Origin of the sequence: Citrobacter sp. CK194, assembly GCF_030333395.1 — a bacterium.
In the GTDB taxonomy this organism is placed as follows: Bacteria; Pseudomonadota; Gammaproteobacteria; order Enterobacterales; family Enterobacteriaceae; genus Citrobacter_B; species Citrobacter_B koseri.
Genome location: NZ_JAOWGA010000019.1, coordinates 616,775 through 732,117 on the forward strand (window position 1 = coordinate 616,775; position 115,343 = coordinate 732,117).

A 115,343-nucleotide genomic window follows, 5' to 3' on the forward strand; every position below is an offset into this window, starting at 1 on the left:
GCGCGTTTAATCATACTGCGTATTCTGTCTGAATCATTGATGCCCTTTTTGACATACCGGGCAATATATTGCAGAACGTATTTATCCTCATCACCGTGGGTGCGTAATGACAGGTTCTCTACGGTCTGCAATATCTGACTCGCCAGCGACTGACGCTGGCGGGAGTGGGCTCTTATATCCTTAAACGACGGCTGAATCATAAAACATTCCGTAGCGCTGACGTTGTTGAATCCACCGGAGGGCGAAAGAAAAGCATAATGACTGTTAAGGTCGGCCGCGAATTGGGATTAATTTAGCGGCCGTCATAATCTCCCTATTTAATTGGTGGTTGCAGCATGTTGCTTCGCTTTCTCAATGGCGTGCGCGTCAAATATGTAATGCTCATAACCGGCGGTAACATTCTTCACTCTGTATATTTTACACTTGCCGCCCTCTCTTTTTAGGTAGACTCCAATTTGATACGTCTGATTGTTTTGTCGACCCAACCAAACATCGACGTATTCACCACCAAAACAGTTTTTAGCTTTTCCAACTTTCAATAAGGGGATCCAATCTGCTGAATAATCTTGCGCATATGTATAGTAATCGGTGTCGATAATCTCCTGCTCATAAATATGAGAGATAGTATTTAGTTGGGCTAGTGTATCCTTCGAAATATATTCATCCATCTTTTCAGGCGCAGGCTTTATTTTCCCTTCACTATTTGCAAACACGTTTAGATAGTAAGTGTAGAAATCTGAAACACGCCGTTCTGCGTTATCGCGTCCTGAGCTGCACGCGGTAATTGCAAATATCATGAGAACAACATAAAGGGCTTTCATCAATCCTTCCTGTACATTTGATGCGCTGGCTTTGACGAACGGTATCCAGGACCGCCCCAAAAATCCCGCTGTTTAAAGTCTGAATACCAATCCTGGCCGTCGTAAATAGCCATGTGACCGGCGGCGTGTCCTCCCGCGTAAGGCTGAATCACTACCACGTCGCCAGCTCTGGGGGATTGCGTTGAAGATATTTTTATAAACCCCGCAGACTCCAGCATTGGGCCGTAATCTTTGGCGTTTTGCGTGTTTGTTACGGTCACGCCCCCTGCCTTTATGGCCTTGCGCACATACGATGCACAGTTATTCGTTGGCCCCGGTTCGGCGTGATGTTTTGCCCCGTTTCCGGCGCTTCTTGTGTCCCATCCCATGATTATCATCCATTTCAGTTAGAGAAATTGCTAATAGATACCCAATTAGTTAGGAGGGTTAATCATTTAGTGCCACAGAAAGCGTAACGTGATAAGCGAGGCAAGTGCGCTTGACGCTGAGAGCAGGCGGAATCAATAGCGAAGGGATTGCCTAAACGAATTCCGAAAATAAAAGAATGCGGGTATCGGAATATGAGCGGGAAACAGGTCAGTAGCATTCTGGACGAGATGGTGTCTCCGACCCCTTAAGCGAGAAGGCAAAACGTAACGCTCGGGAACGTATTACTACAGTTGCCTGATAAAAGGGCCGAATAACCATTTTCGGCCCTGGCGTGCATCATTTTTTATAATTCTTTGGTGCTGATAACAGCATTTTTCGCATACGTTCCATGACGGTATTTAAGTCCACCGCGCGTTTAATCATACTGCGTATTCTGTCTGAATCATTGATGCCCTTTTTGACATACCGGGCAATATATTGCAGAACGTACTTGTCCTCATCACTGTGGGTGCGTAATGACAGGTTCTCTACGGTCTGCAATATCTGACTCGCCAGCGACTGACGCTGCCTGGTTAACGTGTTGACGTAGCTGGCCTGTAAGCCATCGCGCCGGGCGTTAAAGATATTGTATTTTTCAATAGCATGATGTTTTTTGACGATATTCGTCCGGTTGGCTAACAGATACTGAGCCAGTATTTTGCTATAGCCTGTGAGCATTGCGGCATGAAATATTGTCAGCGGCATATCGCATATTCTGATTTCAATTGTGCCCAGAGCAGGCTGTGGCCTGACGTACCAGTAAATATCTTTGATACTTTTAATGATCCCGACATCGACCATCTCGTTATAAAATACGACGAACTCGTCCCAGTTATAGATGTTTTCAATCAGTTCACTGTTCAGAAAGGCGTTCTGCCCGGTAAAGCGGGAACTTGAAAAAGAGGTATCCACGCCATCCAGCCACGGCGAAGAGGCGCTGAGTGCAACTAAATGGGGCAGGTAGGGAATAAGCGCATGACACAGATAAATGGCGTCATCGCCATCCTGAACGCCAATATGAATATGCTGCCCAAATACGCAGGCCATTTTGGTGATGTAGCCATAGCGTACGGCCAGATTTTGATGACGTTGTAAATCGCTAATCACCTGTTCTCGCCAGTCGCCATCTAAATGGCGGCCGCCGCCGGTAACATCGCAGCCGTGTTTTCTGGCGACTTCCCTGACGTTACAGGCTAATAAAGATAATTCTTCATGCAGTTTAAACACCGAAGAGTGTACTGAGCTGTTCAGTTCAATCATTGACTTGGTTAGCTCATGCTTTATTTGCTGAGTGTGCGCCATATCGGCCAGCACGATATCCGCTTTATCCACCAGCCTGGTATCGTTTCTGTCGATTAACTGGAGTTCCAGCTCGGTGCCCGTCGTAAACCGCAGTGAGCGGGTAAAAGGTAGAGATACCATAATGTCCTCTGCACTGAGTTGTTGTGGTTGGCCTGAAATTCTATTGTTAAAAGTGTAGGTCAGACGGTCATGCCTGCCAGAGGTGAATCGCGGAACCCTGATTACGGTCATAAAACCATTTTATTAGTATGGTTAATTTTTTGCGATATGACGAGAGAGAGTATGCTGTAGCGCGAGGACTGCTCAGGTATTGCCGCAGCAGTGTGGCCTGTTTTTGTGGAACACTTTAACAGGAGTCATCTTATGAGCTTAGCTATTACTAAAGTCGATTATCCGGTCAGTCAGGTTCGCCGGTATTTAGAACCGGGCCCGGTTGTGTTGGTGTCATCCAAATGGAACGGGAAGACCAATATCATGACGCTGGGCTGGCATACCGTTCTGGAATTTTCTCCCTCGCTGGTCGGGCTGATGATTTCGGGCGGCAACCACAGTTTTGAGATGATCCGTCATAGCCGAGAATGCGTGATCAACGTTCCGTTGACGGATTTGGCCGAGACGGTCGTGCGAATCGGCAACTCGTCCGGCGCTGACATCGATAAGTTTGCCGAATTTAATCTTACGGCACAGGAAGCCGATGAGGTTGATGCCCCGCTGATCCAGCAATGTTATGCGAATTTTGAGTGCTGTTTGTATGATGATGTGCTGGTGGAACGCTACAATTTTTTCATTTTCGAGGTCGTGAAGGCGCATGTGGCCACATCACCGGAACACCCTGAGACGATTCACTATACAGGGAAGGGGGAGTTCATGGTGTCGGGCAAGACAATGAATCTGAGCGCGCTGTTCAGGCCGGAAATGCTTATCTGAGCGTTTGCGGTGGCGCTCGTCACGGATAAATGGCAGAAAGCCCGCTTTTTAGCGGGCTTTCTGCCAGGGATCGCCTTCGTCAGTATTTTATCGGGAAGTCCGTGAAATCAGGAACAGAAATACCGGAACCCCGAGTATCGCCGTCAGGATGCCGACGGGTAATTCACGGGGCGCAAACAGCGTTCGGGCAAGCGTATCAGCCAGAACGGTAAAAGTCGCGCCGCACAGCATGGATGCCGGCAGCAGCGATCGATGGCGATGACCAATGAATATGCGGGCGATATGAGGCACGGTCAGCCCAATAAAACCTATTGCTCCGCAACATGCCACAATGACCGCAGTCAATAAGGTCAATAAACAATACAGGGCGAGCCTGATTGCGCCAACGTCCACACCAAGCGATGCCGCCGTCACATTGCCGAACGTGAGCACATCCAGCTCTATTGCCCGCCACCAGCAGAACATAAATATCGGCAGCAGCACCAGTGCGCAAAGCAGTACCTGAAGCCAGGACGCCTGTGCAAAGCTTCCCAGCAGCCAGAACATCACCCCTCGCGTGGTGTCTGCATCCGTTTTCCAGAGTGTGGTTAATGATGTGGCGGCGGAGAGAAGCTGTGTCACGGCGACGCCGGTCAGGATAAAACGGCTGGACTGGCCGGATAGCGATTTCCGCGCCATGAAAAGCACCAGTGCGAAAGCCAGCATCGCGCCGCAGAACGCTCCGGCAGGTACAGCGGCCCAGCCCGCACTGAGACCAAGCGCAATGACCAGTACCGCGCCAAACCCTGCGCCGGATGAGATCCCCAACACCCAGGGGTCGGCAAGAGGATTACGTGTCAACGACTGGAGCACCGTTCCGGCCAGCGCTAATGCGGCACCCGCCAGCGCAGCAAGCAGGGTGCGCGGCATACGCAGAGACCATACGATCCGCTGATGAAGCGTTCCCGCTGTATCGCTATGCCAGTAGCCTGCCAGTATGGCATTTGCCACGTCCTTCATGGAAAAGGTCACCGGGCCATACATAATGGCAATGCAAAACGCCAGCATCAGGGCCGGAAACAGCATGGAAAGGCGAAAAACAGGAGAACGCAGCATGATTATTTCCAGCCAGCGATCACATAATCATCCAGGAATTGCCAGAGAGTACCCGTTTCGCTAAAACCCGCCTGGCGCAGAGCGGTGAGCTGGAATTCGACCGTGGTGGGCAGTGGTGTCGGGCGGTCTTTAAAGATAGCGGTGCGCGCGTCCATCAAATCAGCCAGCTCATGATGACGGGTGGCCGATGCAAACCAGCTATCCCAGTCCTGCACTCCCGCTGTCCAGGCTTTTTTCTGCGTATCTTCGTCATGAAGCTGGGCAATCCGTTTCTGGCATGGATTGCAACTATCAAATCGCTGATGATCGGCGTTCATGAATAAGCCATGTTCATCCAGCAGGTTAAAGATGTTGCGATAAAGCGCGACCTGCTGTTCCGGCAGCAGCCAGTGGATGGCCGTGCTGGAAACAACGGCCTGCGGTTTGTCGGTAATAGCGGCAAAGCAATCCGCTGTTGCAATATCGCCGCTGAAGAACTGAATACGGTCACTGTATTCAGATAAGGCTTCTTTGGCCAGCGTAAGCAGAAGCGGGTCGAGGTCAATAGCCGTTACTCTTATCGCCGGAAAGCGATTCAGAAGACGCATGCTGAATGAGCCTGGACCACAGGCCAGATCCACCACATGGAATTCTTCGCCATATAGCATTGCCAGAACATCCAGCGCGGCGTTATAGCGTTCTTCACGGTGAGCGATGTAGGCGCTTTGTTGTTCGTCCCAGTTTTTCAGTAATTCGCGGGCTGGAAAGGTCATGTTGTTCCTTAGCGTGTATTTGTGTGACTAGTCGGTGAAGGGCCAGAACTGAACGCGCAGATGCGTCCATGTCATAGCCAGGTAAAATGATGTAACGTTTTGCTTTAACCGCCTTCATGCCTGCGGTGAGGGGATTACGTTCAAGAAAATCGATTTTGCTCCGGGCGCTGTCGCCATCTCCCCCTCTTTGCAGATCGCCCAGGATCAGGTAGTCAGGGTCCCGTTCGGCAATGACCTCCCAGCTCATGGCGGGCCACAGTTCAGCACTGTTATCAAAGATGTTTTTACTGCCGATGGTTTTGGTTAACAGCTCAGAAGCGCCATAACCACCCGCCACATAAGGTGTTGCCGTGCCGGAATACCACCACATGAGCGTTCTGCGTGGCAGTTTTATGCGGCTGTCAGCAGCGACCTGTTGCTTCAGTTCATTGATAAGCGCCTCTGCGCGCGGCTCCACGCCATATATGCGCGCAATATTACGCAACTCGTCGTAGATGCTGTCGAAGGTTACAGGCGCAGGAGGGCCACTTTGCAGGCCATTGCACATCCCTTCAATGAGCCAGCTTCCAATTCCCCATTCAGCCATCCTTTCACGACCGGCGGTCTCCGGGCTGTTAAACCAGTAGTAGCTGCCAGAATAGATAAAATCTGGCCGGGAACTCAGCAAAGCCTCTCCCGACCAGGGCGAACTGTCGAGACGTGCTTTTAGCGGTTTGTACCAGGGGGAGGGCGCGGTATCTTCATCTGGCCGATAACCGACAGCACTGATCACGGAATCTCCCAGACGTAATGCGAGCATGTTTTCCATTGCGGTCGGCATATAGACGATTGCCCGCTGTGGTACATGCTCAAACGTCCAGGATCTTCCGCAATTCTGCAACGTAACGGGATGCGCAAAGCTGGCGAAGGTTGCCAGCAATGCGAGGGAGGCCAGGCGTTTCATCAGAAGCGCATGTTGACATAGGCTTCGTAAGTTCGACCTGGCGCAATCATTTCCTGCCCTGTATAAGTACGCTGCCAGGTGTAAAAGCGATCCGTCAGGTTACGCACGCGGGTGCCTACGGTAACGTCCTTAATCACTTCATAATCGGCGTTCAGGTCGACAGTCGTGTAATCGCCCATTTTGTTTTTGTTGGCATCATCGTTATAGCTACTGCCAACATAGTGGAGCTGCGCGCCCAGCCCCAGTTTGCTAATCGGCATATAACGGCCAGAAAGGTTAGCCGTCCACTCCGGGATATAGCGCGGCTGATTACCGGAAAGGTCCTGCGTACCTTGTTTGAAATTGTCAAAGCGCGCATGGGTATAAGCCACATTTCCCGCCAGCGCGACGCTATCCAGCGGTTTAATCAATCCGCTGAACTCGATGCCGCGCGAAGTCTGCTTGCCAACCGCATTCCATACACCGGCCTGGACAGCCGATTGCTGATAAAGATTTTTTTTCTGGAGATCGTAAACGGCCAGCTTCATTTCGCCGTGGTCGAATGTCCCTTTTACACCGGCTTCATATTGCTGAACTTCTGTAAGTGGCAGGGACGTTTGTTCAGGGCTGATAAAGAAGATATCGCTGCCGGGCTCTTTACCTGTGGAATAGTTGGCATACACCGTCCAGTTTTCGTTAATGGCCCAGCTCGGCCCAATACCAACACTCATAAAGCTATAGCTACGATTGATGGTTTTATTGTCCTGCTGGTAATTCCAGTGCATATCCAGGTTGGTATAGCGCAACTGGCTTAACAGGGCGACAGCATCAGTGATATTCAGATTGTCTTCCAGCAGCAAGGCATACTGGTTCTGAGTGATGTGACGAACAGGTGAGCGCATCTTGCCACCCGCACCGGTGCGAAAGTCATTGGAGGCGGGGTTGGTCAGCAGAACCTCTTCGCCCCCCGGGAAGCCGTTAGAATAGTACTGGAATTCGCGTTTTGAAAAATCGACACCCGCAGTCACGCGGTTGGCGAATGATGCAATCGGGTGATCCCAGGTGACCATAGTACGGTTGCCCGTCAGCTTGTCATCATGAGCAAGATCGCCATAAGAATCACGGGTAACATAGCCCGCTTTGTTTGACGGGTAATAGCGTTCAACGTTCTGCCATTCGCGGAAACCTTTGTAATAGTAGAACTGGTTATCAAAGGTTAAATCAGGCGTCGCATACCAGGACTGGGTCGACTGGAATGAGGTTGCCTGGCTGCGGATATGCGCATCCTGAATGTTGTTGTAGTTTACATGGCGCAAGTCGCGATCAACGTTGCCGTTGATGACAGGCGTCCCGAAATAGGGATTGCGCATATCCGTTAAGCTACGATCGATGTCAAAAGTGACCTGTGTGTTATCGGTCGGCGTCAGCAGGAGCTGTGCGCTGACGCGCTTCGGGCGACTGCGATCTTTATCAACCTGAGTGCCGGTATTTGATGCGCTTACATCCACGCGGCCAGCAGCTATACCCTCAACAAGCGTACCGCCCGCGCCGATGTGGGCGCGATGGCTGTTATAGCTTGACCAGCTATAGTCAGCTTCTACTGGCTGTCGACCAAAGGTTGCTTTACGTGATATCAGGTTGACGCTGCCACCGGCAGAACTCAGACCATTTAAAACGGAGCCTGTGCCATACAGGATGTCCACGTTTTCATAATGAACCGGGTCGGCGATTTGAATGGTGCTACCGGGTACAGCCACGCCGTTTAGCAGCCAGGAAACGCCGGAGAAGCCGCGCAGTGAAACGCTGTTTGAGAGCGTAGGTGAGCTGGTGCCGGACATGCCCGGGGCGGTCTCAACAACCTCGGTGAGCGTGCGTTTTCCCTTAGCCGTAATGGTTCTGGCGCTGATGGTTTCAGTATGGCGTGGCGTTTGCTTATCGGTCAGACCGAGACGTGAGGCTGAGCCGGATGAAAGACGTGCCGAGTCGGATTCGGCGGAATAGTCGGATACGTCACTGCCGGTGACGACGATGGTTTCATCTGCTGCATAGGCCAGAGGCGAAGTATTTACTGCTACTGCGAGAGCTATCAAAGAAGGCTTAAGTTTCATAGGTTGGCATTACATTATAATGGATATGTTATAACATAACATATCTCATAAAGAAAAAAAGTAGGCAAATGAGAACAAGTGGGAAGGGGGCAGGAGAGGTCTGTGGGGGTGTCCAAAAACGACAGGCATCAAAAAAACCGGCAATCCTTATCAGGACAACCGGTTCAATTTAACTGCTGCTTTTAAAACGCCTCAAGACTCACTGAGATATCTCGAGACTAAAATCTGGCTCCTCTGACTGGGATCGCCTTTGCCAATAACTGGCTAATATGTAAGCTAAACCTGAAAACTCTCCCTGTCAAGACCACCAGAATGACCACCAATCAAAACTGATTTGAGCAGTCTCATGCATTTGGAGAACGCTACTATTGTTACATCTACAATTCAATCGCCACGGGTTTAACAGACACCTCAGAGTCCATTAAGATGGCTTAAAGAGAGGTGCCCATGAGCGGTATGAGTCGCAATGTCTTCATGGGGAGGTGGATGCTTTTCCTGGACTGATCACTCTGTGCGCCTCTTATAAATATTTTTTCAGAATACTGGCTGTTGACAGTGGTAAATTGAGTGGGTTTCAGTTAGAAAATGTTATTAATAAAGTAACGGAGGGACAGGATGATAATCGCGCATGAGGCCAGCGCATCGACCGCTAGCTATCTGTATCAGGGTCGCTACGCGTTGCTAAAAAGACTGAAAGTTACTGTTAGCAGTATAACATGTTTTTTACATAATATGTTCTGCTATGCGAAACGTATCAGTCAATGGGTCGTGCAATGCAATGTTATGTAACATTTACAAACTCCCTCTCTTTAAGGATGCTGTCGGGTGTTGTTCGATATAGAGAAAATCAAAGAGCTACTTCGTGAGTTTCCTGGACTGACAGGTAAGCAAATAGCCAAAAAGCTTGGGTATCCTGATAAATCTGCCTTGAATTCATTTTTATACAGCAATCTAGAGGGCCTCAAACAGGTCGAATGGAAATGGTATGTAGAAGATGAATATGTGTTGGTTTTGGATGCTGACGTTTGGATCGATGAAGACATTTTTGAAGCTAACTTATCGGCTGCAGGCTGCCTATTGGGCGCTTCAGCAAACAGGTGCAGAATATGCTTCCCGGAGAATTGCCGGATTTTATTGGCAGCTGGTGCGAGAGTGATTGCTCTGTCAAATCAGGCTGCTTTTTTGGGGAAGGCGATCGAACTGGATTTCAGTAAATGTCCATCGACGAAAGACTTTTTGGATCGATTGGGCTTTTTTGACCATTTACATCCGGATGTAAGGGTCCAGCCAGAGAGGCCAACGGAATCTAGGGCAAAACGCTACCGGGGAAATAATGACAATCTGGTTGAGATAGCATCCATTAACTTGGATGATTTCGATGATTCAATTCCGGTGAAACTGACTAAACAATTCGCGCTCCATGCCGGCCAGGAATATTACATGGCTGTGTTTACAATTTTTTCTGAGCTCATTGGTAATGTACGAGATCATAGCGAGACTCCTATTCCTGGGTTCGCGGCGTTGCAGTTGTACAAGGGGAAGCGACGTCATATCCAGACTGTAATTTCAGATAGTGGTTTAGGCATAGCAACAACTTTGAAACGAAACCTTAAAACATATTACCCTGAAATTTTTAAGGAACTTGAATCTTTATCCGAAGATCCTGACATATTTTTGGTTAAGCATGCACTAAAAAAAGGTGGGTTGAGTCAGTTTGGCTCCGCGCCTGATGAGGCAGCTCGCGGACTGGGATTGAAACGGTCTCAAGAGTTGGCCGCCAGATATGATGCAGTTGTGCTGGTTCGACAGCCAAACTTCGAGTTGAGAATCATATATAAAGACGGTGAACTCACCGACATTATAGGGAAAAAAGGGTTGGCGTTGATCAAAGGTACCCAAGTTTGCTTTGATTTTTTTCTTAGGCTATGATTAATGTCATCTCCTTAAATTAACCATAAGAAGCAGGCTTGTATGAAAGTCAAACTGCTGGAACTCACTGAAAACAATGACCACCCATTTGGAAATGTTTTGGGACGGGAAGTGTTTAAGCGACTTCAAAGAGTTGTTGACTCACATCCTAGTTGCAAGGCATTTGAAATTTCTCTTGAAGGTATCATCGCTACCGATTCTTCCTTTCCGCGGGAAAGTATAATTGCACTTGCAAAACAGCTTTGTGGCGAAAAGTACTTCTTTATCACAGATGTCAGTTCTGTAGATCTCATTGATAACTGGGACTATGCGGCAATAGCAAAGCAGCAGTCTTTGATTGTGATGCTTGATAAGGAAGTGCGTATCATTGGTCCTGAAGCAAAAAGTTCGACAAAGGCATTGCTCGATGTCGTGTTAAGCCGGGATGGAGCCAGTACCGCCAATGTTGCTAAAGCCCTCAATATCACTGTACAGAATGCAAGTACAAGGCTCAAAAAGCTTGTAAGTGAAGGACTTATTATGCGTTCAGAGGTATCATCACCAACAGGTGGTATTGAGTTTATCTACACTGGCCCCGGAATTTCTGATTAAACAGGTTGATTTAACCAGGATGGGTGGTATATAGTCAATTTCATGGGCAATGATTTTTATTGCCCTCTGGTTAAACAGCTTTATTTAATGAGATTTGGCGGCAATGCCACTGTATAAAATACCGGAGGTACTTATGAACGACCTGCAATCACAACATCCCCACCATCGTATCATTGAGGTGGCGGACGAGAGCCTCGCTTACCGTCAGGTAATCGTGGATGATAACACGCCTACCGGCGCACAGATTTCAGCTGCATCAGGGTTTAAACCTGATCAGCTACCTGTAGTGCTGATGTTGCTTTCTGATGGCTCTCTGGAGGACATCCGTCCCGATGAAGTTGTGGATCTTGGCTCTGAGGTTCGCCGCTTTATCATTGTCGAGTCAGACCGCACCTATTTGTTTACTATTGATGGCACTCGTATGGAGTGGCCATGTCGTTTAATTACCGGCTATGTTGTCCGTAAACTTGGCAATGTTGATGATAATAAAAAACTGTTACTGGAGCGTGAAGACGAAGCTGATCTCGAAATCCAGAATGACCAGTTTATCGATCTGGATGGGGATGGTATTGAGCGCTTCATTAGCAGGAAGGCATCATGGAAACTGAATGTTCAGGGTAAGGAATTTATTTTTGATACCCCGACAATTGTAATCCGTGACGCCGTTATCCGTGCAGGGCTGAATCCCGGTCAGGCATGGCATATTTTCCTCAAAGTCGAAGGACAGCCTAAAGTTGAGAAGAATATTGATGACGTCATTGATTTGCGTACGCCTGGCATTGAGAAGCTGCGCCTTACGCCGAAAGATGTGAATAATGGCGAAGCATCCGGGGTAACCCGTCGTGAGTTCAGTTTGTTACCTGCAGATGAGCAATATCTTGATGGAATGGGATATTCCTGGGAAACCTACCTGAACGGCAATGCTCGCTGGCTGATTATCCACGATTATGAACTACCGGAAGGGTATAACCATCATAAGATTAAACTGGCTCTGTTGATTACCTCCGGTTATCCCGTAAACATGCTGGATATGTTTTACGTATATCCGCCACTGTCGCGGGTCAATGGCGTCAACATTCCAGCGACGGAAGCTACGGCGGTTATTGATAGTGTCGCGTATCAGCGATGGTCCCGCCATCGCTCATGGGATCCTGAAACAGATTCCGTCATCTCTCAACTGGCGATGGCGGATGGTTGCCTTCAAAAGGAGGCCGGACAATGAGCACCGGGAGTCGCCTGATATTGACGCAGGAGCTTCATGCCTCACTCCGGAAACATCTGTTCCCGGGAGACGGAAAAGAGGCTGCTGCAATTCTGGTCTGTAATCGTTACGACGGTACTCGTCTGAAGCTCCTGGCTAAGAAGCTCATTCTTGTTCCATATCAAGAGTGTAAATCCAGGGCGATCGATTTTATTTCTTGGCCGGGTAGCTATCTGGAGAAGGCCATTGATACTGCAGAAGAAGAATCGATGTCAATTATCCTCGTCCATTCGCATCCTGGTGGTTTCTTGGCTTTCTCTGATATGGATGATGCAAGTGATGTGCAGACTATGGCGTCACTTTTTCAGGGCGTTAATACCATTCATGGTTCGGCAATTATGATTCCTGACGGGAATATGCGTGCACGTTTCTACCGGGAGGGGAAGTACTCTGAGAATGTGGAACTGGTAACCGTCGCGGGTGATAATATTCACTACTGGTGGGACGGGCTCGCTGAGCCACGACCGCCTGCAATGGCTTTTACATCGGGGATGACGGACACTTTTAACAAGCTCACCGCAGCTGTCATTGGGGTATCCGGTACAGGGTCGATTGTGGCCGAGCAGGTAGCAAGGCTGGGCTTTGGCGAAATTCTTTTGATTGATCATGATCATATAGAAAAGAAAAATCTGAACCGGATCCTGAACTCGACCCTTGAAGATGCGATGCTCTGTCGACCAAAGGTAGACATGTTCGCGGAAGTTATTAAGCGTATTCGTGGGGGCGATATTGCCCGGCCCATTCACAATACTATTTTCTCGCGGGAGGCCGTTCTTGCTGCAGCAAACGCAGATATAATCTTTTGCTGCGTTGACACCTACCATGCCCGAATGATTGCAGATCGTATTGCTTCTGCTTTTTTAATCCCATTGCTTGATGTGGGGGTGAAAATTCCGACTCATGTTGATCCTGACGATGGGCGAAAAATTACGGACGTGACGGGCCGGATTGATTATGTAAAACCCGGTGGTTCTACTTTATCTGATCGTCATGTGTATACACCTGAGCTTATATACCGGGAAAACCTGAGCGCGAAGGATTATGAAGATCAGGTCGGGAGAGGCTACATCACGGGGGTTCAGGAAGAGGCACCATCAGTAATCACCCTGAATATGCGAGCGGCATCGGCTTGTGTGTCAGAATTTATCGCAAGGTGTTTCCCTTTTCGCGAATATCCTAATAAGAGATTTGCCCGTATTATGTTCAGTCTTTCAGGTGCCGAAGAAGACTATATCGATGAAAGTGATATAGAGAAGGCGCTGAATCCACGGCTTGCAGTCGGATGTGAAGAGCCTCTTTTGGGGATCCCGGAACTGGGAGGGAAATAATGTCTATTTTCGACAGGCTGTTCTACTATGTCTTATGTAAACTGGAACCGTGGCTTCCGCCACGGCGTCTGAAAATTATCAATGGAGACTCATTACCCACAAAGATGCCTTTACGTTCAATTATTCTTGCCAGAGATGGGGATGAAGACTGGTGCATCGGATTCAGGTGCCCTTGTGGATGTTGTCGTACTATTGAACTACTTGTTATAGATGAAGCCAGCCCTCGATGGGATTACTCTTTAGATAATAATAATTTACTCACGCTGCATCCGTCTGTATGGCTTAAAGACGGCTGTAAATCTCATTTTTGGCTAAAAAAAGGACGAGTATTTTGGGTGTAAATATAATGGTGAAGTATTAATTTATTTTGGCCTGAAATATAGATTGTGGCTGTTTATGACGCGGATAAAAAGATAGATATTTTGGATAATATTTTAATATGATGCGTAATTTATAATCACATTAAAGTGGAACTATGCCATGCCTATTTTTCTGCATTATTGTAGGTAGGGAATGATTTACCTCATCATCAGATACTTGGTTGGATCTTTTACTGTAGTGATATATTGTAATCAACCGATAGATGAAAGATTTTTGGTAAGCAGCGTTTGTATATTAAGTATTTTAATCCTCAGGGCGGCAACTTATGTTTGACAATATATTTAGCGTTGAATCCATTATTTCCTTAGCAGTAACTATTACGGTTAGCTTTGCTGTTACCTTTAAAGTCATAAAGTTAAATCTAACTATAAAAAACAAATCGCATACTATTAAAGGCGACGGGAATAGCATCGAGCATAACGAATTCAATATCGTTATGAAAGATGCTCAAGGTGAATTTAGGAATCTAAGTTTATGTCTTGGTGGGATTATTATTTTACTACTTCCATATTGCGGCTCTTTTGTCAATTATTTTTTGTATAATTTTTCACGTATTGCTCCTTACTTTTGTGTTGTTGGTATTGTTTTTACCCTATGGGCTAGAGGCTTTACTAATCGGTTTTTTGATTGTTTCTATATTGTACCGACGCTATTTAATGTTTATTTCGCATCACGCGCAGCTGAAAATTCATATTATTTTATGAGCCATTTTGATGGCTTATACGATAGAATTTTAAGCTCTTTTGGTTCTATTCTTTTTTCTGCGGGAAAGTTTGAATACTTTAGTAACTCAATTTTATATTTTTTAGAACAGATCGCTATTTTTTCATCCATTATAGGGTTTGTAACGGTGTCTGTAATGTTGTTGTATGCAACTTTTGGTTATATAAAACAACGCAGTTTCTCCAGTGCACTTACATTCGCTTTAAAAAATTGCATATGGGGTTTTACAGGTTATCTGGCTGCTTCTGGGATTGTATGGGGTTTGTTTTATGGACAAAATCAGTATATTGCAAGTATTTTCGAGCCTGCAATTCAGTTGATAACCGGTTTGTTTAACATCAGAACTCCACTTTATTAATTTTAAGTATATCTCATGGGAGGGGAAATGGGCGAACTCATCACGCTTGCTATTTGGTTTCTTGAGCAGAGAGTCGTATTTTAAATATAGGTTTTAATCTTCCGCTAGGTTGATAGTAATACTTTGAGTTAATAAATAAACTTCAATGCAATAGAATTATCGATGAAATTCATAACTTTACAACGGAAATGCTATTCGAGTTGGGGTTATTTATTATACACCTGGATAACACAGCATATATCAGTAACAAGAAAGTTTTTGATTCGATAATTAAGCCTTCTTTTCTGCTGTGCCAGCATAGTCACACTTTTAGCTTTTCAAATGTTATCTGTGTTTCGAGACGAACTACTGCTTTCGGCCTAAATCTTTCATAACTTGGTATCTGGCGAGGTGGCACGCAGCGCTCGCCATTGGTCGTATTGCGACATTTAGAGTTATATCAATTGTGTTCTCGCGGTCAAACCTATGCACTCATGGTCGGGGAATATGATACCCCGGTTACGGCACTGTGACCTGTTTCAAGAAGTTTCTCACCTCGGTCTGGGTGGTGGTAGATAAACTGTTCGCGGTGTTCAACAAGCAGACAGCTTTGGCTCGGTTGTGATTGATGCCGGAACGAGGCAATTTAAGAACAAACCGCCCCCGGTTAGCAGGATCGCCTCGCCCGGCAGGAAAACATGCTAGCATCAACAAGAACCTCCTGTTAATGCCAATTCCCGACTCATTACCACCAATCTATTTTCACCGCTGCGGAGTAAGGGCCGCTATGCCCGGCTATGCAGGGGCAGGTTTTTTCTCCCGTGCGCTTTCCGTTCTTCATATCTGCTTCCGGTTAATCGTTTCCCAACACAACCCGTCCTGCAAGGGTAAATGGCACGCATGCTGCGCCCTTGCAGGGCAGAACGATGCCGGGAAAGCGAACCGTCAGGCGATACGAAGACGAAAATCACACACTGACGGAGAAAAAACGATGACGATTTCCCTGCATACCACCCGGACAAGCGCCTCTAACACCGCAGCGGCGACCAGCGTATCCCCGCTGGAGCAGTCAGGCTCCTCAAAAACGAAATTTTCTAAAACCAGAACGGACATTTATCAGACCGTTACCGACAACATCATTGCAGCACTTAAAAGCGGTGTAAAACCGTGGTCCTGTCCGTGGCAACGTGCATCGGGCATGTCTGGTCTGCCATCTAATTACGCAACCGGAGCAGCCTACAGCGGTATTAATATCATGCTGTTATGGTGCAGCGCATCTAGACAGGGTTTCAGCAATTCTCGCTGGATGACCTACAAACAGGCACAGGCAGCAGGTGGACAGGTTCGCAGCGGTGAGCATGGAACAACAGCCATTTTCTACACCACGCTGGAGAAGGAAAACGAAGCCGGAGAAATTGAACATATCCCGATGCTGAAAACTTTCACCGTATTTAACGTTCAGCAAATCGACGGCCTGGCCCTGACAACTGAAACAGTCAGCCCGGAAGCAACCTTTGACCCGTTGCCGCAGGCTGAAAACCTGTTCAGGAAGAGCGGCGCAAACATCATCGAGAAAGGACAAAATGCTTTTTTCAGCCCATCAACAGATGAAGTCTGGCTACCGGAGCGCCATCTGTTTTCGGATGCGGCTAATTTCTACGCTACCGGCCTGCATGAGCTGGTTCACTGGAGTGGGGGTAAAAAACGCCTGAACCGTGAAATGAAAGGGAAGTTTGGCAGTGCGGATTATGCAGAGGAAGAACTTGTTGCGGAGCTGGGAAGTGCCTTTCTGATGGCGGATCTGGGGATTGATGGCGAAGTACAACATGAAAGCTACATTGCTTCCTGGCTGAAAGCGCTGAAAAACGACAGGCGCTATATTTTCAAAGCGGCCAGCGCCGCCTCTAAAGCGCATTGTTATCTGATGAATAAACTCTGAGTCCGGAGCCGGACAACCGCAAGGGAATGTGGTTACATGGTTTTTACCGGCAACGCTGCGAGGTGCAGACTGAGGCGGAACGCAGCACAGCGAGTACCGAACAGCCTACGCCTCGCAGTGGAATAAAAAAATATTCCGGCCTGGCGGTATCGCCGCCAGCCCGGTGAGGCCATCACGATGGCCTGAGTCAAAGCTTACGTATAACTGTCTAATGACAGGCGCTTCAGTTCATCAAGGGTATAAATGCGAAACACCCGGCGGTGACGTTCTTCCAGCGGGACGTGCTGATGGTTGATGATGACATGTTTGATGCTGTCAAACAGCAGTTCAAGTGCCCGTTTTTTCTGTGGGTCAGGCACAACATAAAAAACGTAAATCCACTGCTTGCGGGTACGGGCCAGCAGGTGGCTGGCAATAATCGACTGGTAGCGGGCTCGGGTTTTCAGGCGGCGCTCGGTTTCAATGGCAATAACGTTACCGTCGGGCAGCGTCAGTAATCCGTCCGGGCGATGTTTTACCTGATACTGGCTGAGAAAGGTGGCCCGGTCGCCGTTAATCCATCCCGAAGCGCCTTTCTTCTCCAGAATAAGCCTGGCGGCCTGATTATCAAGATGGTGCTCCAGCGTCCAGCCGGTGATTTTTGATGGTTCAAACCGCGCAGGAAAGATTTTATCATTCGGGGTTAACACCACCGCCAGCCCGTCGCTGGTGATCCCCCATAATGAAATCCTGATTGTCCGTGATTCAAGCATATGCTTCTGGATTAACCCCATTCGCTCCGTTTTTGCCAACAGCGAATAAAGCGACTTATGATCCCGGAAACCAAATAACAGCATCAGCGTTTTAAAATCACTGTAAGTTTCTTCTTTCAGGAAGTTCAGCAGTTGTTTTATTTTTTCGTTGTTACGCGTCTGGCGCTCGTGAAAGGACGAAATCAGCATAACCGCTCCTTAAAAATCCAGCGGGGACAGGTGTTCTTCATCATCAGGTTTCGGCTTTACCGGTTTTACTTCGCTTTCGTCGAAGAAAAGAGCCGGTTGTGTTGTCATCACATCCGTCATGGCGGGTTTATCATCCTCGCCAAAATCCAGCATGATCTTCACCGGGGCTGCCCCTGCGGCAATATCAGGGGAAACCGAAAAGATTTTTAGCTGACGCTTTTTGACCTTTATCGGCGAGATCAATGAAGCAGAAGGTAGCGTTTTTGTCGTAAAGATAAAGTTGACAAAATCGGGCAGGTTCAGGATCATATTGCTGTCAATAAAGAAACGTTCGGCCTGGCGGATTGTGCGCTCACTGTCGATGGTTTCCGTCAGCATATTATCCGTCTTAGCCTTACGGAGTTCGTCATCCACCAGGATCGTGCCTGACATTCTCGCTACCCATTCCGCTGTATCCGGGTCCATAACCCGGTAAACCAGTTTGAATTTGGCATTTTCAACGACCGCGCCGACTACGGCGTCGCCTTTCAAATCTGCCGGGCAGTCTTTTAAATCGGCAATCGACTGATGGTCCATAATAATATGCACGCCTTTATCGCGTGCAGCACCTAAACCTTCCAGCGCGGGTCTGGATAAATGGTATTTCAGTTCGGAAAGATAAACAGCAATGGGGAGGGGTACGTCTGTTACACGGTCGCGCCTTTCTGCTAACTGGTACAGGCGAACCAGTAACATGCGCTGGGCTGTAATAATTTTGCTGTTTCGCATGGAGCCAATAACATAGCAACAGCCGCCCTCATCAAATATGTGCTTAAGCGAAAAGCCTTCTGGTGAGTTAATGGCATTGAGTAATGCCAGCTCTTCAATCTTACCGAAAAATGCTTTGATTTTTTCGGCAATGCTCTGAACGTAGTCACCGTTATAAACATCACGGAGAGTTGCCGATGGGTTATCACTGACAAATTGTGCGGCCATACGTGCGGCTTTTCGGTCATCAATACGATAGAAGTCCGATTCCTGTCCTTTTTCCGCCAGGCTGAAACCGGCAACAAACAATTCTTCCAGTTCATCTGGCGTGATATCTTCAATCAGGTTTAACTGGTATTGCTGTTTCCGCAGGTCAATCAAAGCAAAAGGCTTGCCTGCATCCTCGCAGGCTTTGCGGTAAAGATGCGGTGCCCATTCATCATCCTTGGGGTCCATAACAAACACACCTTCACCGGCCAGAATGCTTTGATATAGCAATATGCCAGCGGCAACCCCTTTACCGGCTCCGGTTGTACCGATAATATCCGCGTGTTGTCTCTGCCAGTCTTTTAACGGGAGATACATTGGTTCGTTCTCCCTGTCCATGCCAGTAAAAATGCCTTTTTTCAGGTCGATATAATCCAGCGGGTTATAATGCAGAGTTTCCGGCAGAAGGGATTTTACGGTGCGGACATCAGTGCGCAATTCCCGTTCAAGGGTGGTCTTTTTAACAAGACGTTTCTTTATTTTGTCCAGTTCCGGTGTGAATACCCTGCGCAGCAGAATATGAAAAATAAAACCCGCTACAGTGAAAGCAATCCGTACTGACCACGCCAGTACCGTATTATCACTGGTGAGTCTGGTCTTATATAGCCACTGAAAGGATCCGATAATTATCGGAGCCAGTGTGCCAGAGAGAAAACACAGCAGGGAAAAAGCGATAATCAGCCTTTTCCAGAACGGGGCATTCTGCCGTTCATCGCTTTTCATCGACGCAAAAAACGGCATCGTCAGCCCCGCTAATAACGCCAGTATCAGTTGTTGCTGTTGCATAAAAGCGAGCAGCGCCAGCATCCCGTTCACTATCGGCGACAGTGAAGCGGCAAGCTTATTTAAAATCATGATGCCTCCTTCGTCAGCAGTTCGCCCCATGACATCGCCCCGTCAGTTCGCCCCACGGTGCCGGGCGAAAAGGCGGGGCGAGCGTATGGGGTAAAGAAGGTGGCCGCTGTGCGGCCATGTGCCGGAAAGCATGCTTCCCGGTACGAAACGGCGTGCGCCGGTACATGCGGGCTGGACGCCCTTATTGCCTGCCGCATGGGGGTAATGTCGTGGCTGAACGCCGCGCCAAAACCCCCAGGGTCAAAGGCGGCACACCGTCGCCCGCTACGCGCGACCACCCCCTTTAAGACGGTCGCTTTCGCCTTTTTCTTCCCTTTGCTCGTTCCTCGCAGCGGGAATAAAAGGGAATCTGACCTTTAAAGAGGGTGGTCGCGCCACGCTACCGGCTTTGGGCCGGAGACTTAGCGGCGACGGTGTGCGGGGCTGTGCCCCCCGGGTAAACCGCTGTCGTGGGCGACAGCTTTTCGCTCGCCGGGGCGGCGAAATTTATCCGGCTCCCCCCGGCCTGCAAAATCCGCGTGGGCGCGGCTGTTTGCAGGTGAGGCGCGGTGCCTGAATTATTTTCGCTCCTTAACCCGCGAAAATAATTCTGTCCGCTGCCTCATTTTTACGGCCCCTGTTTCTTCGCTCCTTAATCCGCGAAAAACAGAAGCCGTAAAAACCTGAAAACCGTCATGCTCTGTGCCCGTCTCGCCAGTATTAACCACGAACGCGGCCATATTTATTGATGATCTGAACGATAGTAGCCGGGTCTGCCGAATCACATTCACTCAAAAATGATTTTCTGGCATCGGCCGTATGGTCAGGAAGAAAGCCGTGTTTATTCTTTTTCACGATATTAAAGAATGCCCGTTCAGCGGAGTGACATTCACTGCCGCCGCTGTTTCCCGTTGTTTTACCGTACATGCATAAAACCACTTCGCATGCATCAGCGGCCATTGCGGATGTTGAACATGACGCCATAACGCCGAGAAATAATAAGGAGAGTATGACTTTCTTCATTTCAGTCACCAGTATGATTAATGAAAGGTTGCGTATTTAGGGTAATGTTATTTACCAGAGTTATTTTCTGAATGCCTCTTTCATGCCATTTAAATGAACTGGCTTAAAGTAAATATCATGCATCCGGCGAATATCGCCGTGTATATCAATACTGACGATGACATCAATGCTTTTTAGTACCTTGCGTAACAGCACATCAAAAGGAATATTCCGGCAGTCGGGGTTTTCATAGCAGCGGTCAATGATCCCTTCAATACATTCTTTCGGGCTGCCCGCATGCATGGAGGTGATTAATCCCTCATGCCCGGAACCAATAATTTTCAGCGCGTCCCATGCCTCTCGCCCGCGAATTTCCGCCAGCAATATCCGGTCAGGGTTCATGCGATAATTAGCACGGATCAGTCTGCCGGGCGTGACAATGGCGTTGTCCCCGGCATCCGCCGGGTAAAAAAGATGAACATAGTTGGCGTGGTGATAAAAACGGATTTCAGGATTATCCTCAATCGTTATCAACCGGAGATGCAGCGGAATATAATGCAGCAGCGTTTTCATATAGGTGGTTTTGCCGGAGCCGGTTTCACCCACAATAAAAATCGTTTTGCCGTATTCCACCGCCTTTTCCATAAAACGGGGAATACCCCCGGTGTGATATAACCGGACCAGTGCATTATCCTGGCTTTCCGTTTTCTCCTGACCGGCCACGCGCTGATAAAATCCCGCATCAATCCATGACTGATGTGTTTTCTGCTCAAACGAGGGCTTGCGCAGCGTAATGGATACCGTATTACGCTCACAGGCCGGAGGAATGATCGCCTGAATACGTTCGCCGGATTCGAGCGTGGCCGACAGTATCGGTGACGTATCGTCAATATTATCGTCCTGCCAGGAAGCCAGTGCTCTGGCAAAGGCGTAACATTGACGCAGCGTGACCGGGGATTGACGCTGCTGCCATGCCCCCTTTATTTTGGTGTGCAGTTCCCCTGGTCGGTTAATCGCGATTTCGGTCAGCCCTTCGACTGGCAGATAATCACCGAACAGCTGATTTTTCATAAAATCCAGTGACAGGTTTTCAGCGCTCATACCATTTTTTCAGCCGTAGTTGATAAACAGAGGAAAAATCAATATCCGTGCCGGTCATAATGCCGATCACATCACCCTGGTTCAGGTACATCGTGGGCGGGATACTGATGCTGTTTTCCAGCGTCGTTTTTGCCATTTCCGCCGTGGCGGCGCGGGTGTTTTCGGTATAGTCGGTATTACGGTCTTTACCCGGTGCAGCATCTGATGCCGCTGCCGCCACGTCCTGCACGGTACTCAGCATCAGGGCGTTGCCGAAACGTTCCCAGAAATGGCTGTCAATCCAGCCCGCGATCCCTGCCTCGCCGAGCGGGCCGGTGGCCTGCGTATCGGTGAGCGGGATTTGCAGGCTGCCGGGCTCCGGTGTGCGCAGTTCCGTCCACAGGACAAACATCCGGCTGCGCCCGTGTTGCAGTGCCCCGGTGCGGTAGACACCACGGGCGACTGTTCCTGCCGGGATCAGCTTCACATGGTTACTGGCGCTCCAGACGTTCTCACCGATCAGGCAGGAGATATGACCGCCAACATCGGATACGAAGCGCCGCATCATCGAACACGGAATATAGCGGTCCACCGGGATATAGAGATCGGGATCAAGGCCCAGCCGCCTGACACTGGTGACGCGGGCAACGCCCGGATTGTCGTTGTTATTGCTGCCTGCCGGTGCTGTCGTATCCGGGCAACGCAGGCGTCCATCTTCGCCACTGACCAGTACTGACTGACAGGATGTGTACGCCGTGGAGGCAGACGGGCTGCCCGACGTTCCCACGTTGCTGCGCGATCCGCTTCGGGACGTGCGTGTATCGTCGCCTGATCCTGTTCTGCCGCTGTTCAGCCCGTCTGCCAGCGCTGCCGCCTTGTTCAGGGTGGGCGGCCCAGGCGGCAGAACTGGAGTGGCCGGGGCGCTCTGATTGGCAGGGCCTGCGGTTTCCTGCCTCCCTGGCCCGAACAGGCCAAACGGGTTACTGTCCATGCCCAGATCCTTACGATCATGCTGCACCGCCCCGGAGGGGGGCGGCGGCGCGGTGTCGGATTCTTTCTCATCCCCCCTTTTCAGGGTGCTGAGAAGACGATCGCCACCGGATGCCAGCGCGATGACCAGGACCAGACTCAGCAGGCTGACGATCAGCGTGCGGCGACCAGAAGCTTTACGGAAACGGGTCACTTCCGGCTGACCGGGCGGCGTTTTCTGCTCCGACTCCTGATATGTCATTGCCGCGCGGGCGCGTTCACGGGCTTCCGCTTCCCGTTCTGCGGTGGTTTTTTCCGGTTCGTCCGGGAAAGATTTGTCGGTCATTTTGCCTCCAGCTTAACGGAGGGTGAAACGGTGTCACTGTTGGTCAGTGGGATACGCCCGAATCCGTCGTTTTCGATCCCCACCACCGAGGTGCCGTAACGCAGAACCAGTTGCGGCGATGCCGGAACCGCCATCACGGTGTAGTTGCCCTGTTTAATGGTTCGGGGCGTGACCGCCAGCTCCTGACCATTAACCAGCCGGAAGACAGAAGGCAGGGTTTTCGTGGGGGAAAAACCGATATACGTAAAACGGCCGTCATCCCAGGCAAAGTCCGGGGCGATAGTGGTTGATCCGGTGGCCACCCGTTTTGTATAGCGCCAGTTGCGCGGCGTGGTGGCCTGCCCGAATGCCGCCGCAATCCGCTGCCGGTCCAGTGCTTCCTGCTGATGTTGCTGACGGGCGGCGCTGGCGGCGGCAGACTTTTTCCGCAGTTCGTCGGGATAGCGGTAGCGGATAACGAAGGCCAGAGCGGGCGAGTCTTTATCCAGCACGTTCAGCTCCAGGCTGTAATCGCGCTTCGATGTCACCACGAACAGATTGGTTTTCCAGTCTTTTGCCGTCGGCAGAAACACCTGGCTGACGTTGTTGCCGCTGGCATCCGTGACCGGCTGGGTAATCGGGTTCGGGCTGACGCCCACCCGGTTATCGCTTTTCGTCACGGTCCAGCCTCTGGGAAAACCCGCCTGCGCATCGATAACGGTTTCATCATCGTCAAACACCAGAATGGTGACGTAGCCGGGGCGGGTACTGACGACCGTGGCGTTCTGGCTGTTGTACGTGACGTTCTGCATCCGGCTGTCATACGCGCTGCCGCGCGGTGTCGCCGCGCTCCATGCCACGCATGACGCCAGTAAACCCGTGAGGAGCAGAATGTGTTTCAGCATCATTCCCCCCTCAGCTCTTTGTCGCGCTGGTAGCTCGTGACGATAAAGCCCAGCGGGTTCACTTCGCGCTGGCTGTCGGTCAGTTGCCGGTGCGGGACGTAGCGGTAGGTGAGGCGGATATTCCAGACATCCGTTTTCACGGAATTATCAGCAATACGGCGGATAGTGCGCTTGATACGCAGTGTTGCCAGATTATCCGGCTCGGTGGCAGGCGCATGCACATTGGAAATAATGGCGATGTAAACGACATATTCAGCCTTGTTAAAAATCACGTCCGGTGCCTGGTCGCCGTTAAACCCGTCCAGATAGTCCCGGTTCACGCTGTCGCTGTTAAATAACTGTACGTCGTCATAATCACGCTGGAGGGAGAAATAATTATATCCCTCGCGGAGTCTGACATAGTGTGCTGCCAGTGAATGCGCCAGTGCCTTTTCAGACGAAATATCCCGCTCCTTCACGCGGGTCATATATTCATAGCGCCCGGTCTGTTTATCCACCGACCATAATTCAGTGTCGGTGGTTTTCAGCGGCAGCAGAATACTAATGGCCGCAATCGCCATTGCGGCCAGAATCAGTCCGGCAGCGGCCACCCGCCAGGCGGTTTTTCGGGAACGCTCTTCCTTTTCCAGCAGGATGGATTCAAAAGAACGGGAAACATTAACAATGTTCTGAATATCAGACATGGTGAGTCAGCTCCTGAATGATGGCGGGGGAGTTTACCGGCTCGGGTTCGCCGGATACCGGCGGAAGGTCGCCCTGATGCCGTGCGCAGCCGGTGAGCGCGCACAGCATCAGAAGGAAAATGCTGAATTTCATGGAAGTTCCTTATTACAGGGATGCAGGAATGCCGCACCGGCGGCGCAGGCCACGGCGTGACGGGGAAAGGAAATTAAAGGCAGGGAGGATTAACGGTGACGCTGCCGGTTCAGGCGTTTCATACTTTCGATGGCGGCGGCGCGTTTTTGCCAGGCGCTCACGGTTTTACCCGCGCCTGCGCCAGTGAGTCTGCCGGTCGCCGCTGCGACGGCCATGCCGCCTTTCGCAGCCAGGCGGGCACCACCCTTTACACCCGGACCGGTGAGGTCGGCGGATTTCTTTGCCAGTCCGCTCAGGCCACTCATGGCTGCACCCTGCAGCACCGCCTGTACGGCGGCCCCGCTGAGTGCGCTGGCGAGCTTCGCGGAGAACCAGACCACCACACCTGCCGCTATCCCGGCCAGCAGGCACTGCGCCGCCAGTGTTACCATATTGGTTTCAGCGGATGTTTTTGCTGCGGCATCCAGTATTTTATTCAGGTAATTAATGGCGATACGGATGGATAAGGCGGAAAACATGATCGTTAATATTGCCGCGAAAATCGTTTTCAGCCAGTTATCAAACATCGGCTTAAGAAAACCGTACAGCAGGCAGAAAATAAAGAGCGGCGCGGTGGTCGTCATTAACAGGATGGTGATTTCGGCGAGCAGGTTGACAAAGGTGGCTGCCATCAGCAGGACAATCGCGCCGCCCCATACCAGAACTTCGGCAAGGCCGCCATTCAGTTTGACGTAAGTTGAGGTGTCCATATTAAATAACTTTTGCCCCAGCGCCTGTGCCTTTTCCCAGACAGTATCGAGCAGCGCCCAGACGTTATCATCGCCGCTGATACCGTCTTTAAGTCCCTGGATAGCCGCTACCGCCATATCCAGCCAGCCATCAAGGTTTAACACAAAGGTGGTGATAAGCAGCATTCGCCCCACATCCCAGGCGATATCTTCAACCGGGGTCCGGAGTTTGCCAGCCAGCGTCTGATAACCGCGAAACAGTATAAATAAGGTAAAAGAGCTGACAATGATGACGCTGATCATCGTGCCGTAAGTGGAAGACTGGCCTTCCAGTACGGCATTCAGTCCATTCATGATGTTTTTGTCCATACCAACAAAAATACCACCGGACATGGTGCCTCACCTGATATATAAAGAAAGGAAATAAAAAACAGGGAGAATTCCCTGTTTTGCTGGAGGAAAAATTACTGTGTCACAGCATTTCGTTTTTCAGCTTCCTGCTGAAATATCGCCTCAAATTTCTCCTTAACCCCGGTCTGGCCTTCCTGTGCAAACATAAGTGCTGCCCGGTGGGCAAATTCGCAGTTATCGCTTGCCTCGCCATCCTTCAGGCATTGCGTATAAACCGCATAAGTTTCGTCAGGATGCTGCTTATACCAGGCTTCGGATTTGGTTTCCTTGCAGCCGGACAGTAATATCACGCCTGAGAGTGTGCATAAGGTGAATAAGGATCTGAGCACGGATAACCTCCTTATAAATTATTAAGGTCAGCAACAGGTGCCGTCAGCTGCTGCTGTTCAAAGGCTTTCTGTCTTTGCTGTTCCAGCAATGTCGTTCGCTGTTCAGCCTGTCTGACAGACATCTCCCACTGATTCGTCAGCGCATTTAACTGTACGCTTTTCGCCGCGATGGCGTTAGCCAGATCCTGAGACTCTTTCGAGTCCTGCGCATTCGATATACGGTCAGATAAGTCTGATATATCGCTGAGTGTGCTGTTGATCCTGTTTTCAACGTCAGTGGTATTCTCAATCGCCATTGCCTGATTGAGGATTATCTGTTTGCAACTGTCGGCCAGATCCTGAGATTTAATTCCTTCCTGTTCCGGGCTGCATACGCTGAACGATTTGTATTTATTGTAAAGGTTTTGCAGTTCAGCAGAATATGAACTGTTCTGCGTGGTCAGCAGATCATCCAGTGAAATACCGCTCTTACGGAGATTATCAATATCGGTTTTCAGGCTTCGGGCATCGCTGAGAAAGCCCTGAATATCCCGCACGCCGGTTGCGGTAGCCAGTTGCTTCTTATATGCATCAAGTTCACTTTTATAATGGGTAACTGTATCCTCCCATTGCTGTAGTTTTTGTATCCACTGATTAATGGATTCGGTATTCCGCACAGCGTCGAAAACCGGTATTCCGGCGCTGAATACCTGCGTCGGGAAAAATAACGATAATGCCAGAAGATGATCCCGGGTACGCATTGATATTACCTCCGGTTGGCTTTCAGATTGCCCGCTCAAGGAAAGCGTTTTTCCATTCATCAGGTCGCATACCGTCCTGATAAATGGCATCGAATATTTTCAGGTTGTCCTCACTGCCGCTGAGAAGCCGGGTGAGTTTACCCAGTCCGGACAGATCCATTTTCGCCATTGCCACAAACGGGCGGGTTTCCCCGGCCCGAAGCGGTGTTTTCAGGATGACCATATAATGCTCGCCTGGATCCAGATTCCTGACCGTCTCATAAACGCTGTCCGGCACTTTCATTTTCTCCACGTAATCCGTATGGCTGGCCTTCGGGTTGGCGAGGAAAATCTGGGTGCCGCACTGCTCAATAATCGCCGGGGCGATGGGGTGTCTGACGATTTCATCCGGTGACTGTGTTGCCGGGACGAAGATACCGTTCAGCTTGCGGATGACTTTCAGCATATTGAGGGAGAAGCGGGAAAATTCGACATCGGCCAGCCAGCGCCAGAACTCATCCATAAACATCACCAGGCGGCGACCGTCCAGAAGACTGGTCACACGGTACAGCAGGTAAAAGGTGATGGGGCCGCGAATATCGTCATCATCCAGAAATTCGGTGCCGTCGATACCAAAGTTATCGACATCGCTGATGGTGAAAGTATCGGCCTCGTTATCAAACACCCAGCCGAACTCGCCCCCCTGCGCCCACTGTTTCAGGCGAATGCGCAGCCCGTTTGTGCGGGCATCTGCAGTCGGCGGCTCTGGCAGCACTTCCAGCAGCCGGGTGATCCCGAACCGGCGGTACTCCGGCGGGTAGTCCAGCATGATGGTGTCCACGGCGGCGCTGATCCGCTCCTCATCGCGCGGATCGAGCGGCTTCCCGTTGCGGCGGCACAGCATGCGCACCAGCCGTTTGATGAAACTGATGTTCCGGCGGGTTGGCTCCAGCGCAAACGGGTTGAAGCCGGTGGGCTCGCCGGTACGGATGCGGAAATAACGCCCGCCCGCCTGGCGGATCGCCATCTCCGCCGCCCGGTCCTTATCGAAATACACCGTGGTCAGCCGTTTGAGGGTGGCAGAAGGCGCAAACGACGCCGGGTTACGGTATTTCTGCATCAGTTGTTGCATGACGGTCATCAGCAGGGTTTTGCCTGAGCCGGTTTTCCCGATAATCGCCGTATTCCCCGGCGTTTTCTCTCCGGTGTCATCCCGTCCGGCCTGGCTGTCGTGCAGGTTCAGGTAATACCCGCCCCCGCCGGGAGATGTGAAGATGGCGATGGCTTCCCCCCACGGATTGCCGCTGCGTTTGTGGGGATGGAAGTTATGCAGGCAGGCCATATCGGCGAAATTCTGGCTGCTGACGGCCACCAGTCGGGGACGCAGCATATAGACGCCCGGCAGTTGCGCCAGATATGCAGCTGGCAGTGACAGGGTGGAAAGCGTCGTCATAATACCCAAATCGGCGAAGGGCTGGGCCAGAACGTTAGTGTCCTTCACCACCTGTCCGGCACTGTCTGAGGAGATCAGCAGGGAAAAGTGGAATTTACCGCATGACACATGTCCGGACTGGAGCAGGTCGCGCAGGACAATCAGCTCTTCGCGTTGCGACAGCGCGTCGTCGTCCGTGGAGTTAAGTCGTTTTTCCGCCAGCCGGATATGATTCTGCGCCTCATCCCGTGCCATACAGGTAAAGGACTGCGTCAGAACATACTCGCTTTCGGCGTACAACAGCGCATCCAGCATACCGGTATGGGTTTCCGGGGAATAATCCTTAATCTCCAGACTGCGGAAGAAGCGGGAACCGCTGACCGTCTGGCATTCACCGGTGTCGGTGGTGAAAAACACGTCCGGCGTGCTTAACGTTTCATAAAACGGCGAGCGCGTTACAGCCACCTTCTGCCACTGGCCGGTAATCAGGCGGTGGAAGAAGGCCAGTTGCGAGGAATACACGCGACCGTTTTCTTCATATATCCCCAGCGGCGTTGCCGTATAGCGCGATAACGCTGACGCCAGCGCTTCGCGGTATTCCAGCATGACTTTGAGCGCCTCATCCAGCGCCGCCCGGCGTTTACCGGGCGACTGCGCTTTCAGGGTTTTCTTCTCAACCCGAGAGAACGGCGCATAGCAGACCGTGAAAAACAGCCGGTGCCGCCAGAGCGGTTTATCTTTTACCGGCTGGTAATACCGCCGGCTCACCTCATCGGAAAAGGGAATGCCGGAATTTGCCTCAAAGGCATCATGGTATTTTTCACGCATCCGGTGAATATAGAATGTCACCGGCAGACCTTCATACGAACGAATAATATTATTCAGGTGCGTCGCCATTAAGGTCAGGTGATGTTCGTCTTCACATTCAAAGACCGTACCGCCCAGCTCCCAGGTGGCAACCAGATCGCTGTGCCGGTTTCTGATGACGTGAGGGTGAATATGGGAGGAATACGGAATATATTTATCCAGCGTAATACGCTCGTTTAATTTCATCTTCTGAATAAACTCCGACACATCAACGTTATCGTACTGGTTCGCCAGAAGGGCATTCGCGCCAAAATGGGTGTTGGTGAAAAGTCGTCCACGGGTTTTAAACGCCAGCCAGAGCAGACTGAAATAATGAATGTCCTTTCGGGCTTTATTTTTCATTTCCGCCCAGGCCGGGATCAACAGCAGTGCCAGGTAATAGCTGACATAGACCGCCAGCAGGACGATGGCCCCGCTGACGAGAACGAACGGCACCAGAGGAATCCCTATAATAGCGGCAGGCCGCGTAAGTGCTTTATTCAGCGTAGCCATCGTTGCCTCTCTTATGACGCCCAGTAGGCACCGAAGCCGGATGCGCCGACAATCAGGATCGCGCCGATGATGACGTTACGCATGTCGTGAAGGCTCTTGCCGTCGAACAGCACCTTGTAGCCCACCCACATGGTCGCCAGTGTGATAGTGACAGCGGCCAGTCCCAGCAGGCCGGTCGAGGTGTTGCTCAGTGTCTCATTGGCCTTGTTAAATCCGCTGTCCGCCGCCAGCAGAGGGGCAGGCAGCAGCACGGAAGCAACAACAGAATAACGGCGTATACGCATGATCATTTCTCCTCATCAGGGATAACAGGGATAACGCCGCGAATGACGGCACCGGGATAATGCAGAGAAGTCAGGACCGGCGCAGTGGCACCGGCAGGCTCGGCGCGCAGCACAACGGCGGGATAACGGACAGAGGGCTGTACGTTCCGGTCAGGGGCACGCTGCCGATCTTCCCGCGTGGACGGGACGACATAGCCAATGCGCTGCACGTAGCTGGTCTGGTTAAAGGCGGATTCCGGTCGCTGGCCGGTTTTAAAGTTGCCGGAGTAGTAGCAACTGAGCGCACGTTTCAGGGTGCCGCCGCGCCGGTAACAGTCGGCGAGAATGTGCTCAAATACCGACAGATTGATGCAAGGGTTAAGCAGGTCGCTGGCCGTGACGCCGTAATGGCGGAAATTGGTGCTGGTGATTTGCATCAGGCCGACCGAATAGCGTCGCTCCTGTGTCGCAAGCTGTCTGGTGAGGCGGATCGCCTCCGGCAGGCTCGTGGGGAAATGTGAGATCACGCCCCGGCTGTCTGGCATAATTTCAGCAATGGCGTAAGGGTGGAAGCTTGATTCGACCCGTGCGACATCAAGTGACGTGGACGGGTGAATACTGGCGGCGCACTGCACCGCCAGTGCCAGAAAGGCAGTGGTGGAAAGCATACTAGCCTCGTAACAGAGAGACCGGCGGCTGATAGAAAAGTACGCAGCCGGGGGAGAAGAAGAGAAAATGGATTAAGCGGCAGCGGCATCCTGTGAAATGTCGCTTTCTTCTCTCGGTTCGAGCAGCACCAGCCTGCCGGAAACCGCAATACCGGGTATCAAAACGATATTCAGGCCGGGCTTGCCGTTATGCGCGAAGGCCACGCCAACTTTTGTCCAGTACGTGTTTTTTTCGCCCTGAGCATCGGGCTGGCTTTCCTGGGTAACAAAGACGTGATAAACGGGTTTTCTCATGGAATTTCCTTTAATAAAACAGCAATGGATGAAATAAACGAATCACATTCCGGTTCTGCATTCCGGTTTTAACGGGTCAGCGAGAACATTCAGCGGCACCCTGAATTGTGGTTACGTGACAGCCCGATCCATGTTGTTAAAGAGCAATACCCGGCCTGGACGAATTAACGTCCATCATGGCTACCATGCTGCAATGGCATTTTCAGACTCTGATATTTCGCGCCGAATTTAAACGATAAAGTCAAAACAAAAATAAGAGAGATAAATTGATGAGGATTATCAGATGAGAAATTAAGGGGAAGGATACGGAGGAGATAATAAAGAGGGGACTCTATTTCAAGGGAAACAGAAAGACGTGCAGTGAAATAATTTCTCCGCACGTCTTTACTGATATTATCAGGGCCTGCGACACTCAAGTTGTTCCTGACATTTGGTACATGTAGCTATGCCCGGCAGTGTTTGCCGTCGCTTTTCGGGAATGGGTTTACCGCATATCCGGCAGTGAAATAATGATGGAACGGGTCCTGGCTTAAAACGATTCTGTTCAATCATCTCCTCCAGTCGCTGTTCATTAAATTCCTGATCGCGGTCGATCTCATCCGGCATGTGGCCCCCTCCTGTCAGTGGCAGCGTCCTGTTCGCATTGTGCGATACGCTTCCAGACCGTGGTAAGTGACAGCCCTTTGGACTCTGGATGTAGGGCCTCTGTCAGCTGCATCATGGCAATCAGCGCGTCAGGCGACTCAAGGTTGTCTATCCGGCACTGTTGCCATTGCAGCCAGATAGCCGAATCCGTCTCTTCGTCCGGTTCAGGCGTCCGGCCATAAGGCACGCTGACCCCCAGCAATCGGCGGCGAAGGCAGACATCATTAGACGTCAGGCCAAAATAGTGGTTGAGTAGTGCAATCGAACCGCCCAGCCGGATAGCGCGGTTAATCTGCTGTTGTCGCTGGTATTCCTGTCGGGCCTGCGCCAGTAAATGATACAGAACGTCATGGCGGACACTGACTGAAACAAATGGAGCTGACGCCCGGCTGACCGTAAACAGTTCATCGAGTGATAACTGATTAAGAGCATTCATTTCGTCGAAAGTGAATCCGAGGGATTCACAGTGACGAATATCCCCAACTTTCAGTGCGTGCAATGCATCAGTTAAGATGGTGTAATTAATTAATGGAATCATTCTGTTATCTCCTCAATCTATATAGAAAAGTTGAGTAAGTAAACGGGCATTTTTGACTGTTCTAACGTCCGGCTAATTTTAGGTTGATCCATTCATCAATTTCCGACTCGAGCCAGGCCACACTGGCTGGACCAATTTTTATTGAACGTGGAAAGGTTCCATTTTTCATATACAGGTAAATCTGAGAGCGTTTCAGACCGGTTTTATTTTCAACCTGCTTCAGACGTAATAATTGATACTTTGTCATTACCTTCTCCTGTAGTGAAAATAAGTAAGACGTTCTCGGAGAGGACAAAAAAACACAACAAAAGAGAAAGGGGAAGTTGAGGGCACCGCATTAAGGGCTGATAGACCCTTAATACGGACTATTTGATAGGATGTATAAAAATGAGATCAGCGGGTAAAGGATGCAGAAGAAGGGGCGCCTCTTTCTAGTGCATTTTTTAGCGTATCGCCGCTGAAGTGTTCTGTAATACCTTCAACTGATGCCCATTGTTCAAAAATGGACAAAAGCTTATAGGGCTTACTAATTAGGGGGCTGATAATTGCATTGTTTTTGCATGCAAGCCAAAACATTCTTGACAGAGGAGTGGATATTCTTGATGAGGTTGATACACCTCCCTGTTGCGGGGATAGTATCTTAATCAACTTGTTCAATTCATGGTGCTTAATAACAAAACATGCATCACTTGGCAAAGTGTAAACAGGAGTGAAATATGCTAATAAATTTTCTTCACTACAGTGTGGATATATTAAACTATTAAGGCTATTATATAAACATGTTGATGTTGTTTTAAGTTTCGAAATTTTTGCATCCAATGATGGAAATTTTTTAAAAACCTGAAAATCAACTCCTCCAATATTAACCAATATGCCAATGTTAAAAGCGTATGTATCACGCGTTGGTGGAGAGATACGCAAAGAATGAGCCAATAAATTTTGAACTAATGAGGACTCACAACCTAGGAGTCTGGTATCTAGGATTGGACAAGGAGTAGCTAGAAATTTTCCTTTTGTACAGGCTGCAAAATAGTCATTCCTAATAGGATTACATGAGGTTGATAATTTTATTTTTCCTCGACAAAACATTACTTCCTTCAAAAAAACTGGAGATTGAAAGTAAATTGAAAGAAAAATATCATGAGATAAAGCATGACGATAGATATCGCTATCTTTGACTTTCATACCAGATTTTTTTCTGGCTAACTTCACTGCTTCATTGATGATAAGCCAATCAGATGGGATATAAGTTTGTTGTGCGAGATTGTTATTCTCTTGCATTTTTATCTCCATTTACACAAAATGCAAAGCTTAAAAATCAAACTATGCTAATGTCTTATAAAATGAGATTTGGTGAGTTTTAATTTGTTTTAAATTAAAAACTTCATTATAAAAATTAAAGTAAAATGAGAAGTGTCAATATATTTAACTGGGAGTGTACATCATGAATAAACCTGATTTACATGTCCGGAATTTAATATTGATCATAATAATTGTTTATATTCAAAACTTGTTTAACAGAACAGAGTTATATTTTATGTACTCCGCATATAGAAAATATGGGGGTAGGTGTTTCTAAAACCGATTTTTGGCCTAGGTTTTAAAACACACCCCCGATATAATTAATCATAAAACGATAAATTTATAATCTATGTTTTATTAAGTTGGCGTTCTTATTTCGATTGCATTTGATTGAATCCAATTAGGATAGGGAATGTATGTAGTGCTAACGTTATCTAGTTCCTCAATATCGTTTATTGATAGCGATAAATTAATTGCGGAAAGATTATCCATTAATTGGTCAGCGTTTCTCACACCAGTAATTATGCTACTAACAGTAGGTTTGCTGAGCAACCAGGATAAGGATACTTGAGCCACACTCACTTTATACTTTTTTGCAATTGAGCTTAGTACATCAATAATATTAAATGCCTTTTTCTTGTCAATAGGAGGAAAATCAAACTTGTCCCTTCTGGACTTATTTATAGTATCAGAGTCAGTATATTTTCCGGATAAAAACCCTGCGGCAAGGGGGCCCCAAACTAAAAGGCCAAGTTTTTGATCATTAATCAATGGCAGTAATTCATGCTCGACATCTCTACCTAGTAAAGAATAATATGCCTGAACGGAGGTAAATTTATTTAGATTCTTATGCTCAGATATTCCAAGAGCCTTCATAATCTGCCAGGCAGCAAGGTTGGAACATCCAATATAACGAACCTTCCCTTGTTTTACAACATCATCAAGAGCCCTCAAAACCTCATCAAAAGGTGTTAGTGGATCAAAATTATGAATTTGATAAAGATCAATGCGATCAGTATTCAAACGGTTTAAACTATCCTCAAGTGAGCGAATCATGTGATATCTTGATTGCCCACATCTATTTGGAGCACGATCCATTGGGGCATGAAACTTAGTTGCCAGAATAATATCGTTACGATAAGGTGAAATTGCTTTCCCAAGTAAAATTTCAGATTCCCCGTTGGAATATACATCCGCGGTATCAATAAAGTTAATTCCTTCGCGAACAGCAATATTAACAATTTCCTTTGTTTGCTTTAAATCCAACCCTCCAACTTCACCGTATATTGGCGTACCTCTGCCACCAAAAGTCATTCCACCTAAACCCATGCGAGAAATAAACAATCCAGTATTTCCTAATAGTGAATATTCCAAGGCGCTCTCCTGTATGGCATTAACATAGTCAAGACTCAATCAAACTGCATATATCCAGTTAAAATCCATTTTGACTATTTTTTTATAATAATCTATGCTGCAAAATCCAACATTTTATCGAGACAGTCCAATACAATGAAATATATGGAAAAAATCATTTCATTTCTCGAAGTTGAAGCTTCCGATACAGCAAAGTTTACTGCTGGTGGAAAATGGTCCGTAGGATTCCCAGCTGAAAATAACATTAAATTTGGTACTGCGTTACGTGGAGAGTATTGGTTGAAAATAGGTAACGAAAATCCACAGTTAATATCTATGGGTGATGCCTATCTACTTGTTAACTCACAGAGTTATGTGGTATCAAGTGAGCCAAATCTAAATCCTGTTGATGGAAAGGCTCTTTACAAAGAATCAGAAAATAATTGCGTATACTATGGTGGGGAGGATGTGATAATTATTGGTGTGGGTTATTCGATTAACAAACAAAGCGCTTCTCTATTGCTTGATATGCTGCCAAAAGTTATTTTAATGAAAGGTAATACATTCCCTTCATTAATATTCAAAGAAACCTTAAATATATTGGATAAAGAATTACAAACGAAAAATGTCGGTTCCTCAATGATCGCAAATCGTCTTGGTGAAGTATTGCTAATGCAAGTATTACGTGAATATATACAAAATGATCAGCCAGTAGAGTGGTTGAAAGGTTTGAATCATTCTGGAGTACGAATGGCACTAGAGTTGATGCATGGAAATATTTCGAAATCATGGACGGTAGATATGTTGGCAAAAAAAGCTGGAATGTCGAGGTCTAGTTTTGCAAAAAATTTTAAAGAGAAAGTTGGAGATACTCCGTTAGAATATCTTCTCCGCTGGAGAATGTTTCTTGCACGTGAAGCTCTAAAAGAAGGAAAACTAATTACTAATGTTGCTCAAAATTATGGATATTCTTCTGTAAGTGCATTTGGTCACGCTTTCAAAAGAATATTTGGTTATTCACCCGGAAAAGTTATAAAAAAACAATAAAGTAGTCAGTTAATTAAATCATTGCATTGTAGTAATATGTTGTGAAATTTTTTCTTACAATTTTGGGTGGTGGTTTTTCTTGACGTGTACACTAGTGTCAATGTTGTAACATTCGAACACGATTCGGGAGAAATAGTATGAGGCCTAGCGAGCTAGCGAGGATTACAGGAGTCAGTACGCGTGTACTGCGGCACTATGAGAAGAAGGGGCTGATCTCTTCAGAACGCTCACACAATGGTTATCGTGACTATAGCGCTAAGGAGATTGAGAGAGTGAAATGGATTGTATCTTTAATAAGATGCGGTTTCAGTACCAGACAGATTTCAGAGCTGGACAAATTTTCACAAGTTAGCGACTCAAACGATGACCGATTTATACAATGTCTCGCACAACATAAGGAAAAATTACGAGCTTTAGATACATTTATTGCTTTGCTCAATGAGCGAAGGAACGCACTGGCAGAGCGAATTCAATCCTTTGAATAATTATTGTCTCAATACTACTATATATTAAGAGGAAGATAATATGAACAAATTAGAAAACAAAATTGCTTTGATCACAGGCGGAAGCAGTGGGATCGGTCTCGCTACAGCAAAAAAATTTATTAGCGAGGGAGCAAGGGTTATAATAACTGGTAGAAATAAAGAAACTTTAGAACAGGCCATAGAGAAATTAGACAGACAATATGTCACAGCGATACAATCTGATATAAGCAATATCCATGAACAAGATAAGGTCTTCTCTATAATAAAAGCTAAATACGGGCGACTTGATATTTTATTCGCAAATGCGGGTATCATTATGCTTTCAGATATTCAAAACTCAACAGAAAAAGAGTTCGACAACCAATTTGATATTAATGTTAAAGGAACTTTTTTTACAGTTCAAAGATCGCTGCCGTTAATGCCTAGGGGGGGGGCTATTATTCTAACTTCTTCCATAGCTCATCATAAAGGCTTGGAAGGGCATAATATTTATGCAGCGACGAAAGCTGCTTTACGTTCTTTTGCGAGAAGTTGGACCACAGACCTCAAAGAACGAGGTATTAGAGTAAATTGTTTAAGTCCCGGTCCTGTTGAAACACCAATTATTGGGAAAATGGGAGTTGCCGAAGGCGAACGAAATTCTTTTGATATGAAAGTGTCAAGTAAAATTCCTATTGGACGTTTAGGAAAACCAGAGGAGGTTGCTGCAGCTGCTCTCTTCTTGGCATCTGATGACAGCAGTTTTATTTCTGGTATAGATCTGTCTGTTGATGGTGGGATGGGACAGATCTAAAATCTGTCTATCCGACCGTTGAATTGCAGCAATATTTATTAAAGAATATCAATTTTGATTGAGAAACATCTTCTCTGACCTGATAGCCTAAAGTTCATGACAAGTTCGTCATGCAATGTCTTTATAGGTAACTATATGAAAAAACGTATTATAGTAGCTGGAGCCGGCTTTGCTGGCATGTGGGCGGCAATTTCTGCCGCAAGACTAGTAAAACAAGAAAATGCTGAAGATAAAATTGATGTGTTCCTTGTTTCACCTGAGCCAAATTTGGTCATTAGACCAAGGCTTTATGAACCAGTTCTTGAAGATGTTGCACCATCAATTGTCAATGTCTTAAGCGCGGCAAATGTTAAGTATATAGCGGGGACTGTTAATCATATCGATGAAAAAAACAAACAAATTACTGTCGAAAAGAAAGACGGTGAAACTATTGCTAACTTTGACAGTTTTGTTTTAGCTACGGGAAGTCAAGTCTTTCATCCCGAATTAAAAGGCTTAAAAGAATATAGTTTTAACGTTAATTCATTAGAAAGTGCGAGAAAATTGGAAAAGCATTTATATGATTTGGCATTGAAACCAAATTCACATGAGCGTAATACTGTTGTTGTTGCAGGAGGTGGACTCACAGGGCTAGAAACTGTAACAGAAATGCCCTCGCGTCTAAGAGCAATTTTAGGTGATTCAGTCGAAACTAATGTTATTATCGTAGATAGCGCGCCTAAAATTGGACATGCAATGGGGGAGGAAGCATGTGAGGTAATTAACCAAGCATTACAAAGTAATGGTATTAAAGTTAGAACAAATGTTAGAGTGACTTCAATTGAAGAACATGGCGTCACGTTATCAAGTGGAGAGTTTATACCATCTGATACGATCGTCTGGACAGCAGGGATGAGGGCAAGCCCATTAACTAGTTTCATTAGTGGTGAACATGATCAGCTAGGGCGTGTAATAAGTAATTCATATTTACAATCACCGAATGTTAATGAGATATTTGTTACAGGTGATACAGTAAAAGTTCATACCGATAATGATGGAAACTATAATGTAATGTCATGTCAACATGCAATGAGCCTAGGACGTGTAGCTGGGCATAATGCAGCAGCAATAGTTCTTGATATTCCGCTGCATTCATATAGTCAGCCAAAATATGTTACTTGTTTAGATCTTGGAGAAGGTAACGCCGTATATACCGAGGGATGGGAACATACACTTATGTATAAAGGCACCGATGCTAAAAAGATTAAGCAGGAGATAAATACTCAATGGATCTATCCGCCTGAGCCGGAACAAGAAAAAATGTTTGCAATCGCTAACCCTGACTTTATTATTGTACCATGATATATTAATTAGTGATGTGGAGAAATTAAACTCTACATCACTAATAGATTACTCTCTGTTATATTCCTGTAGCCTCCATTGACTGGGTGTTAACCCAGTCATTTTTCTAAACGCATTTGTAAATGCCGTATGTGAGCTGTATCCGCTCTCTAATGCAATTTCGATGACTTTCTTACGAGGCTTTTTTAATTGTGTAAATGCTCTCTCCATAACTCTTTGTTTAAGCCAGCAATAAGGTGTCATTCCTGTGCTACCTTTAAATGCACGACAAAAATGTGCAGATGTCAAACCAAGTTCAGAAGCTAGTTTTTTAATGGTAACATCTCCTACGGGACAACTATCCAGTTTTTCTAAAGCGAGTTTAAGAGAACGAGGTGATAGAACACAATTTTCATACCTTGATATATGTGTGTGTGTGGAATGATTATTAATTAATTGAATAAAAAATGACAAAATCAGCTGTTCATAAAGAATAATGTTTACTTTGCTTTTGTTTTTAATCACTTCTGAAATTGAAAAAATAATATTTGATAATATGGTATCATAATGAGCTGTACGAATAACAAGCTCCAATGAAGGGCTTTCAACTTGTAATAATAAATCTTTGAACATTTCAGGAGAGATATAAAAATGGATTACATCAACATCACCATATAAATCCCAACGAGAACTACTTCCTTGAGGAATAGTAGTTATTGTTCTTTCCCGAGCCATAGCTTTTATTAATTTATTATCAGTAACCCTTTCAATTCTTTGCATTTTACCAAGATGAGCTATAATAACATGTTTATCCATGGGGGATATTACGTCATGTAAGGGGCCGTGCGGCCATCTAATGCAGTGTGCCACTGACGATTTTATATCACCGAGTGCTAACTCAGGTTCAATATCTAATACTCTAGTCATTTCTTTATATGTATCATAAGGATTTTCTTTAATGTTTTTCATTAGACATTTTTACCTTGATTCAAGTTTTTAACGGATATTACAGTGAAGTTTACGATATATTTGATCAGTAAGGTACATGGAATAGGTTCTTGAGTTAGACAAATATGGAAGTGTTTTAGTTATCAGTAACATCATTATGTGCATATGTAAGAATAATATTCTAGTACCTGGTGTATTTAGGGGGTAGATCCGTAAGGCTATGACACGTTATACCTTAGTATAGCTCTATAACTTCGAGCTTAACCACAAAAAATTGGACTTTCATTATACGGTAATATATTAAAATTCAGTCGGTTATGTACTATGGAAGAACATAGTATACTTACCCATAAACCTAGGATAAGCTTATCAGTACTTTATTGATACTCAAGTTTAGATCTTTATATTTTAAGGTGGAGACTACTTACAATGCCAGAATTAAAATCCGCAGGTGACGATAATATCGTGGCAATTGAAGCCGCAAAAATAGTAGAACGAGTGGTTGGAATTGCTTGGGCTACTGATAAATCTGGAAACTTTATTTACTTGAGTGAACCGCTACTCTCTACCAAAAACCTCTCTATAAATCAGCTAAATAAACCAGTAAAAAAATATTATAGTGGATGGGAATTTATTGTTCATCCTGACGATTGTGAGGCAATGGTGTCGATCTGGAGAGATGCTTTATTGAGGGGGGAATATTATTGTTCCGAACATCGGATTATTAGCTCTAGTGGTGCATATCGTTGGTGTCGTAATTCAGGTCACCCTCTATACGATCACAATAATAAAATATGTTCATGGTATGGGGCAATAATATACTCCGATATACGTTCTGTTTCAAATAAACAATTTGCAGCTATCGCAAATTGTTCTTTCGATAAAGAACAATCCTCCAGAAGCCAAGATCACATTGGTACCGTTCACCCTAATGATCTTACCACTGTACAGCACGCAGAGTCTCGTGCCTTTTGGACTGGCGTTCCTCAAGTCATTCGACACCGAAACTATTTGCAAAACGGAAGCATCCATTGGATGGAAACGCGTATAGAGCCAACGTTCAATACTAGCATAGATATTGATGAACTTGTGACTGAACATTATTGTTCATCGGATACGATAATTAATCCATCATGTACAAACGAAGTGGAGCCTAGACGTTCAGTAAGAATTGTTGAAAGTATATTTGGTAACGGGTGGACCTTAGACGCGAAAGGACGCTGGACTTACATTCATCCATTTGCACTTAGTTCCCTGGGAGTTACGTTGGAATATCTAAATGTCGCTATCGATGAGGGGCATACCGCATGGAAAAAATTATTACATCCAGATGATTATAAATCAATTGATGAAAAATGGCGAAGATGTTTGATATCCGGTGAAGATTTTAATGTTGAATTCCGTTTTCGTAGGGCAAATGGAGTTTATGTCTGGGCTAGAACATCTGCTCGTGCGGTGAGAAATCATGTAGGTAATATCGTAGGATGGTATGGTATTGCTTTAGACAATGACGTCTATAATAAAACGGTCTTAGCATTACGAGAACAGGGGAAAAACCTACAACAATTAATAGATACAATCCCTGCACTTGTTTGGACAACGTCATCAAAGGGAACGCCAACGTATGTTAATAAGAGGTTCACCGAAGTTACAGGAGCTAGCCTCGAAGATATTATATCACCTGATAAAACTCCCAATTTAAGTGTTATTCATCCTGAAGATGTTGAAAAAGCTCGGGAAGCTATATTTCACTCATTTTTAACTCTGACTCCATATGTTCAGCGATATCGTCAACTACGCGCAAATGGTGAGTATAGATGGACAGAAACAAGAGCCGAACCTCTAATTGATGACTCTGGTAACGTTATTCAATGGTATGGCGTATGTGTCGATATTGATGAGTTAGTTACTACCCAGAAATCGTTATCAGATCGAGAGCGTGAACTCTCTATGCTAGTCGATACAGTACCAAGTTTCCTTTGGAGACTTAATCCTAACGGTGAACCTAATTTTTTCAATAAGCGACTAATTGATTTTTTAGGCATCGATGAGATGTTACAGAGAAGAGAAAGTCCCACCGGACTATCTGAAATATTACAAAAAGCAGTTCACCCTAACGATGTTAATAGGGTCTCACGAGAGCTGAATAATAGCATAGTTTCTGGAAGAAGATTTTCTATGCGATATCGATGGCGCCGCTCTGATGGCATTTATCGCTGGGTTTCCTCTCAAGCGGATCCATTAAGAGATGAGACCGGAAATATAATCCAGTGGTTCGGTGTCTCAACAGACATTGATGATCAAGTTAAAGCCGAGGATGCTTTAAAACATAGCGAGCGTCGTTATAGAGATTTATTTCAATATATGCCTATCGGTCTAACTCAAGTAGATGCCAGTAAATTAGTTAATTTATTCAACAAGCTGAGAGACCAAGGTGTTCAAGATATTCGGGGTTATATTGACGAACATCCTGATTTTTTAAACCAAGCTCTAGAAGCATTAGAGGTTGAAGAAGCAAACCAGTACATTCTTGATATGTTTGGGGCTAAAAATTTAGATGAAATGAGAGGTTCTATAAAAAAATATTGGCAACCGGGTATGGAAACCATTCGTCGCTCTATCGAAGCGCGGTATCGAGGAGAAGAAGTATTTCAAGAAGAAACAAAAGTCTTACGTTTGGATGGGCGAGTCATTGATGTACTTTTTACCACTGCAAGGCCAGATGCCGTTGCTGACAAAAGTTTAGTTGGTTTCATTGATATAACTCAACGGAAAAAGGCGGAAGAGGCACTTAGAGAAAGAGAACGTAGACTTTGGAAACTTGTTGAAGCCCTGCCAGTGATGATAGATTGTGCCGATTCAAAAGGAGAACCAATTTACCGTAGTGAACGTCTCAGTCATTTTTTGGGCTATGATTTAAGCAAACTCGGAGAAAATGGTAGACTCGATGCCACATTAGATGCTGGGGTTCATCCCGACGACTTGCCTGGTGTTAAGGAGCAGTATGCCTACTCGCTTTCCACGGGAAAGCCCTATGCGCGAAGGCATCGTTTGCGCCGAGCAGACGGAGAATTTCGTTGGGTTGAGACTAGGGCGGAAGCTATGAGTGATGAACACGGCAATATCATTCAATGGAACGTCATTTGCCTTGATATTGATCGCGAGGTTCGTGCTCAAGAAGAGCTTCGTTTTACTCATGAGAGACTTGCAAGAGCTAGCCAAGCTTCTAGTATGGCTGAACTTTCAGCATCAATTGCACATGAAGTAAATCAACCTTTGGCCGCGATTGTTGCTAATTCTCATGCCTGCAGGCGCTGGCTTGTTGCTGACCCCCCGAATACCAGCCGTGCACTTAAAACGGTAGAACGTATTACTCGCGATGCGACGTCAGCTGCTGATGTAGTAAGCCGAATAAGAGCTCTTTTTAGACACTCTTCTGAAGAGAAAATATTAATTGACCTAAATAGTGTAATATCAGAGGTTCTGGGGCTAATGACAGAAGAACTCGTCAGATGGAATGTATTAACAGAACTAATGCTAGAACCTAAACTGCCTTATACAATGGCAGACCGCATTCAAATTCAACAAGTTCTTCTAAATCTAATACGGAATGCGGTTGAAGCAATGGAAAACGTCACACATCAGCGTATTTTAAGTATCAAGACAACACACAAAAACAATGTTATTGAAACAAATATCAGTGATCTTGGTGGTGGAATGGCATCTCTGGAACAAATGTTTGAACCATTTATTACAACTAAGAAACAAGGAATGGGGATGGGGTTAGCTATATCTCGTTCAATTATCGAGTCACACGGAGGACGGCTTTGGGCTGAGGATCATTTGCCATATGGGACTTCACTAATTTTTACTATCCCAGTGGAGGTGGCGGTCAACAATGAATAAAACACAAATAGTCTATATTGTCGATGATGATAAGAGAGTTAGGGACGCTATCGATGAATTACTTACATCATATGGAATATATAGTATATCATTTGCCTCCGCTGTAGAATATATTGAAGCGGAGAAACTTGATATTCCATCTTGTCTCGTTCTGGATATAGAGTTGCCGGACATAAATGGATTGGAACTACAAGAACAAATCTACAATAGCCAACACCCTTCTATTGTTTTTATCACTGGGCATGGTGACATTTCTCGTTCTGTAAAAGCCATGAAATATGGAGCTATTGATTTTCTCACCAAACCGTTTAACGAAGATAAATTTATGTCAGCTATTGACACTGCACTTGCCAAAGATCGCCATCGTCGCCTGAAACAAGCAGAACTTAATGAATTACAACGACGCTATTGCAGCCTAACATTACGAGAGCAGCAAGTGTTACCATTAGTGGTCAGTGGTTTATTAAACAAACAGGCTGCAGCGGAGTTGGGTATACGTGAAGTTACTTTGCAGCTCCATAGACGAAACATTATGAGGAAAATGTCAGCAACAACATTCGCAGATTTGGTTCGTATCTCCGAAAAATTAAATATACCAATCAAACACATTCGATCGATATCTGGGAAGCGATCATGATTAAAAACCATTTTATAATTGCGATTGTAGATGACGATATTCGACTTTTGGAGTCCATGGAGGATTTGTTGGAATCGACTGGGTATAATGTTTGTTGTTATCACTCAGCTGTTTCTTTATTAAGAAAGGGCATGTCAGATATTGATCTTATAATTACAGATATTAGTATGCCTGAAATGGATGGTTTCGAATTGATGAAAATAGTGAGAAGAATTTCACCAAAAACTCCTGTTTTTCTGATTACTGGACGTCATGAAATTGCGGATCAACGACGAGCCCAAGAAGTATCCTATCTTTTCCGCAAGCCTTTCGATGAAAAAGAATTGCTTACTGCTATTGGAAAAGCTTTACATGAACATTTGGAGGAGGATTGATATGAACACAAATGAATCGTTAAGGAATTTGATGTCTGATTCCCATGCTAAGGGCGAAGTGTATATTGATCAGCCTATAGTAGCAATCGTTGATGATGACGTATCTATTCGTGAAGCGCTTTATGAACTGATTCTATCGTCAGGCATGAGGCCAATGGTCTTTTCTTCTACACATGAATTACTAAACTCAGACATACTAGATACACCAGGTTGTCTTATTCTTGATGTTCGTATGCCTGGTGTTAACGGGTTAGAGTTACAGCGCCAGCTTGCTCAACGTGGAAATGTTAAGCCGATTATATTTCTAACAGGATATGGCGATATTCCGATGACTGTCGAGGCAATGAAAGCAGGGGCTGTTGATTTTTTAACCAAACCAGTCCGTGAGCAAACTCTGCTCGATGCGATATCGGAAGCAATCAAGTTAGATGAACAAAGACGTCACAGAGAAAAAATCGTTAATCATAATATTGAATGCTATTCTGCGTTAACTCCTCGAGAAAGAGATGTTTTCCGTGAAGTTGCCCGAGGGAGATTAAACAAGCAGATTGCATATGACTTGGGTATCAGCGAGGTTACGGTTAAACTACATAGAGGGAATGTTATGCGGAAAATGGAAGCATCTACTATTGGCGAACTAATTAGAAGTTGGGAGACTTTACGTTCTAGTCTTAACATATTAAAATCAATGGATTAAGCTATGCTGCACGTAATGGAACGGTTTAATATTGAATTTTTGTTAAACTAGATATATGCAAAATAAAAACTGGGCCTTATTATTAAATAATAGCGACCCAGTTCTTCATCTAATTAAATAAAATGTTAATAATCCCAGAATATAGGAACCCAACGGAATGCATCCTCTTCTACTGCAATTTTACCTATTGATGGAAACGGTAAATGAGTTGCTACAAGATACTCTTTCGTTTTGGATAGTTCAGTTAATAAATTAACCCTTACACGTGCGGCTTCTTCTGGGTCATGTTCGAAACCGTTAAACCAGTTTGGGTGTTCAAAACCAACAGCAAAAATAGCATCCCCAGCGAATGTCAATCGCTCGCCTTTTGATACTAACCGAACAATGCTATGTCCTGGAGTATGCCCCCCCGTACGACATGCTGTGATTCCTGGGGCGATTTCATGGATATCGTCAAAGAGTTGAAGTTGGTTACGATACAATGAAGTAAATTTACACGCGGTTTGACGTAAGGCATCTGGAAATCCCTGTGGCATATGAGCATGTGTGAAATCAGGTGATTCCCAAAATTTAACTTCATACGTTGAAACATGAATACGTAAATCTGGGCGTAATCTTTCTTTTACACCATCAATAAGGAGTCCGCCGATATGATCCATGTGCATATGAGTAATTACAATATCGGTTATCGATAGAGGTGTTATGCCTACTGCTTCTAAGCGTTTAAAAAGTTGTCCGGCACGAGGTAAATTTAAATTAGGGTCTAATCCAAGTCCCGCGTCTACAAGAATAACTTTCTCTCCACTTTTTATAACGATAACATTTAAAGACCAGTCAAACGCATCTGGTGGAAGAAACATTCGTTCAAACCATGCAGCACGTTCCTCTGGTTTTACATTATGTCCTAACATCTCAGTTGGTAGTGGTAATACTCCATCACTAATAACTATAACGTCTATATCGCCCACTGATAGAGCATAACGTGATGGGACGAGTTCATCTACTGTGGAATCATAGGAAAACCTGATATCTGTTTTCTTATTCATAAGTTACCTCCGGCTATAAGTTTTCTAATGGTATATACCTTATGCAGAAAAAAGCATAAGTTACGAGAGCAAGAGCAAGAGCAAGAGCAAGAGCAAGAGCGGAATATGGTATTGGGAGAATAGTTGTGCCCTTAAATGCTAATATACAGTGATAGATATGATTCGCCTACTGTGTCTTAGTCGTTTGCATACACAATATATATATTGTGTATCTTATGCTATTGAATAGGCTAAGCCTACTCCTTCGTATCAAATCACTTCGTCTATGGACTATTTTTTTTATGATTTGGCTCTTTATGAAACGTGCATATAATTTAATTTTAGCAAAAGCTATATTTTTGTTTTTTTAACCTATATTTTTGATTAGCTCCATATAACCATTGGGATAGTATTGTTTATGGTATTTTTGAGCATAATAGTATTTGTAAGTTGTTTGTATTTTGTTTCTTAACCAATGGTTATTAATTTGTATTAGGAGCCAAAAAATGGAAAAATTTTCACCCAATGACATTAATAATGCGATTAACTCTGATATTTTTGGACTGACATCTCCAGGGGCATCTTTAGATGTCAATCATGCTAAAGAGCTTGCCAAAGCCCGGGGGGGTTTAGCTTCGAGTAACTACTTAACAACCAAAGATGGTGTTCAAATCTTCTACAAGGATTGGGGCCCTAAAGAAGCTCAGCCGATAGTCTTCCATCATGGATGGCCCCTTAGTAGTGATGAGTGGGACTCTCAGATGCTTTTTTTCTTAAAAGAGGGATTTCGAGTGATCGCACACGACCGTAGAGGTCATGGTCGTTCATCTCAAGTCTGTTCTGGTCATGACATGGATCATTACGCAGCTGATATTGCTGAAGTGATTACACACCTTGGGTTAGAAAATGCAATTCATATTGGTCACTCAACTGGTGGTGGAGAAGCTGTCCGTTATACGGCTCTATATGGACAAGAGGTAGTTTCTAAGCTCGTATTGATTGGTGCAGTTCCCCCACTTATGTTAAGAACATCATCTAACCCTGATGGCCTGCCGATTGATATTTTTGATGGGTTCAGGAGTGCGTTAGCTTCTAATCGCGCACAATTTTATCGAGACGTAGCTAGTGGCCCGTTTTATGGTTTTAATCGACAAGGTGTCGATTTTTCTGAGGTACTTGTTCAGAACTGGTGGCGACAAGGTATGAGTGGAGCCGCAAATGCACACTATTTAGGGATAAAGGCATTTTCGGAAACCGACTTCACCGAGGACTTAAAAATCATTACCGTACCCACACTTGTGCTACATGGTGATGATGATCAAGTTGTTCCTTATAAAAACTCGGCGCTTCTTTCCGCTAAACTACTTAAAAATGCTGAGTTGAAAATATATCATGACCTTTCTCATGGCATGGCAACTACTCATGCAAATATAATCAATAAAGATATTTTGGATTTTATTAAAAAATAACGGATGAGGTTTGTGTCCCTATCCAGCACCATGGTTAGGGATACTTTTCATAGGGTGCTGGTATGTTTATTTTTATAATCAAATTTCTTGGTGGCATAAAAACATATAATTAGGGAGGAGTTCCTATGTCAACAATGATAGAGAATAGATGCTCAATTTGGGACAGAAAAATATGAACAGAAAGAAAATTATTATAACTTTTTTTTTATTGGTGTTGTTGGTTTTTCTCTACTTCGTTTTGTCAGTTTTTATTTCTAATAAAACAGTGTCTACGGATAATGCCTACACGGCTGCTGAATTGGCAGAAATAACCCCTCTTATCGAAGGACCAATTAAAAAAGTTAAGGTGATAAATACCCAATTTGTGCATGTTGGTGATGTTTTGGTTGTGATCGATGATACTGATGCCAGAATTGCATTCATGCAAGCGGAATCTAATTTGGAAACTGCACGTAGAAAAGTGATGCAGATTATGGCTAATGATATCGCTTTGAATGGTAACCTGAGGTCACGCGAAGCAAACATTCTTGAATCAGTACATCAAGTGAATCGTGCACAGGCCCATTTTGATAAAGTTGCTCTAGACGTGAAGCGTCGTAAAAATCTTATAAAAACAGGTGCCATCTCTGAACAGGATTTTACAAACGCTAAAACTGAGCTACGTGAAGCTAGCGCAATGCTGGAGTCTGCTAAGTCTGCTCTAAAAGCTGCCCAGGCTGATGCTATAGAAGCTGAAGGTACTAGGAAAGCAAATGAGACATTATTTCTAGACACAACGATTGATAATAATCCTATTGTTTTAGCTGCAAAAACTCGCCTTGAGCAAGCTAGAACTAATCTTGATCGAACAATCATCCGAGCTCCGGTCTCTGGAATTATCACTCAACGTACTGCAGAGATTGGAAGATTTGCTAAAGCAGGAGAACGGTTAATGAGAATTGTTCCCCTTGAAGGTATTTACGTCAATGCGAATTTTAAAGAAAACCAACTTAAAAATGTTAGGGTTGGACAAAAAGTTGAACTAATTTCGGACCTTTATGGAAACAGTATTATCTATCATGGGAAAATTGTAGGTTTTGATGGCGGTACTGGCTCAGCGCTGTCCTTGATTCCAGCTCAAAATGCGACAGGGAATTGGATAAAAGTTATACAGAGATTACCGGTTCGTATTCACTTAACGAAGAAAGAGTTACTTAATAATCCACTGCGTGTGGGATTATCGATGGTTGCGACTGTAGACCTCACTTCAGATGATGTCAACGAAGGAGAATAATCAATGTCTAGAATTACTTTTCCTCACTTGACAGGTGTAAAACTTATTGTTGCTGCAATTGCGCTTTCCCTTGGGAATTTTATGGTCGTACTTGATACAACTATTACTAATGTTGCAATGCCGACAATTTCTGGATATCTCGGCGTTTCAACAACAGAAGGTATATGGATCATCACTGCCTATGCTGTTGCAGAAGCAATAACAGTACCTCTTACAGGTTGGATAGCATCTCAGTTTGGCCAAGTACGTACTTTTCTCTTGGCCATTATTGCATTTGTTTTATTTTCCGTTTGTTGTGGGTTATCGTGGTCGTTAACCAGTCTTACTATTTTTAGGGTGTTACAAGGATTAGCTGGAGGACCGTTAATTCCTCTTTCTGCTACGTTGCTTATTGCAGTTTTTCCGAAAAGTAAATCAAATATAGCTGTCGCTCTATGGGGAATGATGACTGTCATCGCACCAATATTCGGACCTATTCTTGGTGGGGTTATTTCTGATAATTGGAGTTGGCAATGGGTGTTTTATATCAACATTGCTTTTGGTTTTATCGTTGGATGTGGGGCATGGTGGGTCTTGAAAGATAGAGAAACACTCATTAAACGTTCCCGTTTAGATAGAGTTGGTTTGAGCCTTCTAATTCTATTTGTTTCCACATTTCAAATTACTTTAGATAAAGGCCGAGAGTTAGACTGGTTTTCCTCAAGTTTTATTATTATATGTTCTTTAATTTCTTTAATTTCTTTAATTCTATTAATTATTTGGGTGCTCAACTCTGATGCCCCCATCATTGATCTCCGTGTGTTTAAGTCTCGAAATTGGCTAGTGTCGACGATAGCACTATGTATGATGTTTGGTATCTTTTTTGGGAACATAGTATTAACACCTTTATGGTTGCAACAATGGATGGGCTATACCGCAACTTGGGCTGGTTATGCAACTAGCCCTATGGGGATCCTTGCCGTTCTTAGCTCACCTATTATTGGTCGTATGCTACCAAAGTTCGATCCTCGTCTATTAGTAAGTTATGGCATGGGAATGTTGGCTGTTTCCTTTGTTATGCGTTCGTTTCTGACTACACAGGCTGATTTTATGTCAGTTGCATTACCGATGGTCATATTAGGTGCTGGAGTCCCTGCTTGCCTTATTACGTTAACATCGCTAGGAGTATCTCAACTGCCGACCGATCAAGTTGCAGCTGGAGCTGGGCTCCAGAATTTCCTTCGTGTAATGAGTATGGCGATAGGCTCATCTTTGACTCAGACATACTGGGAACATATGTCTAAATTTAACCGTTCAACATTGGTATCCTCTATGCAACCAGATGTGATGACAAACTTAAATGCTCTTGCAGCTCAAAATAGAATCCCTCTGAACTCATCTACTTTATTACTATCTAAAATGGTTGATGAACAAGCTGTAATGTTGGCTACAAATAATTTCTACCAGTTAGCAACACTTCTTATGCTATGTTCGATTAGCATTATTTGGTTCATAAAAAAAACTGAGCATCCACTTCATAAAAATATAGGGCATTAAGTTTTTACTCATGTTATTTTTGATTTATATTCGCTATTTTGGAGGCGGAAAAATAATGGCAGAAAACTCAAAAAAAATTTATAAGGTAGTTGTAAGAGATGTAATTGAATGGATAAATGAAAACTTAGAGGAGCAGTTGCATATTGAAAGGATTTCAGCAAAGTCCGGATATTCTAAATGGCATTTTCAACGCATTTTTAAAGAGGAAACTGGCATTAGCTTAGGTAAATATATTCGAGAAAGAAAACTGTCACATGCTTATCAACTTTTGGTAAATACGGATATGTCAGTTATTGATATTTCAACTTCCCTCGGGTTCACGAGCCAGCAGGTTTTTTCTAGAACGGTAAAGAAAGAACTTCGACAATCACCGAGAGATATACGAAAAAACGGAGCTATTCAACCTAGTTGAATTGGTGCGATGTTATGTATCTCACTAATCTGGAATTAATACGTTTTGATATTGTTCATTTCCTAATTATGCTTCAATTCTCAGTACTGATCTTTTGAAATATAGTTGTCGTATGCTTTAAGTTTTATTATAAAGTAATAAAGATAAAATGATAATGTTTTGTTGTACGATGAGACTTTTAGAGGAAAATACATTATGATAAGCAAAACTGTGTTGCGTTTCTATCCTCGTAAATATTTTTGTGACTATTTCATAGAGAGCTATATAAGTTAGTCATATCCTTTTATGCTAAATCATATATTACGTTTGTTAAACTCTACCGAGACGTGTACGGTGAATTTGTTACTATACTCAGCCTGGATAGCACGACACTTTCGGCGGTATCACTACAAATACACCTTCCTAAAAAAGTGTATGTTCGTAAGAAATTTTACGGGAGTATCTTCTATGGATGTGCTATGCAGGCATTTTACTACTATAAAAAAACAGGCTTTGCTATTATAAGGCCTGTTTTTAAATGTTGTTATTTTTCGGAAGCTATTTTAAATTTGCGTAAATATAAGGCGCTACATACTTCTCATAATTTTTATCCAAATAATTTGACCACCACTGCATCATAGCCTTGCGGGCTTCTAGATGTTCCGCCTTATGAAGGTAAGCCAGACGCACAGAATTGCGCTCCTGATGACTCATCTGGCGCTCCACCGCATCCTGCGACCATAAACCGGACTCCATTAGAGCGCAGCACGCCATTGCCCGGAAGCCATGACCACAGATATCCCGTTTCGTGTCGTATCCCATCAGACGCAGTGCCTTGTTGATTGTATTTTCACACATCGGTTTGTACGGGTTATGGTCGCCGGGGAACACCAGTACATACTCACCAGATATGTCCTGAATCCTTTTCAGAATGGCGATAGCCTGTACTGAAAGGGGGACAATATGCGGGTTGCGCATTTTTGCACCTCGCCCAGAATAACGTACGCCTGCAATGGATTCACGTGAGGCAGGTATCGTCCAGATTTTATTTCTTAAATCAATCTCTGGCCAGCGGGCAAAGCGCAGCTCACTGGAGCGAATGAACAGATGCAGCGTCAGCAGGACGGCAAGCTGGGTCAGTTCGCGCCCCCGATGATAACCGTCAATGCGTTCAAGCAATTCTGGTAGGCGCTCCAGCGGCAGGGCGGGATAATGCCGTCTAACGGGAGGTGCCGTCACGCCTTCAAGATTTGCCGCCGGGTTGGTGCTGATTAATCCCTGATGAACCGCATGGCGCATGATGCTGCAAAGGTGTTGCCGAGTACGGGATGCGACTTCCAGCAAACCTTTTCCCTCAATCCTTTTTAACAAGTCAATGAAATGACGAGGATTTAGTTCTGAGATTGACAGATGTCCGATAACCGGAAATACATGGTTGCTCAAGCTGGCAAGCATACGATCAGCGGTATTCTTCGACCATTTTCTGTTACTTTTATGCCACGCCAGTGCCACGTTTTTAAAAATTTTCTCCGGTATTTGTGAACTACGTTCAGCAGTACGTTGTTGTGCCGGATTGATGTTCAGTGCCAGCAGTTTACGGATACCTTCACGCTGTTGTCGGGCATCAGACAGGGAGACAGCAGGATAGGCTCCCAGTGCAATACGGGATTCTTTACCGTTAATTCGGTACTTGAGATACCAGTGACGGGAACCGTGTGGTTTTACCAACAAATACAGACCGTGAGAATCGGAGACTTTAAAGGGTTTATCAGAAGGCTTGAGAGTGCGGATTTTCGCGTCGGTAAGGGACATATGGGGGTCACTCCATTATCGAACTAACCTGACCCCAGATTTGACCACCAATTTTTCCCGATGCGGAGGGTAAAATCAAAATGCACCGGGAAGAGTTTTCACGCTAACCTCTTGAATCAACATCAGATAAGGATTCGCAAAGATGCATGAAAACAGGAAATTGGCTCCTCTGACTGGACTCGAACCAGTGACATACGGATTAACAGTCCGCCGTTCTACCGACTGAACTACAGAGGAATCGTTGTGGAGGCTTATCTTAGCGGCGAAAAATCTTTTGTCAAACCTCATTTCCCTGGTGACGGTTCAATTGCTGCTTCTCTCAACAGTTTGTTGCAATTGCAGACATTTTACAGGGAAAAAACTTTGCAGCTTTTTGGATTCTCCCTCATTATTTGAAATGAGGTTTCAACTTTCTTCATTAAGGTCCACTTTGAACGTCTCCGCAGCCTTACGCCAGGCCGTCTCTCGTACGCCCTGGTATGCCAAACGTAAGAGTTATAAGGTTCTTTTCTGGCGTGAAATCACCCCGCTTGCCGTGCCTATCTTTCTGGAAAATACCTGCGTACTGCTAATGGGGGTGCTGAGCACCTTTCTGGTCAGTTGGTTGGGTAAAGAGGCGATGGCCGGGGTAGGGCTTGCCGATAGCTTCAACATGGTCATTATGGCGTTTTTTGCTGCTATCGATCTGGGGACGACCGTGGTTGTGGCGTTTAGCCTGGGAAAACGCGATCGTCGTCGCGCCAGGGCCGCCGCGAGACAGTCACTGGTGATCATGACGCTTTTTGCCATCGTGCTGGCGGCGGTTATTCACTATTTTGGCGAACAGATTATTGATGTCGTGGCCGGGGAGGCGTCTTCCGAGGTGAAGGCTCTGGCGCTGACATACCTGGAACTGACGGTGATCAGCTATCCCGCTGCGGCCATCGCCCTGATTGGCAGTGGTGCATTGCGTGGAGCCGGAAATACCAAAATTCCGCTGTTGATCAATGGCGGTATGAATATTCTTAACATCATGATCAGCAGCGTCCTGATTTATGGCGTTTTTTCCTGGCAGGGGCTGGGTTTTGTCGGGGCGGGACTCGGGCTGACCATCTCTCGCTATATCGGAGCCGTCGCCATTATCTGGGTGTTGATGATTGGTTTTAACCCGGCATTGCGCATTACGTTGAAGAGCTATTTTAAGCCGCTGAACTTCACCATTATCTGGGAAGTGATGGGAATTGGTATCCCTGCGAGTATCGAATCTGTTTTGTTCAACGGTGGGAAATTGTTAACGCAGATGTTTGTGGCGGGGATGGGGACCAGCGTTATTGCCGGTAACTTCATCGCTTTTTCAATTGCCGCGCTGATCAACCTGCCCGGAAACGCGTTGGGTTCTGCATCGACAATCATCACTGGCCGACGGCTGGGGAATGGTCAGATTTCCCAGGCAGAGGTTCAGCTTCGTCATGTGTTTTGGCTATCTACCATTGGACTGACCGCGATTGCATGGTTAAGCGCGCCGTTTGCGGGACTGATGGCCTCGTTTTATACCCACGATCAGGATGTAAAAGATGTTGTCGTGGTTCTGATTTGGCTGAACGCGGCGTTTATGCCGATTTGGTCTGCGTCCTGGGTGTTGCCCTCAGGGTTTAAAGGGGCGCGGGACGCACGTTTTGCAATGTGGGTTTCGATGCTGGGGATGTGGGGCTGCCGCGTGGTTGCGGGTTACACGTTGGGGATCGTGCTTGGCTGGGGCGTTGTCGGGGTCTGGCTGGGGATGTTCTTTGACTGGGCGGTGCGCGCTGCACTGTTTTACTGGCGTATGGTCAGCGGTCGTTGGCTATGGAAATACCCACGTCCTGAGCGTGAAGAGCGCATAAAATCGCCCGTTCAGCCTGAATCTCCAACGAAATGAAGAATATTTCGGCAAACGAACGTGTTTGTGCATTCAGGCTTTGACAATGATCGTGAGCGTCGTTAATATGCGCCCCGTTCACACGATTCCTCTGTAGTTCAGTCGGTAGAACGGCGGACTGTTAATCCGTATGTCACTGGTTCGAGTCCAGTCAGAGGAGCCAAATTCAGAAAAGCCCGCTTTTTAGCGGGCTTTTTGCTTTCCGTCATCGGCATTCAGTTCTTTCAGTGCCCGGCACGCCGGACGCTGATCGACAAACGTTGATTACCACATCAAATCATCAGGCACTTTAAAATCAGCATACGGATCTTCTTCGTCCTGCTCTTCCTGACTAAGCGCACTATTTAGGACGATACTGTTAGCATCTCGCTGTGCAATTTTATCGGCTACGCTTGCGGGGATAATCGCGTATTCACATTCCCCACCGTTATCAACAACTAAACGCGCAATGGCGAGGCGACCATTAATCAACTGGGCTTGCGTCGCCTTATCCACATCTATTTTTTTAATTAAGTTATTATCTGTGAAGTTAAAACCAATATCGCCTTTTGAAATGCTGATTCTATTCATTTCAATAAGTTGCTTCACCTGCGCTTTATATTCTTTAGATAAAGCCGCTTGTTTTTGTTGCTCGCTTAGCTGTTTATCACGCTCAAGTTGCGCTTTTTTATTTTCTTCCACAGCCTCTCTTGCTTCACGCGCCTGAACTCGTGATTTTTTAGCCGTTCTCTGGACTTTGGCCATTTTTTTACTGGTTACTAATCCCGCTTTTAGCATCTGCTCTTGTAAGGTGAGTTTTGTCATCTTCGCTTCTGAAACCGTTGAATAATGTATGTGATTATACCCGTAATTTTTGCGTCTGTACCTGGCGCACGCGAGCCGGAATTCTGTTTATGAATGGCGCAGGATTCCGGCACGGGATTCAGATGAATTACTTGAGCAGTTTCACCGTGGCCTCTATGTCTATCTCATCTTCCGAGAAGATTAATGTCGTTCCCTGGAAGGTGGTGATTGCCAGTTTTCTCAGCGAGCGCATTTCACCGGGCTTTGCGGCTGATTTGGGTCTGATACTACTCATCAGCACGCCCACAGACAGCACCGCGTTTTCTTTATCAATTCGGGTATCGGCTGGCACTTCTTCGCTGTAAACCAGATAAGACTTGATTGACGTGAGCTTCAGGCGCTCGCCCGCGATATAGATGTATTTGCTTTCCGGGATGACTTTCACAGCATAAGCGGATAAGCCTTTGTTATTGGTGGTGGGTTCAAAAGTCACCGCCGCGTCTTTCTTAATCAGCTCAGGGTTGGCAACCTTAATCACATGAAAATAGCGATTATCACCATTTTCATCTTTGATAAATCCAAAACCTTTATCTTTAAACCACGTTGTGATTGTTCCGTTCATCGCCTTACCGCCTGGTTAATCGTTTATCTACTCAGTTTTTACAGCGCGCAGTGTAAAGCACAATGCCCACGCAGACCATGTCTTTGGCTTAAGTTTGGGTGATAAATGTCCATCAGACCAGGGGGGCGTTGGGGGAGGGGAAGTCGCGATTGCATTTGGCCGATGGTCAGGGATGGAGAGAACGTCTACTTCACAACCCAGTTCACTGTTCAATACATTCCATTAATGCAATTGAGTGCCATTCTCATCTATCATGATCTGCGACTCACACGATCTATGGCTACTGCAACAAGGGAGGTCGTCAGTGCTACTGGCTATCAGGTACGTCTTTGCGTCATGCCCACTTCGTATTACCGCACTTATCGTCGTTGTATTGCTTCAGGGGCTGATACCGGCCCTTAACATCTTTATGACCGGCCAAATAATCAACACGCTGCATGCAGTGCAAACCACCGACGGCGATCTGATGCTGAGCGTTGCGGTCTGGTGTGTTTCACTCCTTGGCATGCAGCTTATGCAGCCCCTGGTCAATCTTGTTCAGGGGGATGCCACGGAGATTTCGACCAATCACTTCAGCGCTAAGATTATGTGCCGTATGAACGACTCCTTTTCCCTGAGCCTGTTTGATAATAAGGAGCGTTACGAGCAGCTGGAATATTTGAAAAAAGAAGCGGCGTATCGACCGCTTAATTTCATCATCTGTATCATTTACGTTATCCGGGCAATCGTCATGGCCGGCAGTCTGCTGCTGGTTCTGATCAACTATTCAGGAGCAGGGGCGGCCATTTGCGCGCTTTCCGCCATACCGATGATTGCCATCAATATGCGTATCCAGCAGAGATACGTGCGGGATTTATTCTTCACGTCTAAAGATGCGATTGCGATGCGCTACGTATATGGCGTCAGTATGGACAAGAGTTTTTTGCAGGAGATCCGGCTTTACGGTCTTGGTAAATATCTGCTGACTAAATTCAATGCGTCCGCTCGCAATACCTATAATCGCATGCACAAACAGCGCATCCGCGCGCTAATCACGCCTGTGCCGGCCATGATGCTGAGCCTGACTATGCTGTTCGTCGGGGTAACTCTTTTTTTAAACAACTTACGCACCAGTGATATTGCCGTGAGCGCGCTGGTGATGGTGTTTCAGTCCATTGTGATGATGAAATCGCACCTCGACGAGATAGCCAATTATGGTTCGAATCTCGTCAGCATGAGCAGTTTTTTCACCCGCTACCATGCGTTTATGACGGATAAGATTGAACCGGTGAAAAACGGGCACCTTACCTTACCCGCCGAAACACCTTTTGCCCTCAGCATTCACAAACTCCGGTTTCAGTATGAGGGGCGTAATCGTCCAGCCCTGAATGGGGTTAACCTTGAAATTGCCCCCGGTGAAAAGGTCGCTATTCTCGGTGAGAACGGCAGCGGAAAAACAACTCTGATTAAAATGATCCTGCGCATGTACGCCTTCAGTGAGGGGGCTGTGTCTGTGTCAGGCGTGCCGCTCGACAGGTTGGATATTGAAAGTTACCGGAACCAGATAGCCACCGTGTTTCAGGATTACGGAAAATACGAGTTCACGGTGGGCGAAAACATTGCCCTGAATAATTATGATGCAGAAACCCCGTCGTCAGCGGTTGATGAATTACTGAAAAAAGTAGGATTTCCGTATGACCAGCACACCCGGCTGGGCAAGCAGTTCGGCGGCGATGAACTCTCCATAGGGCAGTGGCAGCGGCTCGCGATTGCACGGGCGCTATACCGAAAGGCCAATCTGTTTATTTTTGATGAGTTCTCTTCATCACTCGATCCTGAAACTGAGCACCGGCTGTTTAATGATATTCTGGCCCTGAACACAACCGTGATCGCAGTGACGCACAGGCTAGGATTATCGTGATGTCTGCTGGAGAGGTCATCGAAAATGGGGACTTCACTGCGTTGATAAGCCGTCGGGGAAAATTTTACGACATGTGGCATGCGCAGTTTAAATCGGTGATGACTCAGGCAGTTTAATACTATGGGAATGGTACGCAGGTATTTGCACGTCATTCCAGATGTAACCCATCCAAATATATCGTCATTGCCCCGGTGTACGCCGGACAAGAGGCTCTGCATAACCATGTCCGATTTGAGCGAAAACCGGATATCAGTGATTTTCGCTCACGACAAAAAGGCTCCAGTGACAACTAATCTTCGCGTTTTTCCGCCCATTTCAGCATTGCATCAAGGGCCGGGCACAGTTCTTGCCCCCACTCGGTCAGGCGATATTCCACTTTCGGCGGCACCTGAGGGTACACCGTGCGTGATACTATGCCGTCGGCTTCCAGTTGTCGCAGTTGCTGAGCCAGCATCTTCTGTGAAATACCCGGGATCAGTTTTTCAAAATCAGAATAGCGCTGTACCTTTCCATCGAACAGATGAAAAAGAATAATTAATTTCCAGCGACCTTCCAGCAGTCGCAGCACATGCTCCACGCCGCTTGCGGCAGATTCTGGAGTGTATAACTTACTCATAATTCAGTTGCTCACTTTTTCGTGCGTACTTGTCAATTTCACAGTCTATGTTGAAAATTCCTGTACTGTAAACAACGGGAGTAAAGCGCCATGTCATTAGCCCTACCGCACGCTATTTCTGACTATTTTGCGATCAGCAACGGAGCAGATATTGCCAACGTTAAGCACTGTTTTACCGCCGATGCTGTCGTGACAGACGAAGGTAAAACGCATAAGGGACACGCAGCGATCGAGGCATGGCAACGTGCCGCACAGGCCGCGTTTGACTACAGCGTTGAGCCGGTTCAGTTCCTCACCGAAGGCCACCGGGTGACGGTCACCTCAAACGTCGTCGGTAATTTTCCCGGCAGCCCGGTCGTGCTTAAACATGCTTTCGGCCTGGTCGGCGACAAGATCAACACACTGGAGATTATCTGATGTCGTTAGATCTTGATTTTCAGGACAAACGCATACTGGTTACTGCCGGCACCAAAGGCGTCGGCAAAGCGGTCGTTGGATTATTAAAGCAACTGGGAGCCAGGGTGTTAACCACCGCGCGTCATACGCCCACAGAATGTATCGCCGACGCCTTCGTGGCGGCGGACCTGACCACGGTCAACGGGTGTGCTTCAGTAGCTGAAGCCGTTCAGATGCATCTGGGAGGTGTCGACGTCATCATCCATGTTGCGGGCGGTTCTACCTCACCTGGTGGTGGCTTTGCAGCACTGGGCGAAACGGAGTGGCAGCAGGAACTCAACCTTAATCTGCTGCCAGCGGTACGCTTAGATCGCGCGCTGTTGCCAGGGATGCTGGCACAGGGCAGCGGGGTTATCATTCACGTCACCTCTATCCAGCGTGAACTGCCGTTACCGGAATCGACCACCGGTTATGCGGCGGCAAAAGCTGCGCTGTCGGCGTACAGCAAGAGCCTGTCGAAAGAGGTATCCCCGAAGGGGGTCCGTGTGGTTCGTGTTGCGCCCGGCTGGATCGAAACCGAAGCTTCGGTAGCTATGGCAGAGCGACTGGCGAAGCAGGCGGGAACGGATTACGAAGGCGGTAAGCAAATCATCATGAATGCACTCGGGGGTATTCCTCTTGGTCGTCCGTCAAAGCCCATTGAGGTGGCGAAGCTCATTGCTTTCCTCGCGTCGTCTCATGCTGCCGCCATCACCGGCACCGAATATGTGATAGATGGCGGCACCATCCCGACGGTGTAATTATGTATCTTAATCGGCCCGAATTATGAGCCGATTAAGATCGCCAGAGGCAGAAAATGGTTAATCGTGGCGTCCGTTTTGACGCAAAACAGTCTGACGTAAGTGAACAGTCTGCTATAAGCGAGGTGCAGACGTTGATTAAAACACAGGACAGCTACATTCACATGGAGAATAATCAGGTGAGCTTACGGCGATCGCCAGTGAGTGGTCGCCGCTGTTCCCGCGCTATCTTGCAGGGCGATTGACTGTGCATCAAAAAGTGTTAAACGCTGGCGACAACAGATATAACCATTACTCCTGCTTATTAAAACGCATCTCGTCATACCTTATCCATCGACTGCGAGTGGTTATCTTATAGCCCGTCCATAACACCAGAAATATCGGAATACCGATATAGGTGGACGCCACTCCGTACCAGTCGATTTTGTCATGCAAAAACGCTTGATAGTTCTGGCCTGGTGTTACTACCAGGTAGAGTAAGAAGGCAAAGATAGTCCCCGTAGGGAAAAACGCTGAACGATAAGGCAGGATGTCAACGTTATGGCCCTGCTGTACATATCCACGTCGAAAACGGTAGTGTGGCTGACGGCAATCCCTAACCAGGCAATAAAGCCAGTCATTCCCGTCATGTTCAGTAACCACATATAGACAGATGCGTTATCAAACATCGACGATAAAAAACACAGTGCCGACACCATGGCAGTTGCCAGCAAAGCAAGCAGCGGCACGCCGTTACGTGTCAGATGGGTAAAAATGCAGGAGCCTTTCCTTCACGCGCCAGGTTAAAGAGCATGCGGGTTGAAGCGTATAGCCCAGAGTTACCGGCTGAGACCACGGAGGTGAGGATAACCGCATTCATGATCGCCGCGGCGGATAATAACCCTGCATTCTGGAATACCAGTGTAAACGGACTCATGCTGACGTTATCTACATCGGATTGCAGCAGGTGCGGATCGGTATAAGGCACAATCAGGCTGATCACCAGAATCGCAAAAACGTAGAACAGCAAAATTCGCCAGAAAACCTGGCGCATGGCGCGCGGAATGGCTTTCTCTGGCTCTTGAGCCTCACCTGCGGCAATACCTATCAGTTCAGTCCCCTGGAAAGAAACACCAACAACCATCGCCACGCCGATCATACTGAAGATATTGCCTGCAAATGGCCCTGAACCTGTTTGCCAGTTATGCAACCCGGCGTCAGGTGCCCCACGCAGGATACCGGTAATCATCAGTAATCCCAGCACAATGAAAATTACTGCCGTAGCGACCTTATAGAACCACCAATAGCGATCATCGAAAGGTGGCGTGTACGCAGGGTACGCTTAAGCGTCTGCGGAGTAGTTTGAGTATTTTGCATAAAAAAAATCAGGTGAGGAGGCGCTGACAACCACAGCAAACTGTCAGCGCAAACCGGAGATTAACAGAAAAAGAGTCGTGTCTGGATCGTTAAATCAGAGTGTCATCATCATTTCATGCCAGGCCATACCACCGTGGTCTGACTCTGACGGTTTTATATACTGGTAACCGAAATGAGCATACAGATCGACGTGGCGATCTTTACACAACAGGTGAATAGTTTTTTTGTTCATTGCTTTCATTTGCGCCACGAATTCACGCATCAGCAACGACGAGTATCCTTTGCCCTGATAATCCGGGTGAACCACGACAGACATAATCACGGCATTGGGTGCATCCGGATCGTGTCCAACAAGTTCTTTAAACTCTTCATCAGACATCACGACTTCCCATGCGCAGCCTGCATTGATGAAACCAATAACGTCGCCGTTCAGCTCCATACACAGGAAACCTTCCGGATAGCGGTTAATACGGGTGGCAATTTTCTCGCGCGTTGCGGCTTCATCCCCTTCGTAGGATGTGATTTCAATATCATAGCAACGATCGACATCGGCGGCAGTGGCCTGACGGAATACAGGGGTAGACATAGTTTTGCCTCTTCAGAATCATTTTGTTGGAAATATACTATCTTTTTTTAATCATGCTTTCGCTGCATTTTATGCAACAATAAAATGTATAATATTCATTAATCGCTGTTTTCAAATTTGCCCCGGAAAAAAGAACCATGATGTCGACGTTGCGCAAGACCGATCTGAATTTATTGCTTATCTTCGATTCTCTTTATCGGCATGGGAGCGTAACGGAAGCAGCTAACGAAATGGCGCTAAGTCCATCGGCGCTGAGCCATGCGCTCAATCGTTTACGTGCCTCACTGGATGATCCCTTATTTGTGCGCACCGGCGGACGCATGGTGCCAACGTCAAAAGCAGAGAGCATTGCCGCCAACGTTTCCGCCGCTCTGAGCAGTCTCTCGACTTGCCTGCATGAGCCTGAACACTTTGAGCCGGAAAAAAGCCGGGAGACGTTTACTTTTGCCGCCACGGACTACACTGCCGCTGTGATTCTGCCTGGCCTGATCGCGAGAGTTAACAGCCTCGCGCCGGGCATTACCATTAAGCTTATCTACTCACGCGATTTTAACGCCGATGAAGATCTGCTTTCGGGTAAAGTCGATTTTGCCCTTGGTTTTGAAGAAGAGCAGAAAAACCCCCGACGAGGTATTGAGTCCATTACCTGCTTTACTGATGATTACGTGGTTGCTGTACGACGTGGTCATCCTGAAATTCATGATTCCCTTACCCATGAGCGCTATCTTAGCGCCGGACACGTGGTAGTACGCCCATGGCTGGAATCCCGTGGTGCTATCGACCGTTATCTGGAAAGTCAGCAGGTACGCCGCCGAATTGTTGTTGAATTGCCAAGTCTGATGATTGCCCCGCTCATTGTTTCAAATACTGATCTGGTCATCACGCTTCCCAAGCGGGGCATCTCATCTGTTTTTGATATGAAAAATCTTGTGGTGTTTGCTCCTCCATTCCCGACACCCCAGTATATTCTGAAGGTTTATTACAGCCCACAGCTCAGTAACTCACCTGGACATTTATGGATGAAAGAGCAAATTTTGCAGGTTTGCGAGCCGCAAAACCCGATTACGTCAATGAATGCAGCCGATTAAGCCCCTGACGCAGATCGATGATCAGGTCATCCGGATCTTCCAGGCCAATCTGGAGCCGGAGGGTTTCTCCCTTCTTGTTCCAGGTTGTCGCAGTTCGATATTCCCGGCAGTCGAAAGGAATAATCAGGCTTTCAAAACCGCCCCAGGAATACCCCATTCCGAACAGCTGCATGTCATTCAGCATGCGTGTTACCGCCTGTTTGCTGAATACGGGATCAAGCACCACAGAGAACAGCCCTGACGATCCCGTAAAGTCTCGCTTCCATATTTCATGTCCCGGACAATCCGGCATTGCGGGGTGGAGTACAGTTTTGACTTCAGGTTGTTCTGCAAGCCAGTGAGCAATTGCCAGTGCCCGTGCTTCCGCTTCTTTCAGGCGAATATGCAACGTTCTCAAACCACGTAAGGCAAGGAAACAGTCTTCTGCACCCGGTAACATGGCCATACTGTCATAGGTGGCACGTAGCGCAGGCCAGGTCTCGGCATTAGCGCTCACCATCCCCATCAGCAAGTCAGAATGTCCACTAAGGTATTTGGTCCCGGCTTCCACAGAGATATCGCAGCCGTGTTGATGTGCCTGGAAGAACAGCGGCGTTGCCCAGGTGTTATCGATGATAGTCTTAATATTCCGGCTACGTGCAATGCGGGTAAGCAGCGGGACGTCCTGAATCTCAAAGGTTTGCGAACCGGGAGACTCCAGAAATAGCGTGCTGGTTTCAGGGCGGATCAGTGCGCAGATATCTTCTCCCACCATCGGGTCGTAATAAGTGGTTGTGACGCCAAATTTTTGCAGAGTGAGATCGCAAAAATTACGCGTTGGGCGGTATACGGAGTCCGGCATCAGGAGATGATCTCCTGCCTTGAGTGTCGTCATTAGCGCCAGGGCCACGGCGCCCAGTCCAGAAGGTGACATCACTGTGCCAGCAGCCCCTGCAAGCTCCGTCCATGCATCTTCCAGATTTTTAATAGTTGGCGTGCCCAGCGTACCGTAAGCAAAGGCCGCTCGATTGTTTTCGAGATCTTCCACAGTTTCAAATACAACGGTTGAACCGCGATACACCGGGCTGTTCACAAAACCGTGCTGTTCGCGAGTATCCCGCCCCATTTGTGTTAAGCGGGTTGATAATTTCAGGAATTGATTATTCATATACACATCCATAATTTATGACCAGGTCTGTTGGTCAATTTTATTCAACAAATTTTAAAAAGGGCGAGATGCAAAGAAGAACGCCATAAAATGCAACATAATAATTTTTACCGGCTCGCAGGTTGTCCAGCGCCGAGACTCTTTTCACCAGATAGAATGGTATTAAACAGGCTACCAGTCCAAATACTGGGCCAGAAATTTGCATGAGCAGCATCACTGAAAAATCAAAACTGACCCAAACCCAGAGAAATACGACAATCGCTACGGCAATAATGATTGAAAGCAACCTGCGGTTAATGTTTTCGCTGCCTGAGATGCGGGATATCATATTAACCGTTAGTCCCATAATGGCTTCTTTGAACCCCAGATAAATACTGAAGAATGCCGTTAATATTGCAAAGATATTCAGTGTTACTGAAAGTATGCTCACTAAATTTCCCGGCATGATTTGTGATGCCAGCGCCAGAGCAGAGATATTTTGTTCAAGGGCTGACGCTGCCTCCTCTTTGGTAATAGAAAAACTAAAGGAGAAGGCGAAGAACAGCACGCTGACGACAAGTACGATGTAGGCAATGCGCGTAGCACGGATCGCTCGTAGCGAAGCAATAACCGGGTCGGACTCCAGTTTGCGATACGCGATGTTCATTGGGTTGAGGATCTGAACAAACAAAATTGAAAACAACGTAAATGGCAGCGTTAGCAAAACATCCCGTAGAAAGCTCATGACAGGAGGAAAAGCAGAGATATTGCTGATACTCCAGTACGGGGTCATTACCGCGCCAAGAAAGACAATCACGGCAAGTTTAAAGAAAATCATCGGTCCGGAGATACGAAACAACCATCTTTCACCCTGGTTAGCAATCAACACCATCACACCTAATAAAATCAGGGGATACCATGCTGTTTTGGATAAAAAATCGTCGGTAATGTGGTAGCTATGCAAATACGCAGCGCTGTCGTTTACCAGACTCATGGCATAATTCAAAATACCCATTAGCAACATTAAAAAGTAAGCGACGCCTAATAATCCTCCCCAGTTTTTACCAAGATACTGGGTTATAATTTCTGCATAGCTGTCACAGGCTGGGGTCTGGGTTAAGGTTTTAAGGTACAAGTCCTGAAGCCAGTAGATTGCTGGATAGCTTAATGAAATAGAGGCAACAAATACCCATATTCCCTTTACACCAGCCTGAATCGGCATGTAGATAATACCTGCGCCTATCGCCATGCCGATGCACAATACTACCCATCCGAGATCGTAGGTGGTGAATGGGATTCTATGTTTAATCACTGCATCTTCACTGTTTACCATCATTTTCAACCTCTTAAAAGAGACTTATATTTTCTGGCTTTCTGTCGAACCATAAATATGTGTGTAGGGTTTTAGTCATTACAGAATCTATTTCTGTAAGATCATCTTTTAACGAAGGTGTTGGTAAAACAATATTGTCCCGATGACAGCATCGCTGAATTGTGATTCGCAGTGATATATAACAATAACTGTGAATGTTATTCACAGATAGTGTCGTCAATGATCAACGCGCCATCACATTTTTTCCCGTAATGCAGTCTTCAGAAAGTCCAGGAAATGAATAATAGTTTTGTCCTCCTGTACTGAAGGCGAGACAATGGCCTGCAAACGATGTGTGACGCCAGGATCGTGAGCTGGCAGCACACGTATTAACTTCCCGGAATCCAGATAATGGCTCACCAGATAATCCGGCAGACAGGCAACCCCACCATGGGCTAACGCTCTTTGCAGCAATAGCAGGCTGGAATTACACGAAAAATAGGGCATTACTTTTACCGTTTCACTCTTGACTCCGTGGTGAAATGTCCATCGTCCCTCGCTGGTCATTTGCGGGTAGACCAGACACTGATGAAAACGTAAATCGGCGGGGGTGTAAATCGGCGGATGACACTTCAGGTATTCCGGAGAGGCACAGTAGAACCAGCTGATATCCATCAGGCACGTATCATCGTCTTCATATTGTGCCGCTTCCGAAGAGATCCTTAAGGCGATATCAAACTCATCGCGCGCCAGATTAATCAGACGGTCGTCAAGTGTGACGTTAATGCACACACCAGGGTGTAACTGCTGAAAGGCATTTGAAATATGCGGAATGTGGGTGCAACCAAACGCCACTGAACAGTTGATACGCAGTGTTTCAGTTTCTACGCTGGCAGCCAGTCCTTCAATGTCAGCAATCACCCGTCGTGCCACCTGAAGTATTCGTCTCCCGCTTGCCGTTAACTGAATTGGACGCGACTCGCGAGAAATCAGCGCATTGCCAACAACCCCCTCAAGTTGGGTAAGGCTCTTGCTGACAGCTGAAGGGGTCAATCCCAGTTCTCTGGCTGCCCTTGATTGATTACCTGTTTCTGCCACTTTGATAAGCACCTGAAACTGGTTGAGATAGCCTGAAAGTTTGGGTGTATTCATCTCTTTTCCAGCTTCCAGTCTATAGATTTAAGCAATGGCCATGACGCCAGTTCCAGTATCGAAAATAAACAAAAGGAAAACGCGCCCATGACTAACGCTGAACTCAGGAGATGAAACAAAAATATCGAGCAGAGAAAAGGAGGGTTATCGTGAATAGTTTTCACTACTACAAGTGCAGTAAACAAAAAGACAAAGATATTTAACAAACGCATGGTAAGTCCTGAGATCAGGCCGATGACTGGTATGTGTTCAGTTTACTTGCGCTATCATTTGCCTGCGCTGCATTTAATTCATTATTAAAGTGTACAATTTTCATTTCTTATCTTAGTTTTCAGAGCAACGGAGGCAGGTAGGGAGAACACGTTGATGTAACGATGAAGTTCGCAGAGTTGCTAAGGAACTGAAAACGAGATACTAAAAATACCAACGTCCCCTCCTGGCACAAACCCGCCCCTCTACCCAAAAAGCCCACTTTTAGCGGGCTTTTGGTTTTCAGCATACAGGGTTAATTTGCGCGCACCCGTATGGGAGCGGTAGCGGCGAACAGCCACGGGCGGGCGTTGCTTTCTACGCGAGGGGATAATGTTTCTCTTACCTGCTGATGGTACTCATCAATCCACAGTTTTTCTGCCTCGCTAAGCAGATGCAATTCCACGAGACTTAAGTCGATCGGCACCAGCGTCAGTGTGGAGAATTTGCAGAAACCAGGGCGGCTTTCGACAATTTCGACCTGATTTTCAATGCGGATACCGTATTGTCCGGCGAGGTAATAGCCCGGCTCTATCGTAATGATGTTGCCTGCCACCAGCGGCCAGGGGTTCACTTTTTTGGCGATACGGTGCGGTTGCTCATGAATCAATAGCTGATGACCTACGCCGTGTCCCGCTCCGTGATCGTAATCCAGACCAAGATCCCAAAGCGCCCGGCGGGTAAAGGCGTCAAGCTGGTGTCCCTGAGTTCCGCTGGGGAATTGCAGGGTAATCAGCGACAAAAAGCCCTTCAACACAGCGGTGTAGTGTAACCGACGCTGCGGCTCCTGCGGCCCAAATGCGAGGGTACGGGTCGTGTCTGTCGTACCGTTCTGATATTGACCGCCCGAATCGTTCAGGTACATCTCCTGGGTTGTGACTGGCGCGTTTGTTTTCTCGCTTGAATGATAGTGGCACATGGCGGCATTGCCTGCCGATGCAGAAATGGTGTTAAAGCTCTGCTCAAGAAATCCCGGTTGTTGCTGGCGATAAGCCAGCTGTTTTTCCTGGGCTTCCAGCTCCGTTATTGGATTGCCTGCGGCTTCACGCAGCGGCACTTCGTGCGCCAGCCAGGCGAGGAAATTAACCCAGGCGGCGCCGTCCTGCTCATGGCATTCGCGGTATCCTGCCAGCTCGGTTTCGTTCTTGTGCGCTTTCATCAGCGTAATCGGATCTGCTGACCAGATGACGTCACCGCCATGCTGCTCAATAGCGAAGCGCAGGGCGACCGGGGCGAAATCTTTATCAACCAGGAAACGCTTTCCGGCCGCGCGTTGCTGACAGCGTGCAAGGAACTCACCCGGCGGGGAAATGGTCAGCGTGCTGAGCAAACTTGCAGGTAACGGCTGAGTTTTCTTTTCATCAACGAACCATTCCAGTTCGCCCGTGCGGTGCAATAACGCAAACGAGAAGGGAACAGGCACCATGTTGAGGTCGCTGCCGCGTACGTTCAGCGTCCAGGCGATATTATCCGGCAGGGTGATCGGCAGGTAATCCGCCTGCTGTTTTGCCAGTTCGTCGAGAATGCGCGCGCGTTTCTGCGCGCTGCTTTCACCGCTGATTTCAACGGGCATTTCCCGGATGATGCCGCAGGGGGCAGCGGGGCGGTTTTGCCATACAACGTCGAACGGATCGCTGTCTAACGCCACCAGTTCGCAGTGGGTGGCTGAGAGTGTCTCAAACTGGCTGTTGACCATCAGCAGAGGTTCGAAGGCAATACGTGCGCCGGAGGCAACCTGTTCCTGCAAATACTCCGCAAGCGGCTCGTTATGCAGGTGATGAATTTCAAAATCATTACGATCGACTTCGGCGCGGGCCTGAACCTGGTAGCGGCCATCCACAAACAGCAATGCGCGGTCGCGAAGCACTAACGCCTGTCCGGCAGAACCGCTAAAGCCCGTTAACCAGGCCAGTTTATTATCGTGTGGCGTGCAGTCCTCGCTTTGATGAGCATCGGCGCGAGGAACGATCATGCCATCCAGCCCCTGTGCAATCAGGAGATTACGCAGGGCGGAAAGGGGAGTTGGGTTGCTCATAGACACCTTCATGCCTTAACGGAACGGCGGTTCGTTGAATGTGCGCAGTTTACGTGAGTGCAGGCGATCGCCTTCTGCGCGTAACAGATCAATGGCGCGAATGCCGATTTGCAGGTGCTCCGAAATCGCACCTTCATAAAAACGGTTAGCCTGGCCGGGAAGTTTAATCTCACCGTGCAACGGTTTGTCGGAGACGCACAATAGCGTGCCGTAAGGTACGCGGAAGCGATAGCCCTGGGCGGCAATTGTGGCGCTTTCCATATCAATGGCGACGGCGCGGCTCAGGTTGAAACGCAATGCGGAGGCAGAGTAGCGCAACTCCCAGTTACGATCATCGGTGGTGACGACCGTGCCGGTACGCAGCCGCTGCTTAACCTCTTCGCCAGGCATACCGCTCACCATTTTCGTGGCGTCATACAGCGCGCGCTGAACTTCTGCGATGCTGGGGATGGGAATATCGGGCGGCAGTACGGCATCGAGCACATGATCGTCACGTAAGTAGGCGTGCGCCAGCACATAGTCGCCAATCGCCTGACTTTCACGCAGGCCGCCGCAGTGACCAATCATCAGCCAGACGTCCGGGCGCAGTACCGCCAGGTGATCGCAAATAGTCTTGGCGTTTGACGGCCCGACGCCAATATTCACCAGCGTAATCCCCTGGCCGTCAGCCGTAATCAGGTGCCAGGCTGGCATCTGGTGTTTTTTCCACGCCAGATCGGAGATGGCTTCTTCGGGAGCCTCGGTTTCTGCGGTGATCCAGATCCCGCCAGCACAGGAAAGTGCGATATAGGGACTGTCCGGGTCCAGAATCTGGCTGCATCCCCAGCGCACAAATTCGTCTACATAGCGGGTGTAGTTGGTAAACAGAACAAAGGGCTGAAAATGTTCAACTGGCGTCCCCGTGTAGTGACGCAGTCGCGCCAGCGAGAAATCGACACGGCGCGCGTCGAAGTGAGAGAGCGGATAAAACTCACCGGGGTGGAACAAACCGTCTGCGGTCTCGTCGCCAATCTGCGCCAGTTCAGTGGTGGGGAAAAAGCGCGTCAATCCGGCGCTCATGGAGCGGTCAAGCGACAGCTCGGAACCGTCAATGACATAAGGATACGGAATTTCATGATGGGACGGTTCAACCGCAATATGCGCGTCATAATCCTGATACAGCAGCGTTAATTGCTCTTCAAGGTAAGGGCGAAACAGCGCAGGACGGGTGATGGTTGTGGTGTAGCAGCCAGCATGGGTAAAGCGGCCATAGGCGCGGGTCTTGGGGGGATTCGTCGCATTGCCGCTCCAGGAGACGGAAAGCGATGGGTAAACAAAAAGGCCATTATTTCGGGCTGTAATGTCTGGAAGCTCCCCGTTTTCAACATACTTGCCAATTGCGTTACGCAGAGCCTGAACCGATTGCTCGTAGAGTTCGTCCAGTTTATCCAGCGCCTGAGACGGGGTCAGGCCGGCGCCCTTATTATTCATGTCTGTCTCCTTGTTCCACAGGTGTACTGCTCTCCCGATAGTATGTCACAGGAATGTGAAACAAAAGTCAGACATTGCGTAAGAACAGACGGAGGCCAGACGGCCCCCGTACAGGGATTAGACGTGTGGTTTATTTTTCATCAACAGCGCCGTAACGGCAGAGATCAGGCAGCCTGCCAGCAGGTAAATGGCAACGCTGTGCCAGTTCCCATCGGAGAAGGTGACCAGTGCGGCGGCGATAAAGGGAGTGAACCCGCCGCCCACGACGCTGGCGACCTGGTAACCGACTCCGGCACCGCTGTAGCGATAACCTGCACCGAACATGCCGGTAAACATCGGCTGCTGTACGCAGACCACCATATCATGAGCAATATTGGCCAGCATGATGGAGAAGAACACAATCCAGAAGATTGACTGGGCTTCAAGCGCCATAAAAAACGGGAATGCGCTGAGCGTACCGATTAAGGCACCTGTAATATAGACGCGCCGACGACCGAAGCGGTCCGCAAGCCAGGCAAAGCAGGGGATCGTCAGGCAGCTTAGTCCCCCCACCAGCAGACCGATATTCAGAAAAAGCTCACGCGGAAGGCCCAGATTTTGGGTGGAGTAGTTCAGGGCGAACGCGGTGACGATATACATCGTCAGCAGCTCGCACAGGCGCAGGCCGATGATTTTCAGAAATGCGCCAGGGTGGCGGCTCAACGCCTCCATAACCGGCAAGCGTTTTTTCGCCGGTGGTGTTTCCTGCTTCTGCTGTTCAAATTCGGCGGACTCTTCCATGCCATTGCGCACCCATAAGGCGCCAAGCACCAGAATAATGCTGAACAAGAATGGGATGCGCCAGCCCCAACTCAGAAACTGCTCATCGGTCGTCAGCGTGCTGATCAGCGAGACCAGACCGGTCGAGAGCAGCAGCCCTACGCCATAACCCACCTGAACGCCGCTGCTGTAAAACGCTTTTTTGTTCTCCGGCGCGCTTTCAACCGACAGCAATGCCGCGCCACCCCATTCGCCACCGACGGCAAAACCCTGAACAGCCCGTAATATCACCAGTAATACCGGCGCCCACCAGCCTATAGTGGCGAAAGAAGGGAGGATGCCAATCAGTGCGGTAGCGATACCCATCATCCATACGGTCAGCATCAGCATACGCTTACGGCCCAGACGATCGCCGAAGTGGCCGAAGATCACACCCCCCAGCGGGCGAAACAGAAAGCCAACGCCGAAGGTGGCAAACGCCGCGAGTGTACCCATCGCCGGGCTGATTTGCGGGAAGAATTCACGATTAAACACCAGGGCAGCGGTGATGCCATAGAGCAGAAAATCGTACCAGTCGACGACTGCGCCAGCGAAGCTTCCTAATGCGGCGCGGCGCGCGCGATTAAGCGAAGGCGTCTCATCCTGGGGACGCGTGGAGGTGAGGGTGGAATCCATAGTTATCCTGTCTGTGCTGTTTTTTTAGTTATTAGTATGGAGAAATGATGACTCATATTGCTGCCGACATATTAACGGCCTTTATGAGACTACCGCGACAGACGGAAAGAGAAAATGATTTTATCCGTCACGCGCGGGCAAGATGAAAAATAGTACGGAGCCCGGTTGAAATCGCCTTGTATCTCAGGGTTGTTAACGTTAATTGTTATGATATAACATATCTATTTAATGGTTCGATCATGGAAGAGGTTAAGTATTGTGCAATTCGTCGCATCCAGTGATCACCCGGCGAGTGCTCTGAGCGTCAATATTGCGTCGCTACAGCGGCCCGGAGGCGGAGAACTGCTTTGTGCAATTCGCTTTGAGGTTGAGGAAGGGAAATGCCTGGCCGTTATTGGGCCTAACGGCAGCGGTAAAACGTCTTTACTGAAGGCAATAAGTCAGGAACTCCCCCTTCAGAAGGGCAATATTCAGCTACTGGGCCGGTCTGTTTCGGCGCTGTCGCGGCAGCAGCGGGCAAAGCAGATCGCCGTTCTGGCGCAAAATGATACGCCCGATCTGAGGCTGGCTCTTGAGGATTATGTGGCGCTGGGGCGTATCCCGCACGCCCGGGATGCACCACGCGACAGGCATGATGCCATCGTGACGAAGGCCATTAAAGAGACGGGATTACTGGCGTTGCGAAAGCGGTCGCTGTCTGCGCTTTCTGGCGGAGAAAGGCAGCGGGCGGCGCTGGCGCGGGTGTTAGCTCAGATGCCGAGCCTGGTGCTGCTTGATGAGCCAACCAACCATCTGGATCCCTCCGGTCGGGTGGAACTGCTTTCGTTGGTGAAAAACAAGGGGATAACGGTGGTGGCGGTATTGCACGATCTGTCGCTGATTGAATCTTTTGCTGACCGCGTTCTTCTTCTGTCGCAGGGAAGAATGGTGCTCTGCGACACACCGGAGCGTGTGCTGGTGTCTGAAAACCTTTATCCCGTTTTTGGGTTGACCTGCTTTACCGTACCACACCCTGATACGGGGAAAGCGCTACGTATTTTTGAAGTTCCTGGCTATGCATAATAAATATCTGAGGATTGTGATGAAAAAATTGCTTGCAGGCATGGTTGCTATTTTGTCGGTATCGGCAGTAGAGGCTGCGGATTTTCCTGTCACCATAGAGAGTTGTGGAACACCCGTGACGTTCACGGAACCGCCAAAGCGAGCGATTATTAATGACCTTAATATGTCTGAAATGGCGTTCGCTCTGAATTTACAGGATCGTATCGTCGGTCTGACCGGTATCAGCGGGTGGTACAAAATGACGCCGGAATTTAAAAAAGCAATGGGGTCGATCCCTGAACTGGCACCAAAATATCCCTCTCTGGAAACATTGCTGGCGGTTAATCCAGATTTCTTTTTCGCAGGCTGGAATTATGGCATGAAAGTAGGGGGTGAAGTGACGCCTTCTTCACTCAATAAATATGGCATCAAGACTTTTGTTCTGAGCGAAAGTTGCGTCTTTACTGCCGCGCATAAGCGTAAAGCCAGTATGGATCTACTTTATAATGACGTACTGACGCTGGGGAAGATTTTTGGTAAGCAAGATGACGCTCGGGCGCTGGTTAATCGCTGGAAAAAGACGCTGGAGGCGCTGCCCAAACCGCCGAAAGGAACCCGACCATTAAACGTGTTTGTTTATGATTCGGGAGAGGATAAACCTTTTACCAGCGGGAAATACGCGATGCCTGACGCCATTATTGAAGCGGCTGGTGGTAAAAATGCGATGGAGGCGCTGGATATCAGTTGGGGTACAACTTCCTGGGAAAGTGTGGCTGCCACTGAGCCGGACTTTATCATTCTGCTGGATTATCAAACGGGAAGTGGGGCTGATGAGCTTCGTCACTTCCTGGAAAATCACCCGTTGATGAAACTCACGCCAGCGGTGAAACACCAACGTTATCTGAAGCTGCAATATGCTGAACTGACGCCAGGCCCTGCGAATGTCAAAGCAGTAGAAAAACTGGCTCGGGCCATGTATCAGACGGCTGCACAATGAGTTTCACTTCGTACCGTTACTATTGGGCGATGTGGAGCGCGGTGGTGGTACTGGCAGGATTAATGTTACTCAGTATTGCCAAAGGCGCTGTTTCGTTATCGCTGTTGCAGGTGCTGGGGGCGATAGGGATTGCAGATGTGCCGGTATCGGATATGGTCAGCAGAATTGTGATTGATTTACGCGTGCCGAGGACGCTCCTCTCTGTACTTACAGGGGCAGGACTGGCGATAGTGGGCGCGTTGTTGCAGACCACCACACGTAATGATCTTGCCGATCCATTTTTATTTGGGCTGTCATCGGGTGCATCGGCGGGCGCGGTACTGGTCATTACCCGATTCGGCAATCAGCTTGGCACGCTGACGCTCCCCGTATCGGCATTTGTTGGTGGGATCTGCTCCGCTATGGCGGTGATGTTACTGTTCCACTTCAAAAAGCAACGCGGGGCTGAGCAGTTAATTATCAGTGGGCTTGCTATCTCCTTTCTGTTTGGCGCGTTAACCAGCTATTTCATTTTTTCTGGCGATCAACGTGCCGCCAGTTCCGTGCTGTTCTGGTCACTGGGCGGCCTGGGATTAGCCAGTTGGGGCAATCTGCCTTTCGCCTTACTGAGCCTGATATTACTGAGCGCTTTTATTCTGCTGCGATGGCATGCGCTGGATGGCATGCTGGCCGGTGAGCAGACGGCGTTATCGCTGGGGATTAACGTCAGCCGCCTGCGGATGGAAATTTTCCTGTGCTGCGCGCTGGCGACCTCTTTCTTAGTGGCACTGACGGGAGTGATCGGCTTTGTTGGGCTGATGGTGCCACATCTGTGTCGGTACTTTTCTGGCGTTAAGCATCTGCTGTTGCTGCCTCTTTGTGGTGTCTGGGGGGCTGTGCTGTTGTGCGGCGGCGATATTGTCAGCCGAACGTTGCTGACTTCGCAGGAACTGCCTGTCGGCATTATTACGGCGGGTATTGGCGGTTTGTTTATTATTGTGTTGCTCGCCAGAACGTCGTCAATATGACGGCCAGAAACGGTAAGCGGCTGGAACGTATACCTGATTGTGGTTGTTCGGAGTACAGAAAAGCAAAAAGCCCGCTAAAAAGCGGGCTTTTCTAAATTTGGCTCCTCTGACTGGACTCGAACCAGTGACATACGGATTAACAGTCCGCCGTTCTACCGACTGAACTACAGAGGAATCGTGTGAACGGGGCGCATATTAACGACGCCCACGATCATTGTCAAAGGGTGAAATGCGATTGCGCGTTCGTTTGCTGACAAAATCAACAAAGCGATGATCTTTCATTCGGCCGCTATTTTGCGCCATTCTGGTGCAAACGTACCTCTTATGGGGCAGATCGGAAACTGTTGTTAACATTAAAAACGTTGTCTTGTAATCACATTCTCTTATTTGACAGCAGGTTAGCATAAAAATTAGCGTCGGCCAGAAACTGGCAAGCCTTTTGCAAAATCCTCCATAACATGACAGCCAGTATCATGACTGGTATTCCTGACAGGAGGCAAAATGAACTTCAGACGACTGAAATACTTTGTGAAAATCGTCGACATCGGTAGCCTGACGCAGGCCGCGGAAGTATTACACATTGCGCAACCCGCACTCAGCCAGCAGGTCGCTACGCTGGAAGGGGAACTGGATCAGCAATTATTGATTCGGACAAAGCGCGGCGTGACGCCGACTGAAGCAGGAAAAATCCTGTATACCCATGCGCGAACGATTTTGCGTCAGTGTGAACAGGCACAGCTGGCGGTTAATAACGTCGGGCAAACGCTGAGGGGGCAGGTGTCGATCGGTCTGGCGCCGGGAACGGCTGCCTCGTCGGTGACGATGCCGCTGCTACAGGCCGTGCGGGCGGAATTGCCAGAGGTGTTGGTCTACCTGCATGAAAACAGCGGGGTGGTGCTGAATGATAAATTACTCAGCGGCCAACTTGATATGGCGGTTCTTTACGAGCGTTCTCCGGTGGCCGGTATTACCAGCCAGCCGCTGCTGAAAGAAGATCTTTTTCTGGTGGGAACCCGGGATTGCCCTGGGCCGAGCGTGGATTTAACGGCGGTTGCGGAGATGAACCTTTTCCTTCCTCGCGACTATAGCGCCGTTCGTTCGCGCGTGGATGAAGCCTTTTCCTTACGCCGATTGACCGCAAAAGTGATTGGCGAAATAGAATCCATCGCGACATTAACAGCGGCTATCGCCAGTGGGATGGGGGTGACGGTGTTACCGGAGTCGGCAGCCCGATCGTTAAGCGGTGCGGCAAATGGCTGGATGGCGCGTATCACCACGCCGTCGATGAGTTTACCGCTGTCGCTGAATATGTCGGCGAGGGGGAGCCTGACGCCGCAGGCACAGGCAGTGAAAGAGATCCTGATGTCGCTGGTGAGCCGCCCTATGCTGGAAAACCGTGAACTTCTGCTGGTGAGCTAAGCGTTATTCCATCGCGGTATAAGATGCAGGTTTTTATTATTTGTTATGCCGGGCTTCAGACTTTAACAATAGCGTCATGTCTGATGTCTTCGGAGCGAAGCGTGAATTTCCAGCAACTTAAAATCATCCGCGAGGCGGCTCGTCAGGATTACAACCTGACTGAAGTCGCCAATATGCTTTATACCTCTCAGTCAGGAGTGAGTCGGCATATTCGCGAGCTTGAAGATGAGCTCGGTATTGAAATTTTTATCCGGCGCGGCAAGCGTCTGCTCGGGATGACAGAACCGGGTAAGGCGCTGCTGGTCATCGCCGAGCGCATTCTGAATGAGGCCAGCAATGTTCGCAGACTGGCCGACCTGTTCACCAATGATACATCTGGCGTACTGACCATTGCCACGACGCACACCCAGGCGCGATATAGCTTGCCGGAAGTGATCAAAGCCTTTCGCGAGATTTTCCCGGAAGTTCGACTGGAGCTTATTCAGGGCACGCCGCAGGAGATAGAGGGGCTGTTGCAAAACGGTGGCGCGGATATTGGCATTGCCAGTGAGCGTCTGAGTAATGATCCGTTGCTGGTGGCCTTTCCCTGGTTTCGCTGGCACCACAGTTTATTAGTACCTCGCGATCATCCCCTGGTGCAGACCTCGCCACTGACGCTGGAAGCGATCGCGCACTGGCCGCTAATCACTTATCGTCAGGGCATTACAGGGCGCTCCCGTATTGATGAAGCCTTCTCCCGCAAAGGGTTGTTGCCGGATATTGTTCTGAGCGCTCAGGACTCTGATGTGATCAAAACGTACGTTGCTCTGGGGCTGGGGATTGGATTGGTCGCCGAGCAATCCAGCGGCGAGCAGGAAGAGGGGGCGCTGACGCGTCTTGATACCCGACATTTATTTGATGCCAATACCGTCTGGCTGGGGCTGAAGCGCGGACAGTTACAGCGCAACTACGTCTGGCGGTTTATTGAGTTGTGTAATGCGGGGCTGTCTGTCGAAGATATTAAGCGGCAGGTGATGGAGTCGGATGAGGCGGTCATTGATTATCAGATATAAAGCAAGAAGCCCGCTAAAAAGCGGGCTTCTTTAAATTTGGCTCCTCTGACTGGACTCGAACCAGTGACATACGGATTAACAGTCCGCCGTTCTACCGACTGAACTACAGAGGAATCGTGTGAACGAGGCGAATAATACTGACCGCTCTGTAACGTGTCAACAGTAAAATTCGCACGTCATTTCAATTGGTTAATTAATCTTCAAAACCGCGATTTAATGGACGTGTGATGTCGGTATATTGTCCTCTTCTGGGTTATCACGCAGTCGCAGTAAGGGGTCCTGGCGATAAAACTGACAAAAACGTTGCCACAATGCCGGGAAACGCGGGGCGAACAGTTCCGGGGCGCTGAAGAAGTATTCTGACAGAACCGCAAAGCATTCAGCAGGGTCGGTTGCTGCGTAAGCATCAATGCTGGATGCGGTTTCACCCACAAGATCAATTTCATCCTGAATATTGTTCATGGCCGCGTGGAGATCGTGCTCCCAACTGGCCACTTCGCGCAGAGGAATCAACGGGATGCCGCTGGCCCGGTCGCCATTGCGCATATCAAGTTTATGCGCCACTTCATGGATAATCAGATTGAAGCCGGACGCATCAAAGGAGTCCTGGATATCAAGCCAGTTCAGAATTATTGGGCCTTGCTGCCAGCTTTGCCCGGACTGGACAACGCGCTGGTTATGCACCAGACCAATATCATCTTCCCATTCATCATCCACAACAAAAGGCACAGGGTAGATCAGCACTTCATGGAAGCCATCAAGCCATTCGATGCCCAACTCCAGAACCGGGAGACAAAAAAGCAGCGCAATACGCGCGCTTTTCAACGCATCCAGTTCAAATCCCTGAAGAGCGACCAACCTTTTTTGCTGTAAAAAACGCTCGGCCAGCGCAATTAATCTGGCTTGCTCTTGCGCGGTCAGGTTGACCAGAAGGGGAATTGCCAGGGCGTCATCCCACGGCAAGGCCGCATTCTGGTCTGTTTCGTGTACTTTCCAGGGCCACTTAATCATCGTTTTGCTCGCAAACTCGTCACTTGAACAAAATTGCAGGAACAGGGTCTGTTAAAATGCCAAATTACCTGGCATCATGGCAACCACCAGAACGGAGAGATGCCGGAGCGGCTGAACGGACCGGTCTCGAAAACCGGAGTAGGGGCAACTCTACCGGGGGTTCAAATCCCCCTCTCTCCGCCACTATTCAAGCACTTAGTTCACTCCCTTTCAACGACCCCCGTCACACTTGGTATAGTGTTGGTATATTCACCGGGTATGCTTCTCGCCATCATCCTCCTCCGATTTTTCCAGAACAGGACAATTCAGCGTCGGGGAACACTTGCGCTTTGCGATCGGCAACAAACCTCTGGCTTTCCGTTTTATGACCGGAGAATTACGGCTTCTCTTTGCCGGGTTCGCCGCGAATTTAACCGGTTATCTTATTTGGCAATATTGGTGAAGCACTGACAGGCAGTACAGAGAGAAATTGTAGAAGTTTTAAGATAGCAATATGCCATTGAGTGGATTTTTCTATTTTTCAGGTGAGGATTAATAGGTGTAATCCTGTTAAACGGCCTCAATCAAGATATGAAAAAATGTATATTTGACTCCGAAATAGCATTCTTTGACGCCGACAGCATCAACGAGTTTTTATCAAGTTCGTTTTTGATACCTTAAATATAGCAGCTTCCGGTCAGTCGAAGTTTCTATTAACAGTCGCACAAGTAAGAATCGCATATCGCTTCTGATTTTTGTGTGAACTCACTGTTTGCTCATTGATACTTAATTCACTCTGACAAGGAAATGGCAATGAAAAAGGTTCTTCTCTCTGCTGCAATCGCGACTGCATTTTTTGGCATGGCTGTGGCAAATGCTGCTGATACTAATGTCGGCGGCGGTCAGGTTAATTTCTTCGGTAAAGTTACCGACGTATCTTGTACTGTTTCCGTAAACGGCCAGGGCAGCGATGCTAATGTTTATCTGTCTCCGGTAACGTTAACGGAAGTTAAAGCTGCGACTGCGGATACCTATCTGAAACCAAAATCTTTCACCATCGATGTTTCTAACTGCCAGGCGACGAATGGTGATCCACAAGATGACGTGAGCAAACTGGGTGTGAACTGGACCGGCGGCAACCTGCTGGCGGGCGCTTCCGACAAACAACAGGGCTACCTGGCCAATACGGAAGCGGCTGGCGCGAAGAATATCCAGCTGGTTCTGTCTACCGACAACGCCACCGCGCTGACCAAGAAAATCATCCCAGGTGACGCAGCTCAACCGAAAGCGACTGGCGACGCGACTGCCGTTCAGGATGGCGCGCGTTTCACTTACTATGTTGGTTATGCCACCAGCACGCCTGATAGCGTGACAACCGGTGTGGTCAATAGCTATGCGACTTACGAAATTACCTACCAGTAATATCGGCTGAGAGATAAAACCGCCTCGCGCCGGGGCGGTATAAAACAATAATAAAGCGGCCGCTGCTACCGCTTATTTTTTATTCAGAGGTCAGCATGAAGCTTATTGCCCTTTTTTTCTGTTTCATTTTTAGTTTTGCGGCTAATGCTAATAACATTATTGTTAATGGCACCCGCTTTATTTATCCAGGAAATGAAAAAGAAATAACGGTGCAGCTCTCTAATACCGCAGATCGTCCGGCACTGGCACAAGCCTGGCTGGATAACGGTAATGCCGATGCGACGCCGGATACGATTACTACGCCATTTATTATTACACCACCTATTTCCCGCGTTGACGCTAAAAGCGGTCAGACTCTGCGTATTAAGCTCGGCAGCAATGCAGGGCTCGCTAAAGATAAAGAGACATTATGGTGGCTGAACCTTCTGGAAATTCCGCCTGTAGAGGCTAACCAGAAAAATGAAGGGCAGAATATTCTGCAACTGGCGATTCGTTCTCGCTTTAAGTTTATCTATCGTCCGAATGGATTAGGCAACCGTGATGCGGCGGCGGAAAAGTTGGTGCTTTCCGCCAACGGCAGCAGCCTGTCCGTCAACAATCCCACGCCTTTTTATATCACCGTAAGCCGTATCTCTCGTGACGGCGGCAAAGCGCTGAACAGCAAAACGGTGATGTTTGCCCCACAGTCCAGTCAGACTATCGCGCTTTCCTCGACAGTGAACAAAGGCGAGACCCTGACTGTTAACAACATTAATGACTATGGCGCAGATGTCGCAGTGAAAGTTGCCGTTAAATAAGGGAAACGATCATGAAGCAGAGGTCAATCCGCCCGGAAAGATTAAGTACGGCAATTGCGATTGCACTGTACTGCTTTCCGCCATTTTCAAGCGGCCAGGAAAACCCAGGAACGGTTTATCAGTTTAACGATGGCTTTATTGTCGGCAGTCGCGAAAAGGTCGATCTGTCGCGCTTTTCCACGAGCGCTATCTCCGAGGGTGTTTACTCACTTGATGTGTATACCAATGGTGAGTGGAAAGGCCGCTACGACCTGAATATCACCCGTGGAAAAGACGGCAAAATGGGCGTCTGCTACACCAAAGCGATGCTGATGCAATACGGTATCTCGCCAGAAAAATTTAACCCACAGCTTAGCGCGAAAGAGGGCTATTGCGGACGACTGCAAGAGTGGCGTAACGAAGAAAATGTCAGCGACAACCTGATTCAGTCCTCTCTGAGGCTGGATATTTCCGTACCGCAAATCTACGAAGATCAGCGCCTTAAGAATTTTGTCAGCCCGGAGTTCTGGGATAAAGGCGTTGCGGCGCTGAATTTAGGCTGGATGGCTAACGCCTGGAACAGCCACACGTCATCGGCCAACGGGTCAGATAACAGCAGCGCCTATCTTGGCGTTAACGCAGGTCTTTCCTGGGACGGCTGGCTGCTCAAACACATTGGTAACCTGAACTGGCAACAGCAGCAGGGGAAGGCGCACTGGAACAGTAACCAGACCTACCTGCAACGTCCGATTCCGCAAATTAACTCGATTGTCAGCGGTGGGCAGATTTTTACCAACGGTGAGTTTTTCGACACTATCGGCCTGCGAGGGGTAAATCTGGCGACCGATGACAATATGTTCCCGGACGGTATGCGTTCCTATGCCCCGGAAATTCGCGGCGTGGCGCAAAGTAACGCGCTGGTGACGGTACGTCAGGGCAACAATATTATCTATCAGACCACCGTGCCGCCGGGGCCGTTTACGTTGCAGGATGTTTACCCCTCCGGCTATGGCAGCGACCTTGAGGTTTCAGTAAAAGAAGCCGATGGCTCGGTACAGGTGTTCAGCGTGCCTTATGCCTCGGTAGCGCAATTACTGCGTCCGGGGATGACCCGCTATGCGCTCTCTGCCGGTAAGGTTGATGATAGTTCGCTGCGCAATAAGCCGATGCTCTACCAGGCGACCTGGCAACAGGGCTTAAATAACCTGTTCACCGGCTATGCTGGCGTGACCGGTTTTGATGACTATCAGGCATTCCTGCTGGGAACCGGGATGAATACCGGCGTCGGCGCCTTGTCATTCGATGTCACCCATTCGCGGTTGAAGAGCGATACCCTTGACGAGCATGGTCAGAGCTACCGCGCCACCTTTAACCGCATGTTCACCGAAACGCAGACCAGTATTGTCCTGGCGGCGTATCGTTACTCCACCAAAGGCTACTACAACCTGAACGACGCGCTGTACGCCGTCGATCAGGAAAAGAACCACAACAGCAACTACACCGTGTGGCGACAGAAAAACAGCATGACCTTTACCGTAAACCAGAACCTGCCGGACGGCTGGGGCGGTTTCTACTTAAGCGGTCGGGTGTCGGATTACTGGAACCGTTCAGGCACGGAGAAGCAGTATCAGCTCAGCTATAACAATATGTTCGGTCGTCTCTCATGGTCGGTCAGCGCCCAGCGCGTCTATACGCCGGACAGCTCCGGTCATCGTCGCGACGATCGCGTTTCGCTCAACTTTAGCTACCCGCTGTGGTTCGGCGAGAATCGCACTGCGAATCTGACGTCAAATACCTCGTTCAACAACTCGCACTTCGCCAGCTCGCAAATTGGCGTCAATGGCTCGCTGGACAGTGAAAACAACCTCAACTACGGCGTATCGACCACCACCGCGACCGGAGGCCAGCACGATGTGGCGCTGAACGGCAGCTATCGTACCCCGTGGACTACGCTGAACGGCAGTTATAGCCAGGGTGAAGGGTATCGTCAGAGCGGCGTTGGCGCCAGCGGGACGCTGATTGCCCATCAGCACGGCGTGGTGTTCTCGCCGGAAAGCGGCACCACGATGGCGCTGATCGAAGCGAAAGATGCCGCAGGCGCCATGTTGCCAGGTTCGCCGGGGACCCGCATTGACAGCAACGGCTACGCCATTCTGCCGTATCTGCGGCCTTACCGGATTAACGCCGTGGAAATTGACCCGAAAGGCAGTAATGACGATATCGCTTTCGATCGTACCGTGGCGCAGGTTGTGCCGTGGGAGGGGAGCGTAGTTAAAGTTGCTTTCAATACCACGGTGCAAAACAACATCACGGTGCAGGCGCGCCAGGCGAATGGCCTGCCGTTACCGTTCGCCGCCACGATTTTTGACCCGAGCGGAAAAGAGATCGGTGTTGTGGGGCAGGGCAGCATGATGTTTATCAGCGACGCCAGCGCGTCAAAGGCCACGGTTAAGTGGAATGGCGGGCAATGTACGGTGGATCTGAGTCAGGCAAAAACAAAGGAAACGCTATGTCGCTGAGTAAAAGACTGACGCTTTTTATTGGATTAATGGCGCTGGGGACAACGTCGGCATGGGCTTTCTGCTCGCGCCTTTCACAGCCGACGGTGACATTAGACATGGCCATCGGGCGAGTGGTTGTTCCGCCGGATCTACCGGTGGGCTCAGTGATTGTGTCCCGTGACTGGACAATGTCGGCGTCGGGTGGCGCAAGCTATAGCTGTTCAGCCGGTACTAACCGTTTTGCGGCGAAAATTGTCGTGCCCGGAGCCACCGACCTGGGGAATAAAATTTATTCGACAAACGTAGACGGCATCGGCTTGCGTTTTAGTCGCGGTGGCGCAACGGTCAATATTGTCTACCCGGATGTCTACTCCTCCTATGTCAACAGGCAGACCAGTTATTCACTGGAAGGCTCCCGCTTTACGCTGGAAGTGATTAAAACTGCGAACGTGACCGGCAGTGGCACCCTGGCGGCGGGGAAATATACCTCTTATGACTGGGAAAACGGCAGTAACCCGATCCTTGAAACGTTCCTCAGCGCCAATGCCATCACCGTCGTCTCGCCCTCCTGTACCGTGTTAAGCGGTAAGAATATGAACGTTGATATCGGTACGATTAAGCGCAGCGATCTGAATGGCGTTGGCACCACGGCGGGAGGCAAAGATTTTAATATCCAGTTGCAGTGCAGCGGCGGCGTAAGTGAATCCGGTTTCGCCAATATCCATACGACTTTTTCCGGCAACCTGGCGACAAACACCACTGCCGCTCAGGGCGTGCTCATCAACGAAAAAAGCGGAAACGCTGCGGCGAAAGGGATTGGCGTCCAGGTACTGAAAGATGGCACCCCGCTGGAATTTAGCAAGAAATATAATATCGGCACCTTGCAGACCCAGGAAACCCGTTACATTACATTGCCTTATCGTGCACGCTTCTATCAATACGCATCGACCACAAGTACCGGTGAGGTGGAGTCGCACATGATCTTTAACCTGACGTACGATTAATTCGGGAGGTGGGTATGCGTGATTCAGCACAGTATAAAAATATCAGACGACTCACTCAGTTGACCCTGATAAGCGGAATGCTTGTCGCCTCTTCAGCGTGGGGATTTGAAACCAATTACGATAGCGGACGGGTGGACTTCGCAGGGCGAGTGACGGATATCTCCTGTAGCGTGGCGCTCAACGGGGGCAACAATGCGGGCAGCGGTAGCGTCTGGCTGGCTCCGGTAAGCCTGGCGGAAGTACATGCCCGTGGCGCGGGCGCATTTATGAAACCGCAATCCTTCACCCTGGAATTGTCGAACTGTCAGTTACGTCATGATGGTGGCGCTGCGAATAACGATGAGATCAGCACGGTAAGTGTGCGCTGGATTGATGGATTCACGGTCAATACCGTCGGCAACGAAAATGCCGGTTATCTGGCGAATACACGAGCGGATGGGGCCAGCCATATTTTTCTGGCGCTGTCGACCAACGACAATAATACGCTGGATAAAAGCAATAAAATTGTTCCGGCTGACCCGCAGCAAAACCGGGTGCCTTTGGTGGAAAAAGCGGTAAGCGGCGGTGTGTTTACTTATTACATCGGTTACGTTACGCCAGCGCCGGAGAAAGCGACCAGTGGCCCGTTGACCAGTTGGGCAACCTGGGAGTTAGTGTATAACTGATTTCTTGCGTGTGAAGGTTGGTTTTGATGCCGGAGTCTTCCGGCATTTTTTTCTCTTTTTTAAACCGTAACCTCTTCTTTGACCAGTTGTTCAATACTGACTTCTTTCCAGTAATGCCCCTGAATGGCAAACCACTCCATACCCTGCAACCATTTCTTATGCGCTTCGCTTTCGACGCCTTCAATAATCACATTATGTTGGTTACGGGAAAGGAAAGTGACCAGCGCATCCATTAATGGCCGACCAGACTCTTTCTGCATTAAATGCCAGAAGAAGTTTCTGTCGATTTTGACATAGTCAAAATGATAGCCACGAATCGCGTTAATTCCCGCGTAGCCAGCGCCAAAGTCATCGAGCCAGAGTAAGGAGCTGTGGGAATCACACCAGGCGGCGAGAGAGTTATTCAACAGTTCGTTAGAGTTTTCCGTGAGTTCAAAGTGAACGCAGCCCAGTGCTTTGACTTTCGCTTTCACTTCTGGCCGTAGCAGGACGCTGAGTATATGGTCGTCAACGTTAATCGTGGCAGAAACATTGTTTTTTATAAACCACGCTTTATGTTTTTCTATTAACGCCAGTTGTTCCATAAAGATACTTTCCCGTAAGTCCGCATTGGCATAACGAAATAACTCTTCTGGAGAAACAGGGATATGGTCAAAGCGGCTCAGGCACTCAACGGCGACAAGCGCCCCGAGAGGTGAAAACATTTTTTGGAAGACATATCGAACGGATATATCGCTACGTGACAAATTATGATTGAAAAACATAAGTGCGTCCATTATATCTCGTCAGAAATCAGGTCAACGGTGGGAGGAGGTGGTATTAATATAAGTGATATTTTTGTCGGTGAAAATGATTGACAGGGGGTTGGTTAACAATTAATTATTGGTTTTTGATTGGTCATCTGCACATTTAATATGTTTAGCATCGAAACATATTGACGATTCTTTTGTTCATCATTTGCGAGTTATTCATGCCTAACTTTCTCATAATACTCGCTCTGTGAGTGTGGGCTGTTTTATAGTCAATGTTGAGAAGCTCTGCTATATGTTTATTGTTATGGCTGGCAATCATTAGCGCCAGCACCTGCTGCTCCCTGGTAGTGAGTTTTCGCCGGGTGTATAAGCGCTGATATTCGCGGGCCGTTAAAGGATGTTTGAAGATGGCCGAGAGATCGGAGCAAGACGCGTTTTCCGTCAGAATCAATACATTTTCAAGATCGAGAAGTTCACGGCATAAGCTGGCGAGGTCGCTTTTTACAATCAGAACGAGCAGCGTGCAGTGCGTGAGATACATTCGTAATCTATTGAGCAAGGCGACCGTTCTGGCCGCAGAGATATCCTTATGAATAACATTGATAATAATCGTACCCGACTGAGGGGCACAGGTTCTCCCGGCGATCTCCTGATAGCCCAGCGTGGTAATATTTATCTCATTGTCTACCATGTAATGCAGGATTGATTGCCCAATGAGATTATCATCCGTGTAAAATAATAAATTACTCAATGTTTTCCCAGTCCGTTAAACTAAAAAAATCTTATTTTTAATTTTATTGTCAATAATTAACTTAACGATAACATTCTCTATGTAATGTTTATAATCGTCACTTTTATGCTGAAACATACAAGAGATGCGGAAATCTGCTTCTTCATACGATTTTTCGCTATGGAGTTCTGTTACGCTGATAATTTTTAAGTTAGTCATTACGCTGCCATATTCACCAAAGCTCATCTTAACATTTTCTAACACATTATCTTTACGCATAAATTTAAGTTGAGATTGGGTGGATATGAAAGAACACCCGCCGTCAGAGACATCATTTAACGTATGTTTAAAAGTAACGCCATTTTTATAACGACCAGAACAACAGAATTGATAACTCTCTCTTGTCTTAAGTCGGGGGGACGATCGCCGTTGCAGTATGTTTATGCTCTCAGGAATGGCAAAGCGGAAAATATTATCCGGGCTATTGTGCTCAGTATTTATCTGCGCGGTGGCAAACTCAATCCTGCCAAGTTTACTGTGGATCTGAAAACAGACATCACCGTTTTCAGATAACGAAGGCTGAAAAGAGGGAGGGAGATCGATATAAAAAGATGAACTGTCAACTTTTCGTAAATCTGATTGCCAGCTCAGATCGTTAAAACTAAAATCCAGTTTAGACTTAACCCTGAACTCTTCTCTCAGGATAGCAATAATTTCATATCTGGATTTTTTCGAAACTCCTTCTGACATACCATCTCTCTAAAATACAATGTCCTTTCAGATTATTATCCCATGTTGCGATCGCCTGTTTATTAAAAATAAAAGGATACGGCCTATTGTTGAATTTTCAAAAATAGTTCAATGCTATTGATTGCGTATTGACATTCGGTGAATTTGCCCGGCATGTGCCGGGCAAGGAGGGCGGTTTAGAACAGAACTGAGTAGTTCAGACCAAAGGTGCGGCCGCGGCCTTTGTAATCATACAGGGAAGCGGGGCCGTAACCTGGGCTGTAGTACAGCGGCGCGCGCTGCCCCCAGACGGTGGTGTAGTCACGGTCGAAGAGGTTCTCAACGCTGAAGCTGAGTTTACCCACCGGAAGCTGATAGCTGCCGAGCAAATCGACGGTGGTATAGCCATCAATGCTGTAGCCTTCTGCATCGCTCACATCGAAGGAGGTGGTGCTCTGTACGCGCAGGCTCCACGGGTCCGGCGCCCAGCCGATGTAGGCTGTCGCTTTCGATGGGCTTGCCACCTTCACGTCATATTTCTGCCAGCTACCGTTCACTTTCGACTCGGTTTTCAGCACGTTGAAGTTCGCACCGGTACTCCAGTCGGTATCTGGAATCAGGTAGTCCACCGCGCCTTCCACGCCGTAAATGCGGCGTTTGTCGTCCACCACGCTGATGGTCAGATCTTTATTCGCCACCACGCTCTTATCGGAAATCGAGTAGTAGGCCGCGATTTGGGTGCGCAGGTTGTCGCCGGTAAAGCGCCAGCCCAGCTCATAAGAATCGACCTTCACGCCTTCCAGCTTGCTGTCGCCGACGTTCACGCTGTTGGTCAGAGGAAGGTGACCGTTCACCGCTGCGCCATAGGTGCCGCGACCGTAGTATTTACCCGGGTCCGGCAGCTCCACGCCCTGGGAGAAGTTGAGCCATGCCTGCTGGCGTTCGGTGATGTGCATCAGCAGACCGGCGTTGAACAGGAAGTTGTCGTAATCGACCGAGCCGCCTGGAATGGCGTCGGCGGATGTCGCCTTCCCGGCGGCAATCTGCTGTTGCTGCGCGTAGCCGATGAAATCATCAATCTTGTTCTCAGTGTACTGATAGCGTACGCCGCCGCTGAGGGTAAAGATATCATTGATGTCATAGCTCGATTGCAGGAAGGCCGCCAGGTTGGTGATGTCATACGACGGATAACGCCCGGTGGTGTAAATCTTCTGGTTGTTCAGCCCCCCGGAAGCGCTTGCCTGAGCCAGATCGAAGAACATCTGGTTGGAGGTAAAGCGCTCGTGGTCGGCATCCAGCCCGTAGGTGATTTGCCAGCCGTCCAGCGGTTTGCTGTTCAGGGTCAGTTTCATGCCGTACTGGTCGGTGTCCTGCTGTGACGAGGAGAAAGCCGTCGCCTGTTTGTTCGCATTTACGGTCGGGAACGGGTAGAACAGCAGCGACTCATCGCGGTAGTAAACCTGACCGACCAGCTCCTGACCAAAGAAATCGCTGTTGGAGTACTGTAGGCTGATCAGATGACGCTCGGTGCCGGGAATACGGTCGGAATTCAGCCCCTTACTGACGTATGGCGTGCTGGCCCCGCTAATGGCGGAGAAATCTTTCCCAAGATTCAGCCCGTAATCGTCGTCGCCCTGGCTTTTATAGTACTGCGTGATCAGCTGAAGCTGCTGGGTTTCATCGATGTTCAGCGTACCGGTGCCCATGATGTCCAGGCGATCGGAATACTGTAGGCCGGTCTGGGTGTTATCGAGCAGGGTGGCATCGCCGTTACCGTCAAACCAGCCGCCAAACTTCTGGTACGCCACTGAAACACGCCCGGAGATATGGTCATTGCCGCCGGAGATGGCGCTGGCAATGCGCTCATCGTGATCTTTACTGCTGTTAAAGCCGCTTTTGGTGCCAGCCTCAAACTCCATCTGGGTTTCCGGCTGGCCTTTTTTGGTCACGATGTTGATCAGACCACCGGTACTGCCGCCGCCGTACAGGGCCGTCGCGCCGGAGATCACTTCAATATGGTCGATATTGAAAGGATCGATAGAGTCCAGCTGTCGGCTGTCGGTGCGTGAAGAGTTGAGACGCACGCCGTCAACCAGCACGACCAGCGGGCGGCCACGCACGTTCATACCGTAGTTGGTGCGGCTCTGGCTGCTGACGTCAAGGCCAGGGATCAGCTGAGCCAGCGCGTCTTTCAGCTCTTTGCCGCCCTGAATCTGCTGTTCCAGTTCGGCGTTTTCGATAACCCAGGTGGTTTGCGCCATCTCCGCTACGGTGCGATTGCTGCGGTTGGCAGACACCACGAGCGTTTCATCATCGGTTTGTTGAGCGACTGCTGGCGCCATCATGGCGAGAAGCAGTGGGTTGAGAGCCCAAAGCGTATACTTTTTGCTTATCATCATTATTCCTTCACACGGGCGGAAAAAATCAGCCCAAAGATGCTGTGTAGCGAGTTAAAGAAGCAGCCTCCGGCTGCGGTTTTTCCCGGCTGCCGCTGCGCCATTGAATCAGGGCGGGCGGCATACTGAGATCGAATAAATCACGCCCCAGCGCGCGATTAAGAATACGGGCGGAGCGCCAGGCCATCAGGCTGAGCTGTGGTTCGGCGATGCCGTGGGTTTGCATACTGGCGTTGACCGCGAAGATGTTGTTCTCTTTCGGGCCGTTCCACTCCAGGGTGAAGTCGTCGCGTACTTTGAAATTGCACTCATCGCGCATGGCGATTCGCGACATCAGCGGTGAAAGTATCTGCGGCAGCGCGGGACGGTAGCCGGTGGCGAAAATCACCACGTCGCTTTCCAGAGTGTCATAGCCGTTATCCAGATGATGCTCCAGCAGCAGTTGCCAGCTCTGGCCGCGACTTTCCAGCCCGGTGACCGAGCGGCTTGGCAGCAGACGGGCGTTACGCGGTTGCCTCAGTACCTCGAAGCGGTGATACAACTCGCGATAAATGGTCAGTAGCGAGTCGGCCGTGATGCCGTCGGAGGTCATTTTCTGCTCGTCGAGCATCTTCTGGCGCGCGCTTTCATTCAGACCGACGAAGCCTGAAACGTACTCAGGCGTGAAGTATTCGTTGGCGAACGCCGCCTCATCCAGCGCGTTAAAGTTATTGCGGCGCGAGACCCAACTGATCTCTGCAACGTCGCCCCATTCTCCGCGCAGCGCATTGAGGAACAGGTCGGCGCCGCTTTGCCCGCCGCCAACCACGGTGACTCGCTTGCCGCCGAGGTCTGGCTGGCGCAGGCTCATTTCACTGGCGTGGAAGCAGGTTTGCGTCGCCGTTTTTACGCAAGGCGGCAGGTGCGGTTGCTTGCCAATGCCAAGGCAGATATTGCGGGCAACGCTTTCGCCCTGGCTGGTCTGCACCACAAACCGCTGGCGTCTCTCGTCGAAATCAATACTCTCAACGGTATGATTGAAATGCAGATTGTTCATCCCTTCGGCGGCCCAGCGCAGGTAGTCGGAAAACTCATCGCGGGACACGGTACGCAGTTCGGTGGTCAGGAAGCGGTAGAATTTTTTGCGCTTCACCAGATAGTTAACAAAGCTGTACGGGCTTGTGGGAGCCACAGCGCTAACCAGATCTTTCAGGAACATGGTCTGCATATGGCAGTCCGGCACCAGCATGCCGGGATGCCAGGCAAAATGCGGGCGGCCGTCAAAGAAGCGGCTGCTTAATCCTTCGGCCTGATGAGACAGCGCCGCGATGCTCAGGTTGAACGGGCCGATGCCTACGCCAATAAAATCTACAGTGTTTGTCATGATTCAGTCCCTGGTTGCCAGCCACAGCGGGTTTTGCAGATCCTCAAGGTAATTCGGCAACATGCGGCTGCCGCCATCCTGGTCGGGCCAGGTCAGTTTTACCGGGTTCAGCACTACGCGAATAATTTGTGGCTTGAAGAGTGAGAAAAGCGCAAAGCGCGCTGACATTTGTGGATGTTCCTGCATGTAATCACTCAACACTGCTGCCAGCAGTTGATAAAAACGCCTCTCCGGTACGCCAAGGCGAGCCATCAGCGGCGAAACAAAGCGCAGAACCGTCACGAAGTGGCCGGTCTGCAAATCATGAATTAAGTAGTCGGCGCTCAGGCGAGCGGTGACGTCACGCACCTCCTGAGGCAGGGAGTCCATCTCCGGGAACGCATCTTTCACCAGCCGCATATCGCCCTGGAAATCTTTCAACAGCACGCGCTGCGGTACGCCCTCTTTCATGGCAAGCGTTATATTTTGTCCGTGGGCGATAAGCGCAACGCCGTAGCGGCAAAGCAGGTGATACAGCGGAACCACTACCACCCGGAACAGCTGCGTAAGCCAGGTTTCAGCGTCCAGCCCGGAGCGGTCGATATATGCGCCTATCAGCGGCTGATTGTTTTCATCGCACTCCATCAGTGTCGCCATCAGAATCGGACTTTCGTCCGGCTTCAGCCAGCGACACGGATTCTCACGCCAGATAACGCCGAGCATCTCCTGGTAGCGGTAGGGTGCCTGGGCAAGCGCGGCATAGCCTTCATGGGACACATAGCCCGCCGCCGGTTCACCGAGGATCACCGCGCCGCTTTGCTTAAGCGTGGCGTCGGTCGCAAAAACCTGTTGCAGCCAGCGTGAGGCCAGCGGCCCGGCAGCGATGTATTTGCCCGGAATCCCCCGATAGCAGGAGGTGTTGTAGATGGTTAGCGGCAGCTTGATATCCAGCCCGCCCTGGCGACTGGCGTTGGTCAGGGTGCGCAGCGACTGCTGCGCGAGCCACAAGTCGCCAAACTCGCCGAGCGAAACCATCCTGCCTTCGGCAAGATCGGCGATGAAGTCGAGGGCGATTTTTTGCTGCCACTGCCACGGATGTACCGGCAGTGGCAGCCAGTCGTTATCCAGCCCGTTTTCCTGCCAGACCTGATTGAAGCGGGCAAACTCCTGCGGGTCCATCGCGGCCGTCAACAACTGCTGAATATCCAGCTCGCTGTCGCAGCGCCAGACCATATGCTCACGTTTTACCGCCAGCCAGTGCAGTCTGAAGGTGTTGGCGTACTCTGGCGCATATCGCTCCAGCGCCTCTTTGCCCCAGCCCCGACGTCCTTTATTAAAAGCGAATTTAGGATGGCCGCTTAGCAGGCATTGCAGGCGGTCGGCATCAAGATCAATCAGGTCACTGGCGCTCAGCCCGCGCCGTGCCTTCAGCAGTTGCAGGTCGCCCAGCAGCGTGGCATACAAATCCTGCATATGCTCAGCAACGGTGGCATCGCTCATCGACAGCACCGGCTTTAGCTGCATCAGTAGCGTTTGCGCCAGAACGGGCTCGTCCGCGCAGCGCAGCGTTTGAGCATCAATCCACAGCCAGCCCCAGATGCCGCGTTCAGCGCTGAAGCGCCATTGCGCACCCGGCAGGTTAATGCAGTAGCGGCCATCGCCCTGAGATTCCGCGTGGAAAACCTGCTCATACTCCAGCTCGGCCAGCATTTTTGCCACCAGCTGGCGGTTAACAAAATCCCAATCCTTGTGATTCATTACAGACCGACCTCCGTGAAGAAGTTATGGCGATCCGCCATCACCATGCGCGAGCGCTTGTGTGGGAAGTCGAACTCTTTAATTGTCCGGTATCCCGCAGGCTCAAGGTGGCGGAACAGGCGCTGGTTATCGGCGCGTGGCTCAAGTACGGTGCGCTGCGTGCGGGACTCATCCAGCAGCAGGTAATGCGTCAGCCCGCGCAGCCAGCTTTGCACGTAGTGGGCTCCGCGCCATTGCTGTTCACCAACCAGCAGATGCAGGCCACGGTCAAAGGGTTGCCATGAATAGTGGCGGCCAATGCGGTCTTCCGCCGCCCAGTAGATTTCGAAATAGCTAAACGGCCGATCGTCGAAGCAGCCGATCAGCGGGAACGCATGTTTACCGGTGAGCTGGCGCTCCAGATAGGCGGTCTGTACCTCCAGCGAGCCGCTTTGCTCCCAGAAATACTCAACGCGCGGATCGTTCATCCAGCGGGTGAAACGTTCTGCATCAAGAACGGGATCGGCAACGCGGAAACTCAGCGTCTTGCGAACGCGTGGATCGTAACGGCGATAAACCTCGCCCTGCGGACGGGGCGGGCGCTGCGGGAAATAAATCTCACGCTCTGCATCAAAAACCATTTCGCCGGAGGCCCGGTTTGCCGGAGAACTCAGCCATAGCGGTAACTGCCAGAAGGCGGCGCGATGGATGATGTCGCTTTTTACCTGCCCGAAAAGCGTCAGCGCCTGTGGCTCCTCACGCCATTCGGCCCAGGGGAGAACCACCGCTGAAAGTTGCGGTGCGGCGATAAATATCTGATCCAGCGCGTCGCGCAGCCACCCTGTCGGCAGCGGCCCCGGCCAGCGCAGCACCGCGCTATTGTCCAGCCCCCAGCTAAGATTCAGAGGCTTGTCGAGTTTTTCACAGCGCAGTCCATATCCGCTGTGAACGATATTTGCCTTAGACATTTAGCCCTCCTGAGCCAGCAGCGGGTTGGCGAAATCGAAGTAGATCACCGAGGGATCGACGATGGTGTTCTCGTTGTGGTCGTTCAGATAACAGAAAAAGTTACCTTTTACGTTCCAGTACGGATTTTCCAGCACGTAGTTGAGACAGGTTTTATGAGTCACCTGATCACGCACTTCAGCCAGCAACGTTCGTACGCGAGCCATCAGATTCGCTTCACTGTCCAGCCCGGCGGCGCCCAGCGCGGCGGTCACGGCAAAAGTGGAGTTAACCAGCAGGTAATAAGGGAAGTAGCGCAGTAACTGCTCACGGGTGAAGACGTTTTCCGCCTGCGCTTCGCCAATGGTGTCGAGCCAGCCTGCCGCGTGAGGCATAAACGCGCTGCCCTGGCAGTCACGGTAGATAAGCCCGACCGGCAGATCCCCAAGCATCTGAACCAGAATATTTTGCTGATGCGCCAGCAGCACCAGGCCGTAATCCGCTTCAGCCGTAAACAGCGGCTTCAGCACCTGCTGACAGTAAGCATCGACCCATGCGTGGGCGGCCTGTTGCGCAGTGATGCCGAGGCGATCGCTCAGGCGTTTTACCGCCGCAACCAGCAGCGAATCACCGCCATCCGGTGCGGCCTGGGTCAGGGAGACCAGTACGTTAGTCTGGCTTTGCGGCTGATCCACCAGCAGGTTTTCACGCAGGGCAAACAGGCTTTCCTGCATGATGTTGCCGTGGAGATCGCGCAGCCCGGCCCAGCCGTCTTCCTGCATCACCCGGAAAGTCGGGAAGCGAGCCTGTAGCGTCTGCCAGTCGTCGGTTTGCGCCAGGCGCGCCAGGCGCATTCCACGCTTCACTTCTTTCACTGACAGGGTACGGACGGAGTTGGTCAGGCGCACGCTCAGGGAGAATTTGATCATGTCGCGGCTGGTGGCGCAGTAGAGCGAGCGGGAAGAGGTGGTCGGTAGCCACGGCGCGCCGGCTTCGCCTAAATCTTTAATCAGCCCTTTAGCGACAAGCTCCTGGCACCACTCCTGCTGCAACAGAGACTCCCCCTGCCACGGGTGCAGCGGGAATAGCCATTGATTGTCGCTTAATTCGTTGAGTAACTGCGGCGCATTCTCTGCGGCAAATCGCGTCAACCGCTGTTGCAGGTTGAGATGCAGGCTTTCACCGGCGATCTGCGTTTTGTCCACCGCAAACCACCGCAGCGGGAAGTGGGGCGCGAAGTCCGGCAGGTAGCGTTCGGCCTCCTGCTGGTTAAACGGTTCATGAGACTTAGGCGCCGGGTGGAAGGCGTGCCCGACCAGCAGGGCTTGCTCCGCCTCGCCAAAGTTCAACGCTTTTTCACGCAGGGCTGCCCAGTCATGGCGGGCATCAATCGCCTGCTGCGTATGGGCGTGGCTTTCCATCACGCGCTGGTGGAAGGTTTCGCAACTGGTCGCGGGCAGCAAGAGTTGGTGCTGGAGCTTATCAACAATAAGCCGGGAGAGGGTGGCGAAATCGACGGGGTGACTGCCGGATGCCGTGACCAGACGCGCCGGAAATTCAAAGCGGTGATGCTGGGTTGGGGAAAAATAAGCCACTCTGAAATGGAGCGCCTGCTGTTCGCCCAGCGGGATGATCAATTCGGTTGGCTGGTATTCCGTCAGCCGCCAGTCTTTGGTTTCACGAACCAGGGAATTCAGGAAGCACTGCGCAGCCACATCCAGGGCTGACGTTTTAGTTGGCAAAGTCATAATCAAACAGATCCCACTCGTTATGATAATGCGAATTTTGCCGATAAGGTTTCTCATTATCAATAACAATTGTTAGAATCGGTAAAATTAATTTTACAAATAAACACAATTAATACATGGAATTGCAACATCGTGACGTCTCTTGAGAGCGCGGAAACGCCGCAAAAACCATTGTCCTGCTGGCCGCTTGCGTTCAGCGCGGGGTTACTCGGTGTCGGGCAAAACGGCCTGCTGGTCGCGATCCCTGTACTGGTGATTCAGACAAACCTGAGCCTGTCGATTTGGGCGGCTTTGCTGATGCTTGGCTCAATGCTGTTCCTGCCGTCTTCCCCGTGGTGGGGAAAGCAAATTGCCCGTGTGGGCAGTAAGCCTGTGGTGCTGTGGGCACTGGGGGGATACGGCGCAAGCTTTACTCTGCTTGGGCTGGGAAGCATGCTGATGGCGACCGGCGCCGTAACAACAGCGGTGGGGCTGGGAATATTAATCATCGCGCGGATCGCCTACGGGCTTACCGTGTCGGCGATGGTGCCAGCCTGTCAGGTTTGGGCATTGCAGAGAGCGGGGGAAGGGAATCGCATGGTCGCTCTGGCAACCATTAGCTCCGGCTTGAGCTGCGGCAGACTATTCGGGCCGTTGTGCGCGGCGGCGATGCTGGCAATTCACCCTCTGGCGCCGATGGGGCTGCTGATGGCAGCGCCATTGCTGGCGCTGGTGATGCTGCTGCGGTTGCCTGGCACGCCACCGCAGCCCGCAGCGGAGCGCAAGAGCGCCAGTCTGAGGCTGGATTGCCTGCCTTATCTGCTTTGCGCGCTGTTATTAGCTGCGGCGGTGAGCATGATGCAGCTTGGTCTTTCGCCCGCCCTTACTCGCCAGTTCGCCACGGATACCGCCGCTATTAGCCATCAGGTGGCGTGGCTGTTGGGGCTGGCCGCAGTCGCCGCGCTTATCGCACAGTTCGGGGTGCTCCGCCCGCAGCGCCTGACGCCGATGGCGCTGCTTTTGAGTGCCGGAGCGCTGATGATTTGTGGCCTGGCGATAATGCTCGCCGAACAGCTATGGTTGTTTTACCTCGGCTGTGCGGTGCTGTCGTTTGGGGCTGCTCTGGCAACACCCGCTTATCAGCTTTTACTGAATGATAAGCTGACAGACGGCGCGGGCGCGGGCTGGATCGCGACCAGCCACACGCTTGGCTATGGGCTTTGCGCATTGCTGGTGCCGCTGGTGTCAAAAACCGGCGCCGCAGCGGCGCTGATTGTGGCGGCTTTTTTCGTCGCTGTGTTATTTACCGTGGTGTCTGGCTTTATCTGGCGCAGCCGCTACCGTTCACGTCATTCCGCGATTTAAGCGTAAGGAAAAGTTATGGCTGGAGTTCAGGGCTACCGCCTGTTCAACGTTCAACTGGCGCGTAAGACGGAGGTTTCCCCTTCGCTGCTGAGCCTGGTTTTCAGCGGGCAGGAGGTGGCGCAGATGAAATGCGACTCGCCGGATCAGCGCATTAAGATGTTGTTTCCGTCTGAAGACGGGACGCCGCCGTCGTTGCCTGCCGAAGGGCACTGGTATCAGCTTGTACTGGGGATGCCAAAAGAGAAGCGCCCGGTTATCCGTACCTATACGCTGCGACATGTCGATCCTGCTCGCCAGGAGGTCACCGTGGAATTTATCAATCATGGTACAGAAGGACCGGCTTCGGCATGGGCGATTAACGCCAGACCCGGCGACGCCATTCAGATGGTGGCGCCTGACGCGGCGTATGCTGAAGACAGCGGCGGCTATGAATGGACGCCTCCCCAGGGACTGCGGAATGCGTTAATCATTGCTGATGAGACGGCGCTCCCCGCCGCGCGCGGCATCCTTGAGATGCTGGCGAGACAGACTAATCCGCCACAGGTTCAGGCGTTCTTTGAAGTTCCTGAACAGGGCGACTGCGCGAATTTAAGCGAGTTTAAGTTCGCCGACATTTTTTGGTTGCCGCGTAACCCCGCAGCGGCGAAGCACGGTGAATGCCTGATTCAGGCCGTGAAAACGCATGCCAGAGTACCCGAAAGTCGCCATCCCGATACGGTGGATACGGTGAAAGAAGAAGCCGAAGGGGAGCTTCTCTGGGATAAGGCCACGACCAGCAGCACGGCGTTTTATGGATGGGTGGCCGCAGAGTCCACCGTCGTCAAACTGCTGCGCCGCCATTTAATTGGCGAGCGTGGCGTTGAGCACAAAGCGATTAACTTTATGGCATATTGGTCTAAAGGGCGCGCGTGATAATAAAAAGCCCGCATCATGAAATTATTCCATTATGCGGGCTTAGTGCAGTATCTAATGAATATTAGAACTGGTAAACCAGACCGACGGCTACGATATCATCGGTTGCGATACCGTTGTCTGCGTAGAAGCTATCGTCTTCATCCAGCAGGTTGATTTTATAATCAACATAGGTGGACATATTTTTGTTGAAGTAATAGGTCATACCTACATCAACATATTTCACCAGATCTTTATCGGTGTAACGCCAGTTGCCGTGTCTTACTTCCTGACCACCTAAGTCTTTGCCTTTAGATTGCAGGTAGGCAATAGACGGGCGCAGACCGAAATCAAACTGATACTGTGCAACAACTTCAAAGTTCTGCGTTTTGTTGGCGATACCGCCATTAAGTTCGCTGTCGCCATTGCCATAGTAAGTCATATTACGGGTTTCAGCGTACATGGCGGCGAGATAAACATTGTAGGCGTCGTATTTAGCACCAACGGTCCAGGCTTCAGCTTTATCGCCACCAGCATAGTTATTACGCTGGTTCATGCCGTCACCGTAACCACGAGCAACCTGAGCATCGGTACGATCGGAATTGGCGTATGCCGCACCCAGGCTTAAACCGAAGTCGAAGTCGTAGGAGGTGGACATACCGAAGCCGTCGCCGTTTTCTTTGGCCAGCTTGCGACCTGCGCTATTGCCGGAACCTTCCTGACCAAAACCGGTGCCTTCATTATTACCCTGATACTGGAGCGCAAAGTTCAGACCATCAACCAGACCAAAGAAGCCGTTATTACGGTAGGTTGCTACGCCGTTAGTACGGCCTAACATATAAACGTCAGTCTGAGTGTAAGTATCGCCGCCGAATTCTGGCAGCATATCGGTCCAGGCTTCTACGTCGTAAACCACGCCGTAGTTACGACCGTAATCGAAAGTACCGTTTTGACCAAAACCTAAACCAGCGAAGCCGAGACGAGTCCAGGCGTCACCTTTATCACCTTCAGTACCGTTGGCCTGAATGTTGTATTCCCACTGACCGTAACCGGTTAACTGCTCGGCAATTTGCGTTTCGCCTTTAAAACCCAGACGGGCATAGGACATGTCGCCGTCGCTGCCTGCATCGTCAGAGAAATAACGCAGGCCATCAACTTTACCGTACAGATCCAGTTTATTGCCGTCTTTATTATACACTTCAGCCGCATTTGCAGCGCCTGCAATTAATAGAGCAGGGACAAGCATCGCCAGAACTTTTCTTTTCATTATGTATTCCCTATAATAATAATTGATATGAATAAGTGATCGAATCCTGAAGATCACTGTTGAATACTATTCCAGGAAGTTCATTCTTTTTTAAATATTACATGTAACAAATGTATTTAAAATATTTCTAATTGTTTCTTTGGGTGTGATTATAAATAATTTAATATGTATTTATTGCTTTATATTTAACTGTGTTATGTTTTTCTTTTAATAAATTATGATTTGCGTTTTTGGAATTTATTTTGTGAATGTTTTATCGTGATTAGCGCTATTTTAACGTCGTTCGGATTTTCTTTTTATTCCATTTATTGCTTTCGTCAACCTGTCTGATACCTCCTCCCGTAATCATTGAGCGTGAAGACTAGGCGGAATATTGCTAATGTTGCTTTCTGATTCAGAGGAGGCAGCGTGGATTTACACTACTGGCAATCGCAGTTCGAAGCGTGGTTGGGCAAAAATCACCACGAGCAGGATAGCGCCCATGACATTTTTCATTTTCGTCGCGTCTGGGGAACGGCACAAAAGCTGTCTACGGATGAGGATGTTGACTGGCTTATTGTGCTGACCGCGTGTTATTTCCACGATATCGTCAGCCTGCCGAAAAATCATCCCGATCGCCATCGTTCATCCGTGCTGGCCGCTGACGCGGCTCGTCGCATATTAATGAATGATTTCCCTGCGTATCCTGAAGAGAAATTAGCGGCAGTCAGTCATGCGATTGAGGCGCACAGTTTTAGCGCCCACATTGCGCCAATGACCAGCGAGGCGAAGATTGTGCAGGATGCCGACCGGCTTGAAGCACTGGGCGCAATCGGTCTGGCGCGCGTGTTTGCCGTTTCCGGCGGGCTGGGCGTTTCGCTATTTGATGCTGAAGATCCCTTCGCGCAACGTCGCCCGCTTAACGATAAGCAATTCGCCCTCGACCATTTTCAGACAAAACTTCTGACCTTGCCGCAAACCATGCAAACCGCGCGGGGAAAGCTGCTGGCAGAGCATAACGCCGACTTCCTGGTGACCTGGATGGCGAAGCTAAGCGCGGAGCTAAGAGGGGAGTACGACTCGTTGGATCAGACGGTAATTCAGGCTTTTAGCCGCGATAAGTAGCGACCATACCCAAAACGTAAACGCGTTCATTTTGTGTTAACCTGTCGAATATCAATTTCGCCGGTTAAATGTATGCAGGAAAATCTTTCAGTAACAGGTTTCCAGGATCTGATGACGGACAATGCCGGGGCTGCCGTACAGGCGCTGCTGGGCAAACTGCTGGAAATCTATGATGTGAAAACGCTGGTGGCGCATCTGAATGGCGTTGGGGAGAACCACTGGAGCCCGGCTATTTTTAAACGCGTCGTGGCGAACGCAACGGCGTGGCATCGTCTGAGCGAGAGCGAATATACGCACCTCAGGACATTGTTGCCAACGCCTCCGGCACACCATCCGCATTATGCCTTTCGTTTTGTCGATCTCTTCGCCGGGATCGGCGGAATTCGCCGTGGCTTTGAAGCGATAGGCGGGCAGTGCGTGTTTACCAGCGAATGGAATAAACACGCGGTACGCACCTATAAAGCCAATTATTACTGCGATCCGCAACGGCATCATTTCAATGAAGATATTCGCGATATTACGCTGAGCCACCGCGACGGCGTGAGCGATAGCGAAGCGGCGGAGCATATTCGCCAGCACATACCGGAGCACGATGTTCTACTGGCCGGTTTTCCCTGCCAGCCATTCTCTCTGGCAGGCGTATCAAAGAAAAATGCGATGGGACGGGCGCATGGTTTCGCCTGCGATACGCAGGGGACGCTCTTTTTCGATGTCGTGCGGGTTATTGACGCCCGACGCCCGGCGATTTTTGTGCTCGAAAACGTCAAAAACCTGAAAAGCCACGACCAGGGAAAAACGTTTCGCATCATTATGCAAACGCTTGACGAACTGGGGTATGACGTCGCTGATGCTGCGGATAACGGGCCGGACGACCCGAAAATTATTGATGGCCGCCATTTTTTACCCCAGCATCGGGAGAGGATTGTGCTGGTGGGGTTCCGCCGCGATCTTAATCTGAAAACCGATTTTACGCTGCGGGATATTGCCACCCGCTATCCGCAGCAGCGCATCACGCTGGCGGAGCTGCTTGAACCGGCGGTTGAAGCGAAATATGTGCTGACGCCGGTATTGTGGAAGTATTTGTACCGCTACGCGAAAAAGCATCAGGCCCGGGGTAACGGTTTCGGCTATGGGATGGTCTATCCTGCGAATCCCGGCAGCGTAACGCGCACATTGTCGGCGCGTTACTATAAAGATGGCGCGGAGATACTGATTGACCGTGGCTGGGATATGGCCGCAGGAGAGGCGAATTTCGACGATCCGGTGAATCAGCAGCACCGTCCACGCCGGTTAACGCCCAGAGAGTGCGCGCGGTTAATGGGATTTGAATCGCCGCAGGGATATCAGTTCCGCATTCCCGTTTCAGACACCCAGGCCTACCGTCAGTTTGGTAACTCCGTCGTGGTTCCGGCATTTGCCGCAGTAGCAAAACTGCTGGAGTCGAGAATTAAACAGGCCGTTACATTGCGCCAGAAAGAGAGCCAGCATGGCGGACGTACACGATAAGGCGACGCGCAGCAAGAATATGCGGGCGATAGCCACGCGCGATACGGCGATAGAAAAACGCCTTGCCGGTCTGTTGCAGGAGCAGGGGATGGCGTTTCATGTGCAGGACGCCACGTTGCCCGGACGCCCGGATTTTGTCGTGGATGAGTATCGCTGCGTTATCTTCACGCACGGCTGTTTCTGGCATCATCATGACTGCTACCTGTTCAAAGTTCCCGCCACGCGTACCGAGTTCTGGCTAAACAAAATCGGTAAAAATGTGGAGCGCGATCGGCGAGACATGCTGAGGCTTCGCGAGCTTGGCTGGCGTGTGCTGATTGTCTGGGAGTGTGCTTTGCGTGGCCGGTTGAAACTCAGCGACGCCGCACTGGCGGAACGGCTTGAGGAGTGGATCTGCGGCGGTGGCCCCACCGCGCAGATCGACACGCAGGGTATTCATTTACTGGAGTGATTTCTCCGATTCGCTCACTGCGGTCGCGGGTCTGGCGGGAAACAAATATTTCCCGAGCGTCACCAGGACGACAGCGAAAACAATTACCCCTAATGCCAGCCACTCGACGGAAGAAAGGCTTTCTCCCCCCAGACCTGTTCCCAGTAACACCGCCACTACCGGGTTGACGTAAGCGTAACTGGTCGCCAGCGCCGGGCTGACATTACGGATCAAATACATATAGGCGTTAATGGCGATAATGGAACCGAATAGCGCCAGATAACCTACCGCCATGAAGCCGGAGAGCGTCGGCATCGTCGTCAGCTTTTCCCCGGCGATAAAGGAAGCGAACATTAGCACAACACCGGCAGCCAGCATTTCAATCGCTCCGGCCATCATGCCTGTCGGCAACGCGATGCGGGCGCCGAACACGGAGCCGAATGCCCAGCTCATCGAGCCAATCAGGATCAACAGCGCGCCCCAGGGGTTGCCGCTCAAATTTCCGCCGCTATTGAGCATGATGATCCCCGCCAGGCCGATGGCGATGCCTGTCCACTCCAGTTTTCGCGTTTTAATGCCAAAGAAATGGCTGAAGCACAGCGTGAAGAGTGGGACCGTCGCGACCACCACGGCGGCGATGCCGGACGGTACATCCTGATGTTCCGCTACGGTAACCAGACCGTTCCCCACCGCCAGCAGCAGAATGCCAATCAGCGCGGCATTGAGTAATTGACGCAAAGGGGGCAGTTTATGCCCGCGAAGAAGTAAGAATGTTGTTAACAAAATCCCCGCAGACAGAAAACGGACGCCCGCCATCATCAGCGGCGGCCAACTCTCAACGCCAATACGAATAACGAAGTACGTGGAACCCCAAATGATATACAGCGCGAAGAGCGCGCTAAAAAGTGGTAGTAACTGCCTGAAACGCATAATCCCTCACGGCGGAAATAAAAAGGTGCAACATAGTAAACGTCAAAACTATCGCGCTGGCGAGCGTTATAATTGCACTCTTTTGTTAAATTTTTGTTGACGATTGCTACCCGTTTCGGCATTACGTTTTTTACTTCATACTTACCTCTTCAAAAGAAAAATATTGAGGGATTTATTTTGGCAGGAAGTAGTTTGCTGACGTTGCTCGATGATATCGCCACGCTGTTGGATGATATCTCGATGATGGGAAAACTGGCCGCGAAAAAAACGGCAGGCGTATTGGGTGATGACCTGTCGCTAAACGCGCAGCAAGTGACGGGCGTGCGGGCGAACCGCGAACTGCCGGTCGTCTGGAGCGTGGCGAAAGGGTCGTTGATCAACAAGGTCATCCTGGTGCCTCTGGCGCTGCTGATCAGCGCTTTTATCCCGTGGGCGATTACCCCGTTGTTGATGATTGGGGGCGCTTTTCTCTGTTTTGAAGGCGTAGAGAAAGTTTTACACACGCTTGAGGCCCGAAAGCACAAAGAGAGCCCGGAGGCGCGTCAGCAGCGTCTGGCCGCGATCGCCGCACAAGATCCTCTCACGTTTGAGAAGGAGAAAGTGAAAGGGGCTGTGCGCACCGACTTTATCCTTTCTGCGGAGATCGTCGCGATTACGCTGGGAATTGTCGCGGACGCGCCGTTGCTCAATCAGGTTCTGGTGTTGTCCGGTATCGCGTTGGTGGTGACGATTGGCGTTTATGGTCTGGTGGGACTCATCGTAAAACTGGACGACATGGGGTACTGGCTGGCGGAAAAACGCAGCGTACTGGCTCAGGCGGTGGGCAAAGGGCTACTGGTTACGGCGCCCTGGCTTATGAAGGCGCTGTCCATTGTCGGCACACTCGCGATGTTCCTGGTGGGGGGCGGGATCGTGGTGCACGGCATCGCGCCATTACACCACGCGATCGACCATTTTGCTCAGCAGCAGAATGGTCTTATTGCGCTCACGCTTCCCATGTTGATTAATCTGGTGCTCGGTTTCATCATCGGCAGCGTGGTGGTAGGACTGGTAAAAACTGTTGCCAACGTTCGCGGTGGTTCGCACTAATTTATGCCTCGCCGGATTATGCAAAAAAGGCCATCGTCGTCTAAGGTGAAAAAGTTTCACTGGATACAGGAGGCAGGTATGGTCTTTTTTGTCAGTGAGGAAGTTATCGCAAAAGAAGGTGGTCCACGCATGATCGTAACCGGTTATTCCAGCGGCATGGTGGAGTGCCGTTGGTATGACGGTTTTGGCGTCAAACGGGAAGCATTCCACGAGAATGAACTTATGCCCGGTGATGGCAGGCGGTTGCGGGAAGATGTCTGATAAAGGAACGCCCGGTTAATGCCGGGCGTTTTGTTACCCCAGAAAATAGCCGTTGAGTCGCGACACATAGTTCAGGAATAAAAGTAGGGAGCCGTCAGGTGCCGCATGAAACAACGCCAGGAAACTGGAGCTGGCTGAGAACGTTAGCACGACGCTTTGGGCCAGGCCATGTCGTAAATATCTGTTTTCTGGTTGTGATGATTTGTTCAACATTGCTGACCTGGCGTGAAGTGGTCGTGCTGGAGTCGGCATACCGGGCCAGTCAACGTAACCATCTGGAAAACGTCGCTAATGTGCTGGACAGACAGCTGCAATTCAGCGTGGATAAACTCTTGTTTCTGCGCAACGGTATGTACGAAGCGCTGGTCACGCCGCTCGATTTTTCCGACCTGCACGATGCGGTGGCGCAATTTGCGCAACTGCGCGGCAAAAGTTTCTGGCAACTGGAGCTAGACAGACGGCGAACGTTACCGCTTAACGGCGTCTCTGACGCGTTTGTTAACCGTACAACGCTTCTCACGCGGGATAACGATGCGCTGGCAAACGAGTTAAGCGCCGCGCTGGAACTGGGGTATTTGTTACGGCTGGCGCATTCTTCTACCATGCTGGCGCAGCGGACAATGTATGTTTCGCGTTCAGGCTTTTATGTCTCAACTGAACCCACAACCAATGGCGGCGACATTATGTCCCGCTATTACCAGTATGTGATCCAACCCTGGTTCAGCGGGCAATCCCAACGACAAAATTCAGCGCGCGGCGTGCGCTGGTTTAGCTCGCCGGTGCCGGGCGGTGAAGTGCAACAAAAAGTCACCGTGAGCCTGTCGCTGGATAACGAAAGACACTGGTATGGCGTGCTGGCAATGGATATTCCGGTGTCATCCATGAAGCGTTTCCTGGAGGATGCGGTCGAAAAAGATTCCGAAGGGGAGTACCAGCTCTACGACTATCAGCTCAGGCTACTGGCGACCTCAACGCCGGAAAAGCGTCAGGTTAATACCTTTGATGACCTTGAACTGGCGTTGCTCGCGAATGACATCGAACATGATACGCATGGCGGTATCCGTATGGGCAGCCGCTATATCAGTTGGGAAAGGCTGGATCATTTCGATGGCGTGCTTTTGCGTGTTCATACCCTGAGAGAAGGCGTGCAGGGGGCTTTTGGCAGTATCAGTATTGCGCTTGGTCTCCTGTGGGCGCTTTTCACGATGATGTTGCTCATCTCATGGGTTGTTATCCGCAAGATGGTCAGCAATATGTTTGTGCTGCAAAGTTCCCTGCAATGGCAGGCCTGGCACGATCCTTTGACGCGGCTGTATAACCGTGGCGCATTGTTTGAGAGGGCGCGCGTACTGATACAGCGCTGCCACGAGCAGCGACAGCCGTTTTCCGTTATTCAGATCGATTTGGATCACTTTAAGAGCGTCAATGACCGTTTCGGCCATCAGGCGGGAGATCGGGTGCTCTCCCATGCCGCCGGGCTTATTAGCGGCACAATACGTTCGCATGACCTTGCCGGGCGCGTAGGCGGCGAAGAGTTCTGTATTGTCTTACCGGGGACGACGCTGGTGCAGGCAGCACAGATCGCAGAGCGGATACGCCAGCGCGTGAACGACAAAGAAATCCTGATCGCAAAAGGCACGACTCTGCGCATTAGTGCATCGCTGGGCGTAAGCGGGGCGCAGGAGAACGGAGACTACGATTTTGAACAGTTGCAGTCGCTGGCGGATCGCCGGTTGTATCTGGCAAAACAGGCCGGGCGCAATCAGGTTTGTGTCCGTGACGACCATCCCGCGCCGTCGCCTGATACACGCTGAACCATTAGCTGTATTAATCATTTCTGCGAGAAATATTTGCTTGTCATACAAAAAAATTGCAGATAAGGTAAAACGCACATCAGATTTTCTGGTGTAACGAATTTTCAAGTGCTTCTTGCATAAGCAAGTTTGATCCCGGCTCTGCGAGCCGGGATTTTTTTCACCCCAGATCAGCGATTGATTTCCGTGACGCTAAAATCATGAATATCGAGTTCAAACGCATCCGCTAATTCATGCCATGTATGATAATCGCGGCCATCCACACTGACTTTCTCAGGATCATCAGCGCTGCGATGAATTTCGCTCTCGCTGATTTCATTGATCGCCGCGAGCAGGGCGTCAACATCAACGCTGACTTCGCGCTTGGCCGTTTCGCTGTACTCTTTCGCGGTTTTCATCTTCAGTACCTCATTTAACCGTGGCATCTGTAAGTATAGACCGTTGAGAAAACCAGCAATCACGCGCGGCAGACGCTGCCAGAAAAAGGAATTTGTTCTACACTGGCACAAAGCCACAGGAGGATAATTGATGAAGGTGAATGATCGGGTAACAGTCAAAACAGACGGCGGCCCTCGTCGGCCAGGCGTGGTATTGGCGGTTGAAGAGTTTAGTGAAGGTACGATGTACCTGGTTTCGCTGGAAGACTACCCGCTCGGTATCTGGTTCTTCAATGAGTCAGGCCATCAGGATGGGATCTTTGTGGAAAAAACAGAGTAATGTGATTTTCGTCGCTTTTACCCTGACTGGTGGAATATCCACCAGTCAGGGGGCCTCATCGCATGTTAACAAAAATTCCGTTTGTCACGTTATCCGTCAGCCGCACGACATGATAGATAACCTGTTTATTATGCGTTTTTATCTTCCGTTTAATATTCCCTTTGTGGGATGACACCGTCTTTGCCTTGATATTCATTTGATCTGAAATCTGTATTGTTCCCTGTCCATCCATCCACATTCGCAACATACTGGATTCAGTACGGCTTAAAGATAACGTAGGTAAATTTACTACTCCTACAATATCCGTCTCTTTTTTCAGAATATCGCCAAGAATATCATCCAGAGAATCGGGCTTAATTGATTTTGAACTAATCAATAAGTTTTTTCTTACTAATAAGTATTCATCAAAATGCACATTAGCAATTGCCATAAAAACAATAAATAACGTGTTGGGATGCTGATTAATGATCTGCTTTATTTGCTGACTGTTAGATGGATCATGGATGAAACAGTCCTCATTAATAAACACCACAGAAGGCTGCTGTGAGTCACAAGCGATGGCGAGTTCGTCAACGGTCTCAATGTCGTTGATTTCCCTTTTTTTCACCCCTCTGCTTACCAGATACCCGGTCAAACCTAGCCGGGTGTAACTGCATAAATCCATAATAATCGTTGACATGGCATACCCTCACTCAATGCGTAACGATAATTCCCCTTACCTGAATATCTCATCACAACCCAACGGAACAATAATAGTGACCTAAGATGACGCTTTCGCTGTTTTCAGGCGAACTTACTATCCCGTAAAGTTACGTATAATTTGCCAGGAATCTTCTCAAAGTAAAGTAAATGTTATGTTATGTGAGTAAGGTAAAAACAAATAAAGCGCAGCAGATATATCCTGGTAGATGTTTTTAGATTTTAAATTTAGGAAAATCCTTAGTAAGACAGGATAAAAATTATGGGTTATTGGTTGTCGGCATTTCGCTAACGATATCAGCAAGCAAATTGAAAATTTCACCGAATAAGTGTTCACAAAAAGGGGCAATTAATGGCATGAGCGCGGTTATTAACAAAATGCCGACGGATAAGGTTAGCGGGAAGCCAATAACAAATACGGATAACTGCGGAGCCATACGGTTTAATAGCCCGAGCGACAGGTTGAGTGTGAGCAGTAACGTAATGACCGGCAAGGCTAACATGAGTCCGTTGAGGAAGATCAGTCCGCCTGCCCGGGCAAGCGCCAGAAACGCATTGCTGTTGACCGGGTCGCCGCCGATAGGCAGCGTATGGAAGGTGTCTACCAGCAGCGAGATCAGCCACAGATGGCCGTTAAACGTAAGAAACAGCAGCATGGCGAGCATGTCGAGGATTCTGGCGAGTACCGGCATATTGAGGCGGCTGCCCGGGTCAACAAACGTGGCGAAAGAGAGACCCATTTGCAGACCGATGAATTCCCCCGCCGTACGCACCGCAGCAAAGGCAAACTGCATGGTAAACCCTAGCGCAATGCCGATCATGATTTGCTGCATGGCGAGCCATAAGGCTTCGGTGGAAAAAACAGGCACATTATTCGCCGGGAGTGAAGGGGCGATAATGAGAGTGATCATAAACCCCAGCCCCAGCTTTACCCGTTTGGGAACCGTGCGTTCACTGAGGATCGGCGCGGTAGAGATCAGCGCCAGTACACGTAACAGCGGCCAGAAGTAGAGGTTAAGCCAGTATAACCATTGATCGCTTGTGACCTGCAACATCGCGTCTTATCCGATGATATACGGCAAGTTACTGAACAGCGTACGCACGTAATCCAGCAGCAGGTTAAGCATCCAGGGGCCCGCCACAATAATCGCCGTAAATACCGCCACAATTTTCGGGATAAATGACAGCGTCATTTCGTTGATCTGGGTGGCGGCCTGTAAAATACTGATGATAAGGCCGGTAAACAGCGCAACCAGCAGCAGAGGCGCGGCAAGCGCAAGCGCGACCTTCATTGCCTCCGTGCCTATCATCATGACCGATTCGGGTGTCATTTCGCGCCTCTAACTGTAAAAACTTTGGGCAAGAGAGCCAACGAGCAACTGCCAGCCGTCGACCAGGACAAAAAGCATAAGCTTAAACGGCAGCGCAATGGTGGCCGGCGGCACCATCATCATCCCGAGCGCCATCAACACGCTGGCGATAACCAGATCGATAATCAGGAAGGGGATGAAAATCGTAAAACCGATCTGAAAAGCGGTTTTTAACTCGCTGGTGACGTAGGCCGGGAGCAAAATTCGCATCGGCACGGCTTCCGGCCCCTGTAGCGGACCGCTGTTTGCCAGACGCGCGAACAGGCCCAGGTCAGCCTCACGGGTTTGCCGCAGCATAAACTCCCGCAGCGGCTGAGCGCCTTTTTCCAGCGCTTCCTGCATGGAAATCTTCTCTTCGCTGAAAGGCTGCCAGGCATCCACGTAAATTTTGTCGATAACCGGCGACATAATAAAAAACGTCAAGAACAGCGCCAGTCCGAGAAGCACCTGGTTTGGCGGCGCAGAGGGCGTTCCCAGCGCGTTTCGCAGCAAGCCGAAGACGATAATGATGCGGGTAAAGCTGGTCATCATCAGCAAAATGGCGGGCAGGAACGTCAGTGACGTAATAAAGACCAGCGTCTGTACCGGCAGGGACCAGCTTTGCCCGCCGCCGGGTAGCGGTTGGCTGACCAGTCCGGGTAATTGTGCGAACGCGGCAGGGCTGATAAACCACAAAGCCATCAGCGTGAGGGATAACAAACGGCGCATCAGGATCTCCCGGAACGCTTCAACAAACTCTTCATCATGGCCTGGAAATCCGCAGGGGCGGCCGGTTTTTCTTCTGCAACGACAGGCGCAGGGGGGAGGGTATGCAACACATTGACTTGCGTGGCCGTGACGCCCAGTACCAGCCGAGCGTCTTCAACATCGACAATGACCACGCGCTCACGCGGGCCCAGCGAGGTGCTGGCTGACACTTTCAACCCTCGCGTACCGGCGCCTTTGGGCGCAAACCCCAGGCGTTTAATGACCCAGGCTGCGACCAGAATCAACACGATGATCCCAAACAGCGCGCCGCTCACCTGAACTAACGGCGAGCCTGATACGGCAGAGGGCTGTGAAACGGTAGCCTGGGTTTTCATGCTTAACGGCTCAGACGACGCATACGTTCAGACGGCGTGATGATATCCGTGATGCGCACGCCGTATTTATCGGCGACCACCACGACTTCACCCTGGGCAATCAGGTAGCCGTTAATCAGAATATCCAACGGCTCGCCTGCCAGTCCGTCCAGCGCGACCACCGACCCCTGCGTCAGTCGCAGCAGCTCTTTGATGGTCATGCGCGTACGACCCAGCTCCACGGTCAGCTTGACCGGAATATCCATGATTAAATCGATATCCTGTAGGTTTCCACTGACGTCGCCGCCGCCCAACTGCTGGAAGACGGCATCGGCTGCGCTTTTGCTGGTCGTTGTTTTTTGCTCGTTTAACGCGTCAGCCCACAGATCGTCCAATGCGCCGGTATTCTCATCGGACGGATTATTCATGTCACTCATTTGGGCTGTTCCTCATTCAGCGAATTCAAAATCGGGTTGATCAAATGCTCTACGCGCAACGCATACTGACCGTTCACGGTGCCATACTGGCTGGTCAGTACAGGTACGCCGTCCACATGAGCAATAATGCGGTCGGGTTTTTCAATCGGCAGCACGTCGCCGGGTTTCAGCTTTAATATCTGGGAAAGGCGCAGCGGGATGTCAGCAAAGTTCGCCACCAGCTCCAGCTCTGAATGCTGAACCTGACGCACCAGATTGTCGCGCCAGTTCTGATCTTCATGACGCGAGTTTTCCAGCGGCGGGTTCACCAACAGCTCCCGCAGCGGCTCAATCATGCTGAAAGGCAGGCAGATGTTGAACTCGCCTGTCAGGTTGCCAATTTCGACGTGGAACGGCGTGTTCACCACAATGTCGTTCGGAGAGGTGGTGATATTGGTGAATTTCACCTGCATCTCAGAGCGAACGTACTCCACTTCCAGCGGGTTGATCGCTTTCCACGCGTCGCTGTAGCTTTCAAGCGCCAGCTTCAGCATGCGGTTGATAACGCGCTGTTCGGTATGCGTAAACTCACGACCTTCCACTTTGGTCGGAAAACGCCCGTCGCCGCCAAACAGGTTATCCACGGCGATAAACACCAGACTCGGCGAGAACACCACCAGACCCGTACCGCGCAGCGGCTTCAGATGGATCAGGTTCAGGTTGGTCGGTACGGGTAAATTACGCGCAAATTCGTGATATGGCTGAATGCGGATCGCGCCCACGGTAATATCCGGGCTGCGACGCAGCAGGTTAAACAGCCCCATACGGAATTGACGCGCGAAACGTTCGTTAATGATCTCCAGCGCCTGTAGGCGCTCGCGCACCACGCGACGCTGTGTATTGGGATCATAAGGACGAATATCATTGTCGCCCACGCCGCCAGGGGTGGGTTCGTCTTTGGCCTCGCTGTCGCCGTTGAGCAGCGCATCGATTTCAGCCTGAGAAAGAATACTATCGCCCATGTCTTTACCGCAGAATGAAAGCTGTATAAAGAACGTCGGTGACTTCCTGTTTCGGTTGTCCAGCAACGAGCGGAGTAGAGAGCGTTTCTTTGATTGCCGCGATCAGCGTCTGCTTCCCGGCTTCCGTCGAAAGCGCAGTGGCATCCTGACGCGAAAACAGCAGTAACAGACGGCTGCGCACTTCTGGCAGATATTCGCTCAGACGCGCGCGCGTCACTTCGTCCTTCAGGCGCAGCGTAATCCCGATATACAGCACGCGATCGGCATCGCCCAGATTGACGGTAAACGTATCCAGCGCGAAAAATACGGGCGCTGGCGGCGGTGGCGGGGCCGCGGTAGCGCTGGCGGTCGGGTGCTCCTGCATCCGCCAGTAGCTATAGCCGGCGGTTGCGCAGGCGGCAAGAGTAATCAACACCAGCAAAGGGATCCAAATTGAGCGTTTGCTCTTTCTGTTAATCGCGGAGTCAGTCATCAGATACGGGCTTCCTGTTTCGGTACAGCTTATTGGCTGATTATCCCGTGTCCTGTCCACGGCAAAGCGTGGAAAAGACGCGGATAATCATGCTACCTCTGGCGTTAGGCGAAGATATCCACCGCGCCATCGCCGCGAGCGGCAGCCTGGAGCGAGCCCGGCGTCGTCAGTGCGATGTCATCTTCGGCGGCAAAAGCCTCTTGTCCCTGTGCGCGGGAAGCGTGCTGCTGCTGGGATGACGACTGCTGCTGTCCGGCGAAACTTTCACTGCTGATACTGCTTTGTCCCAGCTGGATGCCGTTTTCCGCCAGTTGGGTACGCAGTACGGGTAACGCGGCTTCCAGCGCGGCGCGAACGTGGCTATGCGCTGACACCATTTGCAGTTGCGCCTGGTTATCATCCATTTTGAGGGAGATTTGAATCTGCCCCAGTTCCTCCGGGTGCAGACGCAGTTCCGCGCTCTGCTGCCCCTGGCGGGTAAACAGCGTCACATGCTGGCTTAATGACTGCTGCCACTCATGGCTGCCCAGCGGCGCGCTGAGCACCGGGGCGGCTGCGACAGGCGCGGGTTGCGTCTGCGTCGTCATACCGCCAGGCGTGGTCATGGCGCCAATGGTCGTGACCGGAGAAGGCGTGCTTTCCATGTCGGCTTTAGCGGCAGCGGCGGCGACCAGCGGCGTTACCGGCTGGTTGCTTGCTGAGTTTGCGGTGACGTCAGGCGCGGCATCGACTTTCCCTTTTTTCAGCTCGCCCGTCGTCAGCCCGGCAACCGCATCCTGCATAGCGGCGCGCGTATCGCCACGCAGTGATGCCGGGGCGGAGAGTGCGCCTTCAGCCGACGCGGTTCGCGTGGTTGGCGTCAGCGCCGACTGGCCCGGTAACATGGCGAAGAGCGCGCTCAGATTCGCGAGGTCTTCATCGCTCAGCGCCGGTGCGTTGTCGTCCTGCCGGGCAGTCTTACTTAACGCGTTCAGGGCGTTGCTTTTCAGCGAAGGCGTCAGCGTGGATAGCAACTGCTGTGCCTCGGTCAGGTCTGCTGTGGCGTCATCCGTCAGCAGATCCTGGCGCGCCAGAAGATCGGCCAGCGCTGTCGTCTGCGGCGTATCGCCATTTTTTTGCAGCAATCCTTTTTGCAGTTTGCCGCCTGCCGCCTGGAGATCGGCAAGCGAAAGCGGGGCATCTTTACCCTGCGCGTCGCCTGCGCCCAAAGCACCGGCTAACAGCGCCAGAAAATCCTGGGCTGAATCGGCTGTTTTACCGGCCTGAAGGCCTGTCGTTACGTCTGTGTCGGTCGTGATCAGTTGGGGCAAGGTGATCATTCGGTTTTCCTCATTGCAGCACGCTGAGCAAATTCATCCATTTTTTTCTGATCCAGGCGGTTTTCAGCCAATAACGCTGCCGCACTTTGTCTGTCCTGTAAGGTCTGCCAGGCCTGAAGCCGTTGTTTCTTTTCACGCCAGCTGTTCAGCGCCACGTCCACTTTTTGTGTCCACTGCGTCAGCTGCTGGCGATGCTGCTCAATGGCCTTCTCCAGCGTCTGAATAAATTGCTGATAGTTAATCCAGCGGTTGCTGGCAATCCCCTGGCCCATATCGGCATTGAGATTGTTGCGATACTCATGCTGATAATCGATCAGCATTTTCAGTTGTTCTTCCGCCTGCTGGAATCCGCGTCGCATTTCCCCTAATAAGAGAGCGGCATCATCCACTTCTTTCTCGGCCAGATCTTTTAATGTTGCCAGCGCACCATGTTGTGCCATGACCTATGCCCTCCTGCTTCATCACACCGTCGGGAAAATCAGTTCCAGCGCCTGGAGAGAATCTTCCCAGTCGGCTCGTTCGAAAATACCTTGTTGCAAAAACGCCTCCAGCTGCGGCCACAGCGCGATGGCTTTATCCAGCATGGGATCGCTGCCTTTGGCATACGCGCCGACGCTCACCAAATCGCGGTTACGCTGGAAACTGGACAGCAACTGTTTGAAATTCCGTACGCGTGCATAGTGTTGCTCGGTGATCAGCGACGTCATCGCACGGCTGATCGACGCTTCAATATCAATGGCCGGGTAGTGACCGGCTTCGGCCAGACGACGGGATAACACAATGTGTCCATCCAGGATCGCACGCGCTGAGTCGGCGATTGGGTCCTGCTGATCGTCGCCTTCGGTCAAGACCGTGTAAAACGCGGTGATGGAGCCGCCGCCGTGAATGCCGTTCCCCGCACGTTCCACCAGCGCAGGTAATTTTGCGAAGACCGAAGGCGGATACCCTTTGGTTGCAGGCGGTTCGCCGATCGCCAGCGCAATCTCACGCTGCGCCATCGCGTAGCGGGTCAGGGAGTCCATGATCAGCAGTACATGCTGCCCGCGGTCGCGGAAATCCTCGGCAATACGCGTGGCATAGGCCGCTCCCTGCATTCGCAGCAGTGGCGAGACATCCGCAGGCGCGGCAATCACCACCGAACGCGCGCGCCCGTCAGCGCCCAGAATGTTTTCGATAAAATCTTTAACTTCGCGGCCACGTTCGCCAATCAGCCCGACGACGATAACGTCCGCGCGGGTATAGCGCGCCATCATGCCGAGCAGAACGCTTTTACCCACGCCGGAACCGGCAAACAGCCCCATACGCTGTCCGCGTCCGACGGTGAGCAGCGCGTTGATGGGGCGAACGCCGGTATCCAGCACATGCTCAATGGGCGTTCGCTGCAAGGGGTTGAATGGCTGAGTGATTAACGCGCCGGTTTCCGTGGTGTCTGGCGCGGGAAGACCATCCAGCGGCTTGCCGCCGCCGTCCAGCACGCGCCCCAGCAGGGCAGGGCCGAGCGGCAGCTGTTTTCCGCTTTGCAGACCTTCCCCGGCAATATTTTTTGCGTAAACGCGTGCGCCGGGAAGAATGCCTTCGACCTCTTCCAGCGGCATTAAAAACAGCCGCTGGCCATTAAAGCCGACGACTTCGCTTTCCACTTCGCGTGTTTCCGTCCCGTCCTGCCGTTCAATGACGCAGGTCGCGCCGAGCGGCAGCTGCAAACCGGTGGCTTCCAGCACCAGACCGGTGGCGCGGGTCAGTCGCCCGTAGCGACGTACCGCCGGGAGCTGCGCCATTTTGGCTTCGAAGTTATCCAGCGTATTCAGCCAGCGGGTCAGGCGCGTAGTCATCAGACGACTCCGGGAGCCGCCAGGCGGCAGAGTTCTTGCCAACGAGTGGCGACGCTGGCGTCCAGATCGCCTTCATCGGCGGACACTTTACAGCCGCCATGATGCAGCGTGGGATCGCCGCGCAAACGCCAGCCGTGCAGGCTGAGCGTGGCCCCGAGCATCTCTTCGACGCGCTGTAAATCATCCGGGTGAACGCGTAATTGCGGTTTCCCGCTGAACAACGGCTCCTGTTGCAACAATTGCTGGATCTGTTTAATGAGCGCGGAGTTGTCCACCGCTGGCGTCTGGCCGATCACCTGGCGAGCGGCTTCCAGCGCCATTTGCATCAGGCGCGAGGCAATCACGCTGTCCAGCGCGTCCAGCGTATTCTGAAACTCGCTGACCAGTTGCTGCATTCGGGCATTCAGCGGCGCCTGTTGAGCGCGCGCCTGCGTCTGGCCTTGCTCCAGCCCTTGCGCTAATCCTTCCTGATAGCCCTGTTCGTGGCCTTTCTGGCGACCTTCGGCGAGGCCCGCATTATACCCTTGCTCGTGCGCCTGCATTTTCAGCTGCGCCAGTTGCTGTTCAAGCTGCTGTTCGGCACTCAGCTCCGGTTCGTCATCGATGGCTATCGGTTCGTCGCGGTGCTCCATTGGCACAAACTCGGCCAGGGGAGGGACGAGATCGTCCGGTGTCCAGACCTGCCACGGCAATTCGTTAGACATAGGTATCCTCGCCGCTGCCGATTACCATTTCGCCGGTTTCCGCCAGACGACGCACAATAAGCAGAATGGCTTTCTGTTCGTTCTCCACCTGAGACAGACGTACCGGGCCACGGTTGGCGAGGTCGTCGCGTAGAATATCGGCAGCACGCTGCGACATGTTGCGCAGGAATTTCTCGCGCAGCGGCGGCTCGGCGCCTTTCAGGGCGATCAGCAACGACTCGGAATCCACTTCCTGCAACAGACGCTGGATGCTGCGATCGTCGACTTCCACCAGATTTTCGAACAGGAACATTTCGTCGATAATTTTCTGCGCCAGCTCGCCGTCGAATTCGCGTACGGCGCTGATAACCGCCTCTTCCTGCTGGGTTTTCATCAGGTTGATGATTTCTGCCGCGGTTCTCACGCCGCCCATTTTGCTGCGCTTGAGGTTCTGACCGTCGAGCAGACCATTCAACACTTCGGTCAGTTCCGCCAGTGCGGCTGGCTGTACGCCGCCGAAGGTCGCGATACGCAGCATGACATCGTGGCGCAGACGTTCGTCGAACAGCGCCAGAAT

111 protein-coding genes, 5 tRNA genes and 1 pseudogene (1 of these 117 cut by a window edge) are annotated in these 115,343 nt (G+C 49.5%); 47 read left to right on the forward strand and 70 right to left on the reverse strand.

What is annotated here, in order from left to right; genetic code table 11:
* The 4 genes from OGX80_RS19000 to OGX80_RS19015 all read right to left on the reverse strand — a co-directional run.
* Positions 1-200, reverse strand: a 200-nt coding sequence (locus tag OGX80_RS19000; RefSeq protein ID WP_502873590.1) for a hypothetical protein, incomplete at its 3' end; no start/stop codon positions are given.
* 117 nt (positions 201-317) lie between these two features.
* Complete coding sequence (locus tag OGX80_RS19005) at positions 318-821, reverse strand: YqhG/Tai3 family protein (protein WP_286471383.1); 504 nt, start codon at positions 819-821, stop codon at positions 318-320.
* Positions 821-1,189 (reverse strand): NlpC/P60 family protein, encoded by a 369-nt coding sequence (locus tag OGX80_RS19010; RefSeq protein ID WP_181397031.1) that lies wholly within the window; start codon positions 1,187-1,189, stop codon positions 821-823. Before OGX80_RS19010 ends, OGX80_RS19005 begins: the two co-directional genes overlap by 1 nt.
* 337 nt (positions 1,190-1,526) lie before the next feature.
* Entirely contained in the window at positions 1,527-2,651 is a 1,125-nt protein-coding gene (locus OGX80_RS19015) for a YbdK family carboxylate-amine ligase (RefSeq protein ID WP_047462784.1), read from the reverse strand.
* Between the two features lie 243 nt (positions 2,652-2,894).
* Here OGX80_RS19015 and OGX80_RS19020 point away from each other — a divergent pair, with 243 nt between their 5' ends.
* Positions 2,895-3,458, forward strand: a complete 564-nt coding sequence (locus tag OGX80_RS19020; RefSeq protein WP_104868499.1) for a flavin reductase family protein — start codon at positions 2,895-2,897, stop codon at positions 3,456-3,458.
* Between the two features lie 87 nt (positions 3,459-3,545).
* On the opposite strand, the gene OGX80_RS19025 is transcribed toward OGX80_RS19020, so the two are convergent.
* The 4 genes from OGX80_RS19025 to OGX80_RS19040 are packed head-to-tail and all read right to left on the reverse strand — an operon-like array spanning position 3,546 to position 8,335.
* Positions 3,546-4,523 carry a FecCD family ABC transporter permease gene (locus tag OGX80_RS19025; protein ID WP_180961894.1) on the reverse strand — a complete coding sequence of 326 codons (978 nt, stop codon included), beginning with the start codon at positions 4,521-4,523 and terminating at the stop codon, positions 3,546-3,548.
* Positions 4,524-4,555: 32 nt separating this feature from the next.
* Positions 4,556-5,305 (reverse strand): class I SAM-dependent methyltransferase, encoded by a 750-nt coding sequence (locus OGX80_RS19030; protein ID WP_115181453.1) that lies wholly within the window; start codon positions 5,303-5,305, stop codon positions 4,556-4,558.
* Positions 5,235-6,248, reverse strand: a complete 1,014-nt coding sequence (locus OGX80_RS19035; protein WP_115181454.1) for an ABC transporter substrate-binding protein — start codon at positions 6,246-6,248, stop codon at positions 5,235-5,237. Before OGX80_RS19035 ends, OGX80_RS19030 begins: the two co-directional genes overlap by 71 nt.
* The gene (locus OGX80_RS19040) at positions 6,248-8,335 is read right to left on the reverse strand and encodes a TonB-dependent siderophore receptor (protein ID WP_115181455.1); all 2,088 of its coding nucleotides are present in this window, start codon (positions 8,333-8,335) and stop codon (positions 6,248-6,250) included. The genes OGX80_RS19035 and OGX80_RS19040 overlap by 1 nt, the downstream gene beginning before the upstream one ends.
* Before the next feature lie 825 nt (positions 8,336-9,160).
* Here OGX80_RS19040 and OGX80_RS19045 point away from each other — a divergent pair.
* The 7 genes from OGX80_RS19045 (at position 9,161) to OGX80_RS19075 (ending at position 16,824) form a co-directional block, all read left to right on the forward strand.
* A complete protein-coding gene (locus OGX80_RS19045) occupies positions 9,161-10,264 on the forward strand; it encodes a hypothetical protein (protein ID WP_115181456.1) in 1,104 nt (367 codons plus the stop codon).
* Positions 10,265-10,306: 42 nt separating this feature from the next.
* On the forward strand, positions 10,307-10,855 hold the full coding sequence (locus tag OGX80_RS19050) for a winged helix-turn-helix transcriptional regulator (protein ID WP_115181457.1): 549 nt from the start codon (positions 10,307-10,309) through the stop codon (positions 10,853-10,855).
* Positions 10,856-10,988: 133 nt separating this feature from the next.
* On the forward strand, positions 10,989-12,077 hold the full coding sequence (locus tag OGX80_RS19055; protein WP_115181458.1) for a multiubiquitin domain-containing protein: 1,089 nt from the start codon (positions 10,989-10,991) through the stop codon (positions 12,075-12,077).
* Positions 12,074-13,444, forward strand: coding sequence for a ThiF family adenylyltransferase (locus tag OGX80_RS19060; RefSeq protein WP_115181459.1), 1,371 nt, complete (start codon positions 12,074-12,076; stop codon positions 13,442-13,444). The genes OGX80_RS19055 and OGX80_RS19060 overlap by 4 nt, the downstream gene beginning before the upstream one ends.
* Positions 13,444-13,785, forward strand: coding sequence for a ubiquitination-like system serine protease family protein (locus OGX80_RS19065; protein ID WP_115181460.1), 342 nt, complete (start codon positions 13,444-13,446; stop codon positions 13,783-13,785). Before OGX80_RS19060 ends, OGX80_RS19065 begins: the two co-directional genes overlap by 1 nt.
* A 305-nt stretch (positions 13,786-14,090) precedes the next feature.
* Positions 14,091-14,906: a hypothetical protein gene (locus tag OGX80_RS19070; RefSeq protein WP_115181461.1), complete on the forward strand. Its 816-nt coding sequence runs from the start codon at positions 14,091-14,093 to the stop codon at positions 14,904-14,906.
* Positions 14,907-15,876: 970 nt separating this feature from the next.
* A complete protein-coding gene (locus OGX80_RS19075) occupies positions 15,877-16,824 on the forward strand; it encodes an ArdC family protein (RefSeq protein WP_142757147.1) in 948 nt (315 codons plus the stop codon).
* Positions 16,825-17,018: 194 nt separating this feature from the next.
* On the opposite strand, the gene mobC is transcribed toward OGX80_RS19075, so the two are convergent.
* The 20 genes from mobC to OGX80_RS19175 form a co-directional block, all read right to left on the reverse strand.
* Entirely contained in the window at positions 17,019-17,765 is a 747-nt protein-coding gene (gene mobC / locus OGX80_RS19080; RefSeq protein WP_076738077.1) for a MobC family replication-relaxation protein, read from the reverse strand.
* Positions 17,766-17,774: 9 nt separating this feature from the next.
* Positions 17,775-19,634, reverse strand: a complete 1,860-nt coding sequence (locus OGX80_RS19085; protein ID WP_115181463.1) for a type IV secretory system conjugative DNA transfer family protein — start codon at positions 19,632-19,634, stop codon at positions 17,775-17,777.
* Positions 19,635-20,333: 699 nt separating this feature from the next.
* Entirely contained in the window at positions 20,334-20,636 is a 303-nt protein-coding gene (locus OGX80_RS19090; protein WP_115181465.1) for a TrbM/KikA/MpfK family conjugal transfer protein, read from the reverse strand.
* 60 nt (positions 20,637-20,696) lie between these two features.
* Positions 20,697-21,716: a P-type DNA transfer ATPase VirB11 gene (virB11, locus tag OGX80_RS19095; protein WP_115181466.1), complete on the reverse strand. Its 1,020-nt coding sequence runs from the start codon at positions 21,714-21,716 to the stop codon at positions 20,697-20,699.
* Positions 21,706-23,010 (reverse strand): VirB10/TraB/TrbI family type IV secretion system protein, encoded by a 1,305-nt coding sequence (gene virB10 / locus OGX80_RS19100; RefSeq protein WP_286471389.1) that lies wholly within the window; start codon positions 23,008-23,010, stop codon positions 21,706-21,708. The genes virB11 and virB10 overlap by 11 nt, the downstream gene beginning before the upstream one ends.
* Positions 23,007-23,897, reverse strand: coding sequence for a P-type conjugative transfer protein VirB9 (virB9, locus tag OGX80_RS19105; protein WP_181899066.1), 891 nt, complete (start codon positions 23,895-23,897; stop codon positions 23,007-23,009). Before virB9 ends, virB10 begins: the two co-directional genes overlap by 4 nt.
* The gene (locus tag OGX80_RS19110; protein ID WP_115181469.1) at positions 23,894-24,577 is read right to left on the reverse strand and encodes a VirB8 family type IV secretion system protein; all 684 of its coding nucleotides are present in this window, start codon (positions 24,575-24,577) and stop codon (positions 23,894-23,896) included. Before OGX80_RS19110 ends, virB9 begins: the two co-directional genes overlap by 4 nt.
* Positions 24,570-24,710: a hypothetical protein gene (locus OGX80_RS19115; protein WP_032936799.1), complete on the reverse strand. Its 141-nt coding sequence runs from the start codon at positions 24,708-24,710 to the stop codon at positions 24,570-24,572. The genes OGX80_RS19110 and OGX80_RS19115 overlap by 8 nt, the downstream gene beginning before the upstream one ends.
* A gap of 89 nt (positions 24,711-24,799) precedes the next feature.
* On the reverse strand, positions 24,800-25,831 hold the full coding sequence (locus tag OGX80_RS19120; RefSeq protein ID WP_115181470.1) for a TrbL/VirB6 family protein: 1,032 nt from the start codon (positions 25,829-25,831) through the stop codon (positions 24,800-24,802).
* A 71-nt stretch (positions 25,832-25,902) separates the two neighbouring features.
* A complete protein-coding gene (locus OGX80_RS19125) occupies positions 25,903-26,178 on the reverse strand; it encodes an EexN family lipoprotein (RefSeq protein WP_115181471.1) in 276 nt (91 codons plus the stop codon).
* 11 nt (positions 26,179-26,189) lie between these two features.
* Positions 26,190-26,918, reverse strand: coding sequence for a TrbJ/VirB5 family protein (locus OGX80_RS19130; RefSeq protein ID WP_115181472.1), 729 nt, complete (start codon positions 26,916-26,918; stop codon positions 26,190-26,192).
* Positions 26,919-26,940: 22 nt separating this feature from the next.
* On the reverse strand, positions 26,941-29,688 hold the full coding sequence (locus OGX80_RS19135; RefSeq protein ID WP_115181473.1) for a VirB4 family type IV secretion/conjugal transfer ATPase: 2,748 nt from the start codon (positions 29,686-29,688) through the stop codon (positions 26,941-26,943).
* Between the two features lie 11 nt (positions 29,689-29,699).
* Entirely contained in the window at positions 29,700-29,978 is a 279-nt protein-coding gene (locus tag OGX80_RS19140; RefSeq protein ID WP_098064980.1) for a TrbC/VirB2 family protein, read from the reverse strand.
* Positions 29,975-30,619 (reverse strand): lytic transglycosylase domain-containing protein, encoded by a 645-nt coding sequence (locus OGX80_RS19145; protein ID WP_115181474.1) that lies wholly within the window; start codon positions 30,617-30,619, stop codon positions 29,975-29,977. Before OGX80_RS19145 ends, OGX80_RS19140 begins: the two co-directional genes overlap by 4 nt.
* A gap of 72 nt (positions 30,620-30,691) precedes the next feature.
* Positions 30,692-30,913: a hypothetical protein gene (locus tag OGX80_RS19150; RefSeq protein WP_061553920.1), complete on the reverse strand. Its 222-nt coding sequence runs from the start codon at positions 30,911-30,913 to the stop codon at positions 30,692-30,694.
* A gap of 396 nt (positions 30,914-31,309) precedes the next feature.
* A complete protein-coding gene (locus OGX80_RS19155; RefSeq protein ID WP_115181475.1) occupies positions 31,310-31,519 on the reverse strand; it encodes a TraR/DksA family transcriptional regulator in 210 nt (69 codons plus the stop codon).
* Complete coding sequence (locus tag OGX80_RS19160) at positions 31,509-32,096, reverse strand: DUF2857 domain-containing protein (protein WP_115181476.1); 588 nt, start codon at positions 32,094-32,096, stop codon at positions 31,509-31,511. The genes OGX80_RS19155 and OGX80_RS19160 overlap by 11 nt, the downstream gene beginning before the upstream one ends.
* A gap of 61 nt (positions 32,097-32,157) precedes the next feature.
* The gene (locus OGX80_RS19165; protein ID WP_023301098.1) at positions 32,158-32,343 is read right to left on the reverse strand and encodes an AlpA family transcriptional regulator; all 186 of its coding nucleotides are present in this window, start codon (positions 32,341-32,343) and stop codon (positions 32,158-32,160) included.
* Between the two features lie 146 nt (positions 32,344-32,489).
* Positions 32,490-33,377 carry a hypothetical protein gene (locus tag OGX80_RS19170; RefSeq protein ID WP_286471393.1) on the reverse strand — a complete coding sequence of 296 codons (888 nt, stop codon included), beginning with the start codon at positions 33,375-33,377 and terminating at the stop codon, positions 32,490-32,492.
* Between the two features lie 378 nt (positions 33,378-33,755).
* Entirely contained in the window at positions 33,756-34,772 is a 1,017-nt protein-coding gene (locus tag OGX80_RS19175; protein WP_115181478.1) for an aldo/keto reductase, read from the reverse strand.
* Between the two features lie 144 nt (positions 34,773-34,916).
* Here OGX80_RS19175 and OGX80_RS19180 point away from each other — a divergent pair, with 144 nt between their 5' ends.
* From OGX80_RS19180 to OGX80_RS19195, 4 genes are all read left to right on the forward strand, one after another.
* On the forward strand, positions 34,917-35,798 hold the full coding sequence (locus OGX80_RS19180) for an AraC family transcriptional regulator (protein ID WP_186336717.1): 882 nt from the start codon (positions 34,917-34,919) through the stop codon (positions 35,796-35,798).
* Positions 35,799-35,935: 137 nt separating this feature from the next.
* On the forward strand, positions 35,936-36,283 hold the full coding sequence (locus tag OGX80_RS19185; protein WP_115181480.1) for a MerR family transcriptional regulator: 348 nt from the start codon (positions 35,936-35,938) through the stop codon (positions 36,281-36,283).
* 40 nt (positions 36,284-36,323) lie between these two features.
* Entirely contained in the window at positions 36,324-37,076 is a 753-nt protein-coding gene (locus tag OGX80_RS19190; RefSeq protein WP_115181481.1) for a glucose 1-dehydrogenase, read from the forward strand.
* Between the two features lie 135 nt (positions 37,077-37,211).
* Entirely contained in the window at positions 37,212-38,417 is a 1,206-nt protein-coding gene (locus tag OGX80_RS19195; RefSeq protein WP_115181482.1) for an NAD(P)/FAD-dependent oxidoreductase, read from the forward strand.
* 48 nt (positions 38,418-38,465) lie between these two features.
* Here the strand turns inward: OGX80_RS19195 and OGX80_RS19200 are convergent, their stop codons facing one another.
* Positions 38,466-39,365 carry a helix-turn-helix domain-containing protein gene (locus OGX80_RS19200; protein WP_115181483.1) on the reverse strand — a complete coding sequence of 300 codons (900 nt, stop codon included), beginning with the start codon at positions 39,363-39,365 and terminating at the stop codon, positions 38,466-38,468.
* 408 nt (positions 39,366-39,773) lie between these two features.
* Between OGX80_RS19200 and OGX80_RS19205 the strand changes: the two genes are divergently transcribed.
* From OGX80_RS19205 to OGX80_RS19220, 4 genes are read left to right on the forward strand one after another with little or no spacing between them, the layout of a single operon-like run.
* Positions 39,774-43,250: a PAS domain-containing protein gene (locus tag OGX80_RS19205; protein WP_115181484.1), complete on the forward strand. Its 3,477-nt coding sequence runs from the start codon at positions 39,774-39,776 to the stop codon at positions 43,248-43,250.
* Positions 43,243-43,887 (forward strand): response regulator transcription factor, encoded by a 645-nt coding sequence (locus tag OGX80_RS19210; protein WP_115181485.1) that lies wholly within the window; start codon positions 43,243-43,245, stop codon positions 43,885-43,887. The genes OGX80_RS19205 and OGX80_RS19210 overlap by 8 nt, the downstream gene beginning before the upstream one ends.
* Complete coding sequence (locus OGX80_RS19215; RefSeq protein ID WP_115181486.1) at positions 43,884-44,261, forward strand: response regulator; 378 nt, start codon at positions 43,884-43,886, stop codon at positions 44,259-44,261. The genes OGX80_RS19210 and OGX80_RS19215 overlap by 4 nt, the downstream gene beginning before the upstream one ends.
* A gap of 1 nt (position 44,262) precedes the next feature.
* Positions 44,263-44,958, forward strand: a complete 696-nt coding sequence (locus OGX80_RS19220; protein ID WP_233644099.1) for a response regulator transcription factor — start codon at positions 44,263-44,265, stop codon at positions 44,956-44,958.
* A gap of 125 nt (positions 44,959-45,083) precedes the next feature.
* Here OGX80_RS19220 and OGX80_RS19225 read toward each other — a convergent pair whose 3' ends face one another.
* Positions 45,084-46,004 carry an MBL fold metallo-hydrolase gene (locus OGX80_RS19225; RefSeq protein ID WP_115181488.1) on the reverse strand — a complete coding sequence of 307 codons (921 nt, stop codon included), beginning with the start codon at positions 46,002-46,004 and terminating at the stop codon, positions 45,084-45,086.
* 485 nt (positions 46,005-46,489) lie between these two features.
* Between OGX80_RS19225 and OGX80_RS19230 the strand changes: the two genes are divergently transcribed.
* From OGX80_RS19230 to OGX80_RS19245, 4 genes are all read left to right on the forward strand, one after another.
* Complete coding sequence (locus tag OGX80_RS19230; protein ID WP_115181489.1) at positions 46,490-47,452, forward strand: alpha/beta fold hydrolase; 963 nt, start codon at positions 46,490-46,492, stop codon at positions 47,450-47,452.
* A gap of 148 nt (positions 47,453-47,600) precedes the next feature.
* Positions 47,601-48,725 carry an HlyD family secretion protein gene (locus tag OGX80_RS19235; protein ID WP_115181490.1) on the forward strand — a complete coding sequence of 375 codons (1,125 nt, stop codon included), beginning with the start codon at positions 47,601-47,603 and terminating at the stop codon, positions 48,723-48,725.
* A gap of 3 nt (positions 48,726-48,728) precedes the next feature.
* Entirely contained in the window at positions 48,729-50,261 is a 1,533-nt protein-coding gene (locus OGX80_RS19240; protein ID WP_115181491.1) for a DHA2 family efflux MFS transporter permease subunit, read from the forward strand.
* A gap of 55 nt (positions 50,262-50,316) precedes the next feature.
* Positions 50,317-50,673 (forward strand): helix-turn-helix domain-containing protein, encoded by a 357-nt coding sequence (locus OGX80_RS19245; RefSeq protein WP_115181492.1) that lies wholly within the window; start codon positions 50,317-50,319, stop codon positions 50,671-50,673.
* A gap of 537 nt (positions 50,674-51,210) precedes the next feature.
* On the opposite strand, the gene OGX80_RS19250 is transcribed toward OGX80_RS19245, so the two are convergent.
* The gene (locus tag OGX80_RS19250) at positions 51,211-52,464 is read right to left on the reverse strand and encodes a tyrosine-type recombinase/integrase (protein WP_115181493.1); all 1,254 of its coding nucleotides are present in this window, start codon (positions 52,462-52,464) and stop codon (positions 51,211-51,213) included.
* 161 nt (positions 52,465-52,625) lie between these two features.
* Positions 52,626-52,701 (reverse strand) — tRNA-Asn (locus OGX80_RS19255).
* Positions 52,702-52,707: 6 nt separating this feature from the next.
* Here OGX80_RS19255 and OGX80_RS22365 point away from each other — a divergent pair.
* From OGX80_RS22365 to OGX80_RS19265, 3 genes are all read left to right on the forward strand, one after another.
* Positions 52,708-52,860, forward strand: a complete 153-nt coding sequence (locus tag OGX80_RS22365; RefSeq protein ID WP_153258860.1) for a DUF5951 family protein — start codon at positions 52,708-52,710, stop codon at positions 52,858-52,860.
* 1 nt (position 52,861) lies between these two features.
* A complete protein-coding gene (locus tag OGX80_RS19260; RefSeq protein ID WP_115182323.1) occupies positions 52,862-54,361 on the forward strand; it encodes an EmmdR/YeeO family multidrug/toxin efflux MATE transporter in 1,500 nt (499 codons plus the stop codon).
* An 87-nt stretch (positions 54,362-54,448) separates the two neighbouring features.
* Positions 54,449-54,524: transfer RNA gene (locus OGX80_RS19265), tRNA-Asn, on the forward strand.
* Positions 54,525-54,625: 101 nt separating this feature from the next.
* Here the strand turns inward: OGX80_RS19265 and OGX80_RS19270 are convergent.
* A complete protein-coding gene (locus OGX80_RS19270) occupies positions 54,626-55,165 on the reverse strand; it encodes a DUF2058 domain-containing protein (RefSeq protein WP_012131810.1) in 540 nt (179 codons plus the stop codon).
* A 127-nt stretch (positions 55,166-55,292) separates the two neighbouring features.
* The gene (locus tag OGX80_RS19275) at positions 55,293-55,766 is read right to left on the reverse strand and encodes a cold-shock protein (RefSeq protein ID WP_012131811.1); all 474 of its coding nucleotides are present in this window, start codon (positions 55,764-55,766) and stop codon (positions 55,293-55,295) included.
* 304 nt (positions 55,767-56,070) lie between these two features.
* On the opposite strand from OGX80_RS19275, the gene OGX80_RS19280 reads away from it, so the two are divergent.
* Entirely contained in the window at positions 56,071-57,666 is a 1,596-nt protein-coding gene (locus tag OGX80_RS19280) for an ATP-binding cassette domain-containing protein (protein ID WP_286471398.1), read from the forward strand.
* A 289-nt stretch (positions 57,667-57,955) separates the two neighbouring features.
* Here the strand turns inward: OGX80_RS19280 and OGX80_RS19285 are convergent, their stop codons facing one another.
* Positions 57,956-58,282, reverse strand: a complete 327-nt coding sequence (locus tag OGX80_RS19285) for a winged helix-turn-helix transcriptional regulator (RefSeq protein ID WP_012131813.1) — start codon at positions 58,280-58,282, stop codon at positions 57,956-57,958.
* 90 nt (positions 58,283-58,372) lie between these two features.
* Between OGX80_RS19285 and OGX80_RS19290 the strand changes: the two genes are divergently transcribed.
* Both OGX80_RS19290 and OGX80_RS19295 read left to right on the forward strand, forming a co-directional pair.
* On the forward strand, positions 58,373-58,699 hold the full coding sequence (locus OGX80_RS19290) for a nuclear transport factor 2 family protein (protein ID WP_115181496.1): 327 nt from the start codon (positions 58,373-58,375) through the stop codon (positions 58,697-58,699).
* Positions 58,699-59,478 carry an SDR family oxidoreductase gene (locus OGX80_RS19295; RefSeq protein WP_115181497.1) on the forward strand — a complete coding sequence of 260 codons (780 nt, stop codon included), beginning with the start codon at positions 58,699-58,701 and terminating at the stop codon, positions 59,476-59,478. The genes OGX80_RS19290 and OGX80_RS19295 overlap by 1 nt, the downstream gene beginning before the upstream one ends.
* A 291-nt stretch (positions 59,479-59,769) precedes the next feature.
* Here the strand turns inward: OGX80_RS19295 and OGX80_RS19300 are convergent.
* Both OGX80_RS19300 and OGX80_RS19305 read right to left on the reverse strand, forming a co-directional pair.
* Positions 59,770-60,775, reverse strand: a pseudogene (locus OGX80_RS19300) (amino acid permease); the annotation flags it as partial.
* A gap of 153 nt (positions 60,776-60,928) precedes the next feature.
* On the reverse strand, positions 60,929-61,420 hold the full coding sequence (locus OGX80_RS19305; protein WP_115181499.1) for a GNAT family N-acetyltransferase: 492 nt from the start codon (positions 61,418-61,420) through the stop codon (positions 60,929-60,931).
* A 137-nt stretch (positions 61,421-61,557) separates the two neighbouring features.
* On the opposite strand from OGX80_RS19305, the gene OGX80_RS19310 reads away from it, so the two are divergent.
* Positions 61,558-62,508, forward strand: a complete 951-nt coding sequence (locus tag OGX80_RS19310; protein WP_115181500.1) for a LysR family transcriptional regulator — start codon at positions 61,558-61,560, stop codon at positions 62,506-62,508.
* On the opposite strand, the gene metC is transcribed toward OGX80_RS19310, so the two are convergent.
* From metC to shiA, 6 genes are all read right to left on the reverse strand, one after another.
* Entirely contained in the window at positions 62,483-63,655 is a 1,173-nt protein-coding gene (gene metC, locus OGX80_RS19315) for a cystathionine beta-lyase (protein WP_115181501.1), read from the reverse strand. The genes OGX80_RS19310 and metC overlap by 26 nt on opposite strands.
* Before the next feature lie 40 nt (positions 63,656-63,695).
* Positions 63,696-64,883, reverse strand: a complete 1,188-nt coding sequence (locus OGX80_RS19320; RefSeq protein WP_233594315.1) for an amino acid permease — start codon at positions 64,881-64,883, stop codon at positions 63,696-63,698.
* Between the two features lie 318 nt (positions 64,884-65,201).
* Positions 65,202-66,098 (reverse strand): LysR family transcriptional regulator, encoded by an 897-nt coding sequence (locus tag OGX80_RS19325; RefSeq protein WP_115181503.1) that lies wholly within the window; start codon positions 66,096-66,098, stop codon positions 65,202-65,204.
* Between the two features lie 505 nt (positions 66,099-66,603).
* A complete protein-coding gene (locus tag OGX80_RS19330; RefSeq protein ID WP_115181505.1) occupies positions 66,604-68,382 on the reverse strand; it encodes an aminopeptidase P family protein in 1,779 nt (592 codons plus the stop codon).
* Between the two features lie 15 nt (positions 68,383-68,397).
* Positions 68,398-69,852, reverse strand: a complete 1,455-nt coding sequence (locus OGX80_RS19335) for an AMP nucleosidase (RefSeq protein ID WP_110494095.1) — start codon at positions 69,850-69,852, stop codon at positions 68,398-68,400.
* 117 nt (positions 69,853-69,969) lie between these two features.
* On the reverse strand, positions 69,970-71,286 hold the full coding sequence (gene shiA, locus OGX80_RS19340) for a shikimate transporter (protein WP_012131820.1): 1,317 nt from the start codon (positions 71,284-71,286) through the stop codon (positions 69,970-69,972).
* Between the two features lie 228 nt (positions 71,287-71,514).
* Here shiA and OGX80_RS19345 point away from each other — a divergent pair, with 228 nt between their 5' ends.
* From OGX80_RS19345 to OGX80_RS19355, 3 genes are read left to right on the forward strand one after another with little or no spacing between them, the layout of a single operon-like run.
* On the forward strand, positions 71,515-72,348 hold the full coding sequence (locus OGX80_RS19345) for an ABC transporter ATP-binding protein (RefSeq protein ID WP_233644101.1): 834 nt from the start codon (positions 71,515-71,517) through the stop codon (positions 72,346-72,348).
* A 19-nt stretch (positions 72,349-72,367) separates the two neighbouring features.
* A complete protein-coding gene (locus tag OGX80_RS19350) occupies positions 72,368-73,324 on the forward strand; it encodes an ABC transporter substrate-binding protein (RefSeq protein WP_115181506.1) in 957 nt (318 codons plus the stop codon).
* A complete protein-coding gene (locus tag OGX80_RS19355; RefSeq protein WP_115181507.1) occupies positions 73,321-74,331 on the forward strand; it encodes a FecCD family ABC transporter permease in 1,011 nt (336 codons plus the stop codon). The genes OGX80_RS19350 and OGX80_RS19355 overlap by 4 nt, the downstream gene beginning before the upstream one ends.
* A gap of 98 nt (positions 74,332-74,429) precedes the next feature.
* On the opposite strand, the gene OGX80_RS19360 is transcribed toward OGX80_RS19355, so the two are convergent.
* Positions 74,430-74,505 (reverse strand) — tRNA-Asn (locus tag OGX80_RS19360).
* 327 nt (positions 74,506-74,832) lie between these two features.
* Here OGX80_RS19360 and nac point away from each other — a divergent pair.
* Positions 74,833-75,750, forward strand: coding sequence for a nitrogen assimilation transcriptional regulator NAC (gene nac, locus OGX80_RS19365; RefSeq protein ID WP_047462844.1), 918 nt, complete (start codon positions 74,833-74,835; stop codon positions 75,748-75,750).
* Between the two features lie 101 nt (positions 75,751-75,851).
* Positions 75,852-76,802 carry an HTH-type transcriptional regulator Cbl gene (gene cbl / locus OGX80_RS19370; RefSeq protein WP_024130225.1) on the forward strand — a complete coding sequence of 317 codons (951 nt, stop codon included), beginning with the start codon at positions 75,852-75,854 and terminating at the stop codon, positions 76,800-76,802.
* A gap of 37 nt (positions 76,803-76,839) precedes the next feature.
* Here the strand turns inward: cbl and OGX80_RS19375 are convergent.
* Both OGX80_RS19375 and mtfA read right to left on the reverse strand, forming a co-directional pair.
* Positions 76,840-76,915: transfer RNA gene (locus tag OGX80_RS19375), tRNA-Asn, on the reverse strand.
* A 100-nt stretch (positions 76,916-77,015) separates the two neighbouring features.
* A complete protein-coding gene (gene mtfA / locus OGX80_RS19380; RefSeq protein ID WP_012131863.1) occupies positions 77,016-77,813 on the reverse strand; it encodes a DgsA anti-repressor MtfA in 798 nt (265 codons plus the stop codon).
* Between the two features lie 93 nt (positions 77,814-77,906).
* On the opposite strand from mtfA, the gene OGX80_RS19385 reads away from it, so the two are divergent.
* From OGX80_RS19385 to OGX80_RS19410, 6 genes are all read left to right on the forward strand, one after another.
* Positions 77,907-77,996, forward strand: a tRNA-Ser gene (locus OGX80_RS19385).
* Between the two features lie 609 nt (positions 77,997-78,605).
* Positions 78,606-79,214: a fimbrial protein gene (locus OGX80_RS19390; protein ID WP_115181508.1), complete on the forward strand. Its 609-nt coding sequence runs from the start codon at positions 78,606-78,608 to the stop codon at positions 79,212-79,214.
* A 95-nt stretch (positions 79,215-79,309) separates the two neighbouring features.
* Positions 79,310-80,011 (forward strand): fimbrial biogenesis chaperone, encoded by a 702-nt coding sequence (locus tag OGX80_RS19395; protein ID WP_012131866.1) that lies wholly within the window; start codon positions 79,310-79,312, stop codon positions 80,009-80,011.
* A gap of 11 nt (positions 80,012-80,022) precedes the next feature.
* Positions 80,023-82,509: a fimbria/pilus outer membrane usher protein gene (locus OGX80_RS19400; protein ID WP_115181509.1), complete on the forward strand. Its 2,487-nt coding sequence runs from the start codon at positions 80,023-80,025 to the stop codon at positions 82,507-82,509.
* Positions 82,500-83,495 (forward strand): fimbrial protein, encoded by a 996-nt coding sequence (locus OGX80_RS19405; protein WP_115181510.1) that lies wholly within the window; start codon positions 82,500-82,502, stop codon positions 83,493-83,495. Before OGX80_RS19400 ends, OGX80_RS19405 begins: the two co-directional genes overlap by 10 nt.
* A 14-nt stretch (positions 83,496-83,509) precedes the next feature.
* On the forward strand, positions 83,510-84,160 hold the full coding sequence (locus OGX80_RS19410; protein WP_052194470.1) for a fimbrial protein: 651 nt from the start codon (positions 83,510-83,512) through the stop codon (positions 84,158-84,160).
* Between the two features lie 59 nt (positions 84,161-84,219).
* Here the strand turns inward: OGX80_RS19410 and mrkJ are convergent, their stop codons facing one another.
* The 8 genes from mrkJ to iucA form a co-directional block, all read right to left on the reverse strand.
* Positions 84,220-84,936: a cyclic-di-GMP phosphodiesterase MrkJ gene (mrkJ, locus tag OGX80_RS19415; RefSeq protein WP_115181511.1), complete on the reverse strand. Its 717-nt coding sequence runs from the start codon at positions 84,934-84,936 to the stop codon at positions 84,220-84,222.
* Between the two features lie 142 nt (positions 84,937-85,078).
* The gene (locus tag OGX80_RS19420; protein WP_423250584.1) at positions 85,079-85,663 is read right to left on the reverse strand and encodes a helix-turn-helix domain-containing protein; all 585 of its coding nucleotides are present in this window, start codon (positions 85,661-85,663) and stop codon (positions 85,079-85,081) included.
* A gap of 15 nt (positions 85,664-85,678) precedes the next feature.
* Entirely contained in the window at positions 85,679-86,392 is a 714-nt protein-coding gene (locus OGX80_RS19425) for a flagellar brake protein (protein ID WP_047462864.1), read from the reverse strand.
* A 176-nt stretch (positions 86,393-86,568) separates the two neighbouring features.
* On the reverse strand, positions 86,569-88,770 hold the full coding sequence (iutA, locus tag OGX80_RS19430; RefSeq protein WP_012131873.1) for a ferric aerobactin receptor IutA: 2,202 nt from the start codon (positions 88,768-88,770) through the stop codon (positions 86,569-86,571).
* 25 nt (positions 88,771-88,795) lie between these two features.
* Entirely contained in the window at positions 88,796-90,130 is a 1,335-nt protein-coding gene (gene iucD, locus OGX80_RS19435; protein WP_012131874.1) for an NADPH-dependent L-lysine N(6)-monooxygenase, read from the reverse strand.
* Between the two features lie 3 nt (positions 90,131-90,133).
* Entirely contained in the window at positions 90,134-91,867 is a 1,734-nt protein-coding gene (gene iucC / locus OGX80_RS19440; protein ID WP_071258801.1) for an NIS family aerobactin synthetase IucC, read from the reverse strand.
* A complete protein-coding gene (gene iucB, locus OGX80_RS19445) occupies positions 91,867-92,814 on the reverse strand; it encodes a N(6)-hydroxylysine O-acetyltransferase IucB (protein WP_115181514.1) in 948 nt (315 codons plus the stop codon). Before iucB ends, iucC begins: the two co-directional genes overlap by 1 nt.
* Entirely contained in the window at positions 92,815-94,539 is a 1,725-nt protein-coding gene (gene iucA, locus OGX80_RS19450; RefSeq protein WP_142757150.1) for an aerobactin synthase IucA, read from the reverse strand.
* Positions 94,540-94,671: 132 nt separating this feature from the next.
* Here iucA and OGX80_RS19455 point away from each other — a divergent pair, with 132 nt between their 5' ends.
* Both OGX80_RS19455 and OGX80_RS19460 read left to right on the forward strand, forming a co-directional pair.
* Entirely contained in the window at positions 94,672-95,883 is a 1,212-nt protein-coding gene (locus OGX80_RS19455; protein ID WP_012131880.1) for an MFS transporter, read from the forward strand.
* Positions 95,884-95,898: 15 nt separating this feature from the next.
* A complete protein-coding gene (locus tag OGX80_RS19460) occupies positions 95,899-96,795 on the forward strand; it encodes a siderophore-interacting protein (RefSeq protein ID WP_071258796.1) in 897 nt (298 codons plus the stop codon).
* A gap of 64 nt (positions 96,796-96,859) precedes the next feature.
* Here OGX80_RS19460 and ompC read toward each other — a convergent pair whose 3' ends face one another.
* Entirely contained in the window at positions 96,860-98,041 is a 1,182-nt protein-coding gene (gene ompC / locus OGX80_RS19465; RefSeq protein WP_115181515.1) for a porin OmpC, read from the reverse strand.
* Positions 98,042-98,449: 408 nt separating this feature from the next.
* Here ompC and OGX80_RS19470 point away from each other — a divergent pair, with 408 nt between their 5' ends.
* From OGX80_RS19470 to OGX80_RS19480, 3 genes are all read left to right on the forward strand, one after another.
* Positions 98,450-99,145, forward strand: a complete 696-nt coding sequence (locus tag OGX80_RS19470) for a phosphohydrolase (RefSeq protein ID WP_115181516.1) — start codon at positions 98,450-98,452, stop codon at positions 99,143-99,145.
* A 72-nt stretch (positions 99,146-99,217) separates the two neighbouring features.
* The gene (locus tag OGX80_RS19475) at positions 99,218-100,651 is read left to right on the forward strand and encodes a DNA cytosine methyltransferase (RefSeq protein WP_071258789.1); all 1,434 of its coding nucleotides are present in this window, start codon (positions 99,218-99,220) and stop codon (positions 100,649-100,651) included.
* Positions 100,632-101,102 (forward strand): very short patch repair endonuclease, encoded by a 471-nt coding sequence (locus tag OGX80_RS19480; protein ID WP_071258786.1) that lies wholly within the window; start codon positions 100,632-100,634, stop codon positions 101,100-101,102. The genes OGX80_RS19475 and OGX80_RS19480 overlap by 20 nt, the downstream gene beginning before the upstream one ends.
* Here the strand turns inward: OGX80_RS19480 and yedA are convergent.
* Positions 101,091-102,011 (reverse strand): drug/metabolite exporter YedA, encoded by a 921-nt coding sequence (gene yedA, locus OGX80_RS19485; protein WP_012131887.1) that lies wholly within the window; start codon positions 102,009-102,011, stop codon positions 101,091-101,093. The genes OGX80_RS19480 and yedA overlap by 12 nt on opposite strands.
* Before the next feature lie 177 nt (positions 102,012-102,188).
* On the opposite strand from yedA, the gene OGX80_RS19490 reads away from it, so the two are divergent.
* From OGX80_RS19490 to dgcQ, 3 genes are all read left to right on the forward strand, one after another.
* Positions 102,189-103,100 (forward strand): DUF808 domain-containing protein, encoded by a 912-nt coding sequence (locus OGX80_RS19490; protein WP_049010009.1) that lies wholly within the window; start codon positions 102,189-102,191, stop codon positions 103,098-103,100.
* A gap of 78 nt (positions 103,101-103,178) precedes the next feature.
* Positions 103,179-103,361: a YodC family protein gene (locus OGX80_RS19495; protein WP_024130230.1), complete on the forward strand. Its 183-nt coding sequence runs from the start codon at positions 103,179-103,181 to the stop codon at positions 103,359-103,361.
* Positions 103,362-103,459: 98 nt separating this feature from the next.
* A complete protein-coding gene (dgcQ, locus tag OGX80_RS19500) occupies positions 103,460-105,175 on the forward strand; it encodes a cellulose biosynthesis regulator diguanylate cyclase DgcQ (protein WP_047462893.1) in 1,716 nt (571 codons plus the stop codon).
* Between the two features lie 170 nt (positions 105,176-105,345).
* On the opposite strand, the gene yodD is transcribed toward dgcQ, so the two are convergent.
* On the reverse strand, positions 105,346-105,573 hold the full coding sequence (gene yodD, locus OGX80_RS19505) for a YodD family peroxide/acid resistance protein (protein WP_024130232.1): 228 nt from the start codon (positions 105,571-105,573) through the stop codon (positions 105,346-105,348).
* 130 nt (positions 105,574-105,703) lie between these two features.
* Between yodD and dsrB the strand changes: the two genes are divergently transcribed.
* A complete protein-coding gene (gene dsrB / locus OGX80_RS19510; protein ID WP_012131894.1) occupies positions 105,704-105,892 on the forward strand; it encodes a protein DsrB in 189 nt (62 codons plus the stop codon).
* Between the two features lie 55 nt (positions 105,893-105,947).
* Here the strand turns inward: dsrB and rcsA are convergent, their stop codons facing one another.
* The 13 genes from rcsA to fliG all read right to left on the reverse strand — a co-directional run.
* Complete coding sequence (gene rcsA, locus OGX80_RS19515; RefSeq protein ID WP_047462896.1) at positions 105,948-106,571, reverse strand: transcriptional regulator RcsA; 624 nt, start codon at positions 106,569-106,571, stop codon at positions 105,948-105,950.
* A gap of 280 nt (positions 106,572-106,851) precedes the next feature.
* Positions 106,852-107,646 carry a flagellar biosynthetic protein FliR gene (gene fliR, locus OGX80_RS19520; RefSeq protein ID WP_012131896.1) on the reverse strand — a complete coding sequence of 265 codons (795 nt, stop codon included), beginning with the start codon at positions 107,644-107,646 and terminating at the stop codon, positions 106,852-106,854.
* Positions 107,647-107,652: 6 nt separating this feature from the next.
* Positions 107,653-107,922 carry a flagellar biosynthesis protein FliQ gene (gene fliQ / locus OGX80_RS19525; protein ID WP_012131897.1) on the reverse strand — a complete coding sequence of 90 codons (270 nt, stop codon included), beginning with the start codon at positions 107,920-107,922 and terminating at the stop codon, positions 107,653-107,655.
* Positions 107,923-107,931: 9 nt separating this feature from the next.
* Positions 107,932-108,669 carry a flagellar type III secretion system pore protein FliP gene (gene fliP / locus OGX80_RS19530; protein ID WP_012131898.1) on the reverse strand — a complete coding sequence of 246 codons (738 nt, stop codon included), beginning with the start codon at positions 108,667-108,669 and terminating at the stop codon, positions 107,932-107,934.
* Complete coding sequence (fliO, locus tag OGX80_RS19535; RefSeq protein ID WP_012131899.1) at positions 108,669-109,043, reverse strand: flagellar biosynthetic protein FliO; 375 nt, start codon at positions 109,041-109,043, stop codon at positions 108,669-108,671. Before fliO ends, fliP begins: the two co-directional genes overlap by 1 nt.
* A gap of 2 nt (positions 109,044-109,045) precedes the next feature.
* Positions 109,046-109,459: a flagellar motor switch protein FliN gene (fliN, locus tag OGX80_RS19540; protein WP_012131900.1), complete on the reverse strand. Its 414-nt coding sequence runs from the start codon at positions 109,457-109,459 to the stop codon at positions 109,046-109,048.
* Complete coding sequence (fliM, locus tag OGX80_RS19545) at positions 109,456-110,460, reverse strand: flagellar motor switch protein FliM (protein WP_012131901.1); 1,005 nt, start codon at positions 110,458-110,460, stop codon at positions 109,456-109,458. The genes fliN and fliM overlap by 4 nt, the downstream gene beginning before the upstream one ends.
* 4 nt (positions 110,461-110,464) lie before the next feature.
* Positions 110,465-110,932 (reverse strand): flagellar basal body-associated protein FliL, encoded by a 468-nt coding sequence (gene fliL, locus OGX80_RS19550; RefSeq protein WP_012131902.1) that lies wholly within the window; start codon positions 110,930-110,932, stop codon positions 110,465-110,467.
* A gap of 104 nt (positions 110,933-111,036) precedes the next feature.
* On the reverse strand, positions 111,037-112,251 hold the full coding sequence (gene fliK, locus OGX80_RS19555; protein WP_115181517.1) for a flagellar hook length control protein FliK: 1,215 nt from the start codon (positions 112,249-112,251) through the stop codon (positions 111,037-111,039).
* Complete coding sequence (gene fliJ / locus OGX80_RS19560) at positions 112,248-112,691, reverse strand: flagellar export protein FliJ (RefSeq protein WP_012131904.1); 444 nt, start codon at positions 112,689-112,691, stop codon at positions 112,248-112,250. Before fliJ ends, fliK begins: the two co-directional genes overlap by 4 nt.
* 21 nt (positions 112,692-112,712) lie before the next feature.
* The gene (gene fliI / locus OGX80_RS19565; RefSeq protein WP_012131905.1) at positions 112,713-114,083 is read right to left on the reverse strand and encodes a flagellar protein export ATPase FliI; all 1,371 of its coding nucleotides are present in this window, start codon (positions 114,081-114,083) and stop codon (positions 112,713-112,715) included.
* The gene (fliH, locus tag OGX80_RS19570) at positions 114,083-114,787 is read right to left on the reverse strand and encodes a flagellar assembly protein FliH (RefSeq protein ID WP_047462909.1); all 705 of its coding nucleotides are present in this window, start codon (positions 114,785-114,787) and stop codon (positions 114,083-114,085) included. Before fliH ends, fliI begins: the two co-directional genes overlap by 1 nt.
* Positions 114,780-115,343, reverse strand: partial view of a flagellar motor switch protein FliG gene (gene fliG / locus OGX80_RS19575; RefSeq protein ID WP_012131907.1) — the 3' portion only. The gene runs 435 nt beyond the window's last position; only the last 564 of its 999 coding nucleotides appear in the window; the start codon falls outside the window, past its right edge; it ends in the stop codon at positions 114,780-114,782. The genes fliH and fliG overlap by 8 nt, the downstream gene beginning before the upstream one ends.

Excerpts from the sequence above, each read along its gene's own strand:
- OGX80_RS19005 (WP_286471383.1), bottom strand. The coding sequence starts at position 821 with ATGAAAGCCCTTTATGTTGTTCTCATGATATTTGCAATTACCGCGTGC.
- OGX80_RS19010 (WP_181397031.1), bottom strand. The coding sequence starts at position 1,189 with ATGGGATGGGACACAAGAAGCGCCGGAAACGGGGCAAAACATCACGCC.
- OGX80_RS19015 (WP_047462784.1), bottom strand. The coding sequence starts at position 2,651 with ATGGTATCTCTACCTTTTACCCGCTCACTGCGGTTTACGACGGGCACC.
- OGX80_RS19020 (WP_104868499.1), top strand. The coding sequence starts at position 2,895 with ATGAGCTTAGCTATTACTAAAGTCGATTATCCGGTCAGTCAGGTTCGC.
- OGX80_RS19025 (WP_180961894.1), bottom strand. The coding sequence starts at position 4,523 with ATGCTGTTTCCGGCCCTGATGCTGGCGTTTTGCATTGCCATTATGTAT.
- OGX80_RS19030 (WP_115181453.1), bottom strand. The coding sequence starts at position 5,305 with ATGACCTTTCCAGCCCGCGAATTACTGAAAAACTGGGACGAACAACAA.
- OGX80_RS19035 (WP_115181454.1), bottom strand. The coding sequence starts at position 6,248 with ATGAAACGCCTGGCCTCCCTCGCATTGCTGGCAACCTTCGCCAGCTTT.
- OGX80_RS19040 (WP_115181455.1), bottom strand. The coding sequence starts at position 8,335 with ATGAAACTTAAGCCTTCTTTGATAGCTCTCGCAGTAGCAGTAAATACT.
- OGX80_RS19050 (WP_115181457.1), top strand. The coding sequence starts at position 10,307 with ATGAAAGTCAAACTGCTGGAACTCACTGAAAACAATGACCACCCATTT.
- OGX80_RS19055 (WP_115181458.1), top strand. The coding sequence starts at position 10,989 with ATGAACGACCTGCAATCACAACATCCCCACCATCGTATCATTGAGGTG.
- OGX80_RS19060 (WP_115181459.1), top strand. The coding sequence starts at position 12,074 with ATGAGCACCGGGAGTCGCCTGATATTGACGCAGGAGCTTCATGCCTCA.
- OGX80_RS19065 (WP_115181460.1), top strand. The coding sequence starts at position 13,444 with ATGTCTATTTTCGACAGGCTGTTCTACTATGTCTTATGTAAACTGGAA.
- OGX80_RS19070 (WP_115181461.1), top strand. The coding sequence starts at position 14,091 with ATGTTTGACAATATATTTAGCGTTGAATCCATTATTTCCTTAGCAGTA.
- OGX80_RS19075 (WP_142757147.1), top strand. The coding sequence starts at position 15,877 with ATGACGATTTCCCTGCATACCACCCGGACAAGCGCCTCTAACACCGCA.
- mobC (WP_076738077.1), bottom strand. The coding sequence starts at position 17,765 with ATGCTGATTTCGTCCTTTCACGAGCGCCAGACGCGTAACAACGAAAAA.
- OGX80_RS19085 (WP_115181463.1), bottom strand. The coding sequence starts at position 19,634 with ATGATTTTAAATAAGCTTGCCGCTTCACTGTCGCCGATAGTGAACGGG.
- OGX80_RS19090 (WP_115181465.1), bottom strand. The coding sequence starts at position 20,636 with ATGAAGAAAGTCATACTCTCCTTATTATTTCTCGGCGTTATGGCGTCA.
- virB11 (WP_115181466.1), bottom strand. The coding sequence starts at position 21,716 with ATGAGCGCTGAAAACCTGTCACTGGATTTTATGAAAAATCAGCTGTTC.
- virB10 (WP_286471389.1), bottom strand. The coding sequence starts at position 23,010 with ATGACCGACAAATCTTTCCCGGACGAACCGGAAAAAACCACCGCAGAA.
- virB9 (WP_181899066.1), bottom strand. The coding sequence starts at position 23,897 with ATGATGCTGAAACACATTCTGCTCCTCACGGGTTTACTGGCGTCATGC.
- OGX80_RS19110 (WP_115181469.1), bottom strand. The coding sequence starts at position 24,577 with ATGTCTGATATTCAGAACATTGTTAATGTTTCCCGTTCTTTTGAATCC.
- OGX80_RS19115 (WP_032936799.1), bottom strand. The coding sequence starts at position 24,710 with ATGAAATTCAGCATTTTCCTTCTGATGCTGTGCGCGCTCACCGGCTGC.
- OGX80_RS19120 (WP_115181470.1), bottom strand. The coding sequence starts at position 25,831 with ATGTCCGGTGGTATTTTTGTTGGTATGGACAAAAACATCATGAATGGA.
- OGX80_RS19130 (WP_115181472.1), bottom strand. The coding sequence starts at position 26,918 with ATGCGTACCCGGGATCATCTTCTGGCATTATCGTTATTTTTCCCGACG.
- OGX80_RS19135 (WP_115181473.1), bottom strand. The coding sequence starts at position 29,688 with ATGGCTACGCTGAATAAAGCACTTACGCGGCCTGCCGCTATTATAGGG.
- OGX80_RS19140 (WP_098064980.1), bottom strand. The coding sequence starts at position 29,978 with ATGATCATGCGTATACGCCGTTATTCTGTTGTTGCTTCCGTGCTGCTG.
- OGX80_RS19145 (WP_115181474.1), bottom strand. The coding sequence starts at position 30,619 with ATGCTTTCCACCACTGCCTTTCTGGCACTGGCGGTGCAGTGCGCCGCC.
- OGX80_RS19150 (WP_061553920.1), bottom strand. The coding sequence starts at position 30,913 with ATGAGAAAACCCGTTTATCACGTCTTTGTTACCCAGGAAAGCCAGCCC.
- OGX80_RS19155 (WP_115181475.1), bottom strand. The coding sequence starts at position 31,519 with ATGCCGGATGAGATCGACCGCGATCAGGAATTTAATGAACAGCGACTG.
- OGX80_RS19160 (WP_115181476.1), bottom strand. The coding sequence starts at position 32,096 with ATGATTCCATTAATTAATTACACCATCTTAACTGATGCATTGCACGCA.
- OGX80_RS19165 (WP_023301098.1), bottom strand. The coding sequence starts at position 32,343 with ATGACAAAGTATCAATTATTACGTCTGAAGCAGGTTGAAAATAAAACC.
- OGX80_RS19170 (WP_286471393.1), bottom strand. The coding sequence starts at position 33,377 with ATGCAAGAGAATAACAATCTCGCACAACAAACTTATATCCCATCTGAT.
- OGX80_RS19180 (WP_186336717.1), top strand. The coding sequence starts at position 34,917 with ATGGAAAAAATCATTTCATTTCTCGAAGTTGAAGCTTCCGATACAGCA.
- OGX80_RS19185 (WP_115181480.1), top strand. The coding sequence starts at position 35,936 with ATGAGGCCTAGCGAGCTAGCGAGGATTACAGGAGTCAGTACGCGTGTA.
- OGX80_RS19190 (WP_115181481.1), top strand. The coding sequence starts at position 36,324 with ATGAACAAATTAGAAAACAAAATTGCTTTGATCACAGGCGGAAGCAGT.
- OGX80_RS19195 (WP_115181482.1), top strand. The coding sequence starts at position 37,212 with ATGAAAAAACGTATTATAGTAGCTGGAGCCGGCTTTGCTGGCATGTGG.
- OGX80_RS19200 (WP_115181483.1), bottom strand. The coding sequence starts at position 39,365 with ATGAAAAACATTAAAGAAAATCCTTATGATACATATAAAGAAATGACT.
- OGX80_RS19205 (WP_115181484.1), top strand. The coding sequence starts at position 39,774 with ATGCCAGAATTAAAATCCGCAGGTGACGATAATATCGTGGCAATTGAA.
- OGX80_RS19210 (WP_115181485.1), top strand. The coding sequence starts at position 43,243 with ATGAATAAAACACAAATAGTCTATATTGTCGATGATGATAAGAGAGTT.
- OGX80_RS19215 (WP_115181486.1), top strand. The coding sequence starts at position 43,884 with ATGATTAAAAACCATTTTATAATTGCGATTGTAGATGACGATATTCGA.
- OGX80_RS19220 (WP_233644099.1), top strand. The coding sequence starts at position 44,263 with ATGAACACAAATGAATCGTTAAGGAATTTGATGTCTGATTCCCATGCT.
- OGX80_RS19225 (WP_115181488.1), bottom strand. The coding sequence starts at position 46,004 with ATGAATAAGAAAACAGATATCAGGTTTTCCTATGATTCCACAGTAGAT.
- OGX80_RS19230 (WP_115181489.1), top strand. The coding sequence starts at position 46,490 with ATGGAAAAATTTTCACCCAATGACATTAATAATGCGATTAACTCTGAT.
- OGX80_RS19235 (WP_115181490.1), top strand. The coding sequence starts at position 47,601 with ATGCTCAATTTGGGACAGAAAAATATGAACAGAAAGAAAATTATTATA.
- OGX80_RS19240 (WP_115181491.1), top strand. The coding sequence starts at position 48,729 with ATGTCTAGAATTACTTTTCCTCACTTGACAGGTGTAAAACTTATTGTT.
- OGX80_RS19245 (WP_115181492.1), top strand. The coding sequence starts at position 50,317 with ATGGCAGAAAACTCAAAAAAAATTTATAAGGTAGTTGTAAGAGATGTA.
- OGX80_RS19250 (WP_115181493.1), bottom strand. The coding sequence starts at position 52,464 with ATGTCCCTTACCGACGCGAAAATCCGCACTCTCAAGCCTTCTGATAAA.
- OGX80_RS19260 (WP_115182323.1), top strand. The coding sequence starts at position 52,862 with ATGAGGTTTCAACTTTCTTCATTAAGGTCCACTTTGAACGTCTCCGCA.
- OGX80_RS19270 (WP_012131810.1), bottom strand. The coding sequence starts at position 55,165 with ATGACAAAACTCACCTTACAAGAGCAGATGCTAAAAGCGGGATTAGTA.
- OGX80_RS19275 (WP_012131811.1), bottom strand. The coding sequence starts at position 55,766 with ATGAACGGAACAATCACAACGTGGTTTAAAGATAAAGGTTTTGGATTT.
- OGX80_RS19285 (WP_012131813.1), bottom strand. The coding sequence starts at position 58,282 with ATGAGTAAGTTATACACTCCAGAATCTGCCGCAAGCGGCGTGGAGCAT.
- OGX80_RS19290 (WP_115181496.1), top strand. The coding sequence starts at position 58,373 with ATGTCATTAGCCCTACCGCACGCTATTTCTGACTATTTTGCGATCAGC.
- OGX80_RS19295 (WP_115181497.1), top strand. The coding sequence starts at position 58,699 with ATGTCGTTAGATCTTGATTTTCAGGACAAACGCATACTGGTTACTGCC.
- OGX80_RS19305 (WP_115181499.1), bottom strand. The coding sequence starts at position 61,420 with ATGTCTACCCCTGTATTCCGTCAGGCCACTGCCGCCGATGTCGATCGT.
- OGX80_RS19310 (WP_115181500.1), top strand. The coding sequence starts at position 61,558 with ATGATGTCGACGTTGCGCAAGACCGATCTGAATTTATTGCTTATCTTC.
- metC (WP_115181501.1), bottom strand. The coding sequence starts at position 63,655 with ATGAATAATCAATTCCTGAAATTATCAACCCGCTTAACACAAATGGGG.
- OGX80_RS19320 (WP_233594315.1), bottom strand. The coding sequence starts at position 64,883 with ATGGCGATAGGCGCAGGTATTATCTACATGCCGATTCAGGCTGGTGTA.
- OGX80_RS19325 (WP_115181503.1), bottom strand. The coding sequence starts at position 66,098 with ATGAATACACCCAAACTTTCAGGCTATCTCAACCAGTTTCAGGTGCTT.
- OGX80_RS19330 (WP_115181505.1), bottom strand. The coding sequence starts at position 68,382 with ATGAGCAACCCAACTCCCCTTTCCGCCCTGCGTAATCTCCTGATTGCA.
- OGX80_RS19335 (WP_110494095.1), bottom strand. The coding sequence starts at position 69,852 with ATGAATAATAAGGGCGCCGGCCTGACCCCGTCTCAGGCGCTGGATAAA.
- shiA (WP_012131820.1), bottom strand. The coding sequence starts at position 71,286 with ATGGATTCCACCCTCACCTCCACGCGTCCCCAGGATGAGACGCCTTCG.
- OGX80_RS19345 (WP_233644101.1), top strand. The coding sequence starts at position 71,515 with ATGGTTCGATCATGGAAGAGGTTAAGTATTGTGCAATTCGTCGCATCC.
- OGX80_RS19350 (WP_115181506.1), top strand. The coding sequence starts at position 72,368 with ATGAAAAAATTGCTTGCAGGCATGGTTGCTATTTTGTCGGTATCGGCA.
- OGX80_RS19355 (WP_115181507.1), top strand. The coding sequence starts at position 73,321 with ATGAGTTTCACTTCGTACCGTTACTATTGGGCGATGTGGAGCGCGGTG.
- nac (WP_047462844.1), top strand. The coding sequence starts at position 74,833 with ATGAACTTCAGACGACTGAAATACTTTGTGAAAATCGTCGACATCGGT.
- mtfA (WP_012131863.1), bottom strand. The coding sequence starts at position 77,813 with ATGATTAAGTGGCCCTGGAAAGTACACGAAACAGACCAGAATGCGGCC.
- OGX80_RS19390 (WP_115181508.1), top strand. The coding sequence starts at position 78,606 with ATGAAAAAGGTTCTTCTCTCTGCTGCAATCGCGACTGCATTTTTTGGC.
- OGX80_RS19395 (WP_012131866.1), top strand. The coding sequence starts at position 79,310 with ATGAAGCTTATTGCCCTTTTTTTCTGTTTCATTTTTAGTTTTGCGGCT.
- OGX80_RS19400 (WP_115181509.1), top strand. The coding sequence starts at position 80,023 with ATGAAGCAGAGGTCAATCCGCCCGGAAAGATTAAGTACGGCAATTGCG.
- OGX80_RS19405 (WP_115181510.1), top strand. The coding sequence starts at position 82,500 with ATGTCGCTGAGTAAAAGACTGACGCTTTTTATTGGATTAATGGCGCTG.
- OGX80_RS19410 (WP_052194470.1), top strand. The coding sequence starts at position 83,510 with ATGCGTGATTCAGCACAGTATAAAAATATCAGACGACTCACTCAGTTG.
- mrkJ (WP_115181511.1), bottom strand. The coding sequence starts at position 84,936 with ATGGACGCACTTATGTTTTTCAATCATAATTTGTCACGTAGCGATATA.
- OGX80_RS19425 (WP_047462864.1), bottom strand. The coding sequence starts at position 86,392 with ATGTCAGAAGGAGTTTCGAAAAAATCCAGATATGAAATTATTGCTATC.
- iutA (WP_012131873.1), bottom strand. The coding sequence starts at position 88,770 with ATGATGATAAGCAAAAAGTATACGCTTTGGGCTCTCAACCCACTGCTT.
- iucD (WP_012131874.1), bottom strand. The coding sequence starts at position 90,130 with ATGACAAACACTGTAGATTTTATTGGCGTAGGCATCGGCCCGTTCAAC.
- iucC (WP_071258801.1), bottom strand. The coding sequence starts at position 91,867 with ATGAATCACAAGGATTGGGATTTTGTTAACCGCCAGCTGGTGGCAAAA.
- iucB (WP_115181514.1), bottom strand. The coding sequence starts at position 92,814 with ATGTCTAAGGCAAATATCGTTCACAGCGGATATGGACTGCGCTGTGAA.
- iucA (WP_142757150.1), bottom strand. The coding sequence starts at position 94,539 with ATGACTTTGCCAACTAAAACGTCAGCCCTGGATGTGGCTGCGCAGTGC.
- OGX80_RS19460 (WP_071258796.1), top strand. The coding sequence starts at position 95,899 with ATGGCTGGAGTTCAGGGCTACCGCCTGTTCAACGTTCAACTGGCGCGT.
- ompC (WP_115181515.1), bottom strand. The coding sequence starts at position 98,041 with ATGAAAAGAAAAGTTCTGGCGATGCTTGTCCCTGCTCTATTAATTGCA.
- OGX80_RS19475 (WP_071258789.1), top strand. The coding sequence starts at position 99,218 with ATGCAGGAAAATCTTTCAGTAACAGGTTTCCAGGATCTGATGACGGAC.
- OGX80_RS19480 (WP_071258786.1), top strand. The coding sequence starts at position 100,632 with ATGGCGGACGTACACGATAAGGCGACGCGCAGCAAGAATATGCGGGCG.
- yedA (WP_012131887.1), bottom strand. The coding sequence starts at position 102,011 with ATGCGTTTCAGGCAGTTACTACCACTTTTTAGCGCGCTCTTCGCGCTG.
- OGX80_RS19495 (WP_024130230.1), top strand. The coding sequence starts at position 103,179 with ATGGTCTTTTTTGTCAGTGAGGAAGTTATCGCAAAAGAAGGTGGTCCA.
- yodD (WP_024130232.1), bottom strand. The coding sequence starts at position 105,573 with ATGAAAACCGCGAAAGAGTACAGCGAAACGGCCAAGCGCGAAGTCAGC.
- dsrB (WP_012131894.1), top strand. The coding sequence starts at position 105,704 with ATGAAGGTGAATGATCGGGTAACAGTCAAAACAGACGGCGGCCCTCGT.
- rcsA (WP_047462896.1), bottom strand. The coding sequence starts at position 106,571 with ATGTCAACGATTATTATGGATTTATGCAGTTACACCCGGCTAGGTTTG.
- fliR (WP_012131896.1), bottom strand. The coding sequence starts at position 107,646 with ATGTTGCAGGTCACAAGCGATCAATGGTTATACTGGCTTAACCTCTAC.
- fliQ (WP_012131897.1), bottom strand. The coding sequence starts at position 107,922 with ATGACACCCGAATCGGTCATGATGATAGGCACGGAGGCAATGAAGGTC.
- fliP (WP_012131898.1), bottom strand. The coding sequence starts at position 108,669 with ATGCGCCGTTTGTTATCCCTCACGCTGATGGCTTTGTGGTTTATCAGC.
- fliO (WP_012131899.1), bottom strand. The coding sequence starts at position 109,043 with ATGAAAACCCAGGCTACCGTTTCACAGCCCTCTGCCGTATCAGGCTCG.
- fliN (WP_012131900.1), bottom strand. The coding sequence starts at position 109,459 with ATGAGTGACATGAATAATCCGTCCGATGAGAATACCGGCGCATTGGAC.
- fliM (WP_012131901.1), bottom strand. The coding sequence starts at position 110,460 with ATGGGCGATAGTATTCTTTCTCAGGCTGAAATCGATGCGCTGCTCAAC.
- fliL (WP_012131902.1), bottom strand. The coding sequence starts at position 110,932 with ATGACTGACTCCGCGATTAACAGAAAGAGCAAACGCTCAATTTGGATC.
- fliK (WP_115181517.1), bottom strand. The coding sequence starts at position 112,251 with ATGATCACCTTGCCCCAACTGATCACGACCGACACAGACGTAACGACA.
- fliJ (WP_012131904.1), bottom strand. The coding sequence starts at position 112,691 with ATGGCACAACATGGTGCGCTGGCAACATTAAAAGATCTGGCCGAGAAA.
- fliI (WP_012131905.1), bottom strand. The coding sequence starts at position 114,083 with ATGACTACGCGCCTGACCCGCTGGCTGAATACGCTGGATAACTTCGAA.
- fliH (WP_047462909.1), bottom strand. The coding sequence starts at position 114,787 with ATGTCTAACGAATTGCCGTGGCAGGTCTGGACACCGGACGATCTCGTC.